A 115,343-nucleotide genomic window follows, 5' to 3' on the forward strand; every position below is an offset into this window, starting at 1 on the left:
CGCACTCGCCGACCCCGACCAGTCGGCGGGCGGTGCGCCGGGCGGTTCGATCGGCATCCGTCTCGTCGATGCGCCGGTGGAGCTGAAGGACGATCCCCGGGCGCTTCGGTACATCGTCGACAACCTGCCCCCCGGAACCACCATCACGCGACATGTGATGGTGTCCAACGACACCGGCGCCCCGTCGAAGATCGATGTCTACGCCGGGCCCGCACGCATCGCGGACGGCTCCTTCGTGCTGGAGGAACCCGGCCAGCAGAACGCACTCACGTCGTGGACCACCGTCGACCAGCCGGCGCTCGAGCTCGAAAACGGGCAGCAGGCCGAGGTGGCGGTGACGATCGCGGTCCCCAAGGATGCACCGGAGGCCGAGCAGTACGCGGTGATCTGGGCATCGCACAAGACGCCCGCCCCCGACGGCAGCGGCATCACCAACGAGTCCCGCGTCGGCGTCCGCGTCTACCTCTCGGTGGGGCCGGGTAACGGTCCGCCCGCCGACTTCACCATCTCCGGCCTCACCCCGCGACGCGCGCCGGACGGCACGGCGTCCGTCGTCGCCTCGGTCACCAACACCGGCGGTCGCGCAGTCGATCTGGCAGGCTCCCTGAATCTCTCGGGCGGTCCCGGCGGCTTGTCCGCAGGCCCCATCGACGGTCAGGTCGCAACCATCGGGCCCGGGGAGGACGGCGAGGTCGCCATCGCGGTGCCCGACAGCAGCGCTCTGCCCGCCGGCCCCTGGAAGGCCGACGTGAAACTCGAGAGCGGCATCATCAAGCACGACATGTCGGCGACGGTCACGTTCCCCGACAAGGGCGACGGCGAATCCGTCGGCGCGTCGGATTCCACGCCGTGGCCGCTCATCATCGGGATCGTGGTGGCGGTACTCGCGGTCATCGCACTCGCCGCGTACCTGGTGATGCGGAAGCGTCGTCTCTCGAGCACGGAGCAGTAGCCATGTGGCACAACCGAATGCCTCACCCACTTCGCCTGGCCGTCGTCGTCGCCGGCGTACTGGTTCTCGTCGGAACACCGACCGCGACCGCGACGCCGTCGGATGTGACGACGGCCGATGAGGTGACGACGGCGGAAGCGCCGACCACCACGATTACCGCGCCGACGACGACGACCGCGGCGCCGACGACGACTGCCCGCCGATACGTCGCCCAGCGTGATTCCCGCGAGTCTTCGGACGACACACCCACGACGAGCGCGACCGTGACGACGACCGCGGCGCCGACGACCGCGTCCCCGTCGGCGGAGCCGACCACGCAGACGACGGTGACCACCACGGCGCCGTCGGCCCGCACTGGTCTGATCGCGACCGCGGCGCAGGGTCGGGCCGGCCTGTCCATCACCGTGGGAGGGCGCTACGGCACCATCGTCCCCGGGGCGGAGCGGGCGAGCGGAACCCTGACCCTCGTCTCCGTGACCGCCACCGGTGGTGTGGTGGGCTCGCCGGTCGATTGGACCGCCACCGCGTCGTCGACGGACTTCGTCGGCCCGAACGGCACCATCCCGAAGAGCGCCGTCACGTACACAGCGAGCGCCATCGCGGGCAATCTCGGTGGTTCGACCTCGACGCCGACGCAGACACTCGAAACCCCGAAGACCGTCGTGGCGCGGACCGGCAGCGTCTGGCCGTCGGAGACGATCACCTGGACCCCGGCGCTCAGGGTCGACTACCCCGGCGGCGCCCCCGTCGGCACGTACCGGGGCACCATCACGGTCTCGGTCGCCTAGCCGGCGCGGATCAGGCGGTGGTCGCCAGTGCCGCCGCGAGTCCGAATGCGACCGCCATCGCGGCCGATTCACCGACCGCGCGGCGCAGCGACGCGTCGGCACCCATGCGGTGGGCGGCGGCGGGGGCGACCCAGGTACGGCGCAGCCACCACCCGGCGGCGAGCAGGGCCGCGAGCGCGGCGATCTTGGCGAGCACCACCCGGCCGTACCCGGTGGTGACGAGCGGAGCGATGCCGCCGAGCCGGATCGCCGCGTTGACGACACCCGTCGCCGCGAGCACCCACACGCACCGCCACGCGATCGTCGAGTAGCGCGGCAGCAGCGTCGACCACGCCCCGCGGGAGCGGGCGGTCAGCGCGAGCACGACCAGCATCCCGAACCACGTCGCGGCGGCGAGGACGTGTCCGGCGTCGAGCAGCGATCCGAGGGTCTGCTGCGACATGTGGCCGCTGACCGGGCGGGCGATCAGCGCCAGCCCCGCCAGCGCCAGCACGGGGGCGGCGGGCCACGGCAGACGGCGCCGGAAGGCGACCGCCGACACCACGGCGACCAGGGCGGTGCACACCACGGTCGCCGCGCCGAGTCGGCCCGCGCTCACCACCCGCACGAAGTCGACGACGGTACCGGGCGAGACCGCGAACCGGGACAGGCCTTCGGCCTCGGCGGCCTCGAGGACCACCAGCACGATCTCGGCGACCGTCCACGCGCCGGCCAGCGCGGCGGTGGTCCGCCACAGCTCGCCGGGGTCGAGGGCGGGTCGGCGCTCGTCGCGCTGCAGCCACTGCCACGCGGCCGACCCGAACACCGCCGAACCGAGACCGACGGCGAGCACCCGGACCACGCTCGTGGGGGAGGGCCCGTCCGGGGTGGCGAGCAGCCACGCGAGCCCGACGCCGGTCAGCGCGGTGAGGACGACGAACAGCAGCCACGGGCGGCCGACCGCCACCGTCCTCACCCGCATCGAATACCGGCCGTCAGTCCTGGCTGCGCGGCTTGCGCAGCGCGAACCACAGGCCGCCGCCGAACACGACGACACCGACCGCGACGAATACCCAGATCAGGGCGCTGCCGCCGCCCGACGACTCGTCCGAGCTGTCGGAGGACTGACCGCCCGGCTTCGGGCCCGGCGTGCCGGTGCCCTCCTGCGTCAGCGTGAACTTCTGGGTGCCGCTGACCGGGTGGCCGTCGGCGGAGGTGACCCGGAACGCGATCGTGTAGTCGCCGACCGGGCCGAGGCCCTCGAGCGGCACGCTGACCGTGTCGCCCTGGACCGTGGGGTCACCCTTCGACCACAGGTTGCCGTCGGGGCCGACGACCGTCAGCGACGCGAACTTGGCCTGCAGCGCCTCGTTGAACTTCAGGCTCACCCGTTCGGGGGCGGTCGCGATCTGTGCGCCGTTCGCCGGATCGCTGCCCACGACCGCGGAGTGCGCGGACGCGGTGCCGACGCCGAGCATCGCGGCGAGCATCGTCACGAACCCGATCGCGATGACCCGGAGGCTGTTGACCTTGCTGCGGCTCATGATCGACGGCTCCGGACGGTCGCGCCGATGCCCAGGGCGGCGCCCAGGGCGCCCAGCACCAGGCCGATGCCGCCGAGCCAGCGGGCGGTGGTGTCGGTGGTGTTCGTGGTCTCTTCGGCGGCAGCGGGCATGTTGCCGTGCGCGTCGCCGTCACCGGTGCCGGGCGCGAGGGTCAGCGACGGGGCCGGGTTGTCGGGCTCGCTACCGTCCGGGTTGGGCTGCTCATTCCACTGCACGACCTTGCCGTCGCTGTAGGTCTGGGTAGCGGGGAACTCCACCTTGTCCTGCTCGGGCAGCGGCCCGGCGGACAGGACGAACTGCTGGAACTGGCCCGGTCCGATGCTCACGCCGGGGTCGGCCGTCCACGTCACCGACGTCGCGGTCGCGGACGCCGGATCCTTCTGGACCGTCGCCTTCCAGCCCGGCATCGGCTCGGTGCGCGCGGACTTGAGGTTCGGCAGCTGCACGGTCAGCGCGGTGGTGCCGGCCGTCTCGGACTCGGTGGGGACGCGGAACGTGAGGACGGTGTAGCCGCCCTGTTCCGCGCCGGGGGCGGCTACGGAGACGTGCGCGGAGGCCACGCCGGTGGCCAGCAGCAGGGCGCTGCCGACGGCGCCCGCCGTGATGACGGCGCGCGTGAGGATCTTCTTCATCTGTTCGGGTGTCTTTTCTGTGCGGAGGTACCGGATGCGCTGGTCAGGCGAGCACCGGTGGTCCGCGCCGGGACAGCCCGGCAGCGAGCACAGTGAGACGGGGCGCGCGGCGGTTCAGCGGCCGCGGCCGGAGGACTCGCGCCGGTTCGACCCCGAGCACGGGTGGCTCGAGGACGGCGCGCAGGACATTCGTGACGGGTCCGTAGAGCCGCTCGGCGGTGAGGATCAGGGCCGCGCACACGACGGTGGCGGCGGCGTGCGCGGCGAGCATCGTCAGCGCGGGCACCCCGAGGTGGACGTGGGCGTCGGACGCGAGCGTGAGCGCCAGGTGCCCGGCGCCCTGCCCGGCGGCGAGTGCCGCGAGCAGCGCCCAGTGGCTGCGGGTGAGGGCGGGCACGCCGCCGACGGCCGCGCCGACCCCGACGCAGGCCGCGAGCAGCAGCGTCAGCGCCGTCGTGTCCGGGAGCCCGCCACCGCCGACGCCGTGGGCGGCGACGGCCAGAGACGCGACCGTCGCCCCGACCGCGCCGCCGCGGAGGGCGGCGGTGGGGGCGGGACGACGGGCGGCGGACATGAGTCGGACGCGGTCAGCGCACGCCGAGGCGCGCCAGGATGTCGGCCTCGACGCCGTCGAGTTCGGCGGAGATGGCGTGATGGGCCTGCTTGCGACGCGCGGCCGGCATCTGCTCGGCCGCGTTGACGGCGGTGCCCAGGTCGGTGAGGCGGGAGCGGATCGCCGACGCGAACTGCTGGGTCTCCGCGTCCCCGGGGTGGCGGGTGACGATCTCGTCGACGGACTTCTCTGCGCCCGCGATGCGGGCGCTGAGCTTGGCGCCGTGGCCGGTGTACTCGCCGAGCTGGTCGACGCCGATGCCCATGCGCTGCGCGCGCTGGGAGTCGATCTGGCCGCGCAGCGCGGTGGCACCTCGGTAGGCGATCGGTACGACGACGGGGGCGAGCAGGCGCGCGACACCGAGGTAGCGGCGCAGCTGCGTGACCGTCAGGCCCTTCTCCGCGGCCTTGACGGCGGCCTTCTCCTGCGCCTTGAGGGTGGCGATCTGGGCCTTGTCGACCTTCTGCTGCGCCTTGGCGTCGGCCCGGTGCTTCTTGCGGTCGTTCTTGGCGCCGAGCTTGGCCTCGAGCTTGGCCTTGTGCTTGAGGGCCTTCGCCTCGGCCTTGCGTGTGGCACGCCGCTTACGTTTCTTGAACAACCCCACTGGAAAGGCCCCTCCATCTGGTGTTTCGGCGCAGGCGCGGACCGCGTCACAGCCTATCTGTGCATTGCAAATGCTCGTCGCTTTCGGCTTTACCCTAGGCGAGCACATAATCTTCCACATCGTGTGTTCCCCGATCGGCCCGCAGGACGGCACCGGCACCGCCGAGGCGGCGCCGGTCAGACGTGACGCTTCCGGCGCTGTGGAGGCGCCCATCCTCCTCGAGCCGGGCGCGTTGACGCGCTGCCGGCACCGGATCCACCTCGACGCCACCTATCCCGACCAGTTGGTCGGGGCGCCGGAGAACACCGGCGTCAAGCAGCGGCAGGAGGCCGCGGCCGCGCAGCGCGAGGCGGTGCGGATCCGGCTGGCGGACGCCGACCCCGACGCGTGGGTGCGGATCACCCCCGAGGGGCCGGCCGGGCAGCGGGCCCGCGCCACGCTCGAGGCGTGCCGGGCCGGGGCCGACAAGATCTGGGGCGCGGTGCTGCCGTCCGAGCGCGACACCGGTCGGCGCGGACGCGTCGAGATCCTGCTGCGCGACGCCGAGCGTGGCGGCTACATCCCCGTCATCGTCGTCAACCACAAGGTGACCGATCCGGGCAGCGGCGCCACCACGACCGGGCTGTTCGAGTGGGCGCCGGCGGTCGACGAGAGTCGCAAGGTCCGCGCCCAGTTGCGCGATCAGATGCGGCTGGCGCACGTGTACCGGATGCTCGAGCGGAACGGCCTGGCCAGCCCGTCGGCGCTGGGCGGTGCGATCGGCTACGGCGCCGACTGCGTCCTCGTCCACGACCTGTCCACCGTCCTCGACGACTACGACGAGCGCTTCGCCGACCGGATCGCCGTCGCCCGCGGCGAGGTGCGGACGGTGCCGTCGCAGATCGGCGAGTGCCGCTCGTGCCCGTGGTGGTCGGGTTGCCGGGCGAAGCTCGAGGAGACGCACGACGTGTCGCTGGTGGCGTCCGGGTCGCGCGCCGACGTGCTGCGCGGGCGCGGCGTGCGCACCATCGAGCAGTTGGCGGCGTGGGAGGGCGACGCCCCGGAGGAGTGGCCGCACAACTCGTTCCACGACACCGTCGTCACCGCGAAGGCGTGGCTGGCCGGGGCGCCGCTGGTGCGCCGCAACGACACGGTGACCGTGACCCGCGCCGACGTCGAGGTGGACGTCGACATGGAGAGCTACCAGGAGCACGGCGCCTACCTGTGGGGCACGCTGCTGAACGTCGCGGGCACGTCGGTGTACCGGCCGTTCGTGAGCTGGGACCCGGTGCCCACCGTCGACGAGGCCCGCTCGTTCGCCGAGTTCTGGACGTGGCTGATGGCGGAGCGGGCCGGTGCCGCTGCGACCGGGAAAACATTTGCCGCGTACTGCTATTCACGCTCCGCCGAGGATAAGTGGCTGCTGGACTCGGCCCGCCGCTTCGCCGGGATGGAGGGCATCCCGACCGTCGCCGAGATCCGCGAGTTCATCGACAGCCCGCAGTGGGTGGACATCTACCAGGCCGTCGGTGAGAACTTCGTGTGCCCGAACGGCAAGGGGCTCAAGAAGATTGCTCCCGTCGCCGGGTTCCATTGGCGGGACGCCGAGGCCAGTGGCGAGGCGTCGATGAGCTGGTACCGCGAGGCCGTCGGGTACGACGGCGACCCCGATCTCACCCAGCGTCAGCGGTTGCTCGAGTACAACGAGGACGACGTCATCGCCACCAAGGTGCTGCGTGAGTGGATGAGTGAGCGCGCCGCCGCCGAGATTCCGCACGTGTCGGACCTCTGAGTCCACGTCGGACATCCCGGACAATTCTCCGCACACCCCGGCCGATGGCCGGGGTGTGTTGCCTTTCCCGATGAGTTTTCATGGTTCGGGCGGTCTGTACTCGTGACAGCATCCACGAGACGGGAGACTCCATGACCGCGCAGCTGCCCACCGCCGAACTCGACCGCCGCTACAGCGCCCCCGCAAGCGAACCGACACCCTGGTCCCGGGTGGTGTCGGTACTCGAGGCCGCGGAGGTGTTCTGGTTGACCACGATCCGACCCGACGGCCGCCCGCACGTGACGCCGCTGATCGCGGTCCGGGTCGACGACTGCATGCACTTCTGCACGGGTCCGGACGAGCGTAAGGCAGGCAACCTCGACGGCACCGACGCGTGCGCGCTGACCACCGGGTCGGACGCCCTGTCGTCGGGGGCGGACGTGGTGATCGAGGGCCGGGCGGCGCGGGTGACGGACACGGGGACGCTGTCGCGGGTCGCCGACGCGTACCGGAAGAAGTACGGCCCGGACTGGACCTTCACCGTCGCCGACGGGCGGTTCGTGAACACGGTCGGCGGCCCGGCCGACGTCTTCCGTGTCGAGCCGGTCACCGTCTTCGCCTTCGCGAAAGATCCCCATGCCCAGACGCGTTGGCGGTTCTGACGTCGGGTCGTGCTAGTCCCACAGCGTGTGGCTGCGCGCCGCGACGCATTCGGTGATCCGCCCGACGACCGCGTCGACCGGTATCGGATCGAGGCGGCGACCGCCGCGTAGGCGCAGCGCGACGTGGTCGTTCGCGGCCTCCTTGGGCCCGATCACGGCTTGGTAGGGGACCAGCCGGGTTTCCCGGATCCGCGCGCCCAGGGTACCGTCGGCGCGACCGATCGCGTGGGCCCGCAGTCCGAGGTCGCGGCAGCGGTCGACGAGGCGTTCCGCGTCGGGCGCCTCGGCGTCGGTGACGGGCAGCGCCACCACCTGGGTGGGGGCGAGCCAGGCGGGAAACGCGCCGGCGTGCACCTCGATCAGATGCGCGACGACACGTTCGAGGCTGCCGATGATGCTGCGGTGGATCATCACCGGCCGGTGCTTGGCGCCGTCGGCCCCGATGTAGTTGAGCCCGAACTGTTTCGGCTGGTGGAAATCGACCTGCACGGTGGACAGGGTCGACTCGCGACCGGCGGCGTCCGCGATCTGGACGTCGATCTTGGGCCCGTAGAACGCGGCCTCGCCCGCGACGGCGTCGTAGTCGACGCCGGACGCGTCGAGGACGGCGGTCAGCACGGCGACCGATCGCCGCCACATGGACGGGTCGTCGACGTACTTGCCGCCGGGGCCGGGCAGCGACAGGCGGTAGCGCGACGCCTCGATGCCGAGCGCGGCGTGGGCACGCCGGATCAGATCGAGCGCGGCGGACGCCTCGTCGGCGACTCGGTCAGGGGTGCAGAAGACGTGGGCGTCGTTGAGCTGGATCGCGCGGACGCGGGTGAGGCCGCCGAGCACACCGGACAACTCGGACCGGAACATTCCGCCCAGTTCGGCCATGCGCAAGGGTAATTCGCGGTGGCTGTGCGACCGGGACCGGTAGATGAGCGCATGGTGCGGGCACAGGCTCGGCCGCAGCAGCACCTGCTCCGATCCGAGATCCATCGGCGGGAACATGTCGTCGCGGTAGTGCGACCAGTGGCCGGAGATCTCGTACAGCTCTCGTTTCCCGAGCACCGGCGAGCAGACGTGCCGATAGTTCGTGCGCCGCTCCAGATCGCGGATGTACTCCTCGAGTGCGTGCCGCACGGCCGCGCCGTCGGGCAGCCAGTAGGGGAGCCCGGCGCCCATCAGGGGGTCGGTGTCGAAAAGGTCGAGTTCGCGGCCGAGTTTTCGGTGGTCGATCATCGTGGTCTCCTCGTGGATGCGGAGCGAGTGACCAGACGACGAAGCCCCGGGGCACTCGCCCCGGGGCTTGGTACTGAGTCAGCTGTCAGCGCGCCGGGACACTCTCCGGCGTCGTCGTGCTCATGGCCGCGCGCTGCATAGTCGCCACGATAGCAACCGAATCAGACATGCGCATCAGGTTTTTCGATCTCGAAGTCACCGCGGCGCCATGCGCAGCGCACCGTCCATGCGGACCGTCTCGCCGTTGAGGTAGTCGTGCTCGACGAGGAACTGCGCCAGCTGGGCGTACTCGTCGGGCTTGCCCAGGCGCGACGGGAACGGGATGCCGGCCTCGAGGTTCTTGCGGTACTCGTCGGTGACACCGGCCAGCATCGGGGTGTCGATGGTGCCGGGGGCGATGGTGTTGACGCGGATGCCGACCTGCGCCAGATCACGCGCGGCGGTGATGGTCATGGCATGTACGCCGCCCTTGGACGCGGTGTAGGCGATCTGGCCGATCTGCCCCTCGAACGCCGCCACCGACGCGGTGTTGATGACGATGCCGCGCTGACCGGAGTCGTCGACCGTCGGCAGGTGCTGCATCGCGTTCGCCGCCAGGCGCATCACGTTGAACGTGCCGAGCAGGTTGACCGTGATGACCGTGCGGAACAGTTCGAGGTCGTGCGGGCCGTTCTTCGACAGGATGCGCCCCGCCCAGCCGACGCCCGCGCAGTTGACGACGATGCGCAGCGGAACCCCCGACTCGCCGATCTTGTCGACCGCGGCCTGCACCTCGGCCTCGCTGGTCACATCGGCGGGAATGAACGTCACGCCCGCGGGCACGTTGTCCCCGGCCCGCTCGATGGACTGTGCCAGGTCCAGACCGAACACGGTGGCACCCGCGTCGGCGAGGCGCTTGGCGGTCGCGGCCCCGAGCCCGGAGGCTGCGCCGGTGATCAGTGCCGCGGTTCCCTGGATTTCCACTGCAGTTCCCCTTCGCTCCGGGTCGACCACCTCGGCCGGCCGTGGTGATCTGCACCATAACGCGGGGACGGGTCGCGGCGCTCGCCGGTGATCACAACGGGCCGCCCGACGCCGCCGCGAGGTCGTGCCGGTGCGCCCATGCGGCGACGTCGCCCCGCTCGAGCGCGACCGCCAGTAGATCCGGGAACCGGTCCGGGGTGCATGCGAATGCCGGAACACCCAGTGCGGCAAGCGCTGCCGCGTTGTCCCGGTCGAAGGCGGGCGCGCCGTCGTCGGACAGGGCCAGCAGCACCACCACCTGCACCCCGGCGTCGCGCATCGCGGCCACCCGGCGCAGCATCTCGGCACGGATCCCGCCCTCGTACAGGTCGGAGATCAGCACGAACAACGACTCGGCGGGCCGGGTGATCAGCGACTGACCGTAGGCGATGGCGCGGTTGATGTCGGTGCCGCCGCCCAGTTGGGTGCCGAACAGCACGTCCACCGGGTCGGACAGCTTGTCGGTGAGGTCCACGACCGCCGTGTCGAACACCACCAGCGACGTGCGCAGCGACCGCATCGAAGCGAGCACCGCACCGAACACCGACGCGTACACCACGCTCGACGCCATCGACCCCGACTGGTCGATCGCCAGCACCACGTCGCGTTGCACCGCCTGGGACCGGCGCCCGTAGCCGATCAGCCGTTCCGGCACCACCGTCCGGTACTCCGGGAGGTAGTGCTGCAGGTTCGCCCGGATCGTGCGGTGGAAGTCCAGGTCGCGCAGCTTCGGGTTGGTGGTGCGGGCCGCCCGGTTGAGCGCTCCCGTCACCGCGGTGCGGGTGGCCCGGGCCAGGCGTTCCTCGATCTCGCGGACCACCCGCTCCACCACCGTCCGCGCGGTCGCCTTGGTGGTCTCCGGCATCACCCGGTTCAGGCTCAGCAGCGTGCCCACCAAGTGGACGTCGGGTTCCACGGCCTCGAGCATCTCCGGTTCCAGGAGCAGCTGGGTCAGCCCGAGCCGTTCCATCGCGTCGCGCTGCATCACCTGCACCACCGAGGTGGGGAAGTAGGTGCGGATGTCGCCGAGCCATCGCGCCACGCGGGGGGCCGAACCGCCGAGACCGGCACCGCGCTGGGGATTTCCGTCCGCGGGGCCGCGGTCGTCGTAGAGCGCGGACAGGGCCGCGTCCATCGCGGTGTCCGACGCCGACGCCAGCCCGCCGGTGGATTCCTCGGCGACGTCGCCGAGCAGCAGCCGCCAGCGGCGCATCCGTTCGTCGTCGATCGGTGTGGTCATGCGGGGATCCCCAGGATCAGGGCGGTGGCCGTGAGGGCGCGACCGCCGCGGTCGGTGTCGAGGGCGACGTCGGCGGCGGTGGCCCGACTCCCGTCGCGCAGGATCTCGCCGAGCGTGCGGCGCTCCGCGGGGCCGAACCCGCCGAAGGTGCGGCGCAGGGCCGGCAGCGCGTCGAGGAACTCGTCGGCGTGCAGCCCGGACACCCACACGTCGATCAGCGTGAGCAGGTCCCGGTCGTGGACGAGCAGCAGCCCGCTGCCGCCCGCGAACCCGTCGATCCACCGCGCCTTCGCCGCGGCCGCGACGCCGGCCGACAGCGCCCGGCCCACCCGCGCGGTGGTCTCGGCGGTGTCGAGGCGCCCCACGTCGCGCAGCAGGCGCACCGTGCGGCCGGTGAGCAGGCCGTCGACGTCGTCGCGTCCGGCCAGCGTCGTCAGGGTGTCGAGCCATCGGTCGGTCGACGCGGGATCGTCGCGCAGGGTGAGCGCGGCGTGGACGTCGTCGAGTGCGCCGCGCAATCCGTCCGCGGCGTCGGCGTCGAGGCCGGTCACCGCGGCGGGCAGGCCCGCGCAGATCCGCACCAGCAGGGCGTCGACAACCCGGTCCAGCGCGGACAGGTCGGTGCCGCGCACGTCCCCGTACCGGAGGGTGCGCACCAGCGCCGGTAGCGCCGCCATCAGGTGGGCGACGTCGTGGTCGAGTGCCGCGGCGGTGTCGACCGCACCCAGCAGGTCGGCGACGGTGTCGCGGAGGTCGGCGAGCAGGGACTGCTCGAGCAGGCCGGTGACCTCGGCCAGGGTGATGTCGGGTCGAGCCGCCCGGTCGCGCACCACGGCCTCGGCGGCGGTGACGACGGTGGTACCCCAGCGGGCCGCCTCCACCACCGCGACCGCGAGTTCGGGTCGCCAGCGCAGCTTCCAGGACTCGCGGAAGGTGCCGGTCGAGCGCACCGTCGACTGGGTCGGCACCGCCCAGTCCACCTCGATCAACCGCAGCCGGTGCAGCAACTGCGACCGCTGCCGGTCGAAGTCGGCGCGCAGATCCAGGCTCAGTTCCTTGTCCGACGGGGAACGCTTGAGCCGCAACGACTTCGATCGCGCCCGCAGATCCGCCTCGAGCGGGACGGTCGGGGTCGCGTCGGGGACCTCGCCGAGGGACTCCCCGACGACCAACTGCCGTGTCACCAGGTCGAGCAGCAGCTCGTCGCCGTCGCACAGCACCGCGCGGGTGGCCTCGGTGACCTCCGCGAGACCCGGCAGCGGCCGGTCCCGCAGGGCCGCAAGGGTGTCCGCGAGGCGGGTCGCCTCGATGACGTGTGCGCTGGACACCGGCAGGTCCTCGGCGCGCAGCACCCGCGCCACCCGGGTCAGCCACCGGGCGATGGTGTCGTCGGGGGCGGTGAACAGGTGCTCGTACCAGCCGGGGGAGACGATGCCCGCGCCGTAACCGGACGCGATGGACAGCCGGGAGTGGGTCCACGGCACCCAGGTGAGCGACGCCTTCACCTTCGGGAGACCGCGCAGCAGTCGCGCGTCCGGTGCGGCCGGTCCCAGCCGGCCGGCCAGGGCGGGTGCGTGCATCGCCCCGCACACCACCGCGATCCGCAGCGCCCCAGCCTTGACCGTTGCGCGCAGCACCTGCCGCATGTGGGCCTCGCGGCGCGCGGTGTGGTCGTCGAGTTCGACACCCTCGCGCAGCGCCGCCATCGCCTCGGTGATCGCGTCAAAGGCTGCGGTCGGGTCGTCCTCCTCACCGGGGGAACGGGATTCGACGACCGTGTCCCACCACTGCTCGAAGTCGTCGTAGCCGGCCGCCGCCGCCAGCGCGGTCAGCGGATCCGGGCGGGCGGCCTCGTCGTCAGCGCGGTCCGCGGCGAGCGTCAACGTCGCCGGCAGGTCGCAGAACCGGACGTCGGCGTCGTGGAACACCGCCCAGCGCAGCGCCTGCCATTCCGGCGAGAACACCGCCAGCGGCCAGAACGCCGCGCGCGCAGGATCGTTCGCGGCGTATCCGAGCAGCGCCACCGGCGGGCGCAGCTGGTCGTCCATCGCCAGCGGGACGAGGGCGTCGGCGTCGGCCGGGCCCTCGATGAGCACGGTGTCCGGCTCGAACGCATCCAGCGCCCGCAGCACCGACCGCGTGGATCCGGGGCCGTGGTGCCGGATGCCGAACACCCGCACCTCTACGCCACTGGTTCCAGCGGTCACCCGGTCACCTCGCGGCACGCCCGGTAGAAGTCGTCCCACTCGGTGCGGTGGCGCACCACGGCCTCGAGGTACTCGGTCCACACCACCCGGTCGGCCACCGGGTCCTTGAGGACGGAGCCGAGGATGCCGGCCGCCACGTCGGCCGGGCGCAGGGTGCCGTCGCCGAAGTGGGCGGCCAGGGCCAGGCCGTTGGTCACCACCGAGATCGCCTCGGCGGTCGACAACGTGCCGGACGGGGACTTGACCTTGGTGCGGCCGTCGTCGGTGACCCCGTCGCGCAGTTCCCGGAACACGGTGACGACGCGGCGGATCTCCTCCGCGGCCGCGGGCACCGGCGGCAGTTCCAGTGCGGCGCCGAGCTGTTCGACGCGGCGGACCACGATCGCCACCTCGTCGTCGGCGCTCGCCGGCAGCGGCAGCACGACGGTGTTGAAGCGGCGGCGCAGCGCCGACGACAGGTCGTTGACGCCGCGGTCGCGGTCGTTGGCGGTGGCGATGACGTTGAAGCCCTTCGCCGCCTGCACCTCGGTCCCGAGTTCGGGCACGGGCAGCGTCTTCTCCGACAGGATCGTGATGAGCGCGTCCTGCACGTCGGCGGGCATGCGGGTCAGTTCCTCGATCCGGGCGATGGCGCCGTCGCGCATCGCGGTCATCACCGGCGACGGCACCACCGCGGCGGGGGACGGGCCCTCGGCGAGCAGTCGCGCGTAGTTCCAGCCGTAGCGCACCGACTCCTCCGCGGTGCCGGCGGTGCCCTGCACCAGCCGCGTCGACTCGCCGGAGATCGCCGCCGCCAGGTGCTCGGACACCCAGGTCTTCGCCGTGCCGGGCACACCGAGCAGCAGCAGGGCGCGGTCGGTGGCCAGGGTCGCGACGGCCACCTCCATCAGGCGCCGCGGACCGATGTACTTGGGGGTGATGACGGTGCCGTCGGGCAGCGTGCCGCCCAGGAGGTAGGTCACTACCGCCTGCGGCGACAGCCGCCACGACGGCGGGCGCGGGCGGTCGTCGGCCGCGGCCAGCGCCGCGAGTTCGTGCGCGTACTGCTGCTCGGCGTGGGGACGCAGCAGGGCCGGCTCGGCGGTCAGGGTGTCGGTCACGTCAGCTCCTGGTGAAGGTGTCGGCGGTGGGTGAGGATGTCGGCGGCGGCCGCGAACAGCGCCAGGCGGTCGAGGTCTCCGGTGCGGGTCGCGGCGTCGGACAGCGCCGACTCGAGCTCGAACGGGGCGCGGTGGGCGAGCAGGTCGACGGTGTGCCGCAGTTCGGCGGTCCGCACGCGGGACGCGTACGCCCCGGCCATGACCGCGGCGGCCACGTCGAGCGGCCACGGCGCCGCCAGCGCCGCGAGCAGGCTCGGGTCGGGCAGCGCGCCGTCGCGGGTGGCCCGCAGGCGGGCGATCAGCACGTCGCGCGGCAGGTGGGCCGCCACCTGCGGGTCGACGCTGCCGCAGCGCCGCAGCAGCGCCACCGCCCAGTCCGCGTCCCCCTGGGCGGCGACCGCGGCGGACCAGGCGTGCTCCAGCGCCTCCGCGAACGGTGCGGCCACGGACACGTTCGGCAAATCCTCTGGAGTGACGCCGAATTCGGCCCACACCGCCAGCGGTGCCGCCTGGGTGACCCGGGTCAGCCGGACGTCCGCGGTCGTCGCGGTGCGGTCGTCGAGGCCGTCGCGCAGGGCCGCGTCGTCGAGCCGTTCGGGCACCGTCACGGTGACGACGCCGTCGGCGACGTGGATCCACTCCCGCAGCCGCTGCGCCATGCGGCGCCCGAACGCGGAGCCGGGCAGGTGCCGCAGCACGCCCGCCGCGGCCTGTCGCACGCGCAGGCTGCGGTCGTCGAGGGCCTGCTCGAGCAGTGGTTCGTCGTCCGGACCGAGACCGGCGGCCAGTTCGGTGACCAGGGCGGCGCGCTGCTCCGCAGTCTCGGACCGCCACCCGGCCGACAGCAGGGCCCTCGACGCGGCCGGGTCGGTGCGGCGCAGCGCCGCGAACCAGCGGCGCCGAACCGCGGGGGTACCGTGCCGCCAGTCCTCGTCATCGCCGGTGTCGGGGGCGCGCAGCGCGGCCCACTCGGGGTTGCGGGCGGCGAGCCACTGGCCGCGCGGCCCCGCGAGCGTGACCAGTCCGTCCCGGTACTGGGCGAGCCGGACGGCGGCGCCGAGCAGGTCGACGAGCAGGTCCGATGGTGGCCGAAAACCCGCTGCGGCGCCGAACCATTCGGGCAGCAGCGGGGAGTCGACGAGGAGCAGGGACCGCAGTCGCGTCGCCGCGGCCTCCGGCAGCAACGGCCGCGGATCGTCGGGCGTGGCCGTCGGGACCGGTGCCGTGGTGGGTGCGGCCGCCCCGGCGAGGAACGCGGACTCCAGCGCCGCCGCCGCGAGCAACGTCGGTGCCGGGTCGCCGCCGTCGAGGGCGGCCGCCGCGGCCGCGGTGTGCAGGCCGGCCAGCGACACCGTCGAGCGGGCGGTGCCGAGAAGCGCTGTTGCCGTGAGGGATTCCGGGTAAGGGCGGATCACGCGGCGATCACCGTGCCGGCGTCGAACACGGAGGCGGGCAGCAGCGCGGTGCCGTCCCAGTCGCCGCACACGGTGACCGGGTGGCCGCCGGAGACGGCGAGTAGTTGCCAGCGGGACGGGTCGTCGCCGCCGACGGGCAGGGCCCGACCAGCGCGGTCCACCACGTGCCACGTTCCCGCGGTGACGGTGGGCGTGACGTCGGCAAGGAGCATCGGCCACGAGCGGATCCACGGGTCGGCGGCGAGCGCGGCGGCGTAGCCCGCGAGGGCGGTGGCCGGGTCGGTGGCGCCGGGCAGGGTGGTGAACGGTTCCGGTGCGGCGTGCTGGGTGCCCAGCTGCGCACGCAGCGGTGCGGCCGCCGGGTAGAAGTGCAGGTCGGCGTCGATGATCGTTCCCGGAATCGGTGCGGCCGTAGTGAACTGGGCGCTGCCGTGTGCGAAGTCGAGGAGCAGCGCCCAGCGGCCGGAATCGCGTCCGCGCAGCCACACCCGACGGGTGACCAGGCGCCCCTCGTCGGCGGTGCGGACGGCCAGCACCTGCCAGCGGTCACGGACGGCCGGTTGGGCGCGCACCTCGTCGGCGCGGACGGAAACCCCGAGGTGCGTCTGCACCGACCGGTTCAGCGGCTCCGGCAGTCGGTCACGGTCGCGGAACGCGCGGATCAGCAGATGTAGACGGGCGTACTCGGTGAGCAGCGGCGCCGGCCAGTCCGGGTCGCCGGCCACGAGGGCCGGCAGCGAGCGCAGGGTGGCGGCGACGCCCGGTGCCTGCGCGTCGACCATGCGGGCCGCGATGGCGTCGTAGGCGGCGGCGTCGTGGGGGACGGAGCCGAGGCCGGCGACGATCCGGTCGGTCAGCCACCGCTCCAGCTCGTCGAGGCCGGCGGCGATCCGCTCGGTGCGGCGCTCGGCGGTGGCCGGGTCGGGCGCCGTCTTGGCGGGTGCGTCGGGGGTGGCGGCGGCGCGGGCCGCCCGGGTGGCGAGCCAGTCGGTGACGAACTCGGGAGCCTCGGCGACGGGCATGGCGCCGTCGGCCCAGCACAGCAGCAGGCCCAGGGCGTGCTTGCACGGGAACTTGCGGCTCGGGCACGAGCAGCGGTACGCCGGGCCGGTCAGATCGACGGCCGCGAGGTACGGGTTCGTGCCGCTGCCGCCGCACGACCCCCACAGTGCGGTGTCGCTGCGGCCGGTGTCCGCCCATTTCGATGCCAGACCGCGCGCAGCCGTCAACGACGCCGGGTCGGGCGCGGCGGCCGCGATCTGCGCGGGGGACCAGGGTTCTGTCACGTCGGAAAAAAGTACGGCAGATCCCCGACAGGTCGCCAAGCGCGGAGCTCGATCGTGGGATCCGTCACGGACGGCGCTACCGTGGTCGGCACGTGTCCTTGGCGAAACACCGTCATCGCCGAACTCCGGCCCGACGCCGCGACCCTGCCCGGACCGGTCCCCGGGCGCGTCCCGCCCAGTCCTGTCCACCTGGGGCCGGTACCGGAGTGGCGCCGCCCCTCGCGACGTCGACAACGGCTTGCGCCGATAGGTGTGGTCGGCGTCATGATCATGGGTTCGGCCGGCCGCACCTACCAGCCGGGTCACTGCGAGAGTTGGAGGCGAACTGGCGACTGTGGGATCTGATCTACAACGGGATCCTGCATTCTGCCGCGTCCGGGAACTGCACGATCACGCATGCGGCGCAGAAACACCTCAGGCTCCCGATCGTCGCGCCCTCTCACACTGTCGACGACACGGGTCCGCGGCCTCGGTCGGACTGACCGTGGAAGTCGAGGCGCGGCCGCGCCGGTAAACAACATGTTGCATGCCAAAGATTTTCGGAATCCGATTGTGGGGGGTCCACGTGCGGGTCCGGCTGCAGGCTATGGTCTGGGTGAAATTCGTTGCTGCCCACCGCAGAGGGAGTACTCGATGTCCATGACCGAGGTGTCCGCCGACCACCCGTACAGCCCGGCGTTCGTCGCCGCAGGGCTCGTATTCGTCTCCGGCGCATTGTCCGTCGATGCGTCAGGAGCTCCGGTGCCTGGCCGTATCGAGGCGCTCGACGCGGCGGTCGACCGGATGGTCGATCGGCTTGCGACCGTCGGTGGCGAACTGAAGGACGTCGTGAAGCTCACCTACTTCGTGACCGACCTGTCGTTGCGCGAGGAGGCGAACCGGCAGTTCGAGCGACTCTTCGACGCCCCGCGTCCGGCTCGCACCTTCGTCGAGGTGAGCGGACTGCCGTACGGCGCGACGGTCGAGATCGACGCCGTCGCGACCGCGAAGGGCTAGGCAGGCCCGAGCACCGGGGATCGAGGTGCACGCAAGCCGTCCGTGGGCGCTGTCACGGAGGGCGTTGCCGTGGTCTGCACGTGTCCTGGGGAGGAGACATACGCACGCGGGGGTGGATCCCAGAAGAGCCTGCTCAGCCGCGGGGAAGCTCCATTGTCATGACCTGTGGGAGACCAACCCAATCCGAACTCACGATCGTCGCAGAGTGAGCTGCCAGTAGCTGCACTCGCGCGATTGCCTGCTCCGGTGTCGGCGACACCCCGTCGATCGGCGGTTCGACCGCGTATGCGTCGGTCGCCACGACGAGGTAGCCACCGTCCCTGTACCACCGGCTGTCGCTGCTCAGGAGATCGCTCGCGTCGCCGTCGAACACCACAAACCATCCGGCGAGGTCGGCGCCGAAACGCGCCCCCCGGGCATCCCCCTGGTCAAAGCCGTGCACAGCAGGGAACACCGTCGCCGAATCGAATCGGTCGCTGTCGTGAAGCGTTCTCAGGTGCTGCGCGTACTCGACGTCACTGGTCAACCGATTGATCGGGACGGTCTTCTCCACCGTGCCGGGAATCAGTTCGATCACGAACCGTCCCGCCATGTCCGCGCTGCTCGGCCAGTGCCCGGCGCGGACCGCATCGTCGAGGGACGCCGCGTTTCCGATCAACTCAGCCGGACCGAATACCGTGCCGCCCAGTCGATCCCGGATCAGGCGGTCCAAATCTGCGGGTCCGCGCCCTGTCCCAGCCGCGAATCCGTCCTTCATCTCGAGTTTGACGACGACCGGTCGGTGCCCCGGATTGGAGTCGTGCCATAGACGGAGATCGTCGAGGCACGAGCCGAGGTCGCCGAAGCCTGATGCGGAGCCCGTGGACGCGACGAAACCCGTTCCGTCGGTGCAGTTGTTGTCGTTCCCGATCGGGTTCTCGTGAGAGACACGCCAGCCTCGTCCCAGTGGATTCGTCCAGACGTCGATCTCGACCATGCCGGCCCCGTCGTCGAGGGCGTCCACCAAGTGCGGATAACGGAACGTCTCGTAGGCGTTGTGTACCCCTACGCGTGTGAGATCGCCGAACCTGAGCTCCGCCGACGAGGACGGGACGACGTCGGCCACGGCAACTGGACCCACTGCCATCGTGCACCCCACTGTTACTGCCGCAGCCAGCATTCTGCGTCGTCTCATGGCGAGCAGGGTAGGGCAAGCCGCTACCTTCGGCGTTCGATTCGTCGGTTAATGATCAAAACCTCCACAGCGACACTCACCACTGCGCGACCATCACACGTACAAGACGTTCGAACCGGACATCTTGGTTAGGTAAGTGACGGTGTCCCGCTACGACAATGCCGTCGAAGGTGCGCGCGGGAGATTCCGCTCGGCGCCGTCTCCTGGTGTTACGGTGAGCCCGTGTTCGACTTTGCCAGTCTCGACGCGGCGATCCTCATTACGCTCCGCGCGTGCGTCGCGGAACTCCGCGATGCCGACGACTCGCTCGCGGTGGTGGCCTGCGGCATGGTCGAAGACCTCACCGGGTTCTTCGTTGCCGGGGCCGGTGCGACGTGGGCCGCTGGGCTCGAGGGATCGAGCGCAGACAAGGCGCAGTGGGCCTGGAGTCCGTCGGAGTGGCCGCTCTGCGGTGAAGACCCGGACGATGCCGCGCCAGGACGGGTAACGAGCGCAATCTGGGCGCTCTCTGGCACCCAGGCAACGATCGACGGGACGGGGAAAGAGCTCGAGGCGGATGCCTATGATGCCCTCCGGCTGCAATACGAGAACCGGATCGTGCGTGCGATCCAGCGGATGCAGGCGGATGGCGAGTTTCGCGATGCCGCGGGAAATGACGTGTGGATCTGGCTGCACTCCGCGGACGACGCTGATCCCGAGCTCGACGCGCGCAGCTTTGCCGCCCTGCAGGGCCCCGAACTCGCCCGCGATTTCAGTGACCGTTTCGGCGCCGGGGGCGATCGGCTGCTCGCGCGTATCGCAGCCCGCGAGGCGTAGCACAGCACGGAAGGCGTCGTCCCGGTGACCTGCGCGCTCAGGTCCCGCTCACGTCGGCGGAGTCGGGCGCCACGCTGCACCGCCGAGTACCTCTGTGGCCCGTAGGGCGTTTCGTTGCTGTCGTAGTGCCTTTCACATTCTGGCGCTTCGGTGGTGAATCGTTCTTGGCCGGCGCGGTGTGGGCGCAGGTGGCCAAGTCGTGGGTGAACACCTACGAGTTGGTGGAGATCGAGTTCTCGGTCAATGGATTGAATCGTGTTCTGCGGTTGACGGATTCGTTGGGAAGGCGGATCTGTTCGTTCCGGCTGACGAACCGAAAGTTCGATCGACTCTTCGACGCCCCGCGTCCGGCCCGCACCTTCGTCGGGGTGAGTGGGCTGCCGTACGTGCGACGGTCGAGATCGACGCGGTCGCCGTGGCCGACACGCGCGGCTGAGCCCGGACGGTCGGTGCGGGCGTCGGCGACTGAATCGCGCGGAAACCCTGGCCGCATCCACCCAGATGAGTGATACTCGGAGTGACATATATGTGGGAGGGTGGAGCCGTGGATCGGAACACGCAGTACGACGCCGTGATCGTCGGTGCCGGCTTCGGCGGAATGGGTGCGGTAATCGCCCTGAATCGGCTCGGCCTGACGAATCTGGCGATCCTCGAACGCGAGGACGACCTCGGCGGCACGTGGCACGTCAATCGCTACCCGGGCCTGGCCGTGGACATCGCCTCGGTCACCTACTCGTACTCCTTCGAACCGAATCCGCACTGGTCGCGGCTGTTCGCGCCGGGTGCCGAACTCAAGCGGTATGCCGAGCACGTCGCCGACAAGTACGACCTGCGCCGGTACATGCGGTTCGGGACGGTCGTCACCGGCGCCCGCTGGGACGAGACCGCACGGCACTGGGTGGTGTCTGTCGAGGGCGGCGAACAGGTGACCGGGCGCTACCTGCTCACCGCGACCGGATTCCTGTCGCAGCCACAGATGCCGGACATCGACGGCATCGACACGTTCTCCGGTCGCGTCCTGCACACCACCGCGTGGGAGGACGGTATCGACCTGGCGGGGTCGCGTGCCGCGATCATCGGCACCGGTGCCACCGCCGTCCAGTTGATCCCCGAGGTCGCCCGGAAGGCGCGGGAGCTCACCGTCTACCAGCGCACCCCGATCTGGGTGGTGCCGAAGGCTGATGTTCCGATTCCCGGTGTGGTGCAACGGCTCTTCTCGCGGGTTCCGGCAACGCAACGCGTAGCCCGCTTCGTGAGCGATGCGATCCTCGAGGGCATCATGGTCAGCGCGGTGCTGCACTACCGCCAGGCGAAGTTCCTCAACAAGGGGGCCGCGGCGGCGTCGCGCTTGTTCCTGCGGGCTCAGGTGCGGGACGCCGAGCTGCGTCGCCGCCTGACCCCCGACTACGACTTCGGGTGCAAGCGGCCGACGTTCTCCAACAGCTACTACCGGACCTTCACGAAGAAGAACGTGAACCTCGAGACGACGTCGATCGCGCGGATCGAACCCGACGCGATCGTCACCGCCGACGGCCGGCGCACCGAGATCGACACCTTGATCCTGGCAACCGGGTTCAACCTGTGGGACGTGAACTTCCCCGCAATCGAGATTATCGGACGGGACGGCCTCGACCTCGGAAAGTGGTGGCGCGACAACCGCTTCCAGGCGTACGAGGGTGTTGCCGTGCTGAAGTTCCCGAACTTTCTCACTCTCGCGAGTCCGTACTCGTACAGCGGGCTGTCGTACTTCACCACGATCGAGTCGCAGATGGTGCACATGACCAGGCTGCTGACCGAGATGCGCCGCCGCGGCACCGACGTCTTCGAGGTGACCGAGGACGCCAACACCCGGTTCCTCGACCGGATGACGGCGAACCTCGACGACTCGGTCTTCTACGGCGGAAGCTGTGGATCGGCCCGGTCGTACTACTTCAACCAACACGGTGAGGCCGCTCTGCTGCGTCCCACCTCGACGGCCAACGCCTTCGCCGAGGCGCGACGCTTCCCGCTCGACGACTACGCCTTCTCCGCGCCGGACCCGGCGCCGGCGCGGTAGCGGCGCACCGGTCGGTTTGCCGCGATCGGTCGCTCTGGTGGATTCGTTGTCCTGTTGGACTCGTGGACGGTGAATGCGCTGCGGCGTGCACTCGACGGGTGTGCGGTCGTGGAAGCGATCGTCGGCGAGGATGCCGTCGTGGATGGAGTCGAGCGACCTGAGCCGGTCGACCGGGCCGCAGGCCCCGGCGGATAGAGTCGTCTGTCCGTTCGGTGACGTGGGATAGGGGTCTGGTTACGTGATCACTGGTGAGCTCGGGGACGCCGACATCGACGAGGGCTGTTTCGAGTAGGCCCGGACAGCGCTCTCGCGCGGTCCTCGAGGAAATCTCCTGGACTGTCGCCCCCAGAACACTTCCCGAACCCCCGAACCCGAGGACACCCATGACTGACATCAACCCGTCCGCCACCGAGGCCAACTTCAAGCTGCTGCAGACGGAACCGTTCTTCGAGGTGGTGGTCGACCTGGTCGCCGGCTATCTCGCGTCGGCGTTCGACGACCCCGCCGCGGTCGAGGTGGACGAGTGGACGCTGAGCTGCCTCCCGACGACGAACAAGACTGCCGAGCGCGAACGCCTCTTCACGCTCAATGTCGGCCCGATGGAAGTGCTCTACGTGGAGCGCTACACGGAGAACGGGGAGACCGTCGACTTCCGCACAGTGCTGTACACCTCGCTGTCCGCGCTGATGCGCCGCACCAGGTACAGCCTCGACGGACTCGCCATGGCGAACCCGTTGCTGCGCTTCAAGGAAACCGAACTGGCCTCTGCCGACGGCGATGGAGTGCTGATCGACTGGTTCCTGTCCGACGAGGGCGCCGACGACCAGTTCTTCGAACTGCCGCTGGACGAGACGACGATCGCTCCGCTGGCCGAGCGGCTGGTGAGCAAGGGGCGTGGCCCGTATGCTCAGTACCACAATCGGTGGTTCGCGCAGCACGTCCTCGATGTGATGAACGAGGATGCCTGACATGACGATTCGGCTTCCCAAGGTTCTCTCGTCCGGTGGCGACACCGCCGCTGTCGAGGTGCTGCGGACCTACTTCACCGAGCCGTTGGTGAAGACCGGATACCTCCGCAGTGGAGCCAGATGGGACACGTGGGATTCGACCGGGACACGTGACCGGGACGCGAACGTGTTCACCGCCGACGACGTGGTCGCCGTCTCGATGCTGTCGGTGGAGGTCTCGCCGGACGGAGCCCAGATTCTGTTGCGGGAGCGCCGCGACGAGTTCGCCGGACTGCTGGCAGACGTCGGCCCCGACCGCGAGCTGGTCGACGAAGCCGACGAACTGACCCCGGAATCGCCGGTGCTGCGGCTCGAGGATGCGCTGTGGACGGTGCCGAGCATCGGACGCACAGTCGCGTCGAAGCTGATCGCCCGGAAGCGTCCGCGGCTGTTCCCGATCTACGACCGCGTCATCGGTGAGGTGCTCGGCACCAAGCAGGCGCACCTCGAACCTGTCCGGCAGGCGCTGCGCGCAAACGACGGCGAGCTGCACCGCAGACTCGTCTCGCTTCGGGAGCAGGCGGATCTGGACGAGGCGATTCCGGCCCTGCGGATTCTCACCGTTCTCGCCTGGATGCAACTCAAGGCGCCGCGCTGACGGGTCAGCCGATGAGTTTTGCTCCGCGGCCGGGTCGATACCTGTGAGACGACATTCGACCAGGGAGGCGCGCATGACGATCGAATACGACTTGGGGCCGGCCGCTGCGCAGGTGGCACGGCTTACCGAGGGCATTGCCGATGAACAACTCGACCTTCCGACGCCCTGTTCGGAGTGGTCGGTTTCCGACCTGCTCCGGCATTTCCTCGAACTGACCAACGCCTTTGCCGCGGCAGCTCGGAAGGTGCCGTTCCCCGGTGACGGGTCCGGCCGACCGGACCAGTTGCCGTCGGACTGGCAGGCCCAGCTTCGTCGGCAGCTCGACGCGATGGCTGAAGCGTGGCGGTCGGCTGACGCGTGGGAGGGGGAGGCCACCGCGGGCGGCGTGACCCTGCCGGCACCCGTCATTGCGGCGGTCGCGGTGGACGAACTGGTCCTGCACGGATGGGATCTCGCCCGGGCCACCGGTCAGCCCTTCGAGGCCGATCCGGCCAGCATCGAGGCGAGCCTGGGATTCGCGGCGTCGATGTCCGTGCCCGGCGAGGAGGCCGGCCGCGAGGGGCTCTACGGGCCGGTGGTCCCGGTCCCCGACGACGCCTCCGATCTGGACCGGCTCCTCGGATACGCCGGCCGCGATCCGCAGTGGGCGCCGTCCGGGGAAATCGTCGGCGGGTAACCGCCGCCGGGGAATTGGGCGATCATGGATCGACAACGCTCGCGGAAAGGTCGATCCCTGATGGAGGAAGCAGCGATGGCGGGACGCCCGGTATCCGGCACCCGACAGCCGGTGAACTACGGCGAAGTGGAGGGCGCGGTCCTTCAGGCGCTGCCGAACGAGGGGCACCGCGGTGTGAACCGCTTCAGCGTCGCGCTCATCGGCGATGCGGAGTCGTTCGATGCGTTGCTCGCGGCGTTCTGGCGGGTCGAGGCGGCGCATCGCCATGACGGCCGGTGCTTTCTGATGCTCGACGATCCGAACCAGTGCCTCTACACGAGCGGACATGCGCGCGCCAAGCACGAGCTGGATGGAGACATCGCGTACCCGGACGACGACACCGACGACGCGCTCGCCGCCTACGAGACCGCGGTGTTCGAGTCGGCCGCAGCGGCGCTCCGAGATCCGGACCGGGCTGTGCGATGGGAGGACGTGGGCAGCTCGTTCGTCACGGAGCCGAGCGACATCGAGGCGTTGGTGGCGCTCAATCGCGACCCGGGTCTGGTGGTGGACGACGTGCACGTGGTGCAGTGCCTGCCGACCGCGGATGACACCGATCTGCTCGCCGACCTCCCGAACGGCTACTTCGCGTGCGACTGGACGCCTTTCGAATGCCACGCCGTGGCGCGCCGGATGGGCGAGCGCCACGGGTATGCGCTCGTCGGGATCGGCGCGTCCACGCTCGGATTCCTCAGCGTCCTCGATCCTGAGCAGCGGGACGTCGACGCCTTGATCGCCGATCTGCGCGAACTGTACGGGCAACCTGACGCCGACGCCTGGAACGAACTCGCCGATGTGCTTCGGGGGTCGTCGGTGCTGCTCCTCGGATACACGGAGGACTTCGCGGAGCTCACAGAGACCTAGACGTGTCTCCTCAATGCCGGTGATGGTTCGCCGGACGCCGTAGGGGACACGCCCTAGAGTCCCCTGAGCCCGAGCAGTCGACTCGCGAGGCGAGGCGGTCGATCCCCTCGCCCCCTCAGTCGATCTACGAGCTCAGGCGTGTGGGGTGGGAACGAGTCGAGGATCTCAGCGGGCCCGAACGCGATGGGTTCGCCGAGTTTCGCGCGGTCTCGAGCGTCCGTCCAACCCGTGATGAGGAGATACCATCCCACTTCCGCGACCACTGACGAGTCTGAGTTCAAGACCGCTTCGATCTCCACGACGCCGTCGCTGAGCGAGGTGACGTCCTCGACCGCCCGAGATATCACCACGATCTCCGCCGATGGATCACTGTTCCAGACCGTCGCGTTGGCCCACCGCTTGAAGAGCTCGGTGTCCTTGCGTTCTAGGGCATCTTGGCGCCACCAGAATGCGAGGAGCCCCGCCACGATGAGCCCGGTGGAGCCCCAGAGAACGAACTCGAACATGTCCACATCATAGGAATCGAGACGCCCACCCATGAGCACGATCAGAAGGCGATGAGTGAACCTCTCCGGCCCTGGGCGGTATCGCCTACAGACTGCGCCACCTCGGTGAGCGAGATTCGTGGCGTCAAGGTGCTCATCGAGGGTTCAGCCCTCGATGGTCTGCATCAACGGCCGTGCTCAATCACGTTGAACCGCTGAACGTTCGACTCCTCTGCGGCGGTGTAGCTCGCGGCGATCTTCTCGAACACCGACTGCATCTGCTCCACGACGGTGATGTGGTCGGCGAGCGCCTGGTCGAGGGGGTACTCGCCGCCCGACGCCTTCTGCTCGAACTTGCGAGAGAGGGCGAGGCCGGACGGAAGGTGGCCAAGCCCTTCGATTCTGGATAGACGTGTCGCGCGTCGTTGGAGATCCATTAGCTCGTCGCGCAGTTGGTCGCAGCGCGCGGCGCATCTCTCGGCAATACCCGGTTCGAGGAAGAGTTCGCCCGCGTCGACCATTACACCGAGTTCGCTCCACGAAGGATTCATCCACATGATCGGTCCTTTTGGTCAGCGAGGTAGAGACGGTTCGAGGAGTTGTGCGTTCTTGATCGCGAGTGGGCAGGGGCTCTCGGACGGTGGCAGCCCCTTGCCGTAGTCGGCCTGCAGCATCAGGGTGTCCGGACCGGCAGCGAGTACGACATCGCAGTGCTCGTTGCGGGTATCGGACTTCTCGCGGACCGTGAATGCTTTGCGTCCGGCTAGATCAATCGGAGTCGCGTCAGTGAAGCGTTCGCTGGTGAGGACCGCGTCGAGTGGCATTCCGGTGGCGAAGATCGTCACGTAGAAGGCGCGATCGGGCTTATTCCAACTGCACAGACTCCAGCCCGGCTGCTTGACGTCCATGATGTCGCGCTCTTCGGATGCCGGATCAACCCCGATCGCCCGCAACGCCTCGTCCGGAATGCTGCACGGATCGAACGCCGGCTCCCCGGCCTCCGGTTTCGTGGTCTCGGCCTGCCCCTCGACGCTTGTCGACCCACAGCCGGCCGAGCCGAGAACCCCGACCGCGGCGATGACCGCGACGCTCCACCGTCCCAGTGACCTCACGCTTCCCCCTCGTTTCGCGACGATTCGCCCATTGGATCAGACGCACGGGCACCCCACCCGGTTCCATCGAAGATCCCGTCGCGACCACCAGTGACCCACACCACCCTTTTCAAAGATACGATCACGATATATCGTGAGTGTGTCGGTTAACGATGAAAGGAGAAACCGATGAGGAACATGAATCACCGGCGAGGGCCGGAACAGATGCATGAACACCCTGCATGGGGTGAGGAAATGGGCCGCCAGCGCCGCCATCACCGCCCGTTCGACGGCGAGGATCCGCGCATGCGTGGCGGTCGGGATCGTGGACGTGGCCACGGGGGTCCCCGTGGACGTGGCGGGCCGCGCCGAGCAGGCCGTGGCGACGTCCGCGCTGCCGTCCTGCTGCTCCTGAAGGAGGACTCGATGTACGGCTACCAGTTGATGCAGACCATCACCGATCGCACCAACGGGTCCTGGCGTCCCAGCGCCGGCGCGATCTACCCCACGCTCCAGCAGTTGGAGGACGAGGGCCTGGTCGAGACGACCGCCGAGGGTGGCCGCAAGCTCGTCACACTCACCGACTCCGGTCGCGAGTACGTGGAGCAGAACGCCGAATCCTGGGGTGACCCATTCGCATTCGCGGGAGCGGGGACGGATCTGCGTGGCCCCCTGCACGATCTGCATGCCGCCGCCCGCCAGGTCCAGACTTCCGGGACCGCCGCCCAACTCGCCGCCGCCGAGAAGGTGCTCACAGATGCGCGTCGCGCCCTGTACCTGATCCTGGCCGGCGACGACGCCGATCCGGGCGACACCACGGAGACTGCGCCGGAGTCCTGAGCGATCCCCGCTAGGTTCTGCTCATGACCCCAACCTCCGGCGCGTACTCCGGTCGGCCGCTGCGACTTCCCGCTCCGCCGACCGTCGAGAACATGCCTGCCCTGGCGCAGGCGTGCTCGGTCTCGGTTTCGCGCCAACACCGGCCACGACCTGCCGTTCACGGTCGCCTCGGCGGGGGAGATCGACGGCTACCTCGGCGAGATCCGCGAGCAGGAGGGCGGCAGCGACTACCTGGCGACCTGTCCCGCCCCGCGACGAGGCGACGCTGGTTCGGGCGGTCACGATAGGCGTTGCGCCGCCAGCGGTTCGAAGTCGAACTCGCCATCGCCGAACAACTCTGCCGCTTCGCTTCGCAGCACCCGGGTCGCGACGTCGAGCGACGGTCCGAGTAGTCGCAGCGAATTCATCTTCTGCGAGCAGTACACCGAGAATTCGCCGCGTTCATCGCGAACGGCGGTGTCCCACAGCATTACATCCCCGTTCTCGCTGATAGCGAAGACCTGGAGCGAATCGGCGAGCGACCAGTCGCCGTCGGGCTCGATCATCCAGTCGAACTCCTCGGCCTGCCCGTCACGGTAGGTCTCGCGGAGCCGTTCGGTGAGAATCCTGCTCCTGGCCTGCCATCCGTCCGCGTAGCCTTCGAGCGCCGGTGGGTACACGAGCCACAGCCCGAACAGTCGGCCCCAGCCGAGACTACGAACGAACTCACGATAGGACGCCGGGAACGCGGCACCGTCCGCGAACCGATACGTATCCAGCAGGTCGAGATCGATGTGGGCAAGGGTGGGATCACCCTGGACGCGGATCGAGGAGAAGTCGGTCAGCATCAGCGAATCCCGTCCCGACGCAAGGCGATTGAGACGGCCGCGGCGCGGGAGTCGACACCCAGCTTGGCGTAGATGTGCGCCAGGTGCGTCTTCACCGTCGCCTCGCTGATGAACAACCGCTTGCCGAGTTCCTTGTTCGTCAGTCCCTCGGCCAGCAGGCTCAGCAACTCGGCCTCGCGGGCCGTCAGCGCCTGGTCGGGGCGTCGCATCCGGTCCAGCACCCGCGATGCGACCGGGGGCGACAGGACGCTGCGGCCCGCGATGGCATCCCGGATGGCGCCGAAGATGTCCTGCGGCGCAGAGTCCTTCAGCAGATAGCCGATGGCGCCGGCGTCGAGCGCGCGCACCACGTCGGCGTCGGTGTCGTAGGTGGTGAACACCAGCACCGGCTGGTCGGGCCGGCTCGCGCGGATCCGGCGGATCGCCTCCACCCCGTCGATCCCGGAACCGAGCGCCAGATCCATCATCACCACATCGGGTGAGTGGTCGGCGGCCATCGCGACGGCGTCCTCGCCGGTATCGGCCTCGCCGATCACCTCGATGTCCGGCTGTGAATCGAGCAGGGCCCGCAATCCCGCCCTGACCACGAGATGGTCGTCGACCAGCAGCACCGCGATCACGACGCACCCCCGACCGGGATCTGCGCCGCGACGACGGTGCCCTCGCCCGGCGCGCTCTCCACCGAGAACGTGCCGCCCAGCGCCTCGACGCGCTGGCGCATCGCCGGGAGACCGAACCCGGCGGACTCGCCCACGACGAACCCGGCGCCGTCGTCGAACACGTCCAGGGCGACGGCGTCGGGCAGGTAGGTCAGGGTCACCCCCACAGTCTGCGCCCGCGCGTGCCGTCGGATGTTCGACGCCGCGCTCTGCGTGATCCGCAGCAGCGCGTGCTCGACGTCCGACGGCAGCCCGACGGGCTCGCCGATCACCCGCAGCTGCGCCGACGGGACGTACCCGCGGACGGCCGCGAGCAGGGCCGCGTCGAGCGACTGGGTCTCGAGATCGGGGGAGCTGAGGTAGTGGATCAGGTTGCGGGTCTCGGCCAGGTTCTCCCGCAGCGCCGTCGTCGCGGTGCGGACCTCGTCCCGCGCCCGTTCCCCGGACGCGTCCCACACCTCGTCGGCCGCCTCGAGGTGCAGCAGCGCGCTGGTGAGCCCCTGCGTGACGGTGTCGTGGATCTCCCGGGCGAGCCGCTCGCGCTCGGAGAGCACCCCGGCCTCCCGCTCGGTCTCCGCGAGCCGGGACTTGGCCTCGACCAGTTCGCCGAGCAGCCGCTCCCGCTCGGCGCTGTCGCGCTCCACCTGCCCGTACGCGAGGACGATCAGCGCGCCCGTGCACAGCGGCGCCAGCAGCACCGCCCACTCGGTGCGGCCGCTGAACGACGCGAACTCGATGCCCGCGAACACTGCGAGCGCCGCGACGATCGGGTACGCGGCCCAGCGCGGGAACGCCCGCGTGCACAGGAAGAAGATCGGGAACGCCGTCCACGCGAAGCTCGGCGCCAGCCACACCAGCGCCACCCACGACGTCAGCACCGGCCACACCCACGGCTGGCACGCGCCGCCGCGGCGCGACAGCACCACGATCACCGCGTACAACGCGGCGAGGACGGCGATCAGGCCCGCGACCACCAGCCACCGTCCGCTCACCCCGTGATAGGTCAGGTAGCGGGCCGTGGACGCCGCGAGCAGTACGTAGAACGAGAGGTGGATCGCGAGGCCGAGCGGCCCGCGGAAGTCGGTACTGCCCGCGTCGTCCTGCATCGGGCCGATCCTACGGACGGTTCCGTGGGTCGGTATCGGCCATTCGGATGATCTGGTCGTGGCCGCGCGGCCGATGCTGTCGACCTCCCGCCCGGGCGAAGCTCGAATCGTTCGATTCCTCCCCGCCCGAAAGGCCCACCATGACCACCTCCCGCCGCCTGCCCCGCGCCCTCGCGTTCACCGTCCCCGCCGTTGCCCTCCTGGTCGCGACCGCGTGCGGATCCACCGACGACGCCGCGGCCTCGTCGACCACCACCGAGGTCGCCCCCGTCGCGATGTCGTCGCAGAAGCCCGGCGACGCCGAGAAGGGCACCGTCACCGCCAACCGGCTGTCGGTGGCGACCGCCGGCCGCGCCGCGCAGGCCGCGCTCGCCAAGTGCCAGGCCGACGGCCTCGGCTTCGTCACCGTCTCGGTGGTGGACCGCGCCGGCAACGTCCAGGCCATGCTCCGCGGCGACAATGCGGCCCAGCACACCGTCGAGGCGTCGCGCGAGAAGGGCTACACCGCAGCGGCGTTCGGCGCGAACACCAGCGACCTCGCCAGCCGTGCGAAGGGCGACGGCCCGACTGTCGCCGATCTGCCCGGCACCCTGTTCCTGGCCGGCGGCGTGAGCGTCAAGGTGGGTAACACGTCCATCGCCGGCATCGGCGTGGGCGGCGCGCCCGACGGCAACGCCGACCAGGCGTGCGCCGCCGCGGGCCTGGCCGAGATCGCCGGGAGCCTGCAGTGAGGACTGCCGTCCTGCTGGCCGCCGTCGCACTGATGGCGGCCGCCTGCGGCACTGGCGGTGCCGTCGAGACACCGCCCGCGACAACCACTTCCGATGTTGCCGCGAGCAGTGCCGACGTCACGCCCGGCGTCACGTCGCGTGCGCCGACGTCGACCCCGGAGCTCGAGCGGGCGCTCTTCGACGCGGCCCGCGCGAACGACGCGGCCGGAGTGCGCGACGCCCTGGACCGCGGCGCCGACCTCGAGGCCCGCGACCACGACGGCCGCACCCCGCTGGTGGCGGCGACCAAGGCGAAGGCCGTCGCCGCGGCCACGGCACTGATCGACGCCGGCGCCGACGTGAACGCCAAGGACGACATGCAGGATTCGGCGTTCCTCTACGCCGGCGCGGAGGGCCTCGACGAGATCCTGCTCGTCACGCTGGCGCACGGCGCGGATGTGCGCTCCACCAACAGGTTCGGCGGCACCGCACTGATCCCGGCGTCCGAGCACGGGCACGTCGAGACGGTGCGCATCCTCATCCGGGCCGGCGTGCCGGTGAACCACGTCAACAACCCCGGCTGGACGGCGCTGCTCGAGGCGATCGTCTACGGCGACGGCTCGGCACGCTACGTCGACACCGTCACGCAGCTGCTGGACGCCGGCGCCGATCCGGCGATCCGCGACGCGCGGGGCCTCACGGCGCTGCAGAACGCACAGAACCGCGGCCAGCGCGACATCGTCGTGCTCCTGGCCGCGGCCGACGGGAACTGACGGTCGCGGCGCCGCCCCCCGCACGGGGTGGTCAGTGGCCGCGCTGCGCGATGAGTTCGGAGATCTGCGCGAACGGGTCGGGCCCGCCGACGGTCACCACCTCCAGCCGAGCGGACGCGTCGAGCAGGTCCGGGGGCAGGGCCGCCGGCCCGAGCAGGACCAGCATCCGCAGTGTCGGAAAGGTGAGATCGTCGGCGGTGAGCCGCGTCTGCTGGTCGACGACCAGCACCTGTGCGGGGCCCGACGCCTGCGCACCGGGTCGGGCCGTGTTCGCCAGGGTGGTACCGAGGTCGCCGGTAAGCGCGGCGTACGACACCGATGCGCGATAGTCGAGCAGGCCGAGCCCCTCGTCGGCGAGCGCCTGACGCAACCGCATCATCGGCATCGCGATGACGACGGTGGGGCCGAACGGCGCCGCCACCACGACGGGCTCGGTGGCAGCGCCGCCGAGCACCCCGCTGCCGAGTTCCTCCGCCGCGATCGCCCAGAACGATCCCTCGACCACCAGCTCCGAGGACACCGCGCGGATTGCTTCCAGCAGGGTCTCCTCGATGCGACGCAGCTCCCGGTCGGAGGCCCCGCGGGTGCTCCGGGACGCCGAGGCGTATGCGACCGCGAGCGCACCGAGCTCGCGCGGCGAGGGCGCGATCACCTGCGCGGCGCCGGTCTGCAGGTCCACCCCGTCGACCCGGCCGGTCTGTCGGTCGATACGCAGTTCGGACAGCCCCGCGTCGCGGGCGATCACGGCCGCGCCGTCGCCTTCGAACGGTGGACTCAGCCACCGCCCGGGGTAGGGGATGGTGCGCACCTCGTCGTTCAGATGGGCGGTGATGTCGGCATCGCTGATCACCCGTGAAATGCTATCCGCGCCCGGCGATTCGACCTCAGGCCGGATCCTGGATCCGCGCCCAGGGCTTGACCGCCTCGAGTTCGAAGGCCAACTCCAGGAGCGTGCGCTCGTCGCCGTGGTCGGCCGAGAAGTGCGACGCCAGCGGCAGGCCGGTCGACGTCTGGTGCAGCGGCAGCGAGATGGCCGGCCCGCCGGAGGCGTTGTTGAGCGGGGTGAAAGCCGCGTACGTCACCAGCCGGTCGAACAGCGTGTCGAAATCTTGTGCGGGGGAAAGGTGTCCGAGCTTCGGTGTCGTGTGGCTCACGACAGGTGACAGCACGACGTCGTAGGTCTGGAACATCTGCGCGTAGGTTCGGGCGGTGTGCTGCAGCCGGTAGAGCATCCGCGGCGTCTCGAGCATGTGCTTGCGGTACATCGCGGCCAGTCCGCGGCTGAGGTTGTCGGTCTTCGCCGGGTCGAACGTCGGCCCGAACATCCGCCGGCCACCGGTAGCGATCGCGAACGACAGGAAGCCCCAGTACAGCTTGAAGTCGTGCATGAACGCCTCGCCGACCGGCAGCCTCGCTTCCTCGACGTGGTGGCCGAGCTTGTCGAGCAGGTCGGCGGTGGAGTTCACCGCCTCCCGGGTCTCGTCGTCGGTGGGCACGCCGGTCACGGAGTCGACGATGACGCCGATCCGCAGACGTGTCGAACCGGGACCCTCGACGAGCCGGATCGGCGGAAATTTCGGGTTGCGGTAGTAACTTTCGGCGGCGGCGTAGAACCGGGCGCTGTCGCGCACCGACCGGCTCACCGCGCCCTGCGTGACGATCCGGATCGGCATCGTCTTGTCCGTCGCGTCCGGCAGGGTCCGGCCGCGCGTCGGCTTGAGACCGACGAGTCCGCATGCGGCAGCAGGGATGCGGATGGATCCGCCACCGTCGTTGGCGTGCGCGAACGGCAGCACACCCGCTGCGACCAGCGCCGCCGAACCGCCCGACGACGCACCCGACGAGTACTCCGGGTTCCACGGGTTGCGTACCGGATCGGCGTCGGCGTACTCGGTGGAGGCGCTGAACCCGAACTCGGGTAGCCGGCTCTTGCCGAGCGACACGGCACCCGTGGACAGGAACTGGTCGACGAACTCGCTGTTCCGATGCGCGGGGGCGGGTGTGAAGGCCGCGCTGCCCTGCCCGGTGGGTAGGCCCGCGACGTCGACGTTGTCCTTGATGATGGTCGGCACGCCGGAGAAGATGCCGTTGCGCGGGGCCTCTGCCTGCCGCAACGCCCGCTCGAAGTCGCGTACCTGGATCCCGTTCAGGGTGCCCTGCACGGACTCGGCGCGGTCGATCGCGGCCTGGACCACCTCGCGGGCAGACACCTCACCGGACTCGATGCGTTCGGCCACGCCGGTCGCGTCGAGGTCACCGAGGGCGTCGTCACGGAAGGCATGGATGCGGGTGTTGTCGGACATGACCGGAGTGTAGGAGCCCGGAGTGCGGTTGGGGAGGGGTTCGGGCCTCCGGATCAGCCGGCGTCGGGGCGATCGGCAATGGCCTCGCGGATCGCCCGCAGTTCGGTGCGCAGCGAATCGAGTTCCGCGCGGATCTCCTCGGCGGAATCGGCGGGCTCCGTCGGCTCCGCGGACTCGGCCGCGGCCTTCTTCACGACCCGACGCCGCCGGGCCGTGACCGGCGGCGGAACACTCCCGGGCGGCGGGGCCGGGACGAATCCGTTGAGGAAGACGGTCGTGAGGGTGTCGGTGAGGGATTCGATGTCCTGCGAGAGGGTCGCGCGGTGCCACCGCACGGACATGAACACGCACTCGCGCATCATCCGCTGGAACTCGAAAATATCCACGCCCGAATTGAATTCGCCATCACGGACGCCGTCCTCCACGACGCTGTACCAGGCGCCGTGGGAGGAGTCGACGGCGGCGGCGATCTCGGTGTAGCGGGGCAGCGCACTCAGATTGGAGAACTCGTTCTGGTAGATCTCCGTCGCATACGGGTGCACGTCCGCGACCTCGAGCGAGACCCGGACGATGCGCCCGAGACGCGTCCGGGCCGTCTCGGGTTCGGCGACCACCGCGTCGTAGCGCTCCACCAGATCCGTCAGGAAACTCACAAGGATCTCGGAGACGATCGCGTCCTTGGAACTGAAGTAGTGGTACAGCGTTCCCGAATTGAGGCCGACCGCCTCGCCGATCTCACGGATGGTCGTCGCCGCAATGCCACGATCGGAGAACAGTCGGGCCGATTCGGCCAGGATCACCTCGCGTCGACCCGCTGACGCCACGGTTCACTCCTCTTGTCCAGGTATTCGATTCGATCGTGTACTACCCGAGGCTAGCAGCGGGCAATCGGCCTTCTTACCGATGAAGCGCTTGTTCGGTAGCGCCCGCACGGCGCGGCAGGAACGCCGCCGCCACACCGCCGACCACCGCGCACGCGGCGATGAGACTGTACGCCCAGACGAACCCGACACCCGCGTACACGGGCGCCCCGCCGACCGCCGCCTGGACGTTGGCGTTGAGCATCACGAAGACCAGCGTCGTACCCACACCGGCCATCAGCGTGCGGCTGACCTCGGCCAGGCTCGAGCTCACCACCTGGTTGTCCGGCGGCACCGCGGCGATGACCAGGTTGGGGATCGCCGCGCCGGCCAGGCCCGTTCCGAGGTTGACGAAGCCGGCCGCGATCAGCACGACCAGCTCGTCGCCGCGCCCGAAACCCATCGTCAGGACGCCGGCCGCGATCACGACGGCGGCTGCGACCATGTGCACCTTGGCGCCGGTCCGGCGCGCGGTGACGCCGACGATCAGCCCACCGACGACGATCCCGATGCCGCCCACGACGCCGAACACGGCGTACTCGCCGGCGGTCATGCCGAACCCGTAGTCGCCACCCGCCTCACGCGGCGTCATCGCCATGATCGCGAGGATCGACGTGGTCGTGGTGCCGACGCCGTACACCAGGCCCGACGAGAGCACGGTGTACAGCAGTGCCGGACGCCGCAGTTGCCGCAGGTCGATGAGCGGTTCGGGGGTCCGTCCGGCCTGCACGATCCACGCCACGAACAGCAGGCAGCCGATCGCCAGCAGACCGAGGGTCGACGCGCTGGTCCAGCCCCACTGCGGCGCCGAGCTCACGGACACCAGCACCGCCGCGACCGAGCTGCCCAGCAGGAATGCGCCCAGCACGTCCGGGCGCGCATCGGCGGATCGCACCGGCGACTCCGGAACCACCAGCAGCGCAGCGATTCCCAACACGGCGGTGAGCACCGCGACGAACCAGAATGCGCCCGCGACGCCGTGGTGGTCGATCAGCCAGCCGGCGAGGAACGGCTGCAACACGACGACGATGCCGGTACCGGTCACGGTGACGCTCACCGCGAACGGAACGATCTTCTCCGGGAAGACGTCCCGGATCAGCGAGTAGCACAGGAAGGCGACCGAGAAGATCGCACCCTGCAGCGCTCGGCCGGTCAGGAACACCGCGAAGGTCGACGCCACCGCCGACAGCACCGAACCGACCACCGTCACGGCGAGCACCACCATGAGCAGGCGCTTCTTGCCGTACATGTCGGCGAGCTTGCCCACCAACGGCATCGCGATGCTCGCGGTGAGGAACGCGATCGTCATGGTCCAGCCGGCCTGGGTGGTCGCGAAACGGGCCGTGATCGCGGGCAGCGCAGTGCCGGCGAGGACCGCCGAGACCGGAATGATCTCGGAGACCAGGACCAGCACGACCAGGATCGTGACCAGGCGCGGCGTCCACTGGTGCGTCCCGGCGGACGCCGCGTCGGCGGATGCCGTGCCGTCGAGGGTGCCCGTCACCGGGGCAGACCCTTCGCGCCGGCCGGCGGCGGCGTGTAGCGATGTCCCCACACGGCGCCCTCGGTGATCCGGTAGGTCGGTGCAGCTCCTTCGATTTGTTCACCACCCCAACCGATTTCGGTGGCGTGCCCCTCGGGGGAGTAGATGTAGAACGACAGCATCCGGTCGTTGGTGTGCTTGCCGAGCGACTGCATCATGGGGATGCCGAGATCGTGGGCGCGATCGAGAGCCTTGCCGACGTCGTCGATTTCAGCGGTCTCGACCATGAAGTGCAGCAGCGCCGGGCCCTCGGCCGGATTGAGTCCGAGCGTGTGCTGGCGCGCATTGCAGCCCAGGAAATAGCTTGTGCCGCCGGGCAGCTCGAGCGAATTGCGCTCGGTGAATCCCAGTACGCCCACGTAGAACTCGTACGCGGCCTCGGTGTCGACGGCGTTCAGGATGACGTGCCCCATGCCCTGGTCGGCGGTGACGAACCCGGACACGTGCGGCAGCTCGACGGGTCGATGACTGAGGACCGGGCCGTAGAACAGCTCCACCCGGTTGCCCGACGGGTCGTCGAACGCCGCGAATCCCGTGACCTGGCGCAGCGCGCACTCCGCGGCGGTCCCGGTGCGGGTCTCGAAGCCCGCGGCCTCGATTCGGGTCACGAGGCCGCGCAGATCGGAGCGGTCGAGGACCTCGAACCCGACGGCTTCGAGCCCCGGCGTTGCGGATTCGGTCACCACGAGTCGTGGCGGGTACTCGTCCATGCGGTAGTGCAGCGCGCCCGGCAGCGGGCCCTCGACGGGCATCATGCCCATGAAGTCACCCACGAAGGGCTTCCACTGCTCCACCGATTCGACGTTCAGGCGCAGGTATCCCAGCGAGAGAACAGGCATTGCATACTCCTGGATCAGTAGAGGGTTCCGGGCTCACCGGTGAGCAGGTACTGGCCGTACTCGTGCTCGACCTTGTCCGGCAGGTTGATTGCGTGATGCTGGCCGGCGTGGACGTCCCGCCACACCGCCTGCAGCGCACTCGACGTCGAAATGGAACGCGGGCCGCCCACCTGGTACGCCTTGTCGGCGGCCGAGACGGCCAGGCCGACGGCCGCGATGTGATCGCGCTTGGTGCGCTGTCGAATCCGCATCGAGACTCGGTCCCCGCCTCCGGCGGACGCAAAGGCGTCGGCCAGATCGTCCTGCAGGATCCGGTATGCCGTGTCGATCTCGAAGTCGGCCTGCGTCAGCCGTGCCAGCGTCGCCGGGTGAGGCAGCTTGGTTGCGTCGACTGCCAAGCGGGACTTGTGGATTCCCACAGCCTCGTCGAGCACTCGACGGGACATCCCCACCAGCGGCACGACCACGGCGTTGACGAACAGCGTGTACCACGGCAGACGGAAGAGCGCGGAGGTGTTGACCTCGTTACCGGGGTAGCGCTCGCAGTAGAGGTCCTCGACGTCGTGCACGCGGTGCTCGGGCACGAACGCGTCCTCCACCACGATGTCGTTGCTGCCGGTGCCCGACAGCCCGGACGTGAACCAGACGTCGTCGATCGTGTAGTCGGCGCGGGGGAGCAGCAGGTGCACGTGCTGCCCGGTGCGGCGTCCGTCCTCGTCGGCGACCATCGCGCCGACGAACACCCAGTCGCAGTGGTCGCTGCCCGACGAGAAGCCCCAGCGCCCGGTCAGTTCGTAGCCGCCCGGAACGATCTTGGCCGTGCCGGCCGGGCTGTACGACGAGCTGATCCACGCGTCCGGGTTGTCGCCCCACACATCCTTCTGGGCCCGGTCCGGGTACAACCCCAGGTGCCACGAGTGGACGCCGACGACGCCGGTGACCCAGCCCGCCGAACTCGACAGCCGCGCGATCTCGTACATCGCGGCGTTGAAGACACCGGGGTCGGACTCGAAGCCGCCGTAGCGCTTCGGCTGGATCAACCGCATGATGCCCGCGTCGCGCAGGATCTTCGCGGTTCCGTCCGCGAGCTTGCGCTGCTCGACGCATTCGGCCTCGAGTACGCGCAACTGGTCACCGACCGCCAGAACGGCGTCGATGGCGTCGTGCTGAAACTCCATGGGGAAAAGCTCCTTTCGCCGGCAAAGAACGCCGTCTCCAGCGGGTGGATCCGCTCCTAGCGGGTGAGGAAGTCCGTGACGAGCGATTCGAAGTCGTGCTTGCGCTCGACCTGGGCCCAGTGCCCGCATTCGCCGAGGATGTGCAGGTCGGCCTTGGGCATGCGACGCAGTGCGAACAGGGCGCCGTCGGGCGGCAGCATGCGGTCGTCGCGGCCCCAGGTGACCAGCGTCTTGTGCGGAATCTCGTCGGTGCGCGCCCACAGCGGTGCCTTGCCGGGCAGCGCGAGCGACGCCATGACCGCCCGCATGCGCTCGATCGCGCGGGGCGCGGTGGCGTTGTTCCAGCGCTCGTCGAGCAGTTGCGGGGTGATGGTGGCCGGGTCGTAGACCATCGAATCGACCCACGCCTCGAGGGCTTCACGGGTGGGGTCGACGAGGAAGGCGTTGAGGCGACGCGCGCCCTCGCTCATCATCGGTCCCAGCAGCGGCGCGTACAGGCCGCCCGGGCCCATCAGCGCCATGCGCTCGACGCGCTCGGGGGCGAGCGCCGCCGTCTCGAGCGCGACCCATCCACCCATCGAGTTGCCCAGCAGGTGCGTCTTCTCGATGCCGAGGTCGTCGAGCAGCGTGACGATCGACTGCGCGGCGATCTCGGGGTACGGACGGTCGTACTCCATGTCCGGGCTCGCACCGAATCCCGGCATGTCGACGACGATCGTGCGGAAGTCGCGGGCGAAGACCGGCAGGTTCTTGGAGAAGTTCGACCAGCCGGACACGCCCGGCCCCGATCCGTGCAGCAAGACCAGCGGGTGCCCCTCGCCGGCCTCGTGGAAGTGCAGCTTGTCCGTGGCGGACGGTCCGCGAGTGGTGTCGGCGTAGTCGAGGGTGTCCATGGATCGTCCAATCTCCCGTGCGGTGGGTGCACCGCAGAATCAGAAACTTTGAGCCCGAACGGAACTCGCAGCATCTCCGTGCGGGCGTTTGGGGGGAGAGCCTACGGGCGATCCCGGCATCAATCAAGCGATTGAGTGGTATTGGATGCGACGCTTTCGATGGACGGAATATTCGCAACTACGAACTGAAATGTTCGGTGTCCCGAAACTCGAGCTAGGCTGCATTCGACTGTTCACGGAAAGGTGGAAATCACATGAGCGGCTACGTGCTTCCCGAGCTCGCGTACGACTACGGCGCTCTCGAACCCGCGATCTCCGGCGAGATAATGGAGTTGCATCACGGCGCGCACCATGCCGCGTATGTGAAGGGAGCGAACCTGGTCATGGAACAACTCCGCGACGCCCGCGAGAAGCGTGATTTCGCGGCGGTGCCTGGCCTCGAGCGGGCCCTCGCCTTCAACCTGTCGGGGCACGCGCTGCACTCGATCTTCTGGCGCAATCTCTCTCCGGAGGGCGGCGACCGCCCCGACGGTGAACTGGCGGCTGCGATCGACGAGTTCTTCGGGGGCTTCGATGCTTTCCGCGCCGAGATGACCGCGGTGACCGGTACGGTGCAGGGCTCGGGCTGGGGCGTGCTGGCGTGGGACCCGGTCGGCGCGCGACTGGTCGTCCACCAGGTCCACGATCACCACGCGAACGCCGCTGTCGCGAGCACCCCGCTGCTGGTGTTCGACGCCTGGGAGCACGCGTTCTACCTGCAGTACCGCAACGTGAAGGCCGACTACATCGAGCGGCTGTGGTCGATCATCGACTGGGCCGACGTGGGTCGACGTTTCGAGGACGCTCGCGCCGGGCGGCTGCTCGGACTCGGTATCGGAGCGACCCGATCGTGAGCGGACGCCTCGTCGACCGCGTACACGCGATCAACTGGAACCGGTTGCCGGACCCCAAGGACGCCGAGGTGTGGGACCGGCTCACCGGCAACTTCTGGCTGCCCGAGAAGGTTCCGCTGTCGAACGACCTGCCGTCGTGGGAGACCCTCACCGACGCCGAACGCGACCTCACCATCCGGGTGTTCACCGGCCTGACCCTGCTCGACACCGCGCAGGCGACGGTGGGCGCCGTCGCGATGATCGCCGACGCCGCCACGCCGCACGAAGAGGCCGTGCTCACGAACATGGCGTTCATGGAGTCGGTGCACGCCAAGAGCTACAGCTCGATCTTCTCGACGCTGTGCTCCACGAAGGAGATCGACGCCGCGTTCGACTGGTCGGAGCAGAACCCGCATCTGCAGCGCAAGGCGCAGATCGTCGTCGACTACTACCGGGGTGACGATCCCCTCGCCCGCAAGGCGGCGTCGGTGATGCTCGAGTCGTTCTTGTTCTACAGCGGGTTCTACCTGCCGATGTACTGGGCCAGCCATGGCAAGCTCACCAACACCGCCGACCTCATCCGGCTGATCATCCGCGATGAGGCGGTGCACGGCTACTACATCGGCTACAAGTGCCGGCAGGCGCTCGACCGGGCCGACGACGCCACCCGTGCCGCGCACCGCGACTACACGTACGAGTTGCTCGAGACCCTGTACGAGAACGAGGTCGCCTACGCCGCCGACCTGTACGACACGGTCGGTTGGACACCGGAAGTGTTGGCGTACATGCGGTTCAACGCGAACAAGGCCCTCGCCAACCTCGGCTACGAGCCGCTGTTTCCGGCCTCCGACTGCGAGGTCAACCCGGCGATCCTGTCGTCGCTCGACCCCGGCGCGGGGGAGAACCACGACTTCTTCTCCGGGTCCGGCAGCGCCTACGTCATCGGCAAGCAGAAGCCGACCGAGGACGCCGACTGGGACTTCTGAGCCGCGATCAGTCCGCGCGCCGCAGGTCCGCGCGCAGGTGGTGCGTCATCGGGACGTCGTCGAACGACATCCACATGTCGTAGCCGAGCGCGTTGCCGCCGTCGGTGAGCTCGAAACGTCGCCGGATCTCGTGCACCGGCTTGGCCGCGGGCGACGACGCGAGCGTGTGCTGCGCGAAGTCGAGGACGCCGTCGGACAACTCGGCGCGGTGGATCTCGACGAACCCGGTCGGCTGCGTCACCAGCAGCTCGACAACGCCGTCCGCCAGCCGCAGGTATCCGGTCTCGGTGTGCATCGGCTGACCGCCGCCGGGTTTGCGGGTGCGGGATCGATAGAACAGGAACGGCTTTCCGCTCGGCGCGAGCTCGATCTCCTCGTCGTAGGCGAAGTTGTCGATGGTGGGGTAGTGGCCGGCGCCGCCACCGACCCAGCGACCCGCGAACGCCGCGAGATCGCCGAGGGGTGCGAGCAGTTCGGTCTGCGTCTGATCCATGCGCCCAGTCTAGGAAGTGGGCGGCGCGTCGATCGGTTCCGTCGTCGCGGCGGTGCGGCGCGCGCCCCTCGTCAGCCGGCGAATTCCGGCGCCGGCCACGGCGACCGCGACGATCGCACCGGCGGCGACCACACCGGCCGAGCTCTCCGGGAACAGGCCCTCGAGAACCAGCCAGGCGCCGAACGCGAAGAACAGCACCGCGGCGCCGATCTTGACGAAGTTCTCGGGCAGGTGCTTGCCGAGCAGCGCGCCGACGACGATCGCGAGCGCGTCCGCGGCCACCATGCCGACCGTCGAGCCGATCCACACGCCCACCCAGTCGTTGTCGGCGGCGAGGGTGACGGTGGCGAGCATCGTCTTGTCGCCGAGTTCGGCGAGGAAGAAGGCCGATGCCACGGCCAGGAACGCGGATCCGGTGACCTTGCGGGCCTTCTGCTCCTCCGCGTCGGAGAGGCTGTCGCCGCGCAGCGTCCAGAGACCGAAGATCACGAACGCGATGCCGCCGACGATCGAGATCGCGTTGGTGGGCAGTGCGGCGCCGAGGAAGTGGCCGACACCGACCGACACGAGATGGACCACCGTTGTGGCGGCGGTGATGCCCCCGATCACCACCCACCAGCGGTAGCGCAGGGCGAAGGTCATCGCCATCAGCTGGGACTTGTCGCCCAGCTCGGCGACGAAGATGACGCCGAAGCTCAACAGGATCGCGGCCAGCACGTTCTTCGAACCTCCTCGAATCACTTGTTCTCGGAGGAAATCGGGAAACCTTCCTCCGGCCCCGAACACGACTGATGCGTTCGCGGCCGAAGGTCTCGCCCACCGGTACAGATTCCGGTTCGCTGAGCCGGGCGGACACTGCGGAGTGCCGGCCAGTATGTCGACCCAGCGATTGGGGGCTACTCCCCTTCGCTGAGGCAACGATAGCCCCGTATCAACGAAAGCGCAAAGGCCGCAATAAGTTTGGGAGTCCGAACTTTCGTCTTCCGGATCCTGTCATGCGGCCAGCAGCATCGCCAGAACCGCGGTGTCGGGATCACTGATCGGATCGATTCCTACACGCGAAATCATCGATGTCACAGTGCCGTCCGCCTCGGCCTCGACCCACGCGGCCCGGTGCTCGAGCCCGAGATGCGGCAGCCCGGGCAGCAGGACGCAGCCTGACGCCGCCCCCACGCACTCGGGCAGGGAGGGGACCGTCTCGGTCGGCGGGTGCAACATCAACAACGCCGGCGGCTGATGCTCCGCGAACCGGCCCGGGCCGATCGCTCGCTCGCCGAGCACGGGACCCTCGGCGACGATGAGACCGACCGTTCCGGGTTCGGGATCGTCGGGCAACTCCTCGCGCGCGCCGAACACCGTCGAGGTTCCCAGCAGTCCCGGCAGGCACGTGACGCGGACCGCGAGCGCCAGCAGTTGCGCCCACTCGCGCGTCGTCTCGGGCCACCGACCCGAGATCACGAAACCGGACAGGTCGCCCTTCGCGGCGAAGGGCGCGATGCCGACACATTCGCGCTCGTTCATCTCGGCCTCGATTCTGCCGACCTCTCAATCCCACTCGACCTGACCGACCGGGCGGGCTCCGATGGTCGGAGCCCGCCCGGCTGACACGTCGTTCACACCTCGTTGGGTACTTCGAGCATGCGCCCTGACGCCGCTGGCACACAAGGGGTCTCGAGTGCCAGCGGGTCGATCGGCCGGATCAGAATCCGGCGGCGGGAACCGCCACGCGGAGGCGTCGGATCGCGCCCCCGCCGATGCGGATCGCGTCCTCCGGCACCCACGTGTCGGCGGTGCACACGAACAGGTCGCGTCCGTCCGCGCCGCCGAGTGCGACCGCGTACGGGTGCGGCGCCGTGATCCGTTCGGTGATCTCACCGGCCGCACTGACCCGGATCACCTCCTCGTTGAACGGGGACGCCACCCACACGCCGTCCTCCGCGTCGAGCGCGATGCCGTCCGGCATGACGTGGGGATCGTCGAACTCGACGAGCGTCCGACGATCGATGAGGCTGCCGTCGGCCTCGATCGTGAACGCCGACAGCCGGGCCGGCGTCGCGCGGGTCTCCGCGACGATCAGCGTCGACCCGTCGGCGGTGATCGCCATGCCGTTCGCGAACATCATCTGCTCGGCCACGACGTGGGCGCTGCCGTCGGGTTCGACCATCGCCAGATCGGCCGGGAACGGCGGCGCCGGAGGTGCGCTGGCGTCGCCGTAGTTGCCGACGTAGGCGCGCCCGGACGCGTCGACGGTCATGTCGTTGAGATGCCACGTCGCGATGCCGTGGAGGTCGGCGTGCGCGGCCAGGGTGCCGTCGGCCTCGAGGCGGTACAGCTTGCGCTCCTGCACGGACGCGATCAGCAGGCGGCCGTCGGGCAGGAAGCCCAGCCCGGCCGGCTCACCGGGCACCTCGACGACGCGGTCGAGGTCGCCGGTCGTCGGGTCCAGGCGCAGGACGACGCCACGGTAGATGTCGGAGAACCACAGCCGACCCTCCCGCCAGCGCGGGCACTCGGGAAAGGCCAGGCCCGACGCGATGGTTTCGATTGTGATGTCCGCCATAGCCCAACCATACCCAACGGTACCTATCGAGCGCTTGGTCGACGGCACATGGGTGGGAACGCAGCGACGCCGCGCCCGGCGAACCGGGCGCGGCGTCGAAGAAGTGTGCTCCGGAGAGCGACCGCGAATCAGGCGGGGACGATGAGTCCGGCGGTCTGGGTGCGGGCCTTGGCGAAGCGGTCGGCGACGTCGGCCCAGTTGACGATGTTCCAGAAGGCGTTGACGTAGTCGCCCTTGACGTTCTGGTAGTCGAGGTAGAAGGCGTGTTCCCACATGTCGAGCATGAGCAGGGGGGTCAGGCCGATGCTGATGTTGCCCTGCTGGTCGTAGAGCTGGACGATGATCAGGCGCTGTCCGATGGAGTCCCAGGCGAGGATGGACCAGCCGGAGCCCTGGATGCCGTTGGCGTTCGCGGAGAAGTGGGCGCGGAAGGCGTCGAAGCTGCCGAAGAAGTCGTCGATCGCGGCGGCGAGTTCGCCTTCGGGCTTGTCGCCACCCTCCGGGCTCAGGTTGTTCCAGAACACGGAGTGGTTGGTGTGGCCGCCGAGGTGGAACGCGAGGTTCTTCTCGTGCAGGTTGACCACGGGTGCGACGGCGTCGGCCTCGCGCAGCTCGGCGAGCTTGTCGAGGGCGGCGTTGGCGCCGGCGACGTACGCGGCGTGGTGCTTGTCGTGGTGGAGCTCCATGATCTTGCCGGAGATGTGGGGCTCGAGGGCGGCGTAGTCGTAGGGGAGATCGGGCAGCGTGTAAACAGACACGAGAATCCCTTCTTCGCGGGCGAGTGCGCCCTGACGTGCGTTCGTGATTGTGCTCTGGGATGACCCAATCTCATTGGTACACCCTGTGCAAGCGCCCCGCTGAGGGTGGTCATGGCCTCACAAAAAAGTTCGGGTCGCCGTAATCAGGTGGTGAACGGGCCTCCCGGACAACGCGGACCGCGCGCGAAATTGGTCCCGGAGGTGAACGGAACATTAATATCGCGTGGTGCCCTCCCCCACGCGTGCTTCAAATCCGCGGGCAGTGGTGGCACCTCGAGTGGAACTGGCCGGTGCCGACCTGCTGCGCACGATCGCCGTTCTCGCCGTCGTCTACTCGCACATCTCCTTCTATCTGATCGACGACCTCGGTTCGGGCTGGTGGCTGATCGACGGCGTCTACGCGGTGTTCGTCGAGGGCCTGAACCTCAACCAGCACCTGTCGTTCGTGGGTGTCGCGATCTTCATGACGCTCACCGGGGCCGTCATCACCCGGTCGGCGATGCGCCACCATCCGGGACGGTTCCTGCTCGACCGGGTGGGGCGCCTGCTGCCGGCGTTCTGGGTCGCGATCGCGGCCGCGATCGTGCTGGTGCGCCTGGGTATCAACGGCATGTTCAGCGGACAGCCGGGCATCTCCAACACCGAGGCCGCGCTCAGCTTCGTGCTCGGGGGGTTCTTCCTCCGACCGGAGGTCGCGGTGCTGGGCGTCACCTGGACACTCGTGGTCCAGGTGTTCTTCTACCTGTACTGCGTCGTGATGCGGCCCGTTCTGCGGTCCCGTCCCATCCTGGTCCCGCTCGTCGGCGCGGGTGTGTGCGCGTTGATGCTGCTCTACAACCTCTATATCCCGCAGCCGTACACCGTCCCGATGCTTTCGAAGGTCGCCGCGACGTTGCCGGCCGTCTTCCTCGGCCAACTGATGTACCTCGGCTGGGCGCGCCTGGTGGACTGGCGCTGGCTGATCGTCGGTGTGCTCATCCAGATCGAGGTGGTGCGCCTGGCCACCGAGATCCACGTCTACTGGGCCGGGGACCGCTACCTGTGGACGATGACGGTCGTGACCGCGCTGGTGTTCGTCCTCGGGCGCTATAGCGGCCGGCCCACCAGGTGGTCGGTGATCCGGTGGACCGCCACCCGCAGTTACGCGATCTACCTCGTCCACACGCTGATCCTCTACCGCGTCTACGAACACGCGGTGGGCCCGCTGGGGCGGACCGGTGCGGTCATCGCATTCCTCATCGTCACCGCGGCCGTGTCCGAGACGATCTACCGGTGCGTGGAGGTTCCGGCCGCGCGCTGGCTGGCGGCGCGCACCCGACGAATCGGACGCGAGCCCCGTGAATCTCTGCCTGCCGGTAGCAGCGACGCGCCCTCCGAGTCGCCGCCGCACCTGCGCCCGGTGGACACCGGCGACCGCGCGTAGCATCGAGCCATGTCGTGGTTCGATGAGATTTTCGACGGCGGAATCGCACGCACGAAATCGGTGATGGTCACGTCGGATCAGGCCCTGCCGGGCCGTGAGACGCCCATGCCGGTGCCCGACGCCCACTACGTCAACGGACACCCGCTGAAGCCGCCGTTCCCGGACGGCATGCAGACGGCCGTGGTCGGTATGGGCTGTTTCTGGGGTGCGGAGAAGGAATTCTGGCAGCTCGACGGCGTGTACTCGACGGCCGTCGGTTACGCGGGCGGTTACACGCCCAACCCGACGTACGAAGAGGTCTGCTCGGGTCACACCGGCCACTCCGAGGTGGTGCTGGTGGTGTTCGACCCGAAGGTGATCTCGTACGAGGGGATCCTCAAGCAGTTCTGGGAGAACCACGATCCCACTCAGGGGATGCGCCAGGGCAACGATCGCGGTACCCAGTACCGGTCGGTGATCTACACCGAATCCGACGAGCAGGACGCCGTCGCGATCGCGTCCGCGGAGATGTTCGGCAAGCGTCTCGCCGAGGCCGGGTACGGGGTGATCACCACCGAGATCGCGCCGCTCACCACGTTCTACTACGCCGAGGACTACCACCAGCAGTATCTCGCCAAGAACCCCGGCGGCTACTGCCCCGTCCACGCGACCGGTGTCAGTTGTCCAGTGGGACTGGGTGCCTGAACGAGCGGGTCAACGCGGGGTGTCCAAGGGCCCGACGGGAACGTCGGGCCCCCACCGCACCGCACAGGCGCGGCGGTACGGGCCGTCGAACATGTGCAGCAGGATGAACCGGGTGACCGGACCGACCGCGTGAACGAGTGTGTCGAAGCGCTCGGGGTCGAGACTGTCACCCATCCAGTGCCCCACGATCCCCAACACCTCCTCCCGTCGCAGGTGCGGCAGCAGCACCGCCTCGAGGGCGGCGATCGAACTCGTGAATTCGGTTCTTGCGCTGAGTGATCCATCGTCATGGAACGTGGCGGCGACGGCGTCGAGCCGGTGGACGGGCACAAGCCAACGGACCGGGTCCGGAGCCGCGAGGGCACCGGACCCGGTCCGTCGAACGATCAGGCCACCTGCGCCGGCTCCGGATCGCGTTCGCTCGGTGCGGAGTCCGCGGCCGCCTGCGCCACGATTGCCTGGCGTCGGCGGTGCAGCGTGAGCACGACCAGGATCGCCGCCAGCGAGGACACGCCGCCGATGAGGTACGCGATGGTCATGCCGTTGTCGCTGTAGAAGCCGTAGCCGTCGATCACTGTCGCGACGTTCGAGTTCAGAACGGCGAACGCGATGACGGGGAGGATCGAGGCGAGCAGCGTCTGCGACGCCTGCACCATGCTCGACATCGACGCCTGCACCGACGGGGGGACCGATGCGATGGTGAGGTTCGGGATGGAGGCCGTGGTGGCACCCATGCCGAGGCCGAACAGCAGGATGCCGAACAGCACCTCGGGTTTGCCGGCGTGCCAGAACCCGGTGACGACGGATGCGGACAGCATCAGCGTCGCGCCGCCCGCCAGGGTCAGGGTCGGGAACTTGGTGCGCAGCATCCGGCCCACCACGATGCCGCCGATGACGCTGCCGACACCCATCGGGATCTGGATGAGGCCGACGCCCTTGGCGTCCACGCCGAAGCCGTAGTCGAGTCCCAGGGCCGCCGGCGTCATCGACATGATCGGAATCAGCGTGGCGTACAGCGAGATCGTGCCGTAGGCGAGGCCGGCCGACAGGCAGATGCGCAGCATCGGACCGCGGCGGAAGAAGCGCAGATCGACGATCGGATCCTTCGTGCGCAGGGCCAACGGCACCCAGATCGCGATCACGGCGAGACCGCCGATGATCATCAGCAATGTGCCGGAGTCGGTCCAGCCCCACGAGGGACCGAAGCTGATGCCGGCGAGGATCGCGGCCAGGCCGCCGCCCAGCAGGGCGGCACCGACGAGGTCGAGGCGGGCCGGATTGCGGACCGGGGTCTCTTCCGTCGAGAGCACCACCAGCGGCGCCATGACGATGAGCGCGATGAACAGGAACCAGAAGATCGAGCGGAAGCCCCACGCGTCGACCAGCACGCCGGTGATGAACGGCGACGGGATGGTCATCAGGCCCATACCGCCGGCTGCAAGGCTGACGGCGAGCGCAAGGGTCTTGGGCGGGAACACATCTCGCATGAGTGAGAAGCCGAGGAACATGCACGCGATGAGAGTGCCGAACAGTGCCCGGCCGATCACGAGGATGAGGAAGCTGGGGGCGACTGCCGAGACCAGAGCGCCGAAAGCGGCGACGGCCATGCAGGCCAGGAACACCTTGCGCTTGCCGTGGATATCCGCAAGCTTACCGGCCAGCGGGCAGGCCACCGCGGCAGCAAGGAGGTAAGCCGTTGTCACCCAAGCAATCTGATCGGTCTTGAAGTGTGCACCGATCGGCATCATTGCGACGGAGGCCATCGTCGAGCTGATAGAGACGATTTCCAGGACGACCGCGATGGAGATCAGGGACAGGACGAGCCGCGGGGTCCAGCCGCCTTCCTGTCCGGTGCGCGGCGGGTTGGCCGCGGCGCCGAGTGTTCCTGACATGTAACACCTTTCTGGGGGACTGTGGTCCGGGTCACGTTGTTGCGCCCATTACAGGTCCCGATGGTGCCTTCGCAGGAGGGCTGTCTCGTTGAACGGAAACATATTTCCGAGCCATGGCCGAAACGGTTTCGGAGGCGGACGCCTTGCGGACGCTGCGCGGGGAGGGCGTACCGGCCGATGTGCTGCGCTGCGCTCCACGGGGGAGGCGGTCGGTCGTCGTGCGCGGGAAGACGAGCAGGGGAGGGCTCCGGCGAAGACGAAGCGCGTACCACCTCGTGCCGGGGACGCCCCGGCGATGGGGCATCCAGATTCTCTGTCAGGCAACCAATCTCGTCGGTAGGCACACGCGACAGGCCAACACGTTACTCCCGATCGACGACGTCCACGTCGACTTCGAGATTGTCACCGTTCGCGAGCCGGCATCGTCGAGTTGTGGGCCGAGCATCGATCGACCTCGAGGCGCGTGCGTGTCGCGTTTCTCCGAGAGGTGCTTCCTTGCTCGTAATACTAATTCCACCTTCCTTCGGTCGATCGAGATGTTAGGTTGCTTTCGCCTATATGCATGGGGGCGCCACCGGTTTAGACGTTTGACTGGGGTGAGGAAATGGTGGCGCCGCAGTTTTTTCTGGCTTCATGCGGTTGGGCGGAATCTCTATGAATTGCTGCGCAGGCCAATTGAGGAGGTCGTATAGCGATGCCAACCCACAGAGCTACAGACGTACGCACTCTGAAGATGAAGACCCGCATCATGGTTGCCGCGACGGCAGTCGCCGCGCTGGCGATCGGTTCGCCGGCGCTCGGCCAGGCGACTGCCGCCGAACCCGGTGCCGACCCGGGAGTCGGAAACGCTGGGCTGGGAAGTCTCGGTGAAGGGCTCAATCTGCAGGATCTCGCCGACATGGCGTTGCAGACCCTCGGTCTCGACGGCGCAGGCAGCGTGCAGAAGACCGGTGGCGGTGGGGGCGATTCGGGCGGCCACGGTAGTGAGGGATCCGGTGAGGGCAGCTCGGGTAGTGAGGGCAGCTCGGGTGGCCACGGTAGTGAGGGATCCGGTGAAGGTAGCTCGGGTAGCGAGGGCAGCTCGGGTGGCCACGGTAGTGAGAGTTCCGGCAGTGATGAGGGCAGCTGGGGCAGCCACGGTAGTGAGGGATCCGGCAGTGGCGAGGGCAGCTCGGGTAGTGAGGGCAGCTCGGGTAGTGAAAGTTCCGGCAGTGATGAGGGCAGTCTCGGCAGCTCGGGTAGCGAGGGTTCCGGGAGTGGCGAGGGCAGTCTCGGCAGCTTGGGAAGTGCGAGTTCCGGCAGCGATGAGGGCAGTCTCGGCAGCTTGGGGAGTGCGAGTTCCGGCAGCGATGAGGGCAGTCTGGGCAGCCTGATCTTGCCGTTGCTCGGAAGCACCGGCTCCTCCGGCGGCGCCGGCTCTCTCCTCGGCAGCGCCGTACTCGGAAGTGCCGGGATCGGCAGCCTTTTCCTCGGGTCCGGCGGATCAGGCGGATCGGGTGGCCCCGGTGTGCCCGGACCCGGTGCACCCGGACCTGCTGTACCCGGGCCCGGTGCACCCGGCCCGGGGGCGCCCGGACCCGCTGTACCCGGCCCCGGCGGCCAAGCGCCGCCTGCCCCGCTCGGCGGAGGACAGGTCGCTGTCGTCCCCGTCGGTGGCGTCGAGGCCGGCGGCACCGGGCTGTCGAACGGCACCGCCGGACACGGACTGCTGGTCGGCACCGCGCTGCTCTTCGCGGTCGCGGCAGGTACGACAGCAGTTGGCAGGCATCGTCGTCGTTCGTAAGCGCCCGGCGATCGTGTGAAACACACCGACAGGCCATTGCTCGGACAACCGAGGCAATGGCCTGTCGGGCGTTTGTGCGTCACGGCCCAACGAGTCGGCGGTGCATTCGCGCGATTCTTGTCGGACGTTGGGGTTTGGGTAAATTACATCGCTTGGAATTACATTCCGATTAATGTTCAATTCGCCCGATTGATTTCGATCGAGAAATCGCTGCCGTAGATTTGGGGCATATTTTCGGGTAGCCCAGGCAGTGCTGGAGACCACCCGAATCGACACGTCGTGATCGCGCGGACGTCCCGGAAGGCGCCCCGCAGGCGCGCGGCCGAACCGTTCCGCACTCCGCCGACGCTCCGTTCTCGTGTCGGAACCGTTGCGGCAGAACGCATCTCGGATTTAGGAGTGCGTTCAGTCGGCCGAATGTGCTTCCGCATCAGCCCAATTGGGGCATGACCTCCGACGCGACGAGCTCGAGATGGTCCAGGTCGGCCAGGTCCAGGGTCTGCAGATAGATGCGCTGCGTTCCCGCTTCGCGGTAGCGACCGATCTTGTCCACCAGTTCGGCCGGCGTGCCCGCCAGACCGTTCTCCCGCAGCTCGTCCACCTCGCGCCCGATCCGGGCCGCACGGCGTGCGATCTCGTCGTCGGTGCGTCCGCAGCACAGGACGAGGGCGTTGGAGTACACGAGTTCGTAGGGGTCACGGTCCACGGCCTTGCATGCCTCCCGCACCCGCTCGAACTGCCGGACGGTGTCCTCGATCGAGACGAACGGCAGGTTGAACTCGTCGGCGTAGCGCGCCGCCATCGACGGCGTGCGCCGCTTGCCCATGCCGCCCATCACGATCGGTGGCCGCGGCGACTGCACCGGCTTCGGCAGCGCGGGCGAGTCGCTGATCGGGAAGTGGGTGCCGTCGTAGCTGAAGGTCTGCCCGACCGGGGTCGCCCACAGGCCCGTGATGATCGCGAGCGATTCCTCGAGGCGGTCGAAGCGCTCACCGACCGACGGGAACGGGATGCCGTAGGCGCGATGCTCCTCGTCGAACCACCCCGCGCCGAGGCCGAGTTCGATCCGTCCGCCGCTCATGGCGTCGACCTGCGCGACCGAGACCGCCAGCGGGCCGGGGTAACGGAACGTCGCCGACGTGACCAGCGTGCCGAGCCGAATCGTCGACGTCTCCCGCGCGAGCCCGGCCAGGGTGATCCAGGCGTCGGTGGGGCCGGGCAGGCCCTCGACGTTCATCGCCAGGTAGTGGTCGGACCGGAAGAACGCGTCGTACCCGAACTGTTCCGCGGCCTTCGCCACCGTGAGGAGATCGTCGTAGGTGGCGCCCTGCTGGGGTTCGGTGAAGATTCTCAGGTCCATGCCGACCACTGTGCCGCACCCCCGAATGTGACGTGCATCGGAGGACAGGTCGAGGGAACCGATCCGTCGTCCGCCGCGTCTGATCAAGTGTCGGGGCAGGACCGTCCCGGCGAAAGTTGGGGCACGGGCCGGAGCGAGGGGCCGGGATGGGGGCACGCATCCCGGAAATGGGGGGCTCCGGTTCGTGCCACCACATCCCACCGATACCGCGCAAATCCACACAGGTTGTGGATTGCTGTGGAACCTGCGGTGCACAGTTGTCAACGAATCATCCACCGCGAGCCCCTGACCTGTGGATGATCCCCATCGAAGTTGTTCAGAACTGTGGATGACCCTGTGGAAACTGTGGATAACTCGTCGAAACAAGTGCTTCAGGTCACATTTGGGTGGTCAATCGCCCGGGGCTGAGTGCTGGGAGTATCGGTCCGGTCACGAACGCTCCGAGGACGTAACGCGAGATCGTCTGCTGTGGAACAGGGGTCGTGCCAGAATCGAAGCCGTGACGATCCCGCACGTTCCCACCGTCTCCGTGACCGACCTTCCGGCGGAGCGCACCGAGGCGACCGTTCTGCTGGACGTGCGGGAGGACGACGAGTGGGAGTTGGGTCACGCCCCGGGGGCACAGCACATCCCGATCGTCGACGTGCCGGCCCGCACCGACGAGATCGACATCGACGCCGAGGTTTACGTGGTGTGCCGGCAGGGCGGACGCTCGATCGTTGCCGTCGAGTACCTCAACAGCATCGGTTTCGACGCCTATCACGTCGCAGGCGGCATGGTCGCGTGGCAGAGTGCGGGACTTCCCCTCACCAGCGACGGCGACCCCGGTTCCGCGAAGATCTACTAGATGAGCGTCGTCCAGGTCTGCGCCCGCTGCGCGTCGAGGTGGCCGGTCACCGGCGCGCCGGCACAGTGGTGTCCTCGGTGCCAGGGCCTGCTGCTCTCCCCGGTCGACACCGCCCGACCCGCACCGCCCACCGGACGCAACTTCCGGTGGGTCGCGCGCAGCCCCTACCCGCCGATCGCGCGGCGCCGCCCCGCGCCGCGCCGCCTCGGCCCGACGCCCCGGTACACCCACGTGCCGCGCTGGGGACTGCTCGATCCGCCACCGGAGCAGCCCGACGAGCGGGTGACCCGCACCGAGGCCGCCGCCGACCTCGCGCCGACCCTCCTCGCCTGCACCGCGATCGTGTTCGCGCTCGCAGCGGCCGCGGAAGCATTCCGATACGGGCTGCTCGTGTTCAACCGGGTGCGTCTGGTCGATCCGCTGACACTCGCGGTGTCGGACTCGATGGTGTGGGCGACGCAGGTCTCGGCGCCGCTGGTCGCCCTCGCCGCCGCAGCCGCGTCCGTGTGCCGCTTGGTCGTCACCCGCCGGGAGGTCCTCGCCGCCCGCGGGCTTGCCGATCCACGCTCCCCGCGGTCCCTCGCGGCCGGGGTGCTCGTTCCCGTCGTCAACCTCGTGATGCCCGGCGTCTTCCTCACCGAGATCGCCGACGGCGACCGTCGAACCCTGACCGCGATCCGCATCTGGTGGGCCGCGTGGGTCGCCAACGGACTGCTCGTGGTCGTCGGATTCCTCTGGCGCGGCCGCGACACGCTGCAGGCGCAGGCCGACGGCGTGCTGCTCGCCGCGATCACCGCGGCCGTCGCCGCCGCGACCGCGCTGCTCACACTGCACGTCATCCGCCGATTGGACGGCCTGGACCTGCTCGGCCGCCCGCAGCGCACCACCCGATGGATCAACGTGCCCGCGACCGGCCGGCCCGAACGGGAGGAGGCGACCGTCGGATGAGCCCGGATCGGCGTCGACCCCGCGTGGTGGCGCATCGTGGCGCGTCGGCCGCGAGGGCCGAACACACCCTCGCCGCGTACGAACTGGCCCTTGAGGAGGGCGCCGACGGCCTCGAATGCGACGTTCGGCTCACCCGCGACGGCCACCTGGTGTGCGTGCACGACCGCCGCGTGGACCGCACGTCGTCCGGTACCGGGGTGGTCAGCGAGATGACCCTCCAGTCACTGGGCGAGCTCGACTACGGCTCCGACGGCGAGCCGGCCGGATTGCTGACGCTGTCGCAGCTCATCGAGCTGACTTTGAGTTGGACGTCGCGCCCGACCAAGCTGTTCATCGAGACGAAGCACCCGGTCCGCTACGGCGGCCTCGTCGAGAGCAAGGTGCTCGCCGAACTGTCCCGCTACGGTCTGGCGACCCCGGCGTCCGCCGACCATTCACGGGCCGTCGTGATGTCGTTCGCCGCGAGCGCGGTGTGGCGGATCCGCAGGTCGGCGCCCCTGCTGCCGACGGTGCTGCTCGGTGACGCGTCCCACTATCTCGGGGGCGGGGCCGCCACCACCGTCGGTGCCACCGCCGTCGGGCCGTCCATCAGGACGCTGCGCGAGCGCCCCGAGATCGTCGACAAGGCGGCGGCCTCCGGTCGCGCCACCTACTGCTGGACCGTCGACGATCCCGCCGACGTCGAGCTGTGCAGGCAACTCGGCGTCGACTGGGTGGCCACCAATCATCCGGGGCGCACCAAGAATTTGCTGGGCGGCTGAGATAACTCGCCGGTCCGTGTAGGTTTTGGCCTCGTGGGTAAGAAGAGCAAGAGAAACAGTGGTCCCAAGCCGGACAGCAACCGCGCCGCGAAGCTCGAGCAGCGTCGGCTCGAGCGCGAGGCCGAGGTAGCCGCGCCGACCCGCCCGTTCGAGGGTCTCGCCGCCGAGTGCGACCTGGTCGCGCTGCGCGAGTTCGTGCCGTCCGCGCTCGTCGAACTGCCGGTCCGGGACGCCGACAAGCCGGTGACCGCGGCGACGGTCCTGCCCGGGGCTGTCGCGGCTCTCGTCCGGGACGAGGGCGGAGCCGCCGGACGGTACGTCGGCCTGCAGGTTCAGGCCCACACGGCCGACCCGGGCGCCGACCTCGGTGCGGCGGTGACGTGGGTGCAGTCCGCGGAGCCGGGCAACTCGCTGACCTTCGCCGACCCGCAGGCAGGCGGCCCGCGCCTGAACGACGTCCTGGTTGCCGACGCGCTGCCGAAGATCACCGTCCACCAGAACTTCGACTGGTGGATCCCGGAGGGTGTCGAGCCGGCGCCCGACGTCGCCGCGACCGTGCAGCAGGCGAACATGGCGATCATGCCGTCGGCGCGGGTCGAGGCCGACGGCGTCGTCGCTGCGTGGTGGGTCGACGCCGGCGAGCGCGCCCACCTGCGCTGGGTGCGCCCCGAGGACGAGGACGCGCTGATGCTCGCGCTGGCCCGCGTCCACGCGGCCGGCGCACTTCACCTCGGTGAGGGATCGCGATTCGCGGGCTCGTTCCGCACTCACGGCCTGCTGGTGCCGGTCTTCGACCTCGACCGCGAGAAGCACCCCGACGAGTGGGCCGCGCCGACCGCCGAGCTGGGCCTGCGCCTCGCGGAGGCCCTGGCTGTGGACGCGCCGCTCACGGCGGCGGAGGTGCGTGCCCGCGACGGCCTGCGCGGACGCCAGGTCACGCTGCGCTGACAGAACGGCGCTGAGCCGACAGAACAGAAGGGATCCCTTCACGCGCCGTGGGGCGCGTGAAGGGACCCCTTCCGCTGTCTGTGGGCGGCGCTAGATCTTGCCGCCGGCGACCGGCGGCGCTCCGGAGGCGTCGTCGACGCTGCTCATCTCGCGGGCCACGAAGTCTTCGAGATCGAACAGGTTGGATCCGGCGCGGTCGGCGATCGTCAGCAGCGTCGTCATACGCGCGACCTCCTCGACCTGCTCCTTGAGGAACCACTGCATGAACTGTTCGCCCAGGTAGTCCCCGTCGTCGCGGGCCGTGCGGGCGAGTTGGACGATCTGCTCGGTGACGGCCTGTTCCTGTGCGAGGGCGAGCGCGATGGGATCCCGCGCGCTCTCGAAATTGCTCCTCGCCGGATCGACTCCGGTCAGTTCGACGGTGATGTCCCGATCCAGGAAGTACTGGATGATCATCATCGCGTGATTGCGTTCCTCGTTGGCCTGCTTGTAGAAGTGGTGAGCCAGCCGAGGGAGATCCGCGTTGTCGAAATAGACCGCGGTCGCGAGGTACTGATGCGACGCGTTGAATTCGTTGCGGATCTGATCGTGCAGAAGTGCGTGGAATTTCGTCCGATGCGAATCGTCTGAGGCACCCATAGAGTCACGGTATCGCTGATCAGGGCGAACTGTCACCCAAGTGGAACCTAATTGAGGCTAGTATCGCCTCAATTAGTCTTGCCTTATTCCACTTCGAGACTTCCGAAATTTCCGATCCGCCGTAATTGTCGAATGTTCGGCAATTACGGCGAGGGGGTCAGGCGTCGGCGCCGGCGATCCGGGGGGCGGTGGAATCGGCGGTCACGGCCGAGCTCATCTCGCGCGCCACGAAGTCCTCGATGTTGAAGAAGTTGTCACCGGCGCGGTCGACGATGGTGAGCAGCGTCGTCATACTCGCGACCTCCTCGACCTGCTCCTTGAGGAACCACTGCATGAACTGTTCGCCCAGGTAATCCCCGGTGTCGCGGGCCGTGCGGGCCAGCCGGGTGATCTGGTCGGTTACGTTTCGTTCCTGTGCGACGGCCAGCGCGACGGGCTCGCGAACGGTCGCGAAATCGGTGACCACGGCGTCGATGCCGGGCACCGCGACCGGCAGGTCGTTGTCGAGCAGGTACTGGATCATCATCATCGCGTGGTCGCGTTCCTCGGCGGCCTGGCGATAGAACCGTCCCGCCAGCTGCGGCAGATCCTGAGAATCGAAGTAGACGGCGACCGCGACGTACTGCTGAGAGGCCGTGAATTCGTTTCGGATCTGCGCCTGCAGCAGTTGCTGGAACTCGTTCGTGTGCGCCGCGTCAGTCATGGATGGAACACTACCGCCCGTAATGCCACGACAGTGTCGGCAATGTCGGGACAGCGACGAGTATCACGGTGTGCCGGTCACGAGGGTCTGCGGAATCTGCCGATCATTTGCAAGCGCATCGAAGAATTCGCTCGCCTTTTCTCGATCCCACAACAGAACGTCGCCCCACCCGTCGACGATCTCGAATCCGCCGACCGGCACGGTCGTGGTGACCATCTTGCCGCGAAGGGCCCAAGCCAGCCCGGCGAGATTCCACAGATGGTCGCCACTGCCGACCTGCAGGGAATTGGCCGTCTGCGTCATCATCGGCCACAACCGCAGCGGGTTGATCAGTGTCGTGGGTGAGGTGGCCTTCTTCAGCAGCGCGGCCATGAACGCGCGCTGATTGTTCATCCGGTCCAGATCGGCGAGGGCGGTCGCGCGGCTGCGCACGAAGCCGAGGGCCTGCGGACCGGAGAGGTCCTGGCAGCCCTCCTGCAGGTTGATGCCCGCGAGGGGATCGTCGATCGGGTAGGGCACGCACATGTTCACGCCGCCGAGGGCGTCGACGATGCCCGCGAAACCGCCGAAGCCGATCTCCACGTAGTGGTCGATGTGCACCCCGGTGGCCTCTTCGACCGTCTGGACCAGCAACTGCTCGCCGTCGGGCTGCGCGAACGCGGCGTTGATCTTGCCCCGGCCGATGCCTGGGATGTTGACATACGAGTCCCGGGGAATCGACACCATCGTCGTGGCGCCGCTCTTCGGAATGTGCACCAGCATGATCGTGTCGGTGCGCTTGCCTTCGATGTCGCCGCCGGCGGCGAGTGCGCGGTCCTGCTCGGCGGTCAGGCCGGCGCGGCTGTCCGAGCCGACCAGCAGCCAATTGGTGCCCGGGGTGTCGGCGACGCGGCCGGGGTAGTCGGCGAGCGCGTCGACGCGGTTGAGCTTGGTGTCGAGGTAGACCACGCCGCCGATCGACGCGACCAGCAGCACCACCAGCGTCAGCGCGACGCGACGCAGCCACGTTCCCCGCTTGCGGGGCCGACGTTGCTTCGGGGGTTCGGCGGGCGCGGCCGCCGGGCGCGGCGGCTGGGGCCCGCGCGGCGGCGCCGGCGGCGGGACGCGCCGCGGCTCCGCGTACGGGCGCGGCGTCTGCGTCGGCGCGTGACCGGTGGGCCGTGGTGGCCCGTCCGGGGCCTGCGACCAGGACTTGGGCTCGGGAGCCTGCGACCACGCGCGCGCAGGCTGCGGGGCGGGGCCGCCGGGACGGCCGTCGCGGCGGATGACCTGGGTGCCCTCGGCGCCGTGCGGCGGGCGCGGCCCACCGCGACGTGGCGGTGGGGGAGCGTTGTGCCGCGGAGGGAGGGGGCCGTTGCGTGGGGGCTGGGGCCGACCGCGGTGCGGCGGGCCCGGCTGACGTCTGTCGGGGGTCTCGCCGTTCACGGTCCGAGAATACGTGCGATCCCGACGACCCGGGTCACGGCAGCCACGACAGGTGCCCGCGGAGCAGCGCGTATCCCACGAATGCGACGGTGTCGATCAGGGCGTGTGCGATCACCAGTGGCCACAGTTTTCCGGTGCGCTGCCAGTAGCGGCCGAAGATCAGGCCCATCAGTACGTTGCCGAGACCACCGCCGAGGCCCTGGTAGAGGTGATAGCTGCCGCGCAGCAGTGCCGACGCCAGCAGCGACGAGTTCTCGCTCCAGCCGAGCCGCCGCAGCCGCGAGATCAGGTAGGCCACCACCAGGATTTCCTCGGCCGCCGAGTTCGCGATCGCCCACAGCACCAGCACCGGCAGCCGCCACCAGTGGTCGTCGATGGTGCTCGCCATGACCGTCAGGTTCATGTCCAGCGCGACCGCGGCCAGGTAGAAGGCCAGCCCGGGCAGCCCGATCAGTGCCGCGAGCCCGACGCCGGGCAGCACCGCGTCGCGCCGCCGCATCCGGCCGAGACCGATCCGGGTGGGTCCGAGATTGCTGCGCCACAGCAGGTACAGGCCCAGCGCCCCCCACGCGGCGAGCTTGACGACGCCCAGCAGCTGCCGGGCCAGGTCGATGTACGACTGCGTCGACCGGGACGGGTTGAGCGCGACCGCCTGCTCGGACAGCCCGCCCGGCTGGAGCGCCGACTCGAGCAGCGAGAGCATGCTGTAGATGCCGTTGAGCCCGAACGTCACCAACAGGACGATGGTGACCTCGAACCACAGGGCCCGCCGCTCGCGGGCGTCGAGCGGCGGCTCGGACGGCGGCGGTGAGACGGGCCGGAGCCACGAGTCGACGGTGGTGCGGGTGATCACCCCGCCGACGCTAGACGGAATCGTCGTCAGATGTGCTGGGCGAGGGACTCGGCCTTCGCGCCGAGGTTCGGCAGCCGCAGGTCGGCGAACGGGGTGAGCGCATTGCCCAACCGGTTCGTCACGAACGCCACCGACAGGCCGGAGTCGGGGTCGGCGAAGGCGCCAGATCCGCCCATGCCGTAGTGCCCGAAGGCACCCGAGTGCTGGGTGCGGGCGGCGACGAGGGCGGCGTGGTAGCCGAGCCGCCAGTTCATCCGGATGCCGAGCACGTAGTCGCGGGCCCGGGTCTGCACCTCGCTGAGCTGGGCAATCGTGTCGGGTTCGAGGAACCGGATACCGTCGACGACACCGTCGTTCGCGAACGCCGCGTACATGCGGGCCAGCGCGCGGGCGCTGAACACCCCGTTCCAGCCGGGCATCACGAAGTCGTGGATCGACGGGTCGCGGACCAGCATGTCGAAGCCCTCGGGCATACCGGCGTCGGCGATGTCGCGCAGGTGCGGCACCAGCGACAGCGTCAGCGACGTCAGGCCCCACGGCACCCCGAACGGGTTGATGTGGGGGAACACCTTCGCGATGCGGTTCTTCTCGGATTCGGGGACCTGGAACCAGAACTCGGGGATGCCGAGCGGTTCGGCGACCTCGGTGCGGACCAGTTCGGTGAACGGCTTGCCGGACACCCGCGTCGTCAACTCCGCGATCAGCGTGCCGTAGGTGACGGCGTGGTAGCCGGGCATCTTGGTGCGCCGCGGATCCGGCACGGACGCCGCCAGCGCGGCGGTGACGCGGTCGTGGTCGAGCAGCGCGAGTCGGCCCGGAACCAGGCCGCGGATGCGGTGCAAACCGGCGCGGTGGCTGAGCAGTTCGCGGACGGTGATCGATTCCTTGCCGGCCTCGCCGAATTCGGGCCAGTAGGACGCGACCGTGGTGTCGTAGTCGATCAGGCCGCGCTGGGCGAGGCGGTGCAGCACCGTGCTGGCGACACCCTTGCCGGTCGAGAACGACAGCGTGACGGTGTCGGAGTCCCACTTGCGGATCGGGGACGCCCATCCGGCCCACACGTCGAGGACAGGCTTGCCGTACAGGTACACGGCCAACGCGCCGCCGCCGTCGCGGGCCCGGTGGAACAAGTGGAAGAACTGGGTGGCGAGCGTCTCGAACCGCGGGTCGACAAGCATCGTCTTGGGCGGTCGGTACTCCGCCTTGCGACGTGGGGTACCGCCCGAGGCACGACGAGGCATAGCGGCAGTCATGTCGAGCGAACTTCCGATCCATTCGAGGTCGCCTACTGCGATCTCGGTCTCATCGGTAGAACGCTCCAGGCGGTGCACTGATTCCTGGTGCGCGAGAAATTCCAGGTCAGGGCCGCGTGCGCAGTCCGTTGACGAAGGGGCAGCCGACGAGGACCCGCAGGGCGCGGCTGAGCTCGAGCGCGTCGTCGACGGGTTCGGCGAAGTCCATCCGCACGTCCCGGTCGCCGGCTACGGCCTCGATCCGCAACCGCACCCCGTACCGGTCGATGCCGAGCGGGCGCACCCGGCCGGTGCGCAGCGCCGACGGCAGGCGGCGGGCGAGCATCGCGACCAGGTCCGAGTGGTCCTCCTCGAGGTGCTGCAGCCAGGAGTTCTCGACGTCCCAGAACGGGTCGGGTTCGGCGGCGAGGAGGTCGTCGACCGTGACGGCCTCGGCGCCGCTGCTGTCGGCGACGACGGCCGACTCGAGACCCAGGACCAGCAGCGTGGCGCCGTGCCCGACGTCGAGCAGCGCCGGGTGGGGGTGCTCGGCCGCGACGGCATCGGCGAGGTCGCGCTCGCCGCGCCCGGAGACGGCCGTGAGGGTGCCGCGCAGCCACACGAGCGACCGGACGGGTTCGCGGAGCGCGAGGGGCGCGTAATCGGTGAGTTCGAGGACGGCGGGCAGCCCGCCCGGTCCGGCCTGCCACGCGAGGGCCGCCGCGGCGCAGTCCATGGGCGTCGCGAGGACGGCGGTGCCGTCGCTGCGCAGGTGGTGCAGCGTGGTGGCGACCGGGTCGCTGCCGGCGATGCCCAGTACGGCGTCCGTCGCGCGGGCGCTGGCGCTGCGCATCCGTTCGGCGGTGGACGGTCCGAGGGTGGTGCGGGTCATGGCGGCTTCCTTCGGGGTCGGGACGCGAAACCGAACCTGCGTCTAACTGAGGTAAACCTAAGCTAATTCCTGGGGTCGGTGGCGGCAACCCCTCGGCGTGGGGGGGGACGGGTCCGAGGCGGCTCGGGCTAACGTGGTGGTGTGTCGATTCCTGTTTCGCTGTCGATGCCGACTCTTCCCGCGTCCCGCGACCGGGCGGCCCAGCCGCTCGTCGAGGGGCTGCTTCACCAGCGGCGAGATGCCGCCGTCCCGGGCAAAGCCCGGGACGCCGTAACCACCGGGCCGCAGATCGTCGCCGCCTCGATCCTCACCGGCGCTGTCGGAACCGACGCCGACGCCGGAGCGGTCGTCGTCGAACTCGACGTCGACCCGGACGATCTCGCCGACGCCGTGGAACACCGGGCGCTCCGCTACCACGTGCACTGCACCGCGGAGCAGGTCGAGGACGCGATCCGTCTCCGGCTGCCCGCCCCCGTCGCGGTATTCGTCACCCCGGACGGCCCCGACGCCGGCACGCTTGCCGAGACGGCTCAGGTGCTCGCCGACGCCGGTCACAGCCCCGGGCTCGTTGCCGGGCAGCCGGTCGACGCGGTCGCCGACTTCCTGGGGGTGCTCGCGCACACGTCCGTCGGCTTCGTCGCGCGGGCGCGCGACGGCGCCGAGGTGCTGTCCCTGCTCGCCGGCACCGTTGCGGCGCTGCGCGGCGACGACGTCCGCGCCGCCCTGGCCACCCCGGACGCGGCCGCCCTCGCGGCGTTGATCCCCGAGGCGGCCGAGGCGGTGCGCGGTGTGCTGCTCGGCATCGAGGTCGACGACCCGGAACAGGTCGATCGCGCGCTCGTCGACGCCGGACTGCTGTAGCCGACGCCGTAACGGAACCGGAACCGATCTCGGAAGTGTGGTCGGTGCGATTGCGTAACCTCGTAGGCGTGCCTCGTATCGCGTACTTCGGACCCAGTGGGACCTTCACCGAGATGGCCCTCGCCCAGCTCGAGACGGCCGGCACGTTCGACGGCGACGTCGAGCGGATCGCGGCCTCGAGCCAGCCCGCCGCGTTGGAGTTGGTGCGACGAGGCGAGGCCGACGGCGCGGTGGTCCCGATCGAGAGTTCGGTCGAGGGTTCGATCCGTCCCACCATGGACGCGCTGGCCCTCGGGGACCGGCTGCAGATCATGGCCGAGACTGAACTCGAGGTCTCCTTCACGATCGTCGCCCGCCCCGGCACCGGCCTCGACGACATCCGTACCGTCCGCGCCTACCCGGTCGCGACCGCGCAGGTGCAGGGCTGGCTCGACACCCACCTGCCGAACGCGCGGGTCGAGCCGGCGTCGTCGAACGCCGGTGCGGCAGAAGATGTTGCGGCCGGGATCGCCGACGCCGGTGTGTCCACCGCGCTGGCCGGCGAGCGTCTCGGGCTGGTCCCGCTGGCGTCCGGTGTCGCCGACTACGAGGGCGCCCGCACCCGTTTCGTGCTGGTGACGAGGCCGGGGCCCGCGCCCGCCCGGACCGGCAACGACCGGACGAGCGTGGTGCTGCACCTCGACAACGTCCCGGGTTCGCTTGTGCGCGCGATGACCGAGTTCGCGACCCGCGGCATCGACCTCACTCGAATCGAATCCCGGCCCACGCGCAAGGAATTCGGTACCTATCTGTTCCACCTGGACTGCGTCGGACACATCGACGACGGGCTGGTCGCGGAGGCGCTCAAGGCGCTGCACCGATTCAGCGACGTCCGCTTCCTCGGGTCGTGGCCGTCGGCCGTCCCGGGCGGAGGCGCCCCGATGCCCGACGTCGACGACACCGCGTGGCTCGAACGGCTGCGCCGCGGAGAGGAGAACGCGTGAGCGGCCGACTGATCCTGGTCCGGCACGGGCAGACCGAGGCGAACGTCGAACGTCGGCTCGACACCCGGCTACCCGGTGCCCGGCTGACGGAACTCGGTAGGACGCAGGCACGGACGCTCGGCGACCTCCTCGCGTCGCGCCCGCCGGCCGCGCTGGTGTCGTCGCGGGCATTGCGCGCGCGGGAGACCGCCGGGTTCGTCGAGGCGGCGTCGGGGATCGCACTGCAGGTGCGGGAGGGTCTGCACGAGGCGCAGGCCGGGGAGCTCGAGGACCGCTCGGATCTCGAGTCGCACAAGATGTTCGCGAAGGTGTTCCACACGTGGCACTCGGGGGACCTGTCGGCGCGGATCCCGGGCGGCGAGTCGGGTCTCGACATCATCGAACGCTATGTGCCGGTGGTGGATTCGCTGAGGTCCGAGTTCCTCGACGGCGGCCGTGCGGGCGATGTCGTGGTGGTCAGTCACGGCGCCGCGATCCGGTTGGTCGCCGCCTACCTGGCCGGTGTGCCGGGCGCGTTCGCCGCCGACCGGCACCTCGAGAACACCTCGACGGTGGAACTCGTGCCCACCGCCGCGGGCTGGCAGTGCGCGCGGTGGGGCACCTACGACCCGCCGTTCGACGCGAGCCCGAAGCGGCCGTGGTTCGACGAGGAGGCGACCGAGGCCGCCGACGACCCGATGGGTTGATCGCTCAATCGAGTTGTGCGAGCAGCCCTTCGAGTGCCTGCCGCAGCCGACCCGGGGTGCCGGGGCTGAGCGACGTCCACCGGACGCCGTCGGTGGCGACGCTGGTGGTGCCGACGACGCGGCCGGCGGCGGTGTCGAACACGGTGACCGGGCCGCGCACCACTCCGGGGTTGCCGTCCTCGTGGACGAGTCCGACGATCTCGGTGAAGATCGGGCAGGCGGCGAACGCGGGCCCGACGACGGCGGCCTCCGCGGCCGCAACCCCCACCGCGACAAGGTGATCGGCAGCTCTCTGCGGATCGGTGATCCGGTCCAGCGCGGCGCCGAGGTCGGCGGTGGGACAGTTGACGACGCCGAAGCTCAGCGGATGGGCTGCGCCGAGTGCGTGCGCGACCGGACCGACGACGTCACGCTCCAGCCATTGGACGGTGAAGGCGTCGCCGCTGCGGAGGGCCAGCACGGCCCCGGTCCGGTCCGGGTCGAGGGCCAGGCACGCCCGATGGACGGTGCCGTCGACGTACTTGCGCACCGCGATCTCGCCGCGCGGGCGGGCGAGGGTGCGCAACTGCCGGGCCAGGTCGGGGTGGACCGCGATGCCGTCGACCAGGCCGGCGCCGGCGAGGCGGTCGTGGGCGCGACGGAACACCGCGTCGCGCGCGGGACGCGAGTCGAAGCGGGGAGCGGCGTCGAGCACGACCGGCAGCACGTCGATGTCGAGCAGGTGTACGAGCAGGTCGATCTCGTCGACGTGCAGGGTCGTCGGCGGCAGCGTCGTGCCGATCGGTTCGATCCCCAAGTCGATCACCGCCCGTCCTCGGGCAGATCAGCCCCGATCACGGAGGGGATCACGGTGCGCCCGTCGGTGAAGTGCTCGAAGTTCCGCAGGTAGCCGGGGGTGGCGCGGACGTCCTCGCCGGCGTCGACGGCGCCGCGGTGCGCGCCCACCGGGGTGCCGGACATCGGGGTGTTTCGGGTGGCGGCTGCCGCCGTCGTCTCCGCGCGCACCGCGTCGGAGGCCCCGGCACCCGGGCCGGTGCCCGCGGAGCCGGCGACACCGCCGCGGTGTCCGGAACCGTCGAGCTGACCGGCCTGCGCCCAGCCGTCGGGCAGTGCCGCGTGGGCTCCGCCGCCGCCGACGACGCCCGCGGCCCGCGAGGCGACTGCTCCGCCCGACCCGCCCGACCCGCCGGCGCGTCCGCCGGACGTGGCCCCGTGACCGCCGCCGGACACCGGCGCCTCGGGGATGCCCATCAGCGCGGGCGACCCGGCGCCCACCCCACCGAGGACCGCGCCGCCGAAGTTGGCGGCGGCGGAGGTCGCGCTGGACACCGTGCCGGCGACGGTGCCGACCTGCGATGCCGCGGTCGCAACGGCCGGGTTCTGCGCGAATGCGGTGGCGGCGGCCGCGATGGTGCGGACCGGGTCGGCACGGAAGTCGTTCTCGAGGTTGCGCCGGGCGACGTCGCCGCTGTCGCGGGACTCGAGGCCCGCGGTCGCGCCGTTGGTGAGCGGCGGCGGGGGCGTGAAGGTCTCGGGCGTCGCGAGCACGCTCGACGCCGCCTCGTACCCCTCCATGACGAGGCCGGCGCGGATGTCCATCGCCCGGTCGGCGGCCTCGGTCGCGGCCGCGGTGCCGTTGAGCACACCGCCGGTGGTGTAGGCGGCGGTCTTGGCAGTCTTGACCGCGGCGATCTCGGGCAGGCTCGGCATGGCCAGCGCCGCGGTGGTGTACGCGGCGGCCTCGGTGGATGCCTTGGCGGCGGTTTCGGCGGCGAGCGTCGCGGTCTGCTCGGTCCACGTCGCGAACGGGGCGATCCTGGCGAGCGCGGCGTCCGCGGCCACGCCCTCCCATCCGGTCCGCAGTTCCTCCATGACCCGGGCCAGCGTCGCACCGGCGTCGACGAAGCTCTCCGCGATCGCGGTCCAGGCCGGACCGGCGGCGCTGAGCGGTACCGGGCCGGCGCCCGCGCTGAGTGTGGTCGAGTTGACGGTTGCGCCGCGAGGCATCCAGACGACGCCTGTGACACCGATGGTCATGATGCGTTCCTCCTCAGTTCTGCTGAGAGTTCGGCCGAGCGGTTTGCAGGCGGATCACATGCCGGCGGCGAGCGAGGCACCGAAGGTGTGGTCCTCGTCCCGGTACGCGGCGGACTGCGCACGGAGCATCGCCGCGGCCGTGGTCAGTTCCTGGATGCCCTGGGTGGCGGCCGGGCCGAAGCTGCCCGCGAGCCGGTTGAAGTAGCCCGCCGCCAGCACCGACACCTCCTCGGATCCGGAGGGCGCCACGTTGAGGGCGGGGGTGGCCGCGGTCAGTGTCGACTGCAGGCGAGCGGCCAGCGTGTCGAGTTCCGCGGCCGCCGCGAGGAGGACGTCGGGTTCGACGAACACGTGATCCGACATGGCGGTGAACTCCTCGTCTCGGGGTCGGTGGCAACCGGAGCGGGCTTCGCGAAACTCGTTCCTGATTGCTTTGACGCCGGAGGAGGCCGGTCGGTTCCACATGAAACCGACGAAAATCCGGTGTGGGTGCTCAGCCCCAGCCGAGCTCGTGCAGGCGGTCCTCTTCGATGCCGAAGTAGTGGGCCACCTCGTGGATGACCGTCACCATCACCTCGTGCACCACCTCGTCCTCGCTGTGGCACACGTCGAGGATCGCGTCGCGGTAGATCGTGATGGTGTCGGGCAGCGCTCCGCCGTAGTGGCTGTCGCGCTCGGTCAGCGCGATGCCGTGGTAGAGCCCGAGCAGCGTCGGCTCCTCGTCGTTGCGGGGTTCGACCAGCACGACGACGTTGTCGATCGCCGCCGCGAGCTGCTGCGGAATGAGATCGAGCGCCTCGGAGACCAGCTCCTCGAAACGAGCCTCCGTCATGGTCACCGACACGTCACCCTCCCATCGGGGGGAGCGGCGCCGCGCCGGGGAGCGGGGTCGGCACGGAACGGCCCTCGGGCGCCGGCGGCGGCGGCACCGGTGCCTGGCCGTTGATCAGGATGTCGCCCTTGGCGCTGCCGACGATCGTCGCGAAGCCGTTGTTGTCGACCTCCTTGCCGATCGAGCAGTTGATCTTGCGGCTGCCGACGAGCCAACTGTCGAGATCGAGGTTGTCCCAGAACAGCGTGAGGGTCTTGTCGCGGAGCGTGTCGGGGGAGCCCAGGTAGCCGTTGCCGGCGTCGGTGCACGCCTTCTCCAGGAACTTGTCCTGGTCCTCGACCGACGGCATGCCGCCGGGGAACTGGCTGGCCAGGTCGACCACGCCGACCACCTCGAACGCGTGCGGCTGACCGCAGCCGACCGGATCGGACGGCACGTTCTGGTTGATGCCGATGCAGGTGCCCACGTCCCACACCTTCGACTGGTCCTGCTCGGCGACCCGGCCCTGGATGGGCAGCAGGGCGCCGGTGACACCGGAGAACTGCAGGCCGCAGCGGATGGTCCGCTCGCCTGCGGCCCAGCCGGCCTCGCCCGGGTTGATCAGGCCGACGCTGAACTTGCCCTTCGGATCGAAGCGGCCGCCGAGGTAGGCGTTGACGGCGGGCGCGCACTGCTCGTCGCGCAGTTCGGAGAACCGCAGCACGCCCGGGAACTTGGAGCCGGGCCCGAACTCGATGCCCGGGTACAGGCTCAGGTCCACGTCGGTGGCCACCTCGAACTGGTGCGCCTTGCCGCAGTCCACCTTCTCGAGGTCGCTGGCATCGGATTCGGACCACGTGAGGCAGTCGCCTGTCGTCGCCGACCCGAATGCCTCGCCGGCCACCGCGCCCGTCGGCTGCGGCCCGACGCTCGCGGTGTGAGTGGGCAGATTGTCGCCGCGGTCGAACCCGCCGGATACGAAGACCGTGGCGATCGCGGCCAACACCGCCCCGATCGCGACGAGCGCGAGTGCACGCCGGGTGACCGGCGCAGACAGGTGTCGGCGCCGTTCCGGCTGCGGTGCCGACTCGGCTGTCGGCTGCGAGTTCGGCTCGGTCTCATCCACGGACATCCCGTCCATAATGCCTTCAACGGACGCAGATGCCGAAGTTTCCGCGTAGGTTCGTGCGGCATGAGTGAGGAACGTCCCGCGCCGCCCGACAGCGACGTGCAGGAGTTGGCCGGTCGATTGTTCGACATGGCCCGGACGGGGGTTGCGGCCACGCTCGCGCAGTACGTCGACGCCGGGGTGCCGGTCAATCTGACGAACGACAGCGGAGACACGCTGGTGATGCTCGCGGCGTACCACGGGCACGCCGACGCGGTGCACGCGCTGATCGAGCGCGGCGCCGACGTGAACCGCGCGAACGACCGCGGGCAGACGCCCCTGGCCGGTGCGGTGTTCAAGGGGGAGGACGCGGTGGTGGCCGCGCTCGTGGCCGCCGGAGCCGACGCGGAGGCCGGCCAGCCGTCGGCGCTCGATGCCGCACGCATGTTCGGACGCGAGGACTATCTGCGGATATTGGGGAAGCACCCGGAGTGAGCGCGGCGTCACCAAGTAGGGTTTGTGGTCGTGATTGACCTCAAGTTCCTTCGCGAGAACCCCGACGCCGTCCGCACCTCGCAGCGCACCCGCGGCGAAGACCCCGGTCTGGTCGACGCACTGCTCGAGGCCGACGCATCCCGCCGCGCCGCCATCCTGGCGGGCGACACGCTGCGCGCCGAGCAGAAGGCGTTCGGCAAGAAGGTGGGGCAGGCGTCCCCCGAGGAGCGTCCCGCACTGCTCGAGGGCTCGAAGGAACTGGCGCAGAAGGTCAAGGACGCCGAGGCCGAGCAGCACGAGGCGCAGGCCCGGCTGGACGAGGCCCACCGCGCGATCTCCAACATCGTGCAGGAGGGTGCCCCCGCCGGCGGCGAGGACGACTTCATCACGCTCGAGACCGTCGGCGAGATCCCGACGTTCGACTTCGAGCCCAAGGATCACCTCGAGCTCGGTGAGTCGCTCGGGCTGATCGACATGGAGCGCGGCGCGAAGGTGTCGGGCTCGCGGTTCTACTTCCTCACCGGCTTCGGCGCGATGCTCCAGCTGGGCATGCTGCAGCTGGCGGCGCAGAAGGCGATGGCCAACGGGTTCACGATGATGATCCCGCCGGTGCTGGTGCGCCCCGAGGTCATGCAGGGCACCGGCTTCCTCGGCCAGCACTCGGACGAGGTGTACCACCTGGCCGACGACGACCTGTACCTCGTCGGCACGTCCGAGGTGCCGCTGGCCGGCTACCACTCGGGCGAGATCCTCGACCTGTCGAACGGCCCCAAGCGGTACGCGGGCTGGTCGTCGTGCTTCCGCCGCGAGGCCGGCAGCTACGGCAAGGACACGCGTGGCATCATCCGCGTCCACCAGTTCGACAAGGTGGAGATGTTCACGTACTGCAAGCCGGAGGACGCCGACGCCGAGCACCAGCGTCTGCTGGCGTGGGAGCGCGACATGCTGGACGCGATGGAGCTCTCGTACCGCGTCATCGACGTCGCCGGCGGCGATCTCGGTTCGTCCGCGGCCCGCAAGTTCGACTGCGAGGCATGGGTTCCCACGCAGCAGCAGTACCGCGAGCTGACGTCGACGTCGAACTGCACCACGTACCAGGCGCGTCGTCTCCACGTGCGCTACCGCGACGAGAACGGCAAGCCGCAGATCGCCGCAACCCTCAACGGCACCCTCGCCACCACGCGCTGGCTTGTCGCGATCCTCGAGAACCACCAGCAGGCCGACGGTTCCGTGCGCGTCCCGGCTGCCCTCGTCCCGTTCGTCGGGCGTGAGGTGCTGACCGCGCCGTAGTTCCCCGCTTCTGTGGCCGAATGTCACATGCGTTCAGTTGGACTGACCGCATGTGACATTCGGCCGACGCGTTTCTGGGGTCAGCGCAGGATCAGGCAGGTGGTCGACGCCGTCGCCAGGAGCCGGTCCTGGTCGTCGCGGACCTCGGCCCGGGCGGTCGCGGTGGTTCGGCCGGTGTGCTCCGAAAAGCCGTGCACACGAATGGATCCGCCGTTCGCCTTGACGCCGCGGATGTAGCGCACGGTGATGTCGAGCGTCGTGTAGTGGACGCCGGCGGGCAGCGTGCTCGAGACGGCGAAGCCCATCGCGGTGTCGATCATCGTGGCGATGACGCCGCCGTGGACGCTGCCGACCGCGTTGTAGTGCCACTCCTCTGGTTCGGCGGTGATCTCGACGAACCCCTCGCGGGCGTCGGTGACGCGGAACCCGAGCGTGCTCGCGGTCGGATGGTGCGGGACGGTGCCGTCGACGAGTCCGCGGACGAAGTCGAGTCCGCTGAGATTGCGGTTGGCCTCCGCAATGGGGGCGGGATCATTCCAGGTGTAGGTGCGCTGGCGTTCGGTTGACACGCACCGGACGGTACCGGGACCCGGGGAGTCCGCAAGGTTCGGTCGGTTCGGCGCCTTGCGACGGAACCCCCGCGCAATACTGGAATCAATTTCAGAATACTGTTCCGACGAATCCGCCGAGCCAGTCAATCGTTAGGTGAGGTTCGTTCGAATTCGGCGTTTCGCGGTCTGCTTGCTTTTCCGTGACGGGTCGTCGATGCGCTGGTTTCGCCGGGTTCTGCGCGCGTTCACGGCGATAGGGCTAATCCGAGGGTGAAAATTTCGGGTGAGGCTTGCGCTGCGAACCGCGGCTTACATCGATGCGATTAGTCCAGGTAAACGATCGTAGACAGCTGTCCTATTAGACAGGGGCGCCCTCGAGTGGATGCTACTCGCGGGTAGCCTCTAATCCGCGTCAGCAAATCTTCAGCTACATATGGACGTTAGATTGGCAAAAGCGATACAGGGACGTGATCCGCTCGTTATGGTGTCCGGACCTCTGCGGATTCCAACTCCCCCCATCCGCAACTTCTTACAAGGAAGTGGTGCATGCAAAATCCATTAATCAGACGGTGTGCCGCCCCGATCACGGGCGCAGCGCTGGTGACCGGTGTGATGTTGGTCGGTGCCCCGGCCAACGCGGACACCACGGTCACCAACTTCACCAGCTCGTGCCAGGCCAAATCGGTCCTCACGGTCGACAAGCAGGTCGGGGCGTCGATGACGGTCGATGCGCCGGCGTCGGTGGCGCCGGGTGAGACCTTCACCTACCGCATCCAGCCCAACGCCTCCTCGTACCCGAACTCGGACTCGGGTGCGACGACGACCAACCTCTCCCGGCTCAAGTACGACTATGCGATTCCCGACAACGCGACCTTCGTGAGCGCCGCCATCGTCCCGGGTACCGCGGTCGGCCTCGACAACACCGCGCCGAACGTGCTGCGTGTCAGTGAGGCCGGCGCCGTGGACAACGCGGCAGGCCCCATCGTCCGGCTCTCGGGCAACAACGAGGTGATCGGCAACGGCGGAAGCAACTCCACTAACAGTGAGGGCGGCATCCGGGTCCCCAAGTCGAAGAAGAACCTCGACGGTTCGACGAACTCGGCCGGCGACACCTGGTACCAGCTGCCCGCCGTCGACATCACCGTCACTGCGGGCGCATCCGGCGTCATCCAGCCGAAGGTGCGTCTGGCAGGCTCCGCGTCGTCCTACGGCAACGACCAGAACTTCAGCACCTCGCTGGCGAAGGCCTCGTTCCTGGGCGGCACCCAGTGGGCGCCGACCCGGTGCATTCCGAGCGACAACAAGGGCCCGCTGAATTCCGGCGCCGGTCCGCTCGCCACGATCACGATCGCTGCCTCGCAGGCGTCGACCACCACGACCCTGTCGGCTCCGGCCACCGCGGAGACCGGTGCGCCGGTCACGCTGACGGCCAACGTCGCGCCCGGTGAGGCAACGGGCTCGGTCCAGTTCCAGGACAACGGCACCGACATCGGCTCCCCGGTCGAGGTTTCGGGTGGCGCGGCCAGCCTGAACCACACCTTCACGTCGGCCGGTTCGCACTCCATCACGGCGGTGTTCACCGCTACCGGTAACTTCACCGGCTCCACGTCGTCGGCTCAGACGGTGGCGGTGTCGGATCCGGCTCCGACCGATGTGGCGACCACGCTCGGGCTGACGGTTCCGCAGAACGCGGAGACCGGCACGGCTGTGGATCTGACTGCGAATGTGACTCCCGCGAATGCGCAGGGCACGGTGCAGTTCAAGGACAACGGCACCAACATCGGTTCGCCGGTGACGGTGGCGTCCGGTGCGGCGACGCTGTCGCATGCGTTTGCGGCTGCGGGTTCGCACAGCGTCACGGCTGAGTTCGTCGGTGCGACTGGCTTCACGGGTTCGACTGCGGGTGCGCAGACCGTGACTGTGGCGGATCCGGTTGTCCCGGATACGCAGACCACGACGACGGTGTCCGCTCCGGCGTCGGCCGTGACGGGCGCTGAGGTGACCCTGTCGGCGACGGTGGCTCCGGTTCCGACCGGTGGCACGGTGCAGTTCAAGGTTGCCGGTGATGCTGTGGGTGCGCCGGTGAACGTTGATGGTTCGGGTCATGCGAGCATGCCGTACACGTTCAATGCGGCCGGCTCGTACGCGGTGACTGCGGATTACTCGGGTGCGACCGGGTTCACGGCGTCGACCGCGTCGGCTCAGACGGTGGCGGTGTCGGATCCGGCTCCGACCGATGTGGCGACCACGCTCGGGCTGACGGTTCCGCAGAACGCGGAGACCGGCACGGCTGTGGATCTGACTGCGAATGTGACTCCCGCGAATGCGCAGGGCACGGTGCAGTTCAAGGACAACGGCACCAACATCGGTTCGCCGGTGACGGTGGCGTCCGGTGCGGCGACGCTGTCGCATGCGTTTGCGGCTGCGGGTTCGCACAGCGTCACGGCTGAGTTCGTCGGTGCGACTGGCTTCACGGGTTCGACTGCGGGTGCGCAGACCGTGACTGTGGCGGATCCGGTTGTCCCGGATACGCAGACCACGACGACGGTGTCCGCTCCGGCGTCGGCCGTGACGGGCGCTGAGGTGACCCTGTCGGCGACGGTGGCTCCGGTTCCGACCGGTGGCACGGTGCAGTTCAAGGTTGCCGGTGATGCTGTGGGTGCGCCGGTGAACGTTGATGGTTCGGGTCATGCGAGCATGCCGTACACGTTCAATGCGGCCGGCTCGTACGCGGTGACTGCGGATTACTCGGGTGCGACCGGGTTCACGGCGTCGACCGCGTCGGCTCAGACGGTGGCAGTGTCGGATCCGACTCCGGTGGATGCGGCCACGACGACGATCCTGAACGTCCCGGGCAACGCGAAGACCGATGAGGCGCAGGATCTGGTTGCCACGGTCTACGACAACGGCACCGAGAACGCCATTGCGAGTGTCGGCACCGTTCAGTTCTTCGACGGTGGTGCCTCCATCGGCTCGGCTCAGGTGACCAACGGTGTTGCCACGCTGAACCACACGTTCACCACTCCGGGCACGCACACCATCACCGCAACCTTCAGTGGTGCAACCGGATTCAGTGGATCCACTGCTGATGCCAAGCAGATCGTCGTGACGGAGCCGACCCCGGTCGACGTCGAGACGGCCACCGTCGTGACGGTGCCGGCCACCGCAACTGCCGGTTCGCAGGTGCAGCTGACGGCCAAGGTGACGGGCGCGGGTGACGCGGCCGTGACCGGTACGGTCCAGTTCTTCGACGGGAATACCCCGATCGGGGACGCAGCGCAGGTGGTCAACGGTGTGGCGACGCTGAACCACACGTTCACCAAGTCGGGTGCGCACAACATCCATGCTGTGTTCAGTGGCGGCCAGGGCGTTGCGGACTCGACCTCGAGCGCGCAGACCGTCCAGGTCTCCGGTGGCAACTCGGGCGGCTTCGGCAGCCTCGGTAACCTGGGTGCAATCCTCAAGGACCTGCTGGGCGGACTGAACTTCGGTTCGTAGGCAGTAGCTGATCAATCAGGCGAGGTCCCGTCTCCTCATGGAGGCGGGGCCTCGCCTGAGGCCGTTCTGCGACCAATCGATTGGCAGTGCCAGGACTACCTCGAACGAAGAAGTAATTGGACGATTGACCAGAACCATGTCCGGAACGATCTGATAGCGACTAATGTCACGCGTCGAGTGGAGTACAGACACGAATCCGCCAAGTCGGGGGGCGGGCTACCCGAGGAGAATCTGTGCGTTTGTCAACCCTTCGCCGATTGGCGACGCCGTTCGTGGCAGGCGTCGCTGCAGTCGGCCTGATAGTGGCCGGCTCCGGCACGGCCTTGGCGGCCGATCCGCCGCCCGCATGGTCCGGCGACAAGACATCCGACAATCTCAGGTGGAACCTGAGCCTGTCCGCCGTGAACGGGACCGAGGTCGACCGCGCCCAGCCGGGTGTCAATGTCGTCTACCCGGGCGACACTGTGACCTACACCGCCAAGATCTGGAAGAGCAGTGGAATCGGCCGGTACATCACCACGATCCGGCAAATCGCACCCGCGGGCTTCCAGTACCAATCCAACTCGATCAGCAAGCAGTCGACCGTCACCAACGAGGGCACCGCCGGCGTCAAGGCAACCTGCTCCGGAGGCGGCTGCAGCTCGGTACCGGTCCTCGGTAACAAGGGCTACCTCGACAGTGTCGACTTCGCTGTCACCTACAAGATCCCCGAGACGCAGGCCGTCGGCGACTACAACGCAGGCTTCCTCTTCGACGTCTACTCGTTCTCCACCGGGCAGGGCAACAATCCGGCCGGCGCGTGGGTCCGTGTCGTCGACCCGGTCACCACGACCACGACGGTGCAGGCACCGACATCCGCGACGACGGGTCAGCAGGTGACCCTGTCTGCGACGGTTGACCCGAGCGACGCCAACGGACAGGTGCAGTTCAAGGACGGCGCCTCGAACATCGGCTCGCCGGTCACGCCGGTGAACGGTGTTGCGACGCTGACGCACACCTTCGCTACGGCGGGCTCGCACGACATCACCGCGCAGTTCAATTCAGGTGCACGTGGATTCACGAATTCGACCTCGGCGGTGCACACCGTCACGGTGACTGATCCGGACGTGTCGACCTCGCTGGCGTTGAACGTGCCGGCTTCTGCTCAGACGGGTTCTTCGGTGAACCTGTCCGCGACGGTCACCCCGACGAACGCGCAGGGCACGGTGCAGTTCACGGACAACGGTGCGCCGATTGGCTCTCCGGTGGCGGTCGCGAACGGTGAAGCGGTGCTGCCGCACGCGTTCACCGGCGCAGGCGCGCACAGCATCACGGCCGAGTTCACCGGTGCTGCCGGGTTCACGAGCTCGACGGCTGCGGCACAGAGCGTCACGGTGACCGATCCGGATGTGGTGACGTCGCTCGCATTGACGGGTCCGGGTTCGGCGACGACCGGTTCCTCTGTGGATCTGACTGCGACGGTGTCTCCGTCGAATGCTCAGGGTTCGGTGCAGTTCCAGGTGAACGGCAACCCGGTTGGTGCTGCGGTAGCAGTGACGAACGGTGTCGCGAGCCTGCCGCACACGTTCGATGCGGCCGGAACATTCTCTGTGACGGCGGAGTTCACGGGTGCTGCCGGGTTCACGAGCTCGACTGCGGCCGCGCAGAGTGTTTCGGTGGCTGATCCTGATGTGGAGACGTCGCTGTCGTTGACGGTTCCGGGTTCGGCGACTACTGGTTCGTCGGTGGATCTGTCGGCGACGGTGTCTCCGTCGAATGCTCAGGGTTCGGTGCAGTTCAAGGACAACGGTTCGAACATCGGTGCTCCGGTGACGGTGGCGAACGGTGAAGCGGTGCTGCCGCACACGTTCACCGGCGCAGGCGCGCACAGCATCACGGCCGAGTTCACCGGTGCTGCCGGATTCACGAGCTCGACGGCTGCGGCACAGAGCGTCACGGTGACCGATCCGGACGTGGTGACCTCGCTGTCGGTGTCCGCTCCGGGTTCGGCGACTACTGGTTCGTCGGTGGATCTGTCGGCGACGGTGTCTCCGTCGAATGCTCAGGGTTCGGTGCAGTTCAAGGACAACGGTTCGAACATCGGTGCTCCGGTGACGGTGGCGAACGGTGAGGCGGTGCTGCCTTACACGTTCACTGGTGCGGGTGCTCACAGCATCACGGCCGAGTTCACAGGTGCTGCCGGGTTCACGAGCTCGACGGCTGCGGCTCAGAGCGTCACGGTGACCGATCCTGATGTGGAGACGTCGCTGTCGGTGTCCGCTCTGGGTTCGGCGACCACGGGTTCGGCGGTGAACCTGTCGGCGACGGTGTCTCCGTCGAATGCTCAGGGTTCGGTGCAGTTCCAGGTGAACGGCAACCCGGTTGGTGCTGCGGTTGCAGTGGCCAACGGTGTCGCGAGCCTGCCGCACACGTTCGATGCGGCCGGAACCTTCTCTGTGACGGCGGAGTTCACCGGTGCTGCCGGGTTCACGAATTCGGCAACAGATGCTCAGAGCGTCACGGTGACCGATCCTGATGTGGAGACGGAGCTGTCGGTGACAGCGCCGGCCAATGCGGAGACCGGCCAGCAGGTGAACCTGTCGGCGACGGTGTCTCCGTCGAACGCTCAGGGTTCGGTGCAGTTCAAGGTGAACGGCAACCCGGTTGGTACTGCGATTGCAGTGGCCAACGGTGTGGCGGTGCTGCCGCACACGTTCGATGCGGCCGGAACCTTCTCTGTGACGGCGGAGTTCACCGGTGCTGCTGGGTTCACGAGCTCGACGGCAGCTGCGCAGAACGTCACCGTGACCGATCCGGTGGTCCCGGATGTCGCGACCGAGACGGTGATCGGTGTTCCGCCTACCGCGACGACCGGGGTCGAGACCACGTTGTCGGTGACGGTCCAGGCGGAGACCGGCACTGCGGTGCCGACCGGCAGCGTCCAGTTCCAGGACAACGGATCCGCGATCGGATCGCCGGTCGTCCTGGTGAACGGTTCCGGGTCGTTGGCGCACACCTTCTCCGCGGAAGGCACGCATCAGATCACGGCGGTGTTCACGGCGGATCCCGGGTTCGCCGGATCGACGTCGACGCAGCGCCCGATCGTGGTGTCGGCGCCCAACCCGGTGGACGTGCCGTCGACGGTCGTGATGACGTCGACGACGTCCGCGACGGCCGGCACCCCGTTCAAGCTGACGGCCACCGTGACTGGTGCCTCGACGCTGTCCGGCACGGTGCAGTTCTTCGACGGTGGCATCGCGATCGGTCAGCCGGTTGCGGTGGTGAACGGGATCGCTGAGCTCGAGCACACTTTCGACCAGAGCGGACCGCACCAGATCCACGCGGTGTACTCCGGTGGCCCGGGGGTGCAGGGGTCGACGTCTCAGGTCCAGGTGCTTGATGTCGCCGGGACCGGTGAGCCGGGTGGTAACAGCTCGCTGGGCAGCGGCTCGTTGGGCAGCCTGAGCGGATTCCGATTCGGATCCTGACGGCTGACGAGTGAAACAGGCTGTGGCCCCTTGCCCTACGGCAGGGGCCACAGCCCTTTCGTGCAGTCGGACCTGGCGAATCCGGCTTCATCTGGACGTTTGTCCGGTAGAGTTCGAGCCGCATTTCAGACGCGGAGTCGGGCTGCGGTTTGGTTGCAGGGGAATGGCGTGGGCCCTGCAGCGCGCCCTGGACTCGATTTCTCCAGCGCAGTGTCCCAGGTCGAACCTGATCCGTTGAGTTGGCGGCCGATGGTCGTCGTCGAGAGGGAAGTGCATGGTTGGCAGGGATCTGCGCCGAATAGTCGGCGGAATAAGTGCTTTCGCAATGGCCGCGGGTTTCGCGGCGACTGTGGGCGTCGGATCGGCGGGGGCGGCGTCTGCGGACGTGACCTGGAGCGACGGCAACAGCAAGTTCACCCGAACGGTGAGCAACTCCACCCCCTCGGTGGGTGACACCATCACGGTGTCGACCAAGTTCGAGCGAACAGGGGGCGTGGTCGAGTACATCCAGGCGGTCAAGGACCTCCACCCGACATGTCTGACGTACACGGGCGGTGTCAGTTCGCCGGAGATCGCTGCGGACTACACCCGAGTGACAGGGTCGTGGCCGGTGTACCCGAACATCAGCCCCAAGTCGCAGACCTTCAACTTCAACTACCTGGTGACTGCGAGCTGTGCCCGTGCGACACCGTTGATGACGACGATGCACTACTCGGGAAGCCTGGGAAGCGGCACGTACCCGGATAAGGGCCCGACGATCTCGGTCACGAAGGACGCCACCGCCACGACGCTGGCTGCGGTACCGACTCCGATGCTGACGGGCCAGTCGGTCACGCTGACCGCGACGGTTACCGGCGCCGCCCAGGGCAACACGGTGGAGTTCTACGACGGCGGAACGAAGCTCGGTGAGGGCCAGATCAATGCGTCGGGTGTCGGCACGTTCGTGTGGACGCCGTCGACGGCTGGCACACGGAGCCTGACGGCGAAATTCCCCGGCACGGCCGTTGCGAACTCGTCGCAGTCCGCCGCGCAGAACGTGCAGGTGAACGCGCCGACCAACACGACTGTCGCGCTGTCTGTTCCGGGTACCGCGCTCACCGGCTCGCCGGTCACGCTGACGGCCAACGTCGCCCCGCAGAATGCGACGGGGACGGTGCAGTTCAAGGACAACGGGGCCAACATCGGCTCCCCGGTCACCGTGTCGAACGGTCAGGCGTCGATGCAGCACACGTTCACGACGTCCGGTGCGCACAGCATCACCGCGGACTACACGGCGGGTAGCGGGTTCGTGAACTCGTCGGCGTCGGCACAGACCGTCACGGTGAACGCCGCGACGTCGACGACGTTGCAGGCTCCCGCGTCGGCGATGACCGGTGCACCGGTCACGCTGTCGGCGAGTGTGCAGCCCGCCGGCGCGGTCGGCACCGTCCAGTTCAAGGACAACGGCACGGCAATCGGTTCGCCGGTGAACGTGTCGAACGGCCAGGCGGCGCTCGAGCACACGTTCGATGCTGCGGGATCGCACAGCATCACAGCGGAATTCATCGGTGGGGCAGGGTTCGCGTCCTCCACGTCCGCGGCGCAGTCCGTGGCGGTGTCGGATCCGGACGTGACCACCTCTCTGGCGGTGTCGGGCCCGGGCTCGGCGACGACAGGTACGTCGGTGGATCTGACCGCGACGGTCTCGCCGTCGAATGCTCAGGGTTCGGTGCAGTTCACCGACAACGGTGCGCCGATCGGTGATCCGATCACGGTGGTGAACGGAGTGGCGACGCTGCCGCACACGTTCGCGTCGGCCGGCTCGCACAGCATCGGAGCATCCTTCACGGGCGCGGCCGGGTTCACGAGCTCGACGGCTGCCGCTCAGAGTGTCACGGTGAGCGATCCTGATGTGGAGACGTCGCTGTCGCTGACGGTTCCGGGTTCGGCGACCACGGGCGCGTCGGTGGATCTGACCGCGACGGTCTCTCCGTCGAATGCGGTTGGCACGGTGCAGTTCAGGGACAACGGTTCGAACATCGGTGCCCCGGTGACGGTTGCGAATGGTGAGGCGGTGCTGCCGCACACGTTCACGTCGGCCGGCTCGCATAGTGTCACTGCGGAATTCACGGGTGCTGCCGGGTTCACGAGCTCGACTGCGGCCGCGCAGAGTGTTTCGGTGGCTGATCCTGATGTGGAGACGTCGCTGTCGGTGTCCGCACCGGGTTCGGCGACGACTGGTTCGTCGGTGGATCTGTCGGCGACGGTCTCGCCGTCGAATGCTCAGGGTTCGGTGCAGTTCAAGGACAACGGTTCGAACATCGGTGCTCCGGTGACGGTGGCGAACGGTGAGGCGGTGCTGCCGCACACGTTCACCGGTGCGGGTGCTCACAGCATCACGGCTGAGTTCACCGGTGCTGCCGGGTTCACGAGCTCGACGGCTGCGGCGCAGAGCGTGACGGTGACCGATCCTGATGTGGAGACGTCGCTGTCGTTGACGGTTCCGGGTTCGGCGACCACGGGTTCGGCGGTGAACCTGTCGGCGACGGTCTCGCCGTCGAATGCTCAGGGTTCGGTGCAGTTCAAGGACAACGGTTCGAACATCGGTGCTCCGGTGACGGTGGCGAACGGTGAGGCGGTGCTGCCGCACACATTCACCGGTGCGGGTGCTCACAGCATCACGGCTGAGTTCACCGGTGCTGCCGGGTTCACGAGCTCGACGGCTGCGGCGCAGAGCGTGACGGTGACCGATCCTGATGTGGTGACGTCGCTGACGGTTCAGGCTCCGGGTTCGGCGACCACGGGTTCGTCGGTGAACCTGACCGCCACGGTGTCTCCGTCGAACGCTCAGGGTTCGGTGCAGTTCAAGGACAACGGCTCGAATATCGGTGCTCCGGTGACGGTGGCGAATGGTGAGGCGGTGCTGCCGCACACGTTCACGTCGGCCGGCTCGCACAGCATCACGGCCGAGTTCAGCGCTGCCGCCGGGTTCACGAATGCGACTGCGGCCGCGCAGAGCGTCACGGTGACCGATCCTGACGTGGAGACGTCGCTGACGGTTCAGGCGCCGGGTTCGGCGACCACCGGGTCCTCGGTGGATCTGACTGCGGCGGTGTCGCCGTCGAATGCGCAGGGTTCGGTGCAGTTCAAGGTGAACGGCGCCCCGGTGGGCGCTGCGGTTGCAGTGGCGAATGGTGCGGCGAGCCTGCCGTACACGTTCGATGCGGCCGGAACCTTCTCTGTGACGGCTGAGTTCACCGGTGCTGCCGGGTTTACGAGCTCGACTTCAGCCGCACAGAGCGTCACAGTGACTGATCCGGACGTGGAGACGTCGCTGTCGTTGACGGCTCCGGGTTCGGCGACCACGGGTTCGTCGGTGGATCTGACTGCGGCGGTGTCGCCGTCGAATGCTCAGGGTTCGGTGCAGTTCAAGGTGAACGGCAACCCGGTGGGTGCTGCGGTTGCAGTCGCGAACGGTGCGGCGAGCCTGCCGTACACGTTCAATGCGGCCGGAACCTTCTCTGCGACGGCTGAGTTCACCGGTGCTGCCGGGTTCACGAGCTCGACTTCAGCCGCACAGAGCGTCACAGTGACCGATCCGGACGTGGTGACGTCGCTGACGGTTCAGGCTCCGGGTTCGGCGACCACGGGTTCGTCGGTGAACCTGACCGCCACGGTGTCTCCGTCGAACGCTCAGGGTTCGGTGCAGTTCAAGGACAACGGCTCGAATATCGGTGCTCCGGTGACGGTGGCGAATGGTGAGGCGGTGCTGCCGCACACGTTCACGTCGGCCGGCTCGCACAGCATCACGGCCGAGTTCAGCGCTGCCGCCGGGTTCACGAATGCGACTGCGGCCGCGCAGAGCGTCACGGTGACCGATCCTGACGTGGAGACGTCGCTGACGGTTCAGGCGCCGGGTTCGGCGACCACCGGGTCCTCGGTGGATCTGACTGCGGCGGTGTCGCCGTCGAATGCGCAGGGTTCGGTGCAGTTCAAGGTGAACGGCGCCCCGGTGGGCGCTGCGGTTGCAGTGGCGAATGGTGCGGCGAGCCTGCCGCACACGTTCGATGCGGCCGGAACCTTCTCTGTGACGGCTGAGTTCACGGGCGCTGCCGGGTTCACGAGCTCGACGGCTGCGGCGCAAAGCGTCACGGTGACCGATCCGATTCAGCAGACGGAGCTGTCGGTGACAGCGCCGGCCAGTGCAGAGACCGGCCAGCAGGTGAACCTGTCGGCGACGGTGACTCCGTCGAACGCTCAGGGTTCGGTTCAGTTCAAGGTGAACGGCAACCCGGTTGGTACTGCGGTTGCAGTGGCGAACGGTGCGGCGAGCCTGCCGTACACGTTCAACAGTGCAGCCTCGTACCAGGTGACGGCCGAGTTCACGGGTGCTGCCGGGTTCACGAACTCGTCTTCGACCGCACAGAACGTCACGGTCACCGATCCGGTTGTGCCGGACACGGATACCACCACGACGGTGACCGCTCCCGCGTCCGCGGAGACGAGCCAGCAGGTGACCCTGTCGGCGTCGGTCTCCCCGGTTCCCTCGGGCGGCACCATCCAGTTCAAGGTGGCCGGTGCTGACGTGGGCGCCCCGGTGGCGCTGGACGGCAATGGTCACGCAAGCCTGCCGTACACGTTCAACGCGGCTGGATCGTTCGCGGTGTCGGCGGTGTACTCCGGTGCCCCCGGCTTCACGGGTTCCACCGCTCCGGCTCAGAACGTCACGGTGACCGATCCGGCGCCCGTCGACGTCCCGACGGTGACCTCGCTGGGTGCTCCGGCGACCGCGACGACGGGCGTCCAGACCACGCTGTCGGCGACGGTGGAGGCGCAGTCCGGTGCCGCGGTGCCAACAGGCACGGTGCAGTTCCAGGACAACGGTGCGGCGATCGGTAGCCCGGTTGCCCTGCTGAACGGATCTGCGACGCTGGATCACACGTTCACCACGGTGGGCGCGCATGCGATCACCGCGGTGTTCACGCCCGGCGCGGGATTCGTCGGATCCACGTCGACGCCGCACACCGTGGCGGTGTCGGCGCCGAACCCGACGGACGCACAGTCGTCGGTTGCCATCACCTCGGCGACGGCCGCCACCGCCGGAACCCCGTTCAAGCTGACGGCCACCGTGACCGGTGCCCCGACGCTGCCGGGCACGGTGCAGTTCTTCGACGGTGGCATCGCGATCGGTCAGCCGGTCGCGGTGGTGAACGGGATCGCCGAGCTCGAGCACACCTTCGGCCAGAGCGGACCGCACCAGATCCACGCGGTGTACTCCGGTGGCACGGGCGTGACGGGCTCGACCTCGCCGACCCAGACGCTCGACGTCGCCGAATCCGGTGGCGGAACCGATGGCTCCGGTTCGCTGGGCTCCGGCTCGCTGGGCAGCCTGGGCGGGTTGCGGCTCGGATTCTGAGCGGTGATCGACTGATCTGAAGCGTGTGGCCCCCTGCCGTGTTCGACGGCAGGGGGCCACACGCATTTCCGACACATCGAAATCAACTGAACATTTGTCCAGCGAAACTAGTACACGTTCTAGTTTGGAGGTCTATCGTCTTTGCCCTGGGCGTTCGACATCCGCGGGCACCCGTCATTCGTTTGTTTCAGGAGTCCGATGAGTTCCTCGTTATCGAGGCGCTGCGCCGCAGCGCTCACAGGCGTCACGCTGGCGTCGGCGTCCTTGTTGCTCGCCACGCCGGCGAGCGCGGCGTCGTCCACGGTCGAGTTCACCACGACGTGCCGTGCGTCGGCGGCGATCAATGTCACCAAGACGCCCGCTGCGTCGGTCACGGTCGACGCCCCCGCGACCGTCGCTCCCGGTGAGACGTTCACATACCGGATTCAGACGAATGCACAGTCGTTCCCCGACTCCGATTCGGGTGCGACCACGACGAACCTGTCGCGGCTCAAGAACGACTTCGAGATTCCCGCCAATGCCACGTTCGTCAGCGCGACGATCGTGCCGGAGTCCGCGGTGAACCTGAGCGGCGTTGCCCCGAGCGTGCTCCGCATCAACGACAACGGAACCGCCGACGCGAACGGCACGATTCTCCGCATTTCCGGGAACAACGAGGTCATCGGCAACGGCACGTCCAACAGCACCAACAGCGAGGGCGGCATCGTGGCGCCCAAGTCGAAGAAGAACCTCGACGGCAGCGCCAACAAGAGCGGGGATTCGTGGTTCCGCCTGCCGGCGATCGACGTGACGATGGTGGCCGGCACCTCCGGGGCCATTCAGCCGAAGATCCGCATCAGTGGTGACGCGGGAAGCTTCAACAGCGACAAGAACTTCAGCACCCAGCTCGCCAAGGCTTCGCTATTCGGCACCCAGTGGGCGCCGACGCGCTGTAGCCCGCGCAATTCGGAAGGCGCCGGTCTCAACGCCGGCGCCGGCGCGCTCGCGACCATCCGCATCTCGGCCCCGGATGTCGCGACCACCACGACGCTGACCGTCCCGCCGACCGCTGCCACGGGTTCGTCGGTGCAGCTCACCGCGACGGTGGCGCCCGCTGAGGCGTCGGGCACGGTGCAGTTCAAGGACGGCGACACGACCATCGGTGCGCCGGTTCCCGTGAACAACGGGTCGGCGAGCCTCTCGTACTCGTTCGGATCGGTCGGTGCGCACAGCATCACGGCGGTCTACTCAGGGGCGTCCGGCTTCGCGTCCTCGACGTCGGAGGCGCAGAGCGTCACGGTCACGCCGCCAGCCGCCGCGACCACCACGTCGATCACCGTGCCGCCGACCGCGACCACCGGGCTCGCGGTGGATCTCGTTGCGGCCGTGAACCCCGCGAGTGCCACCGGCACCATGCAGTTCAAGGACGGCGCGACGAACCTCGGAGCACCGGTCCAGGTCACCGGCGGCGTCGCGACCCTCGCGCACACCTTCACGACGACCGGGGCCCACAGCATCACCGCGGGCTTCTCGGGTGACGCCGGATTCGCGGCATCAGCCTCGGGCGCCCGTGTGGTGACGGTGTCGGAGCCGGCGCCGGACGCTGTCGCGACCGCCACCGCGGTCACCGCCCCCACCTCCGCGGAGGTCGGCTCGGCGGTCACGATCTCGGCGTCCGTGTCCCCGAAGCCGGTCGACGGCACCGTGCAGTTCCGTGACGGCGCAACCAATCTTGGTTCGCCCGTCCTCGTTTCCGATGGCACGGCGAGCATCACGCACACGTTCACCCGGGGTGGATCGCATTCGATCACCGCGGTCTACAGCGGTGGCGTCGGATCGCTCGGCTCGACCGCGGCTCCGGTCACCGTTGCGGTGACGGCGTCGAACATCGGCACCGTCACGCTGCTCAACGCGCCCGGTGAGGCGAAGGCCGGTGTGCCCGTGGATCTGTGGGCCAGCGTCTTCGACCTGGGCGACGGTGCCCAGGTTCCGAACGGGGGCACGGTGCAGTTCCGCGACGGTGCAACGCCGATCGGGAACCCCGTCGCCGTCAATGACGGTGTCGCCAAGCTGACCCATACGTTCGACGCCCCGGGCGCGCACTCGATCACCGCCGTCTACAGCGGCGCCGGAGCCTACGCGGGCTCGACCACGGACGCCCAGGCCATCAACGTGACCGTCGTGTCGGTCGTCGACCTCTCGACCGCGACCGAGCTGGGGCTCCCCGCCGGCGGCACGGTCGGCCAGCCCGTGACCATCTCGGCACGGGTCGTCGCCCCGCAGACGCCGCGCGGCACCGTGCAGTTCTTCGACGGCGACAAGCCGCTCGGCGAGGCCGTGCAGCTGGTCGACGGGCGAGCAACCCTCGAGCACACCTTCACCGGAACCGGATCCCGCACGATCACCGCGAAGTACAGCGGCGCTGAGGGATTCACGGCGTCCGACTCGATCCCGGGGGCGCTGGTGATCTCCGAGGCCGGCGGCGGTCTGCCCGGCATCGACACCGGTAGCCTCTCGTTCGGTTCGTGAGCGGAGGCGACTATGCGACAGCGAAATTCGATGGCAGCGACCGCGAGAGAAGAACGAGAGATCGGTATGACTGGTAAGACGACGCGGCGATTGACCGCAGCGGCAGGTGTGGCCGCGCTGTCGGTGACTCTTGTCGGGGCTATAGGAGCCGGCACAGCGGATGCGGTCGCGGTGACGGAGGGGAAGTACACCTTCGACCGCACCGTCGACGTCGCCGCACCGCGGGTAGGCGACACCGTCACGTACAGCACGGTGGTGTCCAAGAGCGGTGTCGACGGCTACATCAACACCCTCGTCGATGTGCATCCGGCGTGCCTCACGTACGTGGACGGGTCGGCCAAGGTGACCGTCTACAAGTTGGGGTCCGGGCAGACGGAGTCGTCGGTGACACCCGAGGTCGGCTCAACCACCACAAAGGTGACGAACGCGGGGTGGCTGGTCAACGGAAGCAACTCGCTCACGCTGAAGGTGAGTTACTACGTGCCCGACACCTGCGCGATGGGTGCGGCGAACAGTGGCATGACCGCCAAGGGCACCGTCATGGGCGGATCGGGATTCGGAACCTCCACCGATCAGTCGTCGATGGGTCCATCGGTGACGGTGCAGCAGGCGACGACGTCGACGACCGTGTCGGCACCGTCGACGACGCTGACCGGTCAGACCGTCACGTTGTCGGCCACTGTTGCTCCCGGCGCCGCGCCCGGCACCGTGCAGTTCCAGGACAACGGAACGAACATCGGTGCACCCGTTCCTGTCGCGTCCGGTTCCGCCGCGATGTCGTACAGCTTCTCGGCGGCGGGCGCACACAACATCACCGCGGTGTACTCGGGCGCCACGGCCTATGCCGGATCCACGTCGCCGGCGCAGGTCGTCAATGTCTCGGTACCGGACGTGGTCACCACCACGTCGGTGACGGCGCCTCAGACAGCCTTCACCGGTTCCGCGGTGAACCTGTCCGCGACCGTCGCGCCGAGCAACGCGTCGGGCACGGTGCAGTTCCGGGACGGCAACACGAGCATCGGCGCGCCGGTGGCCGTCTCGGGCGGCGTCGCCGAGCTGTCGCACACCTTCACGGCGGCGGGCGCGCATCCGATCACGGCCGTGTTCACCGGCGCGGGCTTCGTCTCCTCGACGTCCACGCCGGCAACGGTGTCGGTGACCGTCCCGGACCTGAAGACCACCACGACCGTCACGGCGCCGTCGTCGTCGCAGACCGGTGCGTCGGTGACTCTCTCGGCGTCGGTCAGCCCGACACCGGCCGGTGGCACGGTGCAGTTCAAGGACGGCGTCACCTTGCTCGGTGCACCGGTCGCGATTGTCGACGGCACCGCCACGCTGGAGCACACGTTCACGTCGATCGGTAACCACGCGATCACCGCGATCTACTCGGGTGCAGCGGGATTCGAGCCGTCGACCTCGTCCGCTGCTTCGGTGTCCGTCACCGATCCGGTGGTTACGCCGCGCGGCACGGTGACGATGCTCAGCGTGGCGGGTGAGGCCAAGACCGGTGCCTCCACCGACCTGTGGGTGACGGTCCGGACCTCCGCGGGTGACGCCGTCGACGGCGGCACCGTCCAGTTCCGAGACGGCGGAGCCGATCTCGGCGGTCCGGTGGCTGTGAGCAACGGGGTCGCACGCGTGTCGCACACGTTCACGTCGGTGGGCGCGCACTCGATCTCGGCGGTGTTCTCCGGTGTTCCCGCACTCGACGGTTCGACTTCGGGCGCCCGGATCGTGACTGTGTCCGTGCCGGCGTCGACCGATGCGGACACGGCGACGGCGCTGACCGTCCCTGCCTCCGCAGCCGGCGGCACCACCGTCTCGCTGTGGGCGTCCGTCGTCTCGTCCGGGCCGGTCCGGGGCACGGTCCAGTTCTTCGACGGCGATGCGCCGATCGGGGAGGCCGTCGATCTGTTCGACGGCACCGCGACCCTTAACCATGCCTTCGCGACGTCCGGTGCTCACCGGATCACCGCGGTCTACTCGGGCGCGGCCGGACTGAAGGGTTCGTCCTCGGACGCCCGGACGATCGACATCACCACGACCGAGACCAACCCCGGCGGCACGCCGGGTACCGGTAGCCTCGCCGGGCTTCCCATCTTCGGTTCGTAGGTAGACCACCGGGGGCGGCGGTCGGCGCCGCCGCCCCCGGTGGCTGTAACGAAAACTGTCCGATGTTGGACGTTTGATCTATAAAGTCGGAAGCGCTGCCCCGGTGGGAATTCCGCCCGGGGGCGCGAACGCTCTGGAAGGAGTCGGAATGGCCCGATCGGTCATGCGGCGAACTGTCTCGAAGTTACTCGTGGGCGCAATGGCGGTAGGCGCACTCGGAGTCGGACAGATCGCATTCGGTGGGGGTGTCGCTTCCGCGGACCCGGTGTCGCAGACGGTGACGACGGACAACATCACGGCGACCAAGGCCATCGACAAGCCCAACGCGTTCCCGGGCGATACCGTGGTCTCCACGGTGACGCTCCAGGCGAAGGGCGTCGACCGGTATATGCAGACCTTCACGGACCTCCCACCGGCCAACTACGTCCTACAGAGCGTCAATGCCAACGTGTGGCGTGGTGACGGCGTGAGCGGCGGTCCGAACAAGTCGGGGCAGTTCGACGGCAGCGCGACGCAGGATCCGGTCAGCGGTGCAGTCCGGCTGGACTGGAAGGGATCCGGCAACTGTGTCGCCGCATGGTGCCGACTGAGCCTTCTCAACAAGGGTGCGACCCTGACCTTCACCTACAAGGTCGCGGCGAACGCACAGCCTGGCCCGCGGACCGCCGGCATGGAATTCGATGTGTACTCCTTCCAGACGACGCAGCGCTGGAACCCGCTCTCCCAGTTGAGCCTGTCGGTTCAGCAGCCGTCCACCGCGACCACCACGGCGGTAACGGTTCCGCCGAGCGCGAAGACCGGTGACGCTGTTCAGCTGTCGGCGACGGTGTCACCGGCGAACGCGACGGGCTCGGTCCAGTTCCGGGACGGTGCCAAGAACATCGGCGCCGCGATCCCGGTGGTCAACGGGGTCGCGTCGATGCCGCACACATTCGACACCAACGGGACGCACGCGATCACGGCTGCCTTCTCCGGCAGTAACGGATTCACCAACTCGAACTCTCCAGGTGCCATCGTCGACGTGTCGACTTCCACCTCGGACGACGTCGACTCCACCACCATCATGACCGCGCCGCAGACGGCAACCGTCGGCACGTCCGTGCGTCTGTCCGCGCAGATCTCGGCGAACGGTGCGCAGCTGCCCGGCACGGTGCAGTTCTACGACGCAGGTAACCCGATCGGGCCTCGTATCCCGGTCGGCAACGGCGTCGTCGCCATCGATTACGTCTTTCCCGCCTCCGGCCCGCACCAGATCAGCGTCGCGTACACCGGCGGCCAGGGCGTGAACAGTTCGGCCTCAATGCCGCAGACCGTCCAGGTCGCGGACGCTCCGACGCAGCCCGGTGGCACGGGCAGCCTCGGTAGCCTCGGTGGCGTCTTCGGCAGCCTCGGCGGCTGACACCGGATACTCGGCTCCTGACAACGAGGCCCCTCGCGCACAGCGCGAGGGGCCTCGTTCTGTGTATTCGCCGTTTCGGTACAGACCTGGACGTACGTCCGATACAGTGAGGCCGCGCTTCTATCGGTACATCGGTGCCGAAGGGAACGAGCCGGGTGTGCGGAGTCGGGCCGATACCTGGACGGCAGTACACGCGGTTCCGACGACCCCTGGTCCGGACCCGCGGCGACCGTGCTCTGAAGGGAGTCGGAATGGCCCGATCGATGCGCGTCGTCGCGCTGGGCAGCAACTCCCGTCGGGCATCCATCGAGGATCGTCGTCGAGAGGAAATGCATGTCTGACAAGAACACCCGCCGCGTGCTTGCCGGCCTGAGTGCCTTCGCAGTTGCAGCCGGATTCGCGGTTACCGCCGGCGTCGGTGCGGCGAGTGCGGCACCGGGTTCGCTGACGTGGGATGACGGGAACAGCCGCTTCACTCGGACGGTGTCGAATACGACGCCGAACGAGGGTGACATCGTGACGGTGTCGACGAAGTTCGAGCGCACCGGTGGTGTGGTGGAGTGGTTGCAGGCGGTGAAGGATCTTCACCCGACTTGTTTCACGTATGTCAGTGGTAATACTTCCAATCCGGATGTGAAGCCGGATTACGTGCGGGTGGCCGGGAATTGGCCGGTGTACCCGAACATCAGCCCGAAGTCGCAGACCTTCGAGTTCAGCTACCGGGTAGGCGCGGACTGTGAGCGTGGTGTGCCGTTGATGACGACGATGCATTACAGCGGTTCGCTCGGTGACGGTACGTACCAGAACAAGGGTCCGACGATCACGGTCTCGAAGAACACCACGACGACGTCGCTGGCGCAGGTCGCCGGTGCCCAGGTGGGTCAGCCCACCACGCTCGCGGCGACCGTGACCGGTGGTGCGCAGGGCGACACGGTCGAGTTCTTCGACGGCGGCTCCAAGATCGGCGCGGGCACCCTGAACGCGAACGGCACCGCGATCTACGCATGGACACCCGGCAGTCGTGGTGCGCACGAGTTGATGGCGCGCTTCGCCGGCACCGCGAAGGCCAATGGCTCGGAGTCGTCGAAGCAGAACATCGAGGTGCTTTCCTCGGACATCGTGTCGACCACGGTGATCGCCCCCGTGACTAACGCCCAGGTCGGCCAGTCGACGACCCTCAAGGCCACCGTGAGCCCGACTGCGGCCGCCGGTGGCACCGTCAAGTTCAAGGATGGCGGGCAGTTGCTCGCAGAGGTCACTGTCAACGCCTCCGGTGAGGCCACCTACGCGTGGACTCCGACGACCGACGGCAATCACTCGATCACGGCCGACTACTCCGGGCGCGCCGGCGTGGCGGCGTCCACGGCATCGGCGACCGTGAACGTCGCGGCGAAGCCCGTCCAGAACACCGACTCGACCACGGCGCTCACCGTGGGAAGCGCTCAGGTCAGTGTGGCGCAGACCATTTCGGCGCAAGTGACCGGTAGTGCGGGCGGCACCGTCACGTTCAAGGACGGCAACACAGTCATCGGAACGGCGACCGTCGACAGCAACGGTCGCGCATCGATCAGCTGGACCCCGGCCGTCCAGGGGCAGCGCGTCATCCGAGCCGAGTACTCGGGATCGGGCACGGTCAACGCCTCTGCCGACCAGATTTCGGTGGCTGTCGCGGCCGCACCCAGCGGCGGTGACGGCGACGGTGGAGACGGCGGCACGAGCAGCGCCGGTTCGCTCGGCACCATGTTCGGCTCGCTCGGCGGCTGACGACTCATCGATTCACTTTCGGTCCGGAGCCCTTCGGGGCTCCGGACCGAGAGTTCCCTTCTCACCGTGTGACGACCGGAAAGGTCTGTCGTCGAGAGGAAGTCCATGTCTGACAGGAGTGTTCGCCGGATCGTCGGCGGTGTGGGTGCAGTAGCGGTCGCAGCGGGGTTCGTGGTGGCTGCGGGTATGGGTGCGGCGAGTGCGGCACCGGGTTCGCTGACGTGGGATGACGGGAACAGCCGCTTCACTCGGACGGTGTCGAATACGACGCCGAACGAGGGTGACATCGTGACGGTGTCGACGAAGTTCGAGCGCACCGGTGGTGTGGTGGAGTGGTTGCAGGCGGTGAAGGATCTTCACCCGACTTGTTTCACGTATGTCAGTGGTAATACTTCCAATCCGGATGTGAAGCCGGATTACGTGCGGGTGGCCGGGAATTGGCCGGTGTACCCGAACATCAGCCCGAAGTCGCAGACCTTCGAGTTCAGCTACCGGGTAGGCGCGGACTGTGAGCGTGGTGTGCCGTTGATGACGACGATGCATTACAGCGGTTCGCTCGGTGACGGTACGTACCAGAACAAGGGTCCGACGATCACGGTCTCGAAGAACACGTCGTCCACATCGCTGGCTGCGGTGTCGGGTGCCCAGGTGGGCAAGCCGGTGACGTTGTCCGCGACGGTGACCGGTGCGGCGCAGGGTGATTCGGTCGACTTCTACGACGGCACCACGAAGCTCGGTTCGGGTGCTCTGGACGGGTCGGGTGTGGCGACGTTCTCGTGGACGCCGTCGGCCGCGGGTGCGCGGTCGTTGCAGGCGAAGTACCTGGGTTCGGCGCGGGCGAACGCGTCGGACTCGGTCGTGCAGTCGGTGACCGTCAGTGTGCCGGACGTGGTGACGTCGACGACGGTGCAGGCACCGGCGACCGCGCAGACGGGCACGGCCGTGACGTTGACGGCCACCGTGTCGCCGGCGAATGCGTCGGGCACGGTGCAGTTCCGGGACGGTGGCGTGAACATCGGCTCGCCGATGCAGGTAGCGAACGGTGTTGCGAGCCTGCAGTACACGTTCACCACCGCCGGCGGGCACGACATCACGGCCGTCTACTCGGGCGCACCCGGCTTCGCCGGTTCGACGGCGTCCCAGGCGCAGACCGTGACGGTGAGCGTCCCCGACGTCGCGACCACGACGACACTGCAGGTGCCCGCCACCGCCGACCTGGGCACGGTCGCCGTGTTCACGGCGACCGTGTCCCCGGCGAATGCCTCGGGCACGGTGCAGTTCAAGGACGGCGCCGACGACATCGGTTCGCCGGTGGCGGTGTCGAACGGCAAGGCGCAGTTGTCGCACACGTTCACCGTGGCGGGCAACCACAGCATCTCGGCCGTGTTCACCGGCGGCACCGGGTTCCTCGGGTCGACCGCCGCGGCGAAGAACGTGATCGCGACCAACCCGCCGGCGCCGGACGTGCAGACCACCACGACGGTGACGGTTCAGGCCTCGGCGCAGACGGGCGCAGCCGTTGCGGTGACCGCGTCGGTGACGCCGTCGAATGCGACCGGCACCGTGCAGTTCGCGGACAACGGTGTGAACATCGGCTCGCCGGTGCAGGTGGCGAATGGTGTTGCGAGCCTGCAGCACACGTTCACCACGGCCGGTACCCACTCGATCACGGCGGTGCTCACCCCGGGCACCGGCTTTGCGGGATCGACGGCGACCGCGCAGACAGTGCAGGTTTCGGATCCGGCGCCCACTGACGTGGCCACGACCACCGAGGTGACCGGGCCGGCGACGGCGACCGTCGGGCAGGCCGCGAGCCTCGCCGCCAAGGTCACCGGCGCGGCTCAGCTGACCGGAACGGTCCAGTTCTACGACGGGGAAACGCCCCTCGGCGCCGGCGTCCCGGTGAACAACGGTGTCGCGGTGCTGCAGCACACGTTCACGACGTCCGGTGCTCATGTGATCAAGGCCGTGTACTCCGGTGGCGCCGGTTCGCTGGCGTCGACCTCGGCTCCGCAGACGGTGCAGGTCACCGCCTCCGGTGACGGCGGCCCGGACGGCGGCACCGGTAGCGCCGGTTCGCTCGGCACCATGTTCGGCTCGCTCGGCGGCTGACGATCGACACGAGGCCTCACCCGTGAGGGCGAGGCCTCGTCGTCGATCGTCCGACGAAATTGTTCGAACTTCCCGCGCTCGGGGTCGGGCCGGCGTCGGAAGCAGTTTTGTGACAGATATTCCGTTGTGCGGTCCGGCCTTTCGATGGGCTTCAGGGTCGCGAGTGCTCTGAAGGGAGAATCGACAATGGCCCGATCGACGACGCGAAGAATCGTCTCGGCCACCGCGGTAGGCGCGGTCGCTGCGGGATTCGTGATCGCTGTGGGTGTGGGTTCGGCCGGTGCGGCGCCGGGGACGGTGACGTGGAGTGACGGCAACAGCAAGTTCACGCGGACCATCAGCAACTCGACCCCGTCCGTGGGCGAGACCGTCACGGTGTCGACCAAGTTCGAGCGCACCGGTGGCGTGGTCGAGTGGTTGCAGGCGGTGAAGGATCTGCATCCGACGTGCCTGACCTATGTCAGCGGAAACACGGGCGGTCCCGAAGTCGCACCGGATTACGTTCGGGTGACCGGGAATTGGCCGGTATACCCGAACATCAGCCCGAAGTCGCAGACGTTCGAGTTCAACTATCTGGTGACCGCCAATTGCGCCCGCGCAACTCCGTTGATGACGACGATGCACTACTCAGGAAGCCTGGGTAGCGGCACGTACCAGGACCAGGGCCCGACGATCACGGTCGCGAAGGATGCCACCACCACAACGCTGGCCGCGGTGCCGGCCCCGGTTCAGGTGGGCCAGTCGGTGACGCTCAGTGCGACGGTGACCGGCGGCGCGCAGGGCGATTCGGTCGATTTCTACGACGGCGGCACGAAGATCGGTTCTGGCCAACTGAACGCGTCCGGTCTGGCGACGTTCGCGTGGACGGCGTCGACGGCGGGTGCGCGTTCGTTGCAGGCGAAGTATCCGGGTTCGGCGCGGGCGAATGCGTCGGATTCGGCGGTGCAGTCGGTGACCGTCAGTGTTCCGGACGTGGCGACGTCGACGACGGTGCAGGCGCCGGCCACCGCGCAGACGGGCACGGCGGTGACGCTGACCGCGACGGTGACGCCGCCGAATGCTTCGGGCACGGTGCAGTTCAAGGACAACGGCACGAACATCGGTTCGCCGGTGGCGGTGGCGAGTGGTACCGCGAATCTGCAGCACACGTTCTTGACCGGCGGTAGCCACAGCATCACTGCAGACTTCGTCGCCGGTTCGGGTTTCGTGAACTCGTCGGCGTCCGCGCAGACGGTGAACGTCAGTGTCCCGGACGTCGCCACCACGACGACCGTGACGGTGCCCGCGGCGGCGCAGACCGGGACCGAGGTGACGCTGACGGCCGACGTCACGCCGAACCCCGGTGGCGGAACCGTGCAGTTCCAGGACAACGGCACGAACATCGGTGACCCGGTGACGGTGTCGAACGGCAAGGCGCAGTTGCCCCACTCGTTCTCGACACCCGGTGCGCACAGCATCACCGCGGTGTTCTCCGGCTCGGCCGGGTTCACCGGTTCGACGTCGACGGCACAGTCGGTGACCGTCAGCGCTCCGGACGTCGCGACCACGACGACGCTCACGGTCCCGCCGACAGCGGAGACGGGGCAGCAGGTGACGCTGACCGCGAACCTGGATCCGACGAACGCGTCGGGCACGGTGCAGTTCCAGGAAAACGGTACGAACATCGGTTCGCCGGTGGCGGTCTCGAATGGTGCCGCGAGCCTGCAGTACACGTTCACCACGCCCGGAAGCCACGGCATCACCGCGGTGTTCGCCGGTAACCAGGGCTTCACGAGCTCGACCGCGGCAGCGCAGACGGTGACCGTCAGCAACCCGGTCGTCCCGGACGTCTCGACGACCACCACACTCAGCGTGCCGGCGACCGCGGTGAAGGGAACGACCACAACGCTCACCGCGACCGTCAACCCGACGAACGCGTCCGGCACCGTGCAGTTCCTGGACGGTCAGATGCCGATCGGCAGCCCGGTCACGGTGACGAACGGTTCTGCCGCGCTGCAGTACTCGTTCCAGAACTCCGGCAACCACAGCATCTCGGCCGTGTTCACCGGTGGTGCGGGCTTCCTGAACTCGACGGCCTCCGCCGAGTCGATCACCGTGACCGATCCCGTGGTCCCGGACGTCACCACCACCACGACGCTGACGGTCCCGGCCACGGCCGAGACGGGCCAGCAGGTGACGCTGACCGCGAACCTGGATCCGGCCAACGCCGCGGGTTCGGTGCAGTTCAAGGACGGCAGCACCAACATCGGTGGCCCCGTTGCGGTCTCGGACGGCAAGGCGACCGCGCAGACCGCCTTCACCTCCGCCGGTCAGCACAGCATCACCGCGGTGTTCACCGGCAACACGGGCTTCAAGAGTTCGACATCGACGGCCCAGACGGTGACCGTGGGCAATGCCGTGGTGCAGACGACGCTGACGGTGTCGGCGCCTTCCACCGCCCAGACCGGCTCTGCGGTGACCCTGTCGGCGGTGGTGAGCCCCGCCAACGCGTCGGGCACGGTGCAGTTCACTGACGGTGGCAGCAACATCGGTGCTCCCGTCCAGGTCACCGGCGGTGCGGCCGGCCTGCAGCACACGTTCACCGCGGGTGGTGCCCACACCATCGGCGCGACGTTCACGGCTGCGGCCGGTTTCACGGATGCGACCGCATCGACGCAGACGGTCCAGGTGTCCGTCCCGGCGCCGGACGACGTGGTCACCACGACCACCGCGACCGCGCCCGCGACCGCCACCGTCGGTCAGTCGGTGACGCTGTCGGCCACCGTCGGCGGCGGGCAGAACCTGCCCGGCACGGTCCAGTTCTACGACGGTGACACCCCGATCGGCGGCAACGTCGTCCTCGTGAACGGCGTTGCGACGCTGGAACACACCTTCACCACCGATGGCGCGCATCTCATCACCGCGCGCTACTCCGGCGGACAGGGTGCGAAGGCGTCGGTCTCGCCGGCTCAGACGGTCCAGGTGACGGCCGGCGGCGGTGGAGACGGCGGCGAGACCGGTAGCGTCGGCTCGCTCGGCACCATGTTCGGTTCGCTCGGCGGCCGCTAGAGCTTCGGTTCCTGACGGAACGCACACGGCGAGGCCCCGACCTGTACGAGGTCGGGGCCTCGCTGCTGCATCCTGGAGCCGAATCGATCGGTTTTCCCCCATCGTCCCGACTCGCGCCGATACAGTGTGAGCGCAGTTCACTCGTCGGGGCAGTTGGGGTGAGGCACGGCACGCGTTCGGTTTGGGTGAGCGCACGCCGAATTCCGCAAACGTGTTCTCCCGAGCGCGGTTCCGGCATGTCACACCTCCGGGGCCGCACTCCGCTGCTTCGAGAGGAGTGCCTGTGATTCGATCCATCACCCGGCGCGTCGCGTCGGCGGCCGTCGCCGGAGCGCTGACCGTCGGTGTCGCCGGCGTCGGCCAAGTCCTGTGGGGAGCCGGTGCGGCTGCCGCGGACCCGGTGTCGCAGACGATCACGACCGACAACATCATCGCCACCAAGACGGTGAACCCCGCCGTCGCACACCCCGGCGACACCGTCACCTCGACGATCACGTTCAAGACGTCGTCCGGGTTCTTCAGCGTCGACCGCTATCTCGAGAACCTCACCGACTTCGCGCCGGCCGGTTACGTGCTGCAGGGTGTGAGCGGCAACGTGTGGCGCGGCGCAGGCGCCAACCTGAACGGCCCGTCGCTGTACGACGGTACGGCCGTGCAGAATCCGACCAACGGAGCCGTGACGATCAAGTGGACGGACGCGACCCTCGCGCTCGGTCTGATCCCCGGTCAGGGCAACGGCAGCAAGAACCCGACACTCACGTTCACCTACAAGGTGGCGGACGACGCGCAACCCGGTCCGCGCACCACCGGAATCGGGTTCGACATCTATGCCTTCTCGAGCTATCAAGTCTTCAACCCGATGTCGAACCTGACTGTCTCGGTCGACCCGGTGGCCACATCGACCACCGTGACCGCACCGGCGACCGCGGTGGCCGGAACACCGGTGACGTTGACCGCCAACGTGGCACCGTCGAACGCGGCGGGGTCCGTCCAGTTCAAGGACAACGGCACCGACATCGGTGCACCGGTGCCGGTTTCGGGCGGCCAGGCGACCACGTCGTACGCCTTCCCGGCCGCGGGGTCACACAGCGTCACGGCGGTGTTCACCGGTACGCCGACGTTCGCGAACTCCACGTCCCAGCCGCGGACGGTCACGGTCTCCGCGGCCGCCGTCCAGACGACGACGACCCTGACGGCACCCAGCGACGCCAAGACCGGGACGTCGGTGCTGCTCTCGGCGACCGTGACGCCGGCGAATGCGACCGGCACGGTGCGGTTCCGTGAGAACGGTGTCGACATCGGCTCGCCGGTCCCGGTATCCGGCGGCGCCGCGAGCCTGCAGCACACCTTCACGACCACCGGATCGCACGACGTCGTCGCGGTGTTCACCCCGGGCGCCGGATTCGTCGGCTCCACCTCGCAGGTGCGCACGGTCGTTGTGACCGAACCGGCGGCGAACGACGTTGCGACGTCGACCACCCTCACCGCACCGGCATCCGCAACGGTGGGACTCCCGGTCCAGCTGTCGGCTCAGGTCTCGGGTGGTGCGAATCTGCCCGGAACGGTCCAGTTCTACGACGGCGCCACCCCGATCGGGACGCCGCAGGCGGTGTCCGGTGGTACCGCGGCGCTCACCTACACCTTCACGACCGCGGGCGTCCGCGAGCTGAAGGCTGTCTACTCCGGTGGCCCCGGCTTCACCGGTTCGTCGTCGGCTCCGCAGTCGATCCAGGTGTCGGGAACGGACACCGGCGGGGGTGACGGGAGCAGTACCGGTAGCGCCGGCTCGCTCGGCGGCATCCCGTTGTTCGGGTCCTGATCCCGGGAACCTGACGTCGGTCCCCTGCCGTGACACGGCAGGGGACCGCGTCGTCCAGGGGCGTGAAGTGCTCTCGATCACGCGTCGCCGACTACGCTGCTCCCTGTGGAACCCTTCTACCGAACGATCATCGGAGTTGCCCGCGTCGTGTTCGCAGGCCAGGGGCTGAAGTTCACGGTCACCGGCGAGGAGCACATCCCGGCGAAGGGAGGTGCGGTGATCGCCATCAATCACACCGGATACATGGACTTCACGTACGCCGGCCTGCCGGCCCGTGCCGTCAAGCGCTACATCCGGTTCATGGCGAAGAAGGACGTTTTCGTCCACAAGATCTCCGGCCCGATGATGCGGGCGATGAAGCACATCCCCGTCGACCGCGCCGCGGGTGGCGACTCGTACCGCGCGGCCGTCGATGCGCTGCGCGGCGGCGAACTGGTGGGCGTGTTCCCGGAGGCGACCATCAGCCGGAGCTTCGAGCTCAAGGAGTTCAAGTCCGGTGCCGCGCGCATGGCGCTCGAGTCGGGCACCCCGGTGATCCCGATGGTGATCTGGGGTTCGCAGCGGGTGTGGACCAAGGGCTACCCGAAGCGCCTGGGCCGGACCGACACCCCCATCTCCCTCGCCGTCGGCGAGCCGATCGCGCCGTTCGAACCGGCGTCCGAGATGACGGCGCTGCTGCACACGCGCATGGAAGAGTTGCTGCGCGGAATTCAGGCGAACTACGAGCACCCGGCCGGCGAGTACTGGGTCCCGGCTCGGCTCGGCGGTGGGGCGCCGACGCTCGAGGAAGCGAACAAGATGGACGCCGCCGAGGCCGAGGCCAAGGCTGCGCGACGCAGCAAGGAAGCCGGGGGGAAGTAGGACGGCGCCGCGACGTGACGCCGCGGCCGCGCACTTGCCGCTGGTGAGATAGCGCTCACCGACCGCGTCCGGCAGGCCGATCGTCACCCGGAAAGGGCAGAATGGCCCGGTGCGCATCGAACTGCCCAGCCTCGTCGCCAGTGACGTCGACGGAACCCTGATCGACGACGACGAACGCGTCACCGCCCGGACCCGCGAGGCGGTGCGGACCGTCGTGGCGTCCGGCACGCCGTTCGTTCTCGCGACCGGTCGACCGCCGCGCTGGCTCGGTCCTGTCGTCGACGGGCTCGGATTCGCACCGCTCGCGGTGTGCGCGAACGGCGCGGTTCTCTACGATGCCGAAGCCGATCGGGTCCTCACGGCCGCGACGCTGTCCGTCGAGACCCTCGCCTGGCTGGCCGACCTCGTCGACTACGAGCTGCCCGGTGCCGGTCTGGCCGCCGAGCGGGTCGGTGCTACCGCGCACGACACCGCTACCGCGCAGTTCGTCAGCGCGCCGGGCTACGAGCACGCCTGGCTGAACCCCGACCACACCGAGATGGCGCCGGAGGACATCCTGTCCGCCCCCGCCGTCAAGATGCTGATCCGCATCCCGGGCGCGAACAGCGCCGACATGGCCGCCAAGCTGCGCCCGCTGGTGGGGGAGCGGGCGGACCTGACCTACTCGACGAACAACGGTCTGATCGAGGTGTCGGCGCCCGGCGTGACCAAGGCGTCCGGGCTGCGGCTCATGGCGCGGCACCTCGAGGTCGCCGAGTCGGGCATCGTCGCGTTCGGCGACATGCCCAACGACATCCCGATGCTGTCCATGGCGGGCCACGGCGTCGCCGTCGCGAACGCGCATCCGGAGGCGAAGGCCGCGGCCGACGAGGTCACGACCACCAACTCCGACGACGGTGTCGCCCGGGTCCTCGAACGCATCTGGGCGGACTGAGCCCCGAAAACACCTCTGCCCCTCCACAGTTCGTGGAGAGGCAGAGGTGTTTCAGTCGTTGCCGGTGACGATCAGTTGATCTGGACCGGCGCCTCGGAGACCGTGCCCGCCTGCGCGGCTGCGGGTGCCGCCGCCGGGGTGTTCAGGATCGTCGTGACCTGCTTGGTGGCCTCGTCGTAGATCATCGAGCCGCGCTCGAAGTCGCTGCGGAAGCCGTTCGAGACCTTGTACTCGTTGCCGATCGGCAGTCCGATGTCGCCTTGGACGCCGCCGGCCGCCTTCCAGGCGTTGAAGATCTCGCCGATCGTCGAGACCACGCCGCCGTTCGCGGACGTGAAGAGCGCGCCGTTCTGGAAGAACGCGTACAGCTGCCCCGTCGCCGTGGTCAGCAGGCCGGTCAGGGCGTCACCGAGCATGCCGCGGTTGCCGCCCATGGCGAGCCACTGCCGCGCGATCGGGTTGGAATCGGCCATCGACAGGATGCTGTTCACGACGGCCGGGATCTGCGCGTTCAGGTCGAGCGAGCCGGGCACACCCGGCGCCGGGGTGTTGCCGCCGCCCGAGCTGGGGTTCGTCGGCGGGGTGCCGCCGCCCGTGTTGCCGCCACCGCTGTTTCCGCCGTAGTTGGCCGCGGCGATGTCGCGGATCTGGTCCATCTGGGCGTAGGCAGCGCTGCCCGGGCACTCGGTGTAGCCGACGTCGCGGTGCGCGAAAATGGTCGGCAGAACGACTCGCTGACCCAGCGCGTACTTCGAGTACTGGGTGCCCTCGGAGTACATGGTGACCTGGCCCTTGGGGTTCAGGTTCGCGAGCTTCAGGCGCCAGCCGAGGTACTTGCCGACCGCCTGGATCGTGGCCGCCGGGGCCGGCTCGTTGACGAAGTTGCCCATCATCGCGATGCCGACGGTGTTCTCGTTGAAACCACCGGCGTGCGCGCCCTGGACCGGGCGGTCGAGTCCACCGAAGCGGCCCTCGAAGATCTGCCCGTAGCGGTCGACCAGCACGTTGTAGCCGATGTCGCACCAGCCGAGCGTCTGTGCGTGGTAGGCGTAGATGCCGCGCACGATGCTCGCCGACTGCTCACGGCTGTAGTTGTTGCTCTCGGCCGTGTGGTGCACGGTCGCGCCACCGGTCGAGTCGTCGTAGGTCGGGTTCTGGCAGCGGATGCCCTCGTCCGCGCCCCACGCCCGGCGCGAGATGATGTTGATGCCGTTCACCGACGTGGGCGTGGCGATGTCGGCCAGGTTCGAATCCTGCGGTCCGCTACCGGGATTGATGAGCACCGCGGAGATGTCGTTCGCGGTGACCGTGGCCGCGTGCAGCGGCTTCGACACCGCGGCGGGCACGTAGCCCAGCGGCTGCGGCGCCTCGGGATCCGCTTCCGGAGCCGGTGCGGGCGCGGGGGACTCGGCGGCGGGCGCGGCCGCACCGTCGGTCGTGGCCGCGTCGGCCGCGCCGGAGTCCTTGGGCGCCACCAGGATCTGGACGGCATTGGTCTGGCCGACGAAGACGGGATCGGTGCCCTGCTTGCCGGACGACGTCGACATGTCGGAGCTGTCGGTGTCGATCGGGTCGGGGGTGAACCACTGACCCCACGAGCCGTCGGCCAGCTTCGCGCGGACCTTCGTGACCGTCGACTCGAGGTTCGGCGCGGTGAGCGCCACCATCGAGAACGGGTCGTCCCGGGTGATCTCCTTGACCGTCGCGCCGAGCTGGTCGGCCGGGAAGGTGGTGGTCGTGGGGGCCGGCGCGGCGGTCGTGGGAACCGGTGCGGGAGCGGCGATATCGCCGGGCGTGTTCGGCGTCGTCAGCGACGGCAGCGGGATCGAGCCGCCACCCGGGAGCGGGATCTCGGTCGGCAGCGGCAGATCGCGCAGATGGATGTCCGGCAGGTCGAGGCCGGTGAGTTCCTTGAGCGGGATCACGATATCGGGCACGGACGCGAGCACGACCTCCGCGATCTGCGTGGGGATCGACGGCGCGGAGTCACTGGCGGAGCGGACGTCCGACGAGTCGCTGCCCAGCGCGTGGACGGCGAACGGGGCGGCAACTGCCACCGCGGCGACTGCGGCCAGAACGATCGAGTTCCTGGGTCGACGGTGCGGCAAGGCGAATTCTCCTCGTGTTCAGTGCGCGGGGTGTCTTCGTGCGCTGCGAGCGACCTTTCGGCCGAACCGATCCCGGTGGGGTCGGGGTTCGGACTGAATCCTGCGGGCCGGCCCGGGAGCCAGTCCATAGATCATCCGAGGATGTCTGCAACTTGTGATGCTTATGTTACCGATGTGACTGCAGTTGCTTATGTGGCAGCTGTTGCCAACAGCAGTCACTGTTGCCACACTAGTCGCAACATCCATAAGGCTCAACCTTAGCTTGAGCCTTTCGAGTTCGCGGGCCACGACCGTTTTCTCCGTCTCTGCCACGGCCGTGGCCCACCCAGCCGCTACCGCCCCGGGCTCGAACGATGTCCCGGACTTCAGTGACGAGGAGCGCAGTATGGCGAACCCCCGCCTCCGCACGATCGTGAATCGTGGTGCCCGAACCCGACGCCGGCGATTCATCCACGCCCCGTCCGTGTCACTCACCAAAGCCGTCGCCTTCGGCCTCGCGCCGGCCCTCGCGGTGGGTGCCGCCGTGGGTCTGCTCGTGACCGACCGCGGTGCGAACGCGGAGATCGCCCCCGTCGTCGCCGCGGACACGCAGATCACCTTGAACGGCCACGGCTACGGCCACGGGCGTGGCATGGGCCAGTACGGCGCGTACGGCTACGCCAAGAACTTCGGGTGGTCGGCGGAACAGATCGTCGGCCACTACTACGGCAACACCACCCTCGGCCGACTCGACGACCCGTGGGTGGGCGTGCGACTGGTCGGCCGCGACGACAAGCGCGTCGACGTCTTCTCGCAGGCCGGGCTCAACGTCGCCGGCCGCTACTTCGGGGCGAACTCGGCCGCGCACCTCACGCCCACGCCGGGCGGCGCCGACGTCACCGTCACCGACGGGTGCACCGGGCGCGAGATCTGGCGCGGCTCCACCAACGTTCCGTGGGTCGACCCGGTGAACCGCGCTGGGAACCGCCCCGCGAACGAGCACCTGCGGATGTGCGACGGCAACGTCCCCTACCGCGGCTCGATCGGTGCGCTGCGTGACGGCAACGGCGCCTGGCGGACCGTGAACCGGGTGCTGATGGACGACTACCTCTACGGTGTCGTCCCCGCCGAGTCGGTCGCCTCCTGGGGAGACTCCGGCGGCATGCAGGCGCTGCGCGCCCAGGCCATCGCCGCACGCTCGTACTCCGCGGCCGAGCGACGCTACGGGTACGCGCAGACCTGCGACACGCAGTCCTGCCAGGTGTACGGCGGCTCGTCCCGCGAGGACCGCCGCACCAGCGACGCCGTGAACTCCACCGCCGGCATGGTGCTCAAGCGGGGCAACCAGATCATGGCCGCCGAGTTCTCGTCCTCGTCCGGCGGATACACCGCCGGCGGCGTCTTCCCGGCCGTCGTCGACGACGGCGACGCCGTCTCGCCCAACCGCAACTGGTCGCAGACCGTCTCGGCCGGCGCCATCGCGAACGCTTACGGCGTCGGCGAGTTGATCAGCTTCGACGTGATCGGCCGCAACAATCTCGGCGCCGACGGCGGGCGCGTGACCCGCGTCCGCGTCGTCGGCACGGCCCGCACCGTGGAGGGGACGGGCGACGATGCACGGTGGAAGCTCGGCCTCAAGTCGGACTGGTTCACCGTCGGTGGTGGTGGGGGAGCGCCCGGACCGATCCCCGGCCTGCCGGCGCTGCCGGAGCTGTTCCCGGGCTCGCTGGAGATGCTGGAAACGCTCCCGTTGCCGCCGCTGCCCGAACTGTCGCCGGGTTCGCTCGAATCGATCCCGCTTCCTCCGTTGCCGCCGCTACCCGAACTGTCGCCGGGTTCCCTCGAGTCGATCCCGCTGCCCATCGCCGCGCCGCTCGACCAGCCTGTTGCCGACATCGACTCGCCGATCGACGCGAAGTATCGCGAGCTCGGGGGAGCGGCCGGCAGCCTCGGTGAACCGACCGGACCGGAGCTGATGCTGGTCGACGAGTCCGGCAAGTTCCGCAGCTACACGGGCGGGACCATCGTGTGGACGCCGACGCTGGGCACGCGGGTCGTCGACTCGAGTGTGGTGCTCCAGCCGGTGACGGAGACGGACGGCGCCACGGCCTAGATCGACCGAAGATGCCGAATCGGGCAGGACCTCGCGCTGCGGGGTCCTGCCCTTTTCCTTTTAATCCCGGGTTTCCGCTTGACCTTGACGTTGCGTCAACCTGCAGGCTGGTTGTACCGACGACGGCGGAGGAGGCGGACATCGTGAACCGAGCCGGGGAATGGTCGATCCAGCAACTGGCGCGGATCACCGGGACGACGAGCCGGACGCTGCGGCACTACGGCAGCGTCGGCCTGCTCGAGCCCAGCCGCATCGGCGCCAACGGCTACCGGTACTACGACCAGGCGGCGCTCGTGCAGCTCCAGCGGATCCTGCTGCTGCGCGACCTCGGGCTGGGGCTGGCCGCAATCGCCGACGTCCTCACCGGAGAAACCGATGCCGCCACCGCGCTGGGCACCCACCTCGAGTTTCTCGAGCAGGAGCAGTCCCGGCTCGGGCGCCGGATCGCGTCGGTACGCACAACTCTGGAGAAGACGAGGAGAGGGGAGCCCCTGATGGCAGAGGAGATGTTCGACGGATTCGATCACACCCGTTACAAGGACGAGGTGGTCGAGCGGTGGGGTCGGCAGGCGTACGAGAGCAGCGACCGTTGGTGGCGCTGGCTGTCCGACGACGACAAGTCCGGCTTCCGGCAGCGACAGCTCGACATCGCGGCCGACTACGGGCGCGCCCACGCGGCGGGCCTCGCGCCGGACGGCCCAGAGGTACAGGAGATCACGGGGCGGCACTACGAGTGGGTGGCTGCGGGCTGGCAGGGTCGCCGCCCCGGCGCCGACGCGTTCGCCGGCCTGGGGGAGATGTACGTGGCCGATCCGCGGTTCGCGGAAAACTACGACCGGCACGGCGCCGGCACCGCGGCCTTCGTGCGCGACGCCATGCTGGCGTTCGCGGCGGACCGGCTGTAACTACGGCGGCTGGAGCCGGGCGCGCGCGTATCAGGTGGTTCGTGCCACCGGGCACGCGCGTTCCCGCGGCCGTCGCCTACCCTGTCTTCCGTGACTGCCCAAAACGCGCCCCAGTCGTCAGCAGGTCAGTACGACCTGATCATTGTCGGATCCGGATTCTTCGGTCTGACGATCGCCGAGAGGGCTGCCACGCAGCTCGGCAAGCGCGTGCTCGTCGTCGAGCGCCGGCACCACCTCGGTGGCAACGCGTACTCGGAGGCAGAGCCCGAAACCGGGATCGAGATCCACAAGTACGGCGCCCACCTGTTCCACACGTCGAACAAGCGGGTGTGGGACTACGTGAACCAGTTCACCGACTTCACCGGCTACCAGCACCGCGTCTTCGCGATGCACAAGGGGCAGGCCTACCAGTTCCCGATGGGCCTCGGCCTGGTCTCGCAGTTCTTCGGCCGCTACTTCTCGCCGGACGAGGCACGCGCGCTGATCGCCGAGCAGTCCGCCGAGATCGACACCAAGGAAGCGTCCAACCTCGAGGAGAAGGGGATCTCGCTGATCGGTCGTCCCCTGTACGAGGCGTTCGTCCGCGACTACACCGCCAAGCAGTGGCAGACCGACCCGAAGAACCTGCCCGCCGGCAACATCACCCGCCTGCCGGTGCGGTACACGTTCGACAACCGCTACTTCAACGACACCTACGAGGGCCTGCCCGTCGAGGGCTACACCGCGTGGCTCGAGAACATGGCGAAGGACGAGAAGATCGACGTCCGGTTGAACACGGACTGGTTCGACGTCCGCGACGACATCCGCGGCGCGAGCCCCGACGCCCCCGTCGTGTACACCGGCCCGCTGGACCGCTACTTCGACTACGCCGAGGGCGAGCTCGGTTGGCGCACCCTGGACTTCGAGACCGAGGTCCTGACCGACTGCGGCGACTACCAGGGCACCCCGGTCATGAACTACAACGACGCCGACGTGCCGTTCACCCGCATCCACGAGTTCCGCCACTTCCACCCGGAGCGGGACTACCCCAAGGACAAGACGGTCATCATGCGCGAGTTCTCCCGCTTCGCGGAGAGCGGCGACGAGCCGTACTACCCGATCAACACCCCCGAGGACCGCACCAAGCTCGAGGCCTACCGGGTACTCGCCAAGGCTGAGGCCGTGGACGCGAAGGTACTGTTCGGCGGACGTCTGGGCACCTACCAGTACCTCGACATGCACATGGCGATCGCGAGCGCGCTGTCGATGTTCGACAACACCCTGCGCCCGCACCTCGAGTCGGGTGAGGCGCTCGCCGGGGACCTCGCGTGAGCGCGCTGCTGCAGCGAGTTCTGCTGCCCCGCGCGGGTGAGCCGCTGGACGTCCGCAGCCTCTACATCGAGGAAACCGAGACCAACTCGCGCCGCGCGCACGCGACGTCGCGCACGTCGGTGTCGATCGGCGCCGAGTCCGAGGTGTCGTTCTGCAGCTACTTCAACGCGTTCCCCGCGAGCTACTGGCGGCGTTGGAGCATCCTCGAGTCTGTCGTGCTGCGGCTCGAGCTGTCCGGCCACTGCCGGGTCGACGTCTACCGCTCCAAGGCCGACGCCTCCCGAATCCACGTGGAGGGCAAGGAGTTCCGCGAGGGTGTTCTCGAATTCGAGTTGGACCTCGGCCCGTTCGAGGACGGCGGCTGGATCTGGTTCGACATCACGGCCGACGCCGAGGTGGAGCTGCTGAGCGCCGGCTGGTACGCGCCGGTCGACGCCCCGGGCGAGGCCAGCGTCGCCATCGGTATCCCCACGTTCAACCGGCCCACCGACTGCGTCAAGGCGCTCACCGCGCTCGTGTCGGATCCGCTGGTGATGGACGTCGTCAAGAACGTCATCGTGCCCGACCAGGGCACCCGCAAGGTGCGCGACGAGCCCGGCTTCGACGAGGCCGCCGCCGCGCTCGGCGACAAGCTCGCCATGCACGACCAGGGCAACCTCGGTGGCTCCGGTGGCTACAGCCGCATCATGTACGAGGCGCTGAAGAACACGGACTGCCAGCAGATCCTGTTCATGGACGACGACATCGAGATCGAGCCCGACTCGATCCTGCGGGCGCTCGCGATGTCGCGCTTCGCGAAGAGCCCGATCCTCGTCGGCGGGCAGATGCTCAACCTGCAGGAGCGCAGCCACCTCCACACGATGGGCGAGGTGATCAAGCGCGAGAACTTCATGTGGTCCGCGGCGCCCAACGTCGAGTACGACCACGACTTCGCCAACCGGCCCCTCAGCGATCGCGACCGTTCGAAGCTGCTGCACCGCCGCATCGATGTCGACTTCAACGGCTGGTGGATGTGCATGATCCCGCGGCAGGTCGCCGAGGAGATCGGTCAGCCGCTGCCGCTGTTCATCAAGTGGGACGACGTCGAATACGGTTTGCGCGCACGCGAAGCCGGCTATCCGACGGTGACCATGCCGGGCACCGCGATCTGGCACATGGCGTGGAGCGACAAGGACGACGCCATCGACTGGCAGGCGTACTTCCACCTGCGCAATCGGCTCGTCGTGGCCGCGATGTACATGACGGGCAACCCGGTCAAGCTGGTGGCCGACACCGTCAAGGCCACCGTCAAGCATCTCCTGTGCCTCGAGTACTCGACCGTCGCGATCCAGAACCTCGCGATCCAGGACTTCCTGGCCGGACCCCAGCACGTCGCGGACCTGCTGCCGACCGCGCTCGGCACCGTGCACGCGCTGCGCAAGGAGTACCCGGACGCCGTCGTGCTGCCGTCGTCGACGAGCCTGCCGCTGCCGTCTCGCGAGGACGTCGGCAACGTCAGCCTGCCGACCAACAAGGTGGCCATCGCCACCCGCCTGGTCAAGGGCCTCGTCCACAACGCGAAGAAGGCCAAGTCCGAACACCTCGAGACGCCGCAGCTGAACGTCCCGACGCTCGATGCCCGCTGGTTCCTGCTGTCGCAGGTCGACGGTGTCACCGTCACCACCGCGGACGGACGCGGGGTCGTCTACCGCAAGCGCGACCCGCGCGTGGCGACGCGCCTGTTCAAGGAAGCACTGCGCCTGCGCCGCGAACTCACCGAGCGTTTCCCGGAACTCGCACGCGAGTACAAGGCTGCCGCGCCGGAGCTGACCAGCAAGGAGAGGTGGGCCCGTGTCTTCGGCATCTGAGGTCCGGATACTGCAGACCGTGCAGGGCACGATCGGCGCCAAGCCGGCCGTGGTCCGCGCCGCCCGCGGCATGTCGCACTTCGGTGAACACGCCCTCGGCTGGGTCGCGGTCGCCGGTGTCGGTGCGGCGCTGGACAAGCCGCGTCGCCGCCGCTGGGTCGGTGTCGCCGTCGGCGCCGTCGGCGCGCACGCGGCGTCGATCGTCATCAAGCGGGTCGTTCGCCGGCCCCGCCCGAACGACCCGTCCGTACAGGTCAACGTGTCGACGCCGAGCAAGCTGAGCTTCCCGTCGTCGCACGCCACGTCCACCACCGCGGCGGCAGTGCTGATCGGCCGTCTCACCGGGCTACCCTTGCCTGCGGTACTGGTCCCGCCGATGCTGCTTTCGCGCCTCGTTCTGGGCGTGCACTACCCGACCGATGTCCTGGCCGGGTCCGCACTCGGCGCCGTGTCCGCGGCTGCCGTGCTGCGGGCCGAGCAGAAGTTTGGAGTGAAATGAGCGAGGAGCCGGCGGTCGTCACCGGACCCCCGAAGACCCTGGCCGGTGGCATCGTCAAGGCCGTCCGCCCGCGCCAGTGGGTCAAGAACGTGCTCGTGCTCGCGGCACCGCTCGCGGCCGGGTCCGTCACCGAGGTCGACGTCCTGCTGCCGGTCGCGCTCGCGTTCGTCGTGTTCTGCATGGCGGCGTCGGGCATCTACCTCGTCAACGACGCGATGGACGTCGAGGCGGACCGGGCGCACCCCACCAAGCGGTTCCGGCCCATCGCCGCCGGTGTGCTGCCGGTCAACATGGCCTACGGCATGGCCGCCGTGCTGCTGGTCGGCTCGATCGCCCTGTCGTTCGTCGCGAACTGGCAGCTGGCGGTCGTCATGTCCGTCTACATCGCGATCCAGCTCGCGTACTGCTTCGGGCTCAAGCACCAGGCCGTGCTCGACATCTGCATCGTCTCGTCGGGCTTCCTGATCCGGGCGATCGCCGGTGGTGTCGCCGCCGAAATCCCGCTGTCGCAGTGGTTCCTGCTGATCATGGCGTTCGGGTCGCTGTTCATGGCGGCCGGCAAGCGGTACGCCGAGCTGCAGCTCGCCGAGCGCACCGGTGCGAAGATCCGCAAGTCGCTCGAGTACTACACCGGCACCTACCTGCGGTTCGTGTGGACGTTGTCCGCCACCGCTGTCGTGATCTGCTACGGCCTGTGGGCGTTCGAGCAGGATCGCGCCAACGACACCAACTGGTTCGCGATCTCGATGGTGCCCTTCACGATCGCTATCCTGCGATACGCCGTTGACGTCGATGGGGGCGAGGCGGGGGAGCCGGAAGAGATTGCACTGGGCGACCGGGTGCTCCAGTTCCTCGCGATTGCCTGGATCGGAGTAGTAGGTGTCGCTGTCTACCTCGTCTGAGCTGACACAGACAGCCGACGAGCCCGCGGTGGAGCCGCGCCCTCAGGGCGCCCGGATCTCCCGCGCGGTGTTCGTCGGCGGCGTCGTGTTCACTGCACTCCTGTTCGCGTGGGGTGCGTGGGAGCGACGATGGATCGCCGACGACGGCCTGATCGTGCTCCGCACGGTCCGGAACCTGCTGGCCGGCAACGGTCCCGTGTTCAACGCCGGCGAGCGGGTCGAGGCGAACACCAGCACGGTGTGGACGTACCTCGTCTACGCGTTCGGGTGGATCACCCAGGCCCGTCTCGAGTACGTGGTGCTCGGTCTCGCGCTCGTGCTCTCCGTGTCCGCGGTGGTCCTGGCGATGATCGGGACCGCCCAGCTGTACCGGGCCCGGTACAGCGGCGGCCTCGTGCTGCTGCTCCCGGCCGGCGCGATCGTGTACATCGCCGTTCCCCCGGCCCGCGACTTCGCGACGTCCGGGCTCGAGAGCTGCCTGGTCATCTTCTGGATCGCGCTGGTGTGGCTCCTGCTGGTCCGGTGGGCGCAGAACCCCGCGCCGTCGTGGCGGTCGGTCCTGCTGCTCGCGTTCGTCGCCGGCCTGGGCCCGCTGGTCCGGCCCGAGATGGCGATCGTCGGCGGTCTCGCACTGCTCCTGGTCTTCCTCGCGCCCATCGGCTGGAAGCTGCGGACGTGGATCGTCGTGGCCGCAGGCGTGGCTCCGGTCGCGTACCAGATCTGGCGCATGGGCTACTACGGCCTGCCCTACCCGAACACCGCGGTGTCGAAGGACGCGGGCGGTGCCAAGTGGTCGCAGGGGTTCGCCTACCTGTGGAACCTGGTGGGGCCGTATGCGCTGTGGCTGCCGCTGTTGATGCTCGCCGTCGCCATTGCGATGGTGTGGTGGCGCGAACCGGCCCTCCCAGCGAACCGGTCGGAAAGTGATGTGGATCACTCTTCGGGTCGGTGGTCGCGAATCTCGCGCCGACTGCATTCCCCGATGGCGGTCGTCGTATTCATTCTCGCCTGCGGATTCATTCTGGCGATCTATTCGATTCGCGTGGGCGGCGACTTCATGCACGGCCGCGTCCTGCTGCCGGCGCTTTTCTGTTTTCTCGCTCCGATCTCGGTCATTCCGATTCGGGTACCGCGTTCGGAATGGGGTCGGAACAACGCCACCCTCGGATTCGCGGTTTCCGTCCTCGCATGGTTGACGACGATGGTGTGGGCGTTGTTCGCGGCCAACACGGTCGGAATGCCGGCCGGAGCGGCCGTCGGCAAGTCCGGAATCGTCGACGAACGAGCGTTCTACTCGCTCAACACCGGGCACAAGCACCCGATCCTCGCCGAGGACTACCTGGACTACCCGCGGATGCGTGCGATGGTCCAGGCCATCGCCGACACCCCGGACGGCGGCCTGCTGCTCCCCACGCCGTCGTTCACGAACTGGGACGTCGTCCCCCCGCCCGTCCCGATCCCTGAGGGCGGTGCCGGACACACCGTCTACTTCCTCAACCTCGGCATGACGAGCATGAACGTCGGGCTGGACGTGAAAGTCCTGGACCAGATGGGTCTCGCGTACCCGATCGCGGCGCACACCGAGCGGCTCGACGGCGGCCGGATCGGGCACGACAAGGTGCTCTACCCCGACTGGGTCGTCGCCGACACCGGAATGGTCCCGGTCCACCCGTGGCTGCCGTGGTACCTCGACGAGGACTGGGTCGCGCAGGCGCGGGTGGCCCTCACCTGCCCCGAGACGGTCGAGCTGAAGGAGTCGTACAGCTCGGAGATGTCGTGGCCGCTCTTCAAGCGGAATCTGCGCAATGCGCTCGATTACGCCGGCTATCGATTCGACCGGGTTCCGAAGTACGAGATCCAGCGGTGCGACCTCGAGATGCCCGAACCGGCGAGCGGACGCTAGCGCCGTTTCCGGTCCCACCGACCCGCGAATGACATCAGTGTGAGTCATTTCGGTGAGAAGGCTGTCCCGTGGTTTTCTTCACGCGTTTCGGTGAATCTCGGCGCTGTCACGATGAACCGCGTGTTCATCTCGGATCCGTAACGCCGAGGGACCTCGAAACGATCTCTCGGTGGGCTGGAATGGGCTTCAGGCAACCAGACCGGAATGTTTGTCACAGTCCGGTCTGTCGCATACAGTCCACGTCGCGCAGTGTGACCTGGAGCAGACCCTCCGCCGCCGTCCGCGTCGGCGCAGTGGCTGCCCACCGACGGAGTCCACCGGACCCGCCCAGCGGACGCCGGAGATGAAGAAAGAGAGCAGTGTTCATGCGTTTAGCTCGACCAAGGCTGTCGCAGCGTCTGAAGCAGCGTCTACTCGGCATCTCCGCCGCGGCGCTGGTCGTGCCGCTGGCCGCGGGAATCGCCGGCACCTCCGTCGCATCGGCAGCGCCGGTCGCGCACCGCGCGCCGGCCGGTGGCTACGAGGAAGTCTTCGTCGACTCGAGCATGGGCCCGGTCAAGGTCCAGATCCAGTGGGCCGCCCGCGGTGGCAACGCCTCGCTCTACCTGCTCGACGGCCTGCGCGCCCGTGACGACCGCAACGCATGGTCGTTCGAGACCAACGCTCTCGACCAGTACCGCAACGACAACCTCACCCTCGTGATGCCTGTCGGCGGCCAGTCGAGCTTCTACACGGACTGGTATGCGCCCAGCAACCTGAACGGCCAGAAGATCACCTACAAGTGGGAGACCTTCCTGACGCAGGATCTGCCCGCGTACCTCGAGACCCGCGGCGTCGCGCGCGACAACAACGGCGTCCTCGGCCTGTCGATGGGCGGCTCGGCCGCACTGACTCTCGCCGCGTACCACCGTGACCAGTTCAAGTTCGCCGCTTCGCTCTCCGGCTACCTGAACATCTCCGCGCCCGGCATGCGTGAGGCGATCCGCGTCGCCATGCTCGACGCCGGCCGCTTCAACGTCGACTCGATGTGGGGCCCGCCGTGGAGCCCGTCCTGGCTGCGCAACGACCCGTTCGTGTTCGCGCCGAAGCTCGAGGGCCTGTCGATGTACATCTCGGCGGCCAGCGGCCTGCCCGGTCAGTACGACCACCCGCAGAAGGCCATCGACTACTACAACACCGCCAACGCGATGGGTCTCGAGGCCCTCTCGCTGATCAACACCCGCGCGTTCCAGGTTCGCCTCGCGTCGTTGAAGATCCCCGCCACCTACAGCTTCCCCGCCAACGGCACCCACTCGTGGGCGTACTGGTCGGCCGAGCTGTGGAAGGCCCGCGGTCAGATCCTCGACACCCTGAACGCCTGGTGACGAGACCATGAGCTGAGTCGGTATGCCGTCTCCCGCGCCCAGCGTGGGAGGCGGCATACCGCGTTCGGCGGAACCCGATCCGCCGATACAGATTTCGCAAATTCACTATCCAACCAGCGCGGCAAACCCACTCCGAAGCTCCTTCCGTGTAGTAAGGAAGCGATCTTCCGGTCAGCCGGGGAGTCCCGCCACGACGAAGGAGAGTTGTCCCGATGCGAGTAGGTCTCGAGCGGCCCCAGCGCCGCGATAGAGCAGGGGGTGGGTGGCGCAAGCGGGCGCTCGGCTTCGCCGCGGCCGCGCTCGTGCTGCCGATCGCCGCGGGCCTGACGTCGGGTGGCACCGCTGTCGCGCAGTCGCTCGGCACGCCCGACTCGCCTTCCACCACGCAGACCGCGGTCGGAACCGTCAATCACGTCGACTGGCTCTCCGATCGCCGCGTCGCGGTGTGGGTCAACTCGCCGTCGATGGGCATCCCGATCCAGGTCCAGCTGCTGCTGGCCCGGGACTGGAACGCCAAGCCGGACGCCAAGTTCCCCGTCGTCTACATGCTCGACGGCATGCGCGCGCGGGACGACGAGAACGGCTGGACCCTCGAGACCGACGCCGAGCCGTTCTTCGCCGACAAGAACGTCAACGTCGTGCTGCCGATCGGCGGACAGTCCAGCTTCTACGCCGACTGGCTCGACCAGAACAACGGCCAGAACTACAAGTGGGAGACGTTCCTCACCAAGGAGCTCCCGCCGATCCTCGAGAGCGACTGGCGCAGCACGCAGACGCGTGGCGTCGTCGGCCTCTCCATGGGCGGCACCTCCGCGATGATGCTCGCGGCTCGCAACGAGGGCTTCTTCAAGTTCGCCGGTTCGCTGTCGGGCATCCTGACGACCACCACTCTCGGCATGCCGCAGGCGATCTCGTTCGCGATGGCCGACGCGGGTGGGTACGACGCCGGCGCGATGTGGGGCAACCCCACGAACGATGCCTGGGCAGCGCACGATCCGTACCTGCTGGCCGACAAGCTCAAGGGCATGAGCCTCTACATCTCCAGCGGTAGCGGCACCACCGGTCCCTACGACCAGCCGTCGGCGATCCCGGGGATCAGCACCAACTACGCCGGCATGGGACTCGAGATCCTGTCGCGCCTGACGTCGCAGACGTTCACCACCAAGCTGCGGAAGCTCAACATCCCGGCGACGGTCAACTACCGTCCCTCCGGCACGCATTCGTGGCCGTACTGGGAGTTCGAGCTGCATCAGCTGTGGCCGCAGCTCGCGGGTGCGCTCGGTGTCGAGGCCGACAAGCCGGCCTGCAGCCCGTCCGGTGCCATCGCGCCGGTGGCCAACAACAGCAAGTGGATCGGCGACTGCCTCACCGGCCAGTACTCGGTGGCCGGCGGTAACGCTCAGGACTTCCGCTTCGGGCGGATCTTCACCTCGGGCGACGGCACCCACCCCGTCGCGGGTCGCATCGGCGGCGCCTACCAGGCCGCGGGTGGACCGGCCGGTGTCCTCGGGATGCCGAGCACCGACGAGGTCGCCCTCAACGACGGTCGTGGCCGCTTCAACCACTTCCAGAAGGGCTCGATCTACTGGACGCCGCAGACCGGTGCGCACGCGGTGAGCGGCCCGATCCGTGACGAGTGGGCCAAGCAGGGCTGGGAGCGGGGTCCGCTGGGATACCCGACCGCAGACCAGATCAAGACCCCGGGCAAGGAGGGGCTGGTCCAGAGCTTCGAAATCGGCGCCATGTACTGGAACCCGCAGACCGGCACCAACGCCGTCCAGGGCCTGATCATGAAGAAGTACGCCGAGCTCGGGTACGAGAACGGCTGGCTCGGCTTCCCGGCGACCAGTGAGAACGTGATCAAGGACAACGGTCGCTTCAACCGCTTCCAGAACGGCAACATCTACTGGAGCCCGGCCACCGGTGCGTGGTCGGTGAAGAACGGCCCGGTCTTCGACGCCTGGGCGTCGGTGGGCTACGAGAACGGCCGCCTCGGCTACCCGATCTCCGACCAGTTCGACATCGCCGGCGGCGTGCAGCAGAACTTCCAGCACGGTGTCATCACTGTCAAGGGCGGTAAGGCCGTAATCGGCTGACCGTGAGTTGACCTGGTGCGGGCGGTGACCCGGATCTCACGATCCGGTCACCGCCCGCACGTCATCTGTAGCCTGTTCCCAGAGTCGGCACCGGTACGCCCGCCGACACGACACAGCAAATTCGAGGACTGATATGTCGCACTTCTCCCGTACCCGTTCCGTGCCTTCTCTGCTGGCCCGCACTGTGGCCGTGGGCGCACTGAGCCTCGTCGCCGGTGGCCTGCTGGTCGCCTGTGGCGACGACGACTCGTCCGCGAAGGGCGGCCAGACGACGACTTCCGCCGTCTCGTCCACCACCGCGAAGGCCCCCACCGCGAAGTCCGGTGCGCCGCAGGCGTCGGAGGCCCCGGCCGCCACGAGCGAGGAGTCCGACGCGCAGGCCGAGCAGCCGCAGGCGGTCCCGAGCGGGTTCCCCGGCCCCACCGAGGTCCCGGTCTCGCCGCGCGCCCAGGCCTACCTGGACGGGCTGAAGAAGGAGGGCATCACGCCCGCCAGCGACGGCATCATCGCCATCTCCACGGCCGACTACATCTGCGCCGCGAAGGAGCAAGGCAGCTCGCAGCAGGAGATCACCACGTTCGTCACCGCCGCCGTCGGCAGCGAGGCCAGCGCGGCGGGCCAGGAGTTGACGGCGGAGCAGGCGGGGAAGAACGCCGAGGTCTACATCCGCGTCGCGCAGGCCGAGTACTGCAAGTAGCGGCTGATGAGTGTGAGCGGCCGCGGAACGCGGAAGTCCGGAAACACCCGGGGGAGTAGGCGCTTCGGGACCGTCGCCGTCGTGGCGGCGGTCCTGGTGCTGCTCCTGGTCGTCCTGGCGATCTGGTATCTCATGGCCGGGCGTGTGCCCAAGCCGGCGCCCCCGACGCCTCCCGGGCCGACGCCGCCGAGCGCGCAGCCGGCGGACTGCCCGGACGTCCAGGTCATCTCGGTGCCCGGAACCTGGGAGTCGAATGCCGCCGACGACCCACACAACCCGACGGCGAATCCCGCGTCGCTCATGCTCAATGTCACACGCCCGCTGCAGCAGTCGTTCTCGCCACAGCGTGCCGACGTCTACACGGTCCCGTACGTGGCGCAGTTCTCCAACCCGGTCGCGCTGCCGCCGGACGGTCAGGAGTCGTACAACAACTCCCGCGCGGCCGGCACGGCTGCGACGATCGACG

At 68.8% G+C, this 115,343-nt stretch carries 100 protein-coding genes (2 of these 100 only partly in view); 52 read left to right on the forward strand and 48 right to left on the reverse strand.

Annotated elements, in window-relative coordinates; all coding sequences use genetic code 11:
* Positions 1-952 carry the 3' portion of a hypothetical protein gene (locus ACQ5DX_RS24320; RefSeq protein WP_430335031.1) on the forward strand. Its footprint begins 77 nt before the window's first position, so the window shows 952 of its 1,029 coding nt (coding positions 78-1,029); its start codon lies off the left edge, out of view; the stop codon is at positions 950-952.
* A 22-nt stretch (positions 953-974) separates the two neighbouring features.
* On the opposite strand, the gene ACQ5DX_RS24325 is transcribed toward ACQ5DX_RS24320, so the two are convergent.
* Positions 975-1,268 carry a hypothetical protein gene (locus tag ACQ5DX_RS24325; RefSeq protein ID WP_430335032.1) on the reverse strand — a complete coding sequence of 98 codons (294 nt, stop codon included), beginning with the start codon at positions 1,266-1,268 and terminating at the stop codon, positions 975-977.
* A gap of 10 nt (positions 1,269-1,278) precedes the next feature.
* Here ACQ5DX_RS24325 and ACQ5DX_RS24330 point away from each other — a divergent pair, with 10 nt between their 5' ends.
* The gene (locus ACQ5DX_RS24330; protein ID WP_430335033.1) at positions 1,279-1,740 is read left to right on the forward strand and encodes a hypothetical protein; all 462 of its coding nucleotides are present in this window, start codon (positions 1,279-1,281) and stop codon (positions 1,738-1,740) included.
* A 10-nt stretch (positions 1,741-1,750) separates the two neighbouring features.
* On the opposite strand, the gene ACQ5DX_RS24335 is transcribed toward ACQ5DX_RS24330, so the two are convergent.
* The 5 genes from ACQ5DX_RS24335 to ACQ5DX_RS24355 are packed head-to-tail and all read right to left on the reverse strand — an operon-like array spanning position 1,751 to position 5,133.
* A complete protein-coding gene (locus ACQ5DX_RS24335) occupies positions 1,751-2,701 on the reverse strand; it encodes a CopD family protein (RefSeq protein ID WP_430335034.1) in 951 nt (316 codons plus the stop codon).
* A gap of 13 nt (positions 2,702-2,714) precedes the next feature.
* On the reverse strand, positions 2,715-3,263 hold the full coding sequence (locus ACQ5DX_RS24340; RefSeq protein ID WP_430335035.1) for a copper resistance CopC family protein: 549 nt from the start codon (positions 3,261-3,263) through the stop codon (positions 2,715-2,717).
* Positions 3,260-3,916 carry a YcnI family protein gene (locus tag ACQ5DX_RS24345; RefSeq protein WP_430335036.1) on the reverse strand — a complete coding sequence of 219 codons (657 nt, stop codon included), beginning with the start codon at positions 3,914-3,916 and terminating at the stop codon, positions 3,260-3,262. The genes ACQ5DX_RS24340 and ACQ5DX_RS24345 overlap by 4 nt, the downstream gene beginning before the upstream one ends.
* 43 nt (positions 3,917-3,959) lie before the next feature.
* Positions 3,960-4,490, reverse strand: coding sequence for a hypothetical protein (locus ACQ5DX_RS24350; RefSeq protein ID WP_430335037.1), 531 nt, complete (start codon positions 4,488-4,490; stop codon positions 3,960-3,962).
* Between the two features lie 13 nt (positions 4,491-4,503).
* The gene (locus ACQ5DX_RS24355; RefSeq protein WP_430335038.1) at positions 4,504-5,133 is read right to left on the reverse strand and encodes a DUF6474 family protein; all 630 of its coding nucleotides are present in this window, start codon (positions 5,131-5,133) and stop codon (positions 4,504-4,506) included.
* 121 nt (positions 5,134-5,254) lie between these two features.
* Here ACQ5DX_RS24355 and ACQ5DX_RS24360 point away from each other — a divergent pair, with 121 nt between their 5' ends.
* Together ACQ5DX_RS24360 and ACQ5DX_RS24365 are read left to right on the forward strand one after the other, a co-directional pair.
* Positions 5,255-6,904 (forward strand): TM0106 family RecB-like putative nuclease, encoded by a 1,650-nt coding sequence (locus ACQ5DX_RS24360; RefSeq protein ID WP_430335039.1) that lies wholly within the window; start codon positions 5,255-5,257, stop codon positions 6,902-6,904.
* A 131-nt stretch (positions 6,905-7,035) separates the two neighbouring features.
* Entirely contained in the window at positions 7,036-7,545 is a 510-nt protein-coding gene (locus ACQ5DX_RS24365; RefSeq protein WP_430335040.1) for a pyridoxamine 5'-phosphate oxidase family protein, read from the forward strand.
* A gap of 12 nt (positions 7,546-7,557) precedes the next feature.
* On the opposite strand, the gene thrS is transcribed toward ACQ5DX_RS24365, so the two are convergent.
* From thrS to ACQ5DX_RS24400, 7 genes are all read right to left on the reverse strand, one after another.
* Positions 7,558-8,790: a threonine--tRNA ligase gene (gene thrS / locus ACQ5DX_RS24370; protein WP_430335788.1), complete on the reverse strand. Its 1,233-nt coding sequence runs from the start codon at positions 8,788-8,790 to the stop codon at positions 7,558-7,560.
* A 177-nt stretch (positions 8,791-8,967) separates the two neighbouring features.
* Positions 8,968-9,735 (reverse strand): SDR family NAD(P)-dependent oxidoreductase, encoded by a 768-nt coding sequence (locus ACQ5DX_RS24375; RefSeq protein WP_430335041.1) that lies wholly within the window; start codon positions 9,733-9,735, stop codon positions 8,968-8,970.
* 91 nt (positions 9,736-9,826) lie between these two features.
* Positions 9,827-11,014: a VWA domain-containing protein gene (locus ACQ5DX_RS24380; protein WP_430335042.1), complete on the reverse strand. Its 1,188-nt coding sequence runs from the start codon at positions 11,012-11,014 to the stop codon at positions 9,827-9,829.
* Positions 11,011-13,239 (reverse strand): DUF5682 family protein, encoded by a 2,229-nt coding sequence (locus ACQ5DX_RS24385; protein WP_430335789.1) that lies wholly within the window; start codon positions 13,237-13,239, stop codon positions 11,011-11,013. Before ACQ5DX_RS24385 ends, ACQ5DX_RS24380 begins: the two co-directional genes overlap by 4 nt.
* Positions 13,218-14,321: an ATP-binding protein gene (locus ACQ5DX_RS24390; RefSeq protein ID WP_430335043.1), complete on the reverse strand. Its 1,104-nt coding sequence runs from the start codon at positions 14,319-14,321 to the stop codon at positions 13,218-13,220. Before ACQ5DX_RS24390 ends, ACQ5DX_RS24385 begins: the two co-directional genes overlap by 22 nt.
* The gene (locus ACQ5DX_RS24395) at positions 14,318-15,736 is read right to left on the reverse strand and encodes a DUF5691 domain-containing protein (protein ID WP_430335044.1); all 1,419 of its coding nucleotides are present in this window, start codon (positions 15,734-15,736) and stop codon (positions 14,318-14,320) included. The genes ACQ5DX_RS24390 and ACQ5DX_RS24395 overlap by 4 nt, the downstream gene beginning before the upstream one ends.
* The gene (locus ACQ5DX_RS24400; RefSeq protein ID WP_430335045.1) at positions 15,733-17,022 is read right to left on the reverse strand and encodes an SWIM zinc finger family protein; all 1,290 of its coding nucleotides are present in this window, start codon (positions 17,020-17,022) and stop codon (positions 15,733-15,735) included. The genes ACQ5DX_RS24395 and ACQ5DX_RS24400 overlap by 4 nt, the downstream gene beginning before the upstream one ends.
* Before the next feature lie 633 nt (positions 17,023-17,655).
* Between ACQ5DX_RS24400 and ACQ5DX_RS24405 the strand changes: the two genes are divergently transcribed.
* Positions 17,656-18,018 (forward strand): RidA family protein, encoded by a 363-nt coding sequence (locus ACQ5DX_RS24405; protein ID WP_430335046.1) that lies wholly within the window; start codon positions 17,656-17,658, stop codon positions 18,016-18,018.
* Positions 18,019-18,151: 133 nt separating this feature from the next.
* Here the strand turns inward: ACQ5DX_RS24405 and ACQ5DX_RS24410 are convergent, their stop codons facing one another.
* On the reverse strand, positions 18,152-19,192 hold the full coding sequence (locus tag ACQ5DX_RS24410; RefSeq protein WP_430335047.1) for a phosphatidylinositol-specific phospholipase C domain-containing protein: 1,041 nt from the start codon (positions 19,190-19,192) through the stop codon (positions 18,152-18,154).
* Positions 19,193-19,414: 222 nt separating this feature from the next.
* Here ACQ5DX_RS24410 and ACQ5DX_RS24415 point away from each other — a divergent pair, with 222 nt between their 5' ends.
* The 6 genes from ACQ5DX_RS24415 to ACQ5DX_RS24440 all read left to right on the forward strand — a co-directional run bounded on the left by ACQ5DX_RS24415 (position 19,415) and on the right by ACQ5DX_RS24440 (position 25,248).
* Positions 19,415-20,008 carry a hypothetical protein gene (locus tag ACQ5DX_RS24415; RefSeq protein ID WP_430335048.1) on the forward strand — a complete coding sequence of 198 codons (594 nt, stop codon included), beginning with the start codon at positions 19,415-19,417 and terminating at the stop codon, positions 20,006-20,008.
* 598 nt (positions 20,009-20,606) lie between these two features.
* Positions 20,607-22,064: a flavin-containing monooxygenase gene (locus ACQ5DX_RS24420; RefSeq protein ID WP_430335790.1), complete on the forward strand. Its 1,458-nt coding sequence runs from the start codon at positions 20,607-20,609 to the stop codon at positions 22,062-22,064.
* A 383-nt stretch (positions 22,065-22,447) separates the two neighbouring features.
* A complete protein-coding gene (locus ACQ5DX_RS24425) occupies positions 22,448-23,032 on the forward strand; it encodes a hypothetical protein (protein ID WP_430335049.1) in 585 nt (194 codons plus the stop codon).
* 1 nt (position 23,033) lies between these two features.
* Positions 23,034-23,669, forward strand: coding sequence for a DUF6308 family protein (locus ACQ5DX_RS24430; protein WP_430335050.1), 636 nt, complete (start codon positions 23,034-23,036; stop codon positions 23,667-23,669).
* Between the two features lie 73 nt (positions 23,670-23,742).
* Positions 23,743-24,345 (forward strand): TIGR03086 family metal-binding protein, encoded by a 603-nt coding sequence (locus tag ACQ5DX_RS24435; protein ID WP_430335051.1) that lies wholly within the window; start codon positions 23,743-23,745, stop codon positions 24,343-24,345.
* 60 nt (positions 24,346-24,405) lie between these two features.
* Positions 24,406-25,248, forward strand: a complete 843-nt coding sequence (locus tag ACQ5DX_RS24440) for a hypothetical protein (RefSeq protein WP_430335052.1) — start codon at positions 24,406-24,408, stop codon at positions 25,246-25,248.
* A 53-nt stretch (positions 25,249-25,301) separates the two neighbouring features.
* Here ACQ5DX_RS24440 and ACQ5DX_RS24445 read toward each other — a convergent pair whose 3' ends face one another.
* The 3 genes from ACQ5DX_RS24445 to ACQ5DX_RS24455 all read right to left on the reverse strand — a co-directional run bounded on the left by ACQ5DX_RS24445 (position 25,302) and on the right by ACQ5DX_RS24455 (position 26,845).
* Positions 25,302-25,754 carry a hypothetical protein gene (locus ACQ5DX_RS24445; protein WP_430335053.1) on the reverse strand — a complete coding sequence of 151 codons (453 nt, stop codon included), beginning with the start codon at positions 25,752-25,754 and terminating at the stop codon, positions 25,302-25,304.
* Between the two features lie 164 nt (positions 25,755-25,918).
* Positions 25,919-26,254 carry a hypothetical protein gene (locus tag ACQ5DX_RS24450; RefSeq protein WP_430335054.1) on the reverse strand — a complete coding sequence of 112 codons (336 nt, stop codon included), beginning with the start codon at positions 26,252-26,254 and terminating at the stop codon, positions 25,919-25,921.
* 51 nt (positions 26,255-26,305) lie between these two features.
* On the reverse strand, positions 26,306-26,845 hold the full coding sequence (locus tag ACQ5DX_RS24455; protein ID WP_430335055.1) for a DUF3558 domain-containing protein: 540 nt from the start codon (positions 26,843-26,845) through the stop codon (positions 26,306-26,308).
* A 208-nt stretch (positions 26,846-27,053) separates the two neighbouring features.
* On the opposite strand from ACQ5DX_RS24455, the gene ACQ5DX_RS24460 reads away from it, so the two are divergent.
* Both ACQ5DX_RS24460 and ACQ5DX_RS24465 read left to right on the forward strand, forming a co-directional pair.
* The gene (locus ACQ5DX_RS24460) at positions 27,054-27,239 is read left to right on the forward strand and encodes a hypothetical protein (protein ID WP_430335056.1); all 186 of its coding nucleotides are present in this window, start codon (positions 27,054-27,056) and stop codon (positions 27,237-27,239) included.
* 11 nt (positions 27,240-27,250) lie between these two features.
* Positions 27,251-27,664, forward strand: a complete 414-nt coding sequence (locus ACQ5DX_RS24465) for a PadR family transcriptional regulator (protein WP_430335057.1) — start codon at positions 27,251-27,253, stop codon at positions 27,662-27,664.
* A 278-nt stretch (positions 27,665-27,942) separates the two neighbouring features.
* Here ACQ5DX_RS24465 and ACQ5DX_RS24470 read toward each other — a convergent pair whose 3' ends face one another.
* Genes ACQ5DX_RS24470 through ACQ5DX_RS24480 form a run of 3 tightly spaced genes read right to left on the reverse strand, consistent with a single transcriptional unit; the run spans position 27,943 to position 30,256 of the window.
* On the reverse strand, positions 27,943-28,491 hold the full coding sequence (locus ACQ5DX_RS24470) for a hypothetical protein (protein ID WP_430335058.1): 549 nt from the start codon (positions 28,489-28,491) through the stop codon (positions 27,943-27,945).
* Positions 28,491-29,111: a response regulator gene (locus ACQ5DX_RS24475; RefSeq protein ID WP_430335059.1), complete on the reverse strand. Its 621-nt coding sequence runs from the start codon at positions 29,109-29,111 to the stop codon at positions 28,491-28,493. Before ACQ5DX_RS24475 ends, ACQ5DX_RS24470 begins: the two co-directional genes overlap by 1 nt.
* Positions 29,108-30,256 (reverse strand): sensor histidine kinase, encoded by a 1,149-nt coding sequence (locus tag ACQ5DX_RS24480; RefSeq protein ID WP_430335060.1) that lies wholly within the window; start codon positions 30,254-30,256, stop codon positions 29,108-29,110. The genes ACQ5DX_RS24475 and ACQ5DX_RS24480 overlap by 4 nt, the downstream gene beginning before the upstream one ends.
* Positions 30,257-30,396: 140 nt before the next feature.
* Here ACQ5DX_RS24480 and ACQ5DX_RS24485 point away from each other — a divergent pair, with 140 nt between their 5' ends.
* Positions 30,397-30,987 (forward strand): GlcG/HbpS family heme-binding protein, encoded by a 591-nt coding sequence (locus ACQ5DX_RS24485; RefSeq protein WP_430335061.1) that lies wholly within the window; start codon positions 30,397-30,399, stop codon positions 30,985-30,987.
* A complete protein-coding gene (locus ACQ5DX_RS24490; RefSeq protein WP_430335062.1) occupies positions 30,984-31,739 on the forward strand; it encodes an ankyrin repeat domain-containing protein in 756 nt (251 codons plus the stop codon). The genes ACQ5DX_RS24485 and ACQ5DX_RS24490 overlap by 4 nt, the downstream gene beginning before the upstream one ends.
* Before the next feature lie 31 nt (positions 31,740-31,770).
* Here the strand turns inward: ACQ5DX_RS24490 and ACQ5DX_RS24495 are convergent, their stop codons facing one another.
* The 7 genes from ACQ5DX_RS24495 to ACQ5DX_RS24525 all read right to left on the reverse strand — a co-directional run bounded on the left by ACQ5DX_RS24495 (position 31,771) and on the right by ACQ5DX_RS24525 (position 39,355).
* Positions 31,771-32,589 carry a hypothetical protein gene (locus tag ACQ5DX_RS24495; RefSeq protein ID WP_430335063.1) on the reverse strand — a complete coding sequence of 273 codons (819 nt, stop codon included), beginning with the start codon at positions 32,587-32,589 and terminating at the stop codon, positions 31,771-31,773.
* 34 nt (positions 32,590-32,623) lie between these two features.
* Entirely contained in the window at positions 32,624-34,042 is a 1,419-nt protein-coding gene (locus ACQ5DX_RS24500; protein WP_430335064.1) for an amidase, read from the reverse strand.
* A 53-nt stretch (positions 34,043-34,095) separates the two neighbouring features.
* On the reverse strand, positions 34,096-34,866 hold the full coding sequence (locus ACQ5DX_RS24505) for a TetR/AcrR family transcriptional regulator (protein ID WP_430335065.1): 771 nt from the start codon (positions 34,864-34,866) through the stop codon (positions 34,096-34,098).
* 73 nt (positions 34,867-34,939) lie between these two features.
* The gene (locus ACQ5DX_RS24510; protein ID WP_430335066.1) at positions 34,940-36,406 is read right to left on the reverse strand and encodes an MFS transporter; all 1,467 of its coding nucleotides are present in this window, start codon (positions 36,404-36,406) and stop codon (positions 34,940-34,942) included.
* The gene (locus ACQ5DX_RS24515) at positions 36,403-37,284 is read right to left on the reverse strand and encodes a VOC family protein (protein WP_430335067.1); all 882 of its coding nucleotides are present in this window, start codon (positions 37,282-37,284) and stop codon (positions 36,403-36,405) included. The genes ACQ5DX_RS24510 and ACQ5DX_RS24515 overlap by 4 nt, the downstream gene beginning before the upstream one ends.
* A gap of 14 nt (positions 37,285-37,298) precedes the next feature.
* Positions 37,299-38,462, reverse strand: a complete 1,164-nt coding sequence (locus tag ACQ5DX_RS24520) for an acyl-CoA dehydrogenase (RefSeq protein WP_430335068.1) — start codon at positions 38,460-38,462, stop codon at positions 37,299-37,301.
* Between the two features lie 56 nt (positions 38,463-38,518).
* The gene (locus ACQ5DX_RS24525; RefSeq protein WP_430335069.1) at positions 38,519-39,355 is read right to left on the reverse strand and encodes an alpha/beta fold hydrolase; all 837 of its coding nucleotides are present in this window, start codon (positions 39,353-39,355) and stop codon (positions 38,519-38,521) included.
* A 254-nt stretch (positions 39,356-39,609) separates the two neighbouring features.
* On the opposite strand from ACQ5DX_RS24525, the gene ACQ5DX_RS24530 reads away from it, so the two are divergent.
* Together ACQ5DX_RS24530 and nrdF are read left to right on the forward strand one after the other, a co-directional pair.
* The gene (locus tag ACQ5DX_RS24530; protein ID WP_430335070.1) at positions 39,610-40,248 is read left to right on the forward strand and encodes a superoxide dismutase; all 639 of its coding nucleotides are present in this window, start codon (positions 39,610-39,612) and stop codon (positions 40,246-40,248) included.
* Positions 40,245-41,213: a class 1b ribonucleoside-diphosphate reductase subunit beta gene (gene nrdF, locus ACQ5DX_RS24535; protein WP_430335071.1), complete on the forward strand. Its 969-nt coding sequence runs from the start codon at positions 40,245-40,247 to the stop codon at positions 41,211-41,213. The genes ACQ5DX_RS24530 and nrdF overlap by 4 nt, the downstream gene beginning before the upstream one ends.
* A 7-nt stretch (positions 41,214-41,220) precedes the next feature.
* Here nrdF and ACQ5DX_RS24540 read toward each other — a convergent pair whose 3' ends face one another.
* From ACQ5DX_RS24540 to ACQ5DX_RS24560, 5 genes are all read right to left on the reverse strand, one after another.
* Positions 41,221-41,706, reverse strand: a complete 486-nt coding sequence (locus ACQ5DX_RS24540) for an FABP family protein (RefSeq protein ID WP_430335072.1) — start codon at positions 41,704-41,706, stop codon at positions 41,221-41,223.
* Positions 41,707-41,715: 9 nt separating this feature from the next.
* Positions 41,716-42,423 (reverse strand): TMEM165/GDT1 family protein, encoded by a 708-nt coding sequence (locus ACQ5DX_RS24545; RefSeq protein WP_430335073.1) that lies wholly within the window; start codon positions 42,421-42,423, stop codon positions 41,716-41,718.
* Between the two features lie 276 nt (positions 42,424-42,699).
* Entirely contained in the window at positions 42,700-43,227 is a 528-nt protein-coding gene (locus ACQ5DX_RS24550; RefSeq protein WP_430335074.1) for a peptidase, read from the reverse strand.
* Positions 43,228-43,405: 178 nt separating this feature from the next.
* The gene (locus ACQ5DX_RS24555; RefSeq protein WP_430335075.1) at positions 43,406-44,266 is read right to left on the reverse strand and encodes an SMP-30/gluconolactonase/LRE family protein; all 861 of its coding nucleotides are present in this window, start codon (positions 44,264-44,266) and stop codon (positions 43,406-43,408) included.
* Positions 44,267-44,394: 128 nt separating this feature from the next.
* A complete protein-coding gene (locus ACQ5DX_RS24560) occupies positions 44,395-45,024 on the reverse strand; it encodes a superoxide dismutase (RefSeq protein ID WP_430335076.1) in 630 nt (209 codons plus the stop codon).
* Between the two features lie 226 nt (positions 45,025-45,250).
* On the opposite strand from ACQ5DX_RS24560, the gene ACQ5DX_RS24565 reads away from it, so the two are divergent.
* Positions 45,251-46,447: an acyltransferase family protein gene (locus tag ACQ5DX_RS24565; protein WP_430335077.1), complete on the forward strand. Its 1,197-nt coding sequence runs from the start codon at positions 45,251-45,253 to the stop codon at positions 46,445-46,447.
* Between the two features lie 9 nt (positions 46,448-46,456).
* Positions 46,457-47,131, forward strand: a complete 675-nt coding sequence (msrA, locus tag ACQ5DX_RS24570) for a peptide-methionine (S)-S-oxide reductase MsrA (RefSeq protein ID WP_430335078.1) — start codon at positions 46,457-46,459, stop codon at positions 47,129-47,131.
* Between the two features lie 9 nt (positions 47,132-47,140).
* Here msrA and ACQ5DX_RS24575 read toward each other — a convergent pair whose 3' ends face one another.
* A complete protein-coding gene (locus ACQ5DX_RS24575) occupies positions 47,141-47,461 on the reverse strand; it encodes a hypothetical protein (RefSeq protein ID WP_430335079.1) in 321 nt (106 codons plus the stop codon).
* A 56-nt stretch (positions 47,462-47,517) separates the two neighbouring features.
* Positions 47,518-49,023: an MFS transporter gene (locus tag ACQ5DX_RS24580; protein WP_430335080.1), complete on the reverse strand. Its 1,506-nt coding sequence runs from the start codon at positions 49,021-49,023 to the stop codon at positions 47,518-47,520.
* A gap of 733 nt (positions 49,024-49,756) precedes the next feature.
* On the opposite strand from ACQ5DX_RS24580, the gene ACQ5DX_RS24585 reads away from it, so the two are divergent.
* Entirely contained in the window at positions 49,757-50,806 is a 1,050-nt protein-coding gene (locus ACQ5DX_RS24585) for a hypothetical protein (protein ID WP_430335081.1), read from the forward strand.
* A gap of 430 nt (positions 50,807-51,236) precedes the next feature.
* On the opposite strand, the gene ACQ5DX_RS24590 is transcribed toward ACQ5DX_RS24585, so the two are convergent.
* Positions 51,237-52,166 carry an LLM class F420-dependent oxidoreductase gene (locus ACQ5DX_RS24590; RefSeq protein WP_430335082.1) on the reverse strand — a complete coding sequence of 310 codons (930 nt, stop codon included), beginning with the start codon at positions 52,164-52,166 and terminating at the stop codon, positions 51,237-51,239.
* Positions 52,167-52,665: 499 nt separating this feature from the next.
* On the opposite strand from ACQ5DX_RS24590, the gene ACQ5DX_RS24595 reads away from it, so the two are divergent.
* From ACQ5DX_RS24595 to ACQ5DX_RS24610, 4 genes are read left to right on the forward strand one after another with little or no spacing between them, the layout of a single operon-like run.
* On the forward strand, positions 52,666-53,013 hold the full coding sequence (locus ACQ5DX_RS24595) for a rhodanese-like domain-containing protein (RefSeq protein ID WP_430335083.1): 348 nt from the start codon (positions 52,666-52,668) through the stop codon (positions 53,011-53,013).
* Positions 53,014-53,961, forward strand: a complete 948-nt coding sequence (locus tag ACQ5DX_RS24600; protein WP_430335084.1) for a DUF4328 domain-containing protein — start codon at positions 53,014-53,016, stop codon at positions 53,959-53,961. It begins immediately after the preceding gene.
* Positions 53,958-54,722, forward strand: coding sequence for a glycerophosphodiester phosphodiesterase (locus tag ACQ5DX_RS24605; protein ID WP_430335085.1), 765 nt, complete (start codon positions 53,958-53,960; stop codon positions 54,720-54,722). The genes ACQ5DX_RS24600 and ACQ5DX_RS24605 overlap by 4 nt, the downstream gene beginning before the upstream one ends.
* A gap of 33 nt (positions 54,723-54,755) precedes the next feature.
* Positions 54,756-55,670 carry a DUF5926 family protein gene (locus ACQ5DX_RS24610; protein ID WP_430335086.1) on the forward strand — a complete coding sequence of 305 codons (915 nt, stop codon included), beginning with the start codon at positions 54,756-54,758 and terminating at the stop codon, positions 55,668-55,670.
* 90 nt (positions 55,671-55,760) lie between these two features.
* Here ACQ5DX_RS24610 and ACQ5DX_RS24615 read toward each other — a convergent pair whose 3' ends face one another.
* The 6 genes from ACQ5DX_RS24615 to ACQ5DX_RS24640 all read right to left on the reverse strand — a co-directional run bounded on the left by ACQ5DX_RS24615 (position 55,761) and on the right by ACQ5DX_RS24640 (position 61,414).
* Positions 55,761-56,309 (reverse strand): ferritin, encoded by a 549-nt coding sequence (locus tag ACQ5DX_RS24615; RefSeq protein ID WP_430335087.1) that lies wholly within the window; start codon positions 56,307-56,309, stop codon positions 55,761-55,763.
* A 157-nt stretch (positions 56,310-56,466) separates the two neighbouring features.
* Positions 56,467-57,012, reverse strand: a complete 546-nt coding sequence (locus tag ACQ5DX_RS24620; protein WP_430335088.1) for a ferritin — start codon at positions 57,010-57,012, stop codon at positions 56,467-56,469.
* A 63-nt stretch (positions 57,013-57,075) separates the two neighbouring features.
* Positions 57,076-58,437: an LCP family protein gene (locus tag ACQ5DX_RS24625; protein ID WP_430335089.1), complete on the reverse strand. Its 1,362-nt coding sequence runs from the start codon at positions 58,435-58,437 to the stop codon at positions 57,076-57,078.
* Positions 58,438-58,471: 34 nt separating this feature from the next.
* Positions 58,472-59,290, reverse strand: coding sequence for a CPBP family intramembrane glutamic endopeptidase (locus tag ACQ5DX_RS24630; protein ID WP_430335090.1), 819 nt, complete (start codon positions 59,288-59,290; stop codon positions 58,472-58,474).
* A gap of 26 nt (positions 59,291-59,316) precedes the next feature.
* The gene (locus ACQ5DX_RS24635) at positions 59,317-60,531 is read right to left on the reverse strand and encodes a serine hydrolase domain-containing protein (RefSeq protein ID WP_430335091.1); all 1,215 of its coding nucleotides are present in this window, start codon (positions 60,529-60,531) and stop codon (positions 59,317-59,319) included.
* 118 nt (positions 60,532-60,649) lie between these two features.
* On the reverse strand, positions 60,650-61,414 hold the full coding sequence (locus ACQ5DX_RS24640; protein ID WP_430335092.1) for a DUF2470 domain-containing protein: 765 nt from the start codon (positions 61,412-61,414) through the stop codon (positions 60,650-60,652).
* 141 nt (positions 61,415-61,555) lie between these two features.
* Between ACQ5DX_RS24640 and ACQ5DX_RS24645 the strand changes: the two genes are divergently transcribed.
* From ACQ5DX_RS24645 to ACQ5DX_RS24655, 3 genes are all read left to right on the forward strand, one after another.
* Positions 61,556-62,275 carry a hypothetical protein gene (locus ACQ5DX_RS24645; RefSeq protein WP_430335093.1) on the forward strand — a complete coding sequence of 240 codons (720 nt, stop codon included), beginning with the start codon at positions 61,556-61,558 and terminating at the stop codon, positions 62,273-62,275.
* A 68-nt stretch (positions 62,276-62,343) separates the two neighbouring features.
* On the forward strand, positions 62,344-63,258 hold the full coding sequence (gene pheA / locus ACQ5DX_RS24650) for a prephenate dehydratase (protein ID WP_430335094.1): 915 nt from the start codon (positions 62,344-62,346) through the stop codon (positions 63,256-63,258).
* The gene (locus ACQ5DX_RS24655; protein ID WP_430335095.1) at positions 63,255-63,944 is read left to right on the forward strand and encodes a histidine phosphatase family protein; all 690 of its coding nucleotides are present in this window, start codon (positions 63,255-63,257) and stop codon (positions 63,942-63,944) included. The genes pheA and ACQ5DX_RS24655 overlap by 4 nt, the downstream gene beginning before the upstream one ends.
* Positions 63,945-63,948: 4 nt before the next feature.
* Here ACQ5DX_RS24655 and ACQ5DX_RS24660 read toward each other — a convergent pair whose 3' ends face one another.
* From ACQ5DX_RS24660 to ACQ5DX_RS24680, 5 genes are all read right to left on the reverse strand, one after another.
* Positions 63,949-64,749, reverse strand: a complete 801-nt coding sequence (locus ACQ5DX_RS24660) for an ESX secretion-associated protein EspG (protein ID WP_430335096.1) — start codon at positions 64,747-64,749, stop codon at positions 63,949-63,951.
* Entirely contained in the window at positions 64,746-65,981 is a 1,236-nt protein-coding gene (locus ACQ5DX_RS24665) for a PPE domain-containing protein (RefSeq protein WP_430335097.1), read from the reverse strand. Before ACQ5DX_RS24665 ends, ACQ5DX_RS24660 begins: the two co-directional genes overlap by 4 nt.
* Positions 65,982-66,035: 54 nt before the next feature.
* Positions 66,036-66,344, reverse strand: coding sequence for a PE family protein (locus ACQ5DX_RS24670; RefSeq protein ID WP_430335098.1), 309 nt, complete (start codon positions 66,342-66,344; stop codon positions 66,036-66,038).
* Positions 66,345-66,474: 130 nt separating this feature from the next.
* Positions 66,475-66,825 (reverse strand): metallopeptidase family protein, encoded by a 351-nt coding sequence (locus ACQ5DX_RS24675; RefSeq protein ID WP_430335099.1) that lies wholly within the window; start codon positions 66,823-66,825, stop codon positions 66,475-66,477.
* Position 66,826: 1 nt separating this feature from the next.
* Complete coding sequence (locus tag ACQ5DX_RS24680; RefSeq protein ID WP_430335100.1) at positions 66,827-67,924, reverse strand: septum formation family protein; 1,098 nt, start codon at positions 67,922-67,924, stop codon at positions 66,827-66,829.
* Positions 67,925-67,984: 60 nt separating this feature from the next.
* On the opposite strand from ACQ5DX_RS24680, the gene ACQ5DX_RS24685 reads away from it, so the two are divergent.
* Together ACQ5DX_RS24685 and serS are read left to right on the forward strand one after the other, a co-directional pair.
* A complete protein-coding gene (locus ACQ5DX_RS24685; protein WP_430335101.1) occupies positions 67,985-68,395 on the forward strand; it encodes an ankyrin repeat domain-containing protein in 411 nt (136 codons plus the stop codon).
* 30 nt (positions 68,396-68,425) lie between these two features.
* Entirely contained in the window at positions 68,426-69,685 is a 1,260-nt protein-coding gene (serS, locus tag ACQ5DX_RS24690; RefSeq protein ID WP_430335102.1) for a serine--tRNA ligase, read from the forward strand.
* A gap of 80 nt (positions 69,686-69,765) precedes the next feature.
* On the opposite strand, the gene ACQ5DX_RS24695 is transcribed toward serS, so the two are convergent.
* The gene (locus tag ACQ5DX_RS24695; RefSeq protein WP_430335103.1) at positions 69,766-70,254 is read right to left on the reverse strand and encodes a PaaI family thioesterase; all 489 of its coding nucleotides are present in this window, start codon (positions 70,252-70,254) and stop codon (positions 69,766-69,768) included.
* Between the two features lie 528 nt (positions 70,255-70,782).
* Here ACQ5DX_RS24695 and ACQ5DX_RS24700 point away from each other — a divergent pair.
* The 12 genes from ACQ5DX_RS24700 to ACQ5DX_RS24755 all read left to right on the forward strand — a co-directional run bounded on the left by ACQ5DX_RS24700 (position 70,783) and on the right by ACQ5DX_RS24755 (position 99,153).
* Positions 70,783-73,734, forward strand: coding sequence for a beta strand repeat-containing protein (locus ACQ5DX_RS24700; protein ID WP_430335104.1), 2,952 nt, complete (start codon positions 70,783-70,785; stop codon positions 73,732-73,734).
* A gap of 233 nt (positions 73,735-73,967) precedes the next feature.
* A complete protein-coding gene (locus ACQ5DX_RS24705) occupies positions 73,968-77,201 on the forward strand; it encodes a beta strand repeat-containing protein (RefSeq protein WP_430335105.1) in 3,234 nt (1,077 codons plus the stop codon).
* A 325-nt stretch (positions 77,202-77,526) separates the two neighbouring features.
* Positions 77,527-82,596, forward strand: coding sequence for a beta strand repeat-containing protein (locus tag ACQ5DX_RS24710; protein WP_430335106.1), 5,070 nt, complete (start codon positions 77,527-77,529; stop codon positions 82,594-82,596).
* A 198-nt stretch (positions 82,597-82,794) separates the two neighbouring features.
* A complete protein-coding gene (locus ACQ5DX_RS24715; RefSeq protein WP_430335107.1) occupies positions 82,795-85,104 on the forward strand; it encodes an Ig-like domain-containing protein in 2,310 nt (769 codons plus the stop codon).
* A gap of 66 nt (positions 85,105-85,170) precedes the next feature.
* Positions 85,171-87,216, forward strand: a complete 2,046-nt coding sequence (locus tag ACQ5DX_RS24720; protein WP_430335108.1) for an Ig-like domain repeat protein — start codon at positions 85,171-85,173, stop codon at positions 87,214-87,216.
* Positions 87,217-87,364: 148 nt separating this feature from the next.
* Positions 87,365-88,615 (forward strand): Ig-like domain-containing protein, encoded by a 1,251-nt coding sequence (locus ACQ5DX_RS24725; protein ID WP_430335109.1) that lies wholly within the window; start codon positions 87,365-87,367, stop codon positions 88,613-88,615.
* A 333-nt stretch (positions 88,616-88,948) separates the two neighbouring features.
* The gene (locus ACQ5DX_RS24730; protein ID WP_430335110.1) at positions 88,949-90,379 is read left to right on the forward strand and encodes an Ig-like domain-containing protein; all 1,431 of its coding nucleotides are present in this window, start codon (positions 88,949-88,951) and stop codon (positions 90,377-90,379) included.
* Positions 90,380-90,484: 105 nt separating this feature from the next.
* Entirely contained in the window at positions 90,485-92,491 is a 2,007-nt protein-coding gene (locus ACQ5DX_RS24735; RefSeq protein ID WP_430335111.1) for an Ig-like domain-containing protein, read from the forward strand.
* Positions 92,492-92,677: 186 nt separating this feature from the next.
* Positions 92,678-95,539 carry a beta strand repeat-containing protein gene (locus ACQ5DX_RS24740; RefSeq protein ID WP_430335113.1) on the forward strand — a complete coding sequence of 954 codons (2,862 nt, stop codon included), beginning with the start codon at positions 92,678-92,680 and terminating at the stop codon, positions 95,537-95,539.
* A gap of 283 nt (positions 95,540-95,822) precedes the next feature.
* Positions 95,823-97,358: an Ig-like domain-containing protein gene (locus tag ACQ5DX_RS24745; protein WP_430335114.1), complete on the forward strand. Its 1,536-nt coding sequence runs from the start codon at positions 95,823-95,825 to the stop codon at positions 97,356-97,358.
* A gap of 105 nt (positions 97,359-97,463) precedes the next feature.
* Positions 97,464-98,219, forward strand: coding sequence for a lysophospholipid acyltransferase family protein (locus ACQ5DX_RS24750; protein ID WP_430335115.1), 756 nt, complete (start codon positions 97,464-97,466; stop codon positions 98,217-98,219).
* Between the two features lie 109 nt (positions 98,220-98,328).
* Complete coding sequence (locus ACQ5DX_RS24755) at positions 98,329-99,153, forward strand: HAD family hydrolase (RefSeq protein WP_430335116.1); 825 nt, start codon at positions 98,329-98,331, stop codon at positions 99,151-99,153.
* Positions 99,154-99,224: 71 nt separating this feature from the next.
* Here the strand turns inward: ACQ5DX_RS24755 and ACQ5DX_RS24760 are convergent, their stop codons facing one another.
* On the reverse strand, positions 99,225-101,261 hold the full coding sequence (locus ACQ5DX_RS24760; protein WP_430335118.1) for an N-acetylmuramoyl-L-alanine amidase: 2,037 nt from the start codon (positions 101,259-101,261) through the stop codon (positions 99,225-99,227).
* A 385-nt stretch (positions 101,262-101,646) separates the two neighbouring features.
* Between ACQ5DX_RS24760 and ACQ5DX_RS24765 the strand changes: the two genes are divergently transcribed.
* The 11 genes from ACQ5DX_RS24765 to ACQ5DX_RS24815 form a co-directional block, all read left to right on the forward strand.
* Positions 101,647-103,353: a SpoIID/LytB domain-containing protein gene (locus ACQ5DX_RS24765; RefSeq protein ID WP_430335119.1), complete on the forward strand. Its 1,707-nt coding sequence runs from the start codon at positions 101,647-101,649 to the stop codon at positions 103,351-103,353.
* Between the two features lie 143 nt (positions 103,354-103,496).
* Positions 103,497-104,258 (forward strand): MerR family transcriptional regulator, encoded by a 762-nt coding sequence (locus ACQ5DX_RS24770; protein ID WP_430335120.1) that lies wholly within the window; start codon positions 103,497-103,499, stop codon positions 104,256-104,258.
* Between the two features lie 90 nt (positions 104,259-104,348).
* Positions 104,349-105,569, forward strand: coding sequence for a UDP-galactopyranose mutase (glf, locus tag ACQ5DX_RS24775; RefSeq protein WP_430335121.1), 1,221 nt, complete (start codon positions 104,349-104,351; stop codon positions 105,567-105,569).
* Positions 105,566-107,416 carry a glycosyltransferase gene (locus ACQ5DX_RS24780; RefSeq protein WP_430335122.1) on the forward strand — a complete coding sequence of 617 codons (1,851 nt, stop codon included), beginning with the start codon at positions 105,566-105,568 and terminating at the stop codon, positions 107,414-107,416. The genes glf and ACQ5DX_RS24780 overlap by 4 nt, the downstream gene beginning before the upstream one ends.
* Complete coding sequence (locus ACQ5DX_RS24785; protein ID WP_430335123.1) at positions 107,400-107,915, forward strand: phosphatase PAP2 family protein; 516 nt, start codon at positions 107,400-107,402, stop codon at positions 107,913-107,915. Before ACQ5DX_RS24780 ends, ACQ5DX_RS24785 begins: the two co-directional genes overlap by 17 nt.
* Positions 107,912-108,817 (forward strand): decaprenyl-phosphate phosphoribosyltransferase, encoded by a 906-nt coding sequence (locus tag ACQ5DX_RS24790; RefSeq protein WP_430335124.1) that lies wholly within the window; start codon positions 107,912-107,914, stop codon positions 108,815-108,817. Before ACQ5DX_RS24785 ends, ACQ5DX_RS24790 begins: the two co-directional genes overlap by 4 nt.
* The gene (gene zomB / locus ACQ5DX_RS24795; RefSeq protein ID WP_430335125.1) at positions 108,795-110,720 is read left to right on the forward strand and encodes a flagellar motor control protein ZomB; all 1,926 of its coding nucleotides are present in this window, start codon (positions 108,795-108,797) and stop codon (positions 110,718-110,720) included. Before ACQ5DX_RS24790 ends, zomB begins: the two co-directional genes overlap by 23 nt.
* 365 nt (positions 110,721-111,085) lie before the next feature.
* Positions 111,086-112,084 carry an alpha/beta hydrolase gene (locus tag ACQ5DX_RS24800; protein WP_430335126.1) on the forward strand — a complete coding sequence of 333 codons (999 nt, stop codon included), beginning with the start codon at positions 111,086-111,088 and terminating at the stop codon, positions 112,082-112,084.
* A gap of 212 nt (positions 112,085-112,296) precedes the next feature.
* The gene (locus ACQ5DX_RS24805) at positions 112,297-114,180 is read left to right on the forward strand and encodes an alpha/beta hydrolase-fold protein (protein ID WP_430335127.1); all 1,884 of its coding nucleotides are present in this window, start codon (positions 112,297-112,299) and stop codon (positions 114,178-114,180) included.
* Between the two features lie 133 nt (positions 114,181-114,313).
* A complete protein-coding gene (locus ACQ5DX_RS24810) occupies positions 114,314-114,877 on the forward strand; it encodes a DUF732 domain-containing protein (RefSeq protein WP_430335128.1) in 564 nt (187 codons plus the stop codon).
* A gap of 6 nt (positions 114,878-114,883) precedes the next feature.
* Positions 114,884-115,343: the beginning of a cutinase family protein gene (locus ACQ5DX_RS24815; protein ID WP_430335129.1), read on the forward strand. 533 nt of this gene lie beyond the right edge of the window; 460 of the gene's 993 nt are visible here — the first part of the coding sequence; it begins with the start codon at positions 114,884-114,886; its stop codon lies off the right edge, out of view.

The sequence above is a fragment of the Rhodococcus sp. ACT016 genome, assembly GCF_050477185.1.
In the GTDB taxonomy this organism is placed as follows: Bacteria; Actinomycetota; Actinomycetes; order Mycobacteriales; family Mycobacteriaceae; genus Prescottella.

Excerpts from the sequence above, each read along its gene's own strand:
- ACQ5DX_RS24335 (WP_430335034.1), bottom strand. The coding sequence starts at position 2,701 with ATGCGGGTGAGGACGGTGGCGGTCGGCCGCCCGTGGCTGCTGTTCGTC.
- ACQ5DX_RS24340 (WP_430335035.1), bottom strand. The coding sequence starts at position 3,263 with ATGAGCCGCAGCAAGGTCAACAGCCTCCGGGTCATCGCGATCGGGTTC.
- ACQ5DX_RS24345 (WP_430335036.1), bottom strand. The coding sequence starts at position 3,916 with ATGAAGAAGATCCTCACGCGCGCCGTCATCACGGCGGGCGCCGTCGGC.
- ACQ5DX_RS24350 (WP_430335037.1), bottom strand. The coding sequence starts at position 4,490 with ATGTCCGCCGCCCGTCGTCCCGCCCCCACCGCCGCCCTCCGCGGCGGC.
- ACQ5DX_RS24365 (WP_430335040.1), top strand. The coding sequence starts at position 7,036 with ATGACCGCGCAGCTGCCCACCGCCGAACTCGACCGCCGCTACAGCGCC.
- ACQ5DX_RS24380 (WP_430335042.1), bottom strand. The coding sequence starts at position 11,014 with ATGACCACACCGATCGACGACGAACGGATGCGCCGCTGGCGGCTGCTG.
- ACQ5DX_RS24405 (WP_430335046.1), top strand. The coding sequence starts at position 17,656 with ATGTCCATGACCGAGGTGTCCGCCGACCACCCGTACAGCCCGGCGTTC.
- ACQ5DX_RS24410 (WP_430335047.1), bottom strand. The coding sequence starts at position 19,192 with ATGAGACGACGCAGAATGCTGGCTGCGGCAGTAACAGTGGGGTGCACG.
- ACQ5DX_RS24420 (WP_430335790.1), top strand. The coding sequence starts at position 20,607 with ATGGGTGCGGTAATCGCCCTGAATCGGCTCGGCCTGACGAATCTGGCG.
- ACQ5DX_RS24425 (WP_430335049.1), top strand. The coding sequence starts at position 22,448 with ATGACTGACATCAACCCGTCCGCCACCGAGGCCAACTTCAAGCTGCTG.
- ACQ5DX_RS24430 (WP_430335050.1), top strand. The coding sequence starts at position 23,034 with ATGACGATTCGGCTTCCCAAGGTTCTCTCGTCCGGTGGCGACACCGCC.
- ACQ5DX_RS24435 (WP_430335051.1), top strand. The coding sequence starts at position 23,743 with ATGACGATCGAATACGACTTGGGGCCGGCCGCTGCGCAGGTGGCACGG.
- ACQ5DX_RS24440 (WP_430335052.1), top strand. The coding sequence starts at position 24,406 with ATGGAGGAAGCAGCGATGGCGGGACGCCCGGTATCCGGCACCCGACAG.
- ACQ5DX_RS24445 (WP_430335053.1), bottom strand. The coding sequence starts at position 25,754 with ATGTTCGAGTTCGTTCTCTGGGGCTCCACCGGGCTCATCGTGGCGGGG.
- ACQ5DX_RS24450 (WP_430335054.1), bottom strand. The coding sequence starts at position 26,254 with ATGGTCGACGCGGGCGAACTCTTCCTCGAACCGGGTATTGCCGAGAGA.
- ACQ5DX_RS24460 (WP_430335056.1), top strand. The coding sequence starts at position 27,054 with ATGAACACCCTGCATGGGGTGAGGAAATGGGCCGCCAGCGCCGCCATC.
- ACQ5DX_RS24465 (WP_430335057.1), top strand. The coding sequence starts at position 27,251 with ATGTACGGCTACCAGTTGATGCAGACCATCACCGATCGCACCAACGGG.
- ACQ5DX_RS24470 (WP_430335058.1), bottom strand. The coding sequence starts at position 28,491 with ATGCTGACCGACTTCTCCTCGATCCGCGTCCAGGGTGATCCCACCCTT.
- ACQ5DX_RS24480 (WP_430335060.1), bottom strand. The coding sequence starts at position 30,256 with ATGCAGGACGACGCGGGCAGTACCGACTTCCGCGGGCCGCTCGGCCTC.
- ACQ5DX_RS24485 (WP_430335061.1), top strand. The coding sequence starts at position 30,397 with ATGACCACCTCCCGCCGCCTGCCCCGCGCCCTCGCGTTCACCGTCCCC.
- ACQ5DX_RS24500 (WP_430335064.1), bottom strand. The coding sequence starts at position 34,042 with ATGTCCGACAACACCCGCATCCATGCCTTCCGTGACGACGCCCTCGGT.
- ACQ5DX_RS24515 (WP_430335067.1), bottom strand. The coding sequence starts at position 37,284 with ATGCCTGTTCTCTCGCTGGGATACCTGCGCCTGAACGTCGAATCGGTG.
- ACQ5DX_RS24520 (WP_430335068.1), bottom strand. The coding sequence starts at position 38,462 with ATGGAGTTTCAGCACGACGCCATCGACGCCGTTCTGGCGGTCGGTGAC.
- ACQ5DX_RS24525 (WP_430335069.1), bottom strand. The coding sequence starts at position 39,355 with ATGGACACCCTCGACTACGCCGACACCACTCGCGGACCGTCCGCCACG.
- ACQ5DX_RS24530 (WP_430335070.1), top strand. The coding sequence starts at position 39,610 with ATGAGCGGCTACGTGCTTCCCGAGCTCGCGTACGACTACGGCGCTCTC.
- ACQ5DX_RS24540 (WP_430335072.1), bottom strand. The coding sequence starts at position 41,706 with ATGGATCAGACGCAGACCGAACTGCTCGCACCCCTCGGCGATCTCGCG.
- ACQ5DX_RS24550 (WP_430335074.1), bottom strand. The coding sequence starts at position 43,227 with ATGAACGAGCGCGAATGTGTCGGCATCGCGCCCTTCGCCGCGAAGGGC.
- ACQ5DX_RS24555 (WP_430335075.1), bottom strand. The coding sequence starts at position 44,266 with ATGGCGGACATCACAATCGAAACCATCGCGTCGGGCCTGGCCTTTCCC.
- msrA (WP_430335078.1), top strand. The coding sequence starts at position 46,457 with ATGTCGTGGTTCGATGAGATTTTCGACGGCGGAATCGCACGCACGAAA.
- ACQ5DX_RS24580 (WP_430335080.1), bottom strand. The coding sequence starts at position 49,023 with ATGTCAGGAACACTCGGCGCCGCGGCCAACCCGCCGCGCACCGGACAG.
- ACQ5DX_RS24585 (WP_430335081.1), top strand. The coding sequence starts at position 49,757 with ATGAAGACCCGCATCATGGTTGCCGCGACGGCAGTCGCCGCGCTGGCG.
- ACQ5DX_RS24590 (WP_430335082.1), bottom strand. The coding sequence starts at position 52,166 with ATGGACCTGAGAATCTTCACCGAACCCCAGCAGGGCGCCACCTACGAC.
- ACQ5DX_RS24600 (WP_430335084.1), top strand. The coding sequence starts at position 53,014 with ATGAGCGTCGTCCAGGTCTGCGCCCGCTGCGCGTCGAGGTGGCCGGTC.
- ACQ5DX_RS24605 (WP_430335085.1), top strand. The coding sequence starts at position 53,958 with ATGAGCCCGGATCGGCGTCGACCCCGCGTGGTGGCGCATCGTGGCGCG.
- ACQ5DX_RS24615 (WP_430335087.1), bottom strand. The coding sequence starts at position 56,309 with ATGGGTGCCTCAGACGATTCGCATCGGACGAAATTCCACGCACTTCTG.
- ACQ5DX_RS24620 (WP_430335088.1), bottom strand. The coding sequence starts at position 57,012 with ATGACTGACGCGGCGCACACGAACGAGTTCCAGCAACTGCTGCAGGCG.
- ACQ5DX_RS24635 (WP_430335091.1), bottom strand. The coding sequence starts at position 60,531 with ATGCCTCGTCGTGCCTCGGGCGGTACCCCACGTCGCAAGGCGGAGTAC.
- ACQ5DX_RS24640 (WP_430335092.1), bottom strand. The coding sequence starts at position 61,414 with ATGACCCGCACCACCCTCGGACCGTCCACCGCCGAACGGATGCGCAGC.
- ACQ5DX_RS24665 (WP_430335097.1), bottom strand. The coding sequence starts at position 65,981 with ATGACCATCGGTGTCACAGGCGTCGTCTGGATGCCTCGCGGCGCAACC.
- ACQ5DX_RS24670 (WP_430335098.1), bottom strand. The coding sequence starts at position 66,344 with ATGTCGGATCACGTGTTCGTCGAACCCGACGTCCTCCTCGCGGCGGCC.
- ACQ5DX_RS24680 (WP_430335100.1), bottom strand. The coding sequence starts at position 67,924 with ATGTCCGTGGATGAGACCGAGCCGAACTCGCAGCCGACAGCCGAGTCG.
- ACQ5DX_RS24685 (WP_430335101.1), top strand. The coding sequence starts at position 67,985 with ATGAGTGAGGAACGTCCCGCGCCGCCCGACAGCGACGTGCAGGAGTTG.
- ACQ5DX_RS24700 (WP_430335104.1), top strand. The coding sequence starts at position 70,783 with ATGCAAAATCCATTAATCAGACGGTGTGCCGCCCCGATCACGGGCGCA.
- ACQ5DX_RS24710 (WP_430335106.1), top strand. The coding sequence starts at position 77,527 with ATGGCCGCGGGTTTCGCGGCGACTGTGGGCGTCGGATCGGCGGGGGCG.
- ACQ5DX_RS24715 (WP_430335107.1), top strand. The coding sequence starts at position 82,795 with ATGAGTTCCTCGTTATCGAGGCGCTGCGCCGCAGCGCTCACAGGCGTC.
- ACQ5DX_RS24720 (WP_430335108.1), top strand. The coding sequence starts at position 85,171 with ATGACTGGTAAGACGACGCGGCGATTGACCGCAGCGGCAGGTGTGGCC.
- ACQ5DX_RS24725 (WP_430335109.1), top strand. The coding sequence starts at position 87,365 with ATGGCCCGATCGGTCATGCGGCGAACTGTCTCGAAGTTACTCGTGGGC.
- ACQ5DX_RS24730 (WP_430335110.1), top strand. The coding sequence starts at position 88,949 with ATGTCTGACAAGAACACCCGCCGCGTGCTTGCCGGCCTGAGTGCCTTC.
- ACQ5DX_RS24735 (WP_430335111.1), top strand. The coding sequence starts at position 90,485 with ATGTCTGACAGGAGTGTTCGCCGGATCGTCGGCGGTGTGGGTGCAGTA.
- ACQ5DX_RS24740 (WP_430335113.1), top strand. The coding sequence starts at position 92,678 with ATGGCCCGATCGACGACGCGAAGAATCGTCTCGGCCACCGCGGTAGGC.
- ACQ5DX_RS24765 (WP_430335119.1), top strand. The coding sequence starts at position 101,647 with ATGGCGAACCCCCGCCTCCGCACGATCGTGAATCGTGGTGCCCGAACC.
- ACQ5DX_RS24790 (WP_430335124.1), top strand. The coding sequence starts at position 107,912 with ATGAGCGAGGAGCCGGCGGTCGTCACCGGACCCCCGAAGACCCTGGCC.
- ACQ5DX_RS24800 (WP_430335126.1), top strand. The coding sequence starts at position 111,086 with ATGCGTTTAGCTCGACCAAGGCTGTCGCAGCGTCTGAAGCAGCGTCTA.
- ACQ5DX_RS24805 (WP_430335127.1), top strand. The coding sequence starts at position 112,297 with ATGCGAGTAGGTCTCGAGCGGCCCCAGCGCCGCGATAGAGCAGGGGGT.
- ACQ5DX_RS24810 (WP_430335128.1), top strand. The coding sequence starts at position 114,314 with ATGTCGCACTTCTCCCGTACCCGTTCCGTGCCTTCTCTGCTGGCCCGC.